Annotated in this window: 105 protein-coding genes and 2 tRNA genes (2 of these 107 cut by a window edge); 47 read left to right on the top strand and 60 right to left on the bottom strand. The window is 64.4% G+C overall.

The genetic code is table 11. From position 1 onward, the window contains the following. On the bottom strand, positions 1 to 583 hold the 5' portion of the coding sequence (locus KQ307_RS14695; protein ID WP_259702572.1) for a DUF561 domain-containing protein. The gene continues 248 nt to the left of window position 1, outside the view; only the first 583 of its 831 coding nucleotides appear in the window; the start codon lies at positions 581 to 583; its stop codon lies beyond the left edge, outside the window. 15 nt (positions 584 to 598) lie between these two features. Here KQ307_RS14695 and tilS point away from each other — a divergent pair, with 15 nt between their 5' ends. After that, positions 599 to 1690, top strand: a complete 1092-nt coding sequence (tilS, locus tag KQ307_RS14690; protein WP_259728389.1) for a tRNA lysidine(34) synthetase TilS — start codon at positions 599 to 601, stop codon at positions 1688 to 1690. Further along, complete coding sequence (locus KQ307_RS14685; RefSeq protein ID WP_259728388.1) at positions 1683 to 2288, top strand: hypothetical protein; 606 nt, start codon at positions 1683 to 1685, stop codon at positions 2286 to 2288. Before tilS ends, KQ307_RS14685 begins: the two co-directional genes overlap by 8 nt. A 3-nt stretch (positions 2289 to 2291) precedes the next feature. Here the strand turns inward: KQ307_RS14685 and KQ307_RS14680 are convergent, their stop codons facing one another. The 3 genes from KQ307_RS14680 to KQ307_RS14670 all read right to left on the bottom strand — a co-directional run bounded on the left by KQ307_RS14680 (position 2292) and on the right by KQ307_RS14670 (position 6365). Beyond that, positions 2292 to 4271: a ribonuclease J gene (locus KQ307_RS14680; RefSeq protein ID WP_259702575.1), complete on the bottom strand. Its 1980-nt coding sequence runs from the start codon at positions 4269 to 4271 to the stop codon at positions 2292 to 2294. 97 nt (positions 4272 to 4368) lie between these two features. Next, positions 4369 to 5277, bottom strand: a complete 909-nt coding sequence (gene dapA, locus KQ307_RS14675) for a 4-hydroxy-tetrahydrodipicolinate synthase (RefSeq protein WP_259702576.1) — start codon at positions 5275 to 5277, stop codon at positions 4369 to 4371. Beyond that, a complete protein-coding gene (locus tag KQ307_RS14670; RefSeq protein ID WP_259702663.1) occupies positions 5274 to 6365 on the bottom strand; it encodes an aspartate-semialdehyde dehydrogenase in 1092 nt (363 codons plus the stop codon). The genes dapA and KQ307_RS14670 overlap by 4 nt, the downstream gene beginning before the upstream one ends. Before the next feature lie 542 nt (positions 6366 to 6907). Here KQ307_RS14670 and tig point away from each other — a divergent pair. The 5 genes from tig to KQ307_RS14645 are packed head-to-tail and all read left to right on the top strand — an operon-like array spanning position 6908 to position 12894. Continuing rightward, positions 6908 to 8314 carry a trigger factor gene (gene tig / locus KQ307_RS14665; protein WP_259728387.1) on the top strand — a complete coding sequence of 469 codons (1407 nt, stop codon included), beginning with the start codon at positions 6908 to 6910 and terminating at the stop codon, positions 8312 to 8314. Between the two features lie 28 nt (positions 8315 to 8342). Continuing rightward, complete coding sequence (gene clpP / locus KQ307_RS14660) at positions 8343 to 9023, top strand: ATP-dependent Clp endopeptidase proteolytic subunit ClpP (RefSeq protein ID WP_259702578.1); 681 nt, start codon at positions 8343 to 8345, stop codon at positions 9021 to 9023. A 52-nt stretch (positions 9024 to 9075) separates the two neighbouring features. Continuing rightward, positions 9076 to 10416 (top strand): ATP-dependent protease ATP-binding subunit ClpX, encoded by a 1341-nt coding sequence (clpX, locus tag KQ307_RS14655; RefSeq protein ID WP_259728386.1) that lies wholly within the window; start codon positions 9076 to 9078, stop codon positions 10414 to 10416. Between the two features lie 19 nt (positions 10417 to 10435). Next, positions 10436 to 11113 carry a lecithin retinol acyltransferase family protein gene (locus tag KQ307_RS14650; protein WP_259702580.1) on the top strand — a complete coding sequence of 226 codons (678 nt, stop codon included), beginning with the start codon at positions 10436 to 10438 and terminating at the stop codon, positions 11111 to 11113. Beyond that, complete coding sequence (locus KQ307_RS14645) at positions 11110 to 12894, top strand: DNA polymerase III subunit gamma/tau (protein WP_259728385.1); 1785 nt, start codon at positions 11110 to 11112, stop codon at positions 12892 to 12894. Before KQ307_RS14650 ends, KQ307_RS14645 begins: the two co-directional genes overlap by 4 nt. Here KQ307_RS14645 and KQ307_RS14640 read toward each other — a convergent pair. Together KQ307_RS14640 and KQ307_RS14635 are read right to left on the bottom strand one after the other, a co-directional pair. Further along, positions 12891 to 14303, bottom strand: a complete 1413-nt coding sequence (locus tag KQ307_RS14640) for a glycosyltransferase (RefSeq protein WP_399242223.1) — start codon at positions 14301 to 14303, stop codon at positions 12891 to 12893. The two genes, KQ307_RS14645 and KQ307_RS14640, sit on opposite strands and share 4 nt — an antisense overlap. A 151-nt stretch (positions 14304 to 14454) precedes the next feature. Continuing rightward, on the bottom strand, positions 14455 to 16014 hold the full coding sequence (locus KQ307_RS14635) for a SpoIID/LytB domain-containing protein (protein WP_259728384.1): 1560 nt from the start codon (positions 16012 to 16014) through the stop codon (positions 14455 to 14457). A gap of 96 nt (positions 16015 to 16110) precedes the next feature. Here KQ307_RS14635 and rpmI point away from each other — a divergent pair, with 96 nt between their 5' ends. Genes rpmI through KQ307_RS14620 form a run of 3 tightly spaced genes read left to right on the top strand, consistent with a single transcriptional unit; the run spans position 16111 to position 17326 of the window. Then, on the top strand, positions 16111 to 16311 hold the full coding sequence (rpmI, locus tag KQ307_RS14630) for a 50S ribosomal protein L35 (protein ID WP_259702583.1): 201 nt from the start codon (positions 16111 to 16113) through the stop codon (positions 16309 to 16311). Between the two features lie 51 nt (positions 16312 to 16362). Next, complete coding sequence (gene rplT, locus KQ307_RS14625; protein ID WP_259728383.1) at positions 16363 to 16710, top strand: 50S ribosomal protein L20; 348 nt, start codon at positions 16363 to 16365, stop codon at positions 16708 to 16710. Between the two features lie 25 nt (positions 16711 to 16735). Then, positions 16736 to 17326, top strand: a complete 591-nt coding sequence (locus KQ307_RS14620) for a tetratricopeptide repeat protein (protein ID WP_259702585.1) — start codon at positions 16736 to 16738, stop codon at positions 17324 to 17326. Here the strand turns inward: KQ307_RS14620 and KQ307_RS14615 are convergent, their stop codons facing one another. After that, positions 17327 to 17884 carry a hypothetical protein gene (locus KQ307_RS14615; protein WP_259702586.1) on the bottom strand — a complete coding sequence of 186 codons (558 nt, stop codon included), beginning with the start codon at positions 17882 to 17884 and terminating at the stop codon, positions 17327 to 17329. Between the two features lie 65 nt (positions 17885 to 17949). On the opposite strand from KQ307_RS14615, the gene KQ307_RS14610 reads away from it, so the two are divergent. From KQ307_RS14610 to KQ307_RS14595, 4 genes are all read left to right on the top strand, one after another. Then, positions 17950 to 18783 carry a thiazole synthase gene (locus tag KQ307_RS14610; RefSeq protein ID WP_311133762.1) on the top strand — a complete coding sequence of 278 codons (834 nt, stop codon included), beginning with the start codon at positions 17950 to 17952 and terminating at the stop codon, positions 18781 to 18783. A 72-nt stretch (positions 18784 to 18855) separates the two neighbouring features. After that, the gene (gene psb34, locus KQ307_RS14605; protein WP_259702587.1) at positions 18856 to 19023 is read left to right on the top strand and encodes a photosystem II assembly protein Psb34; all 168 of its coding nucleotides are present in this window, start codon (positions 18856 to 18858) and stop codon (positions 19021 to 19023) included. Positions 19024 to 19107: 84 nt separating this feature from the next. Next, on the top strand, positions 19108 to 20304 hold the full coding sequence (locus tag KQ307_RS14600) for an NAD-dependent epimerase/dehydratase family protein (RefSeq protein ID WP_259702588.1): 1197 nt from the start codon (positions 19108 to 19110) through the stop codon (positions 20302 to 20304). Between the two features lie 46 nt (positions 20305 to 20350). Beyond that, complete coding sequence (locus KQ307_RS14595) at positions 20351 to 21484, top strand: glycosyltransferase family 1 protein (RefSeq protein WP_259702589.1); 1134 nt, start codon at positions 20351 to 20353, stop codon at positions 21482 to 21484. Here KQ307_RS14595 and mrdA read toward each other — a convergent pair. The 5 genes from mrdA to cbiD all read right to left on the bottom strand — a co-directional run bounded on the left by mrdA (position 21469) and on the right by cbiD (position 27164). Then, the gene (mrdA, locus tag KQ307_RS14590; protein ID WP_259702590.1) at positions 21469 to 23220 is read right to left on the bottom strand and encodes a penicillin-binding protein 2; all 1752 of its coding nucleotides are present in this window, start codon (positions 23218 to 23220) and stop codon (positions 21469 to 21471) included. The two genes, KQ307_RS14595 and mrdA, sit on opposite strands and share 16 nt — an antisense overlap. A 5-nt stretch (positions 23221 to 23225) precedes the next feature. Next, positions 23226 to 23618 carry a hypothetical protein gene (locus KQ307_RS14585; RefSeq protein WP_259702591.1) on the bottom strand — a complete coding sequence of 131 codons (393 nt, stop codon included), beginning with the start codon at positions 23616 to 23618 and terminating at the stop codon, positions 23226 to 23228. A gap of 83 nt (positions 23619 to 23701) precedes the next feature. Further along, positions 23702 to 24310 carry a hypothetical protein gene (locus KQ307_RS14580; RefSeq protein WP_259702592.1) on the bottom strand — a complete coding sequence of 203 codons (609 nt, stop codon included), beginning with the start codon at positions 24308 to 24310 and terminating at the stop codon, positions 23702 to 23704. 69 nt (positions 24311 to 24379) lie between these two features. After that, the gene (gene guaA, locus KQ307_RS14575) at positions 24380 to 25978 is read right to left on the bottom strand and encodes a glutamine-hydrolyzing GMP synthase (protein ID WP_259702593.1); all 1599 of its coding nucleotides are present in this window, start codon (positions 25976 to 25978) and stop codon (positions 24380 to 24382) included. A 31-nt stretch (positions 25979 to 26009) separates the two neighbouring features. Continuing rightward, entirely contained in the window at positions 26010 to 27164 is a 1155-nt protein-coding gene (gene cbiD, locus KQ307_RS14570) for a cobalt-precorrin-5B (C(1))-methyltransferase CbiD (RefSeq protein ID WP_259728382.1), read from the bottom strand. An 89-nt stretch (positions 27165 to 27253) separates the two neighbouring features. On the opposite strand from cbiD, the gene KQ307_RS14565 reads away from it, so the two are divergent. The 4 genes from KQ307_RS14565 to KQ307_RS14825 all read left to right on the top strand — a co-directional run bounded on the left by KQ307_RS14565 (position 27254) and on the right by KQ307_RS14825 (position 29306). Next, the gene (locus KQ307_RS14565; RefSeq protein ID WP_259728381.1) at positions 27254 to 28408 is read left to right on the top strand and encodes an alanine--glyoxylate aminotransferase family protein; all 1155 of its coding nucleotides are present in this window, start codon (positions 27254 to 27256) and stop codon (positions 28406 to 28408) included. Positions 28409 to 28448: 40 nt separating this feature from the next. Then, a tRNA-Gly gene (locus KQ307_RS14560) sits at positions 28449 to 28520 on the top strand. Between the two features lie 160 nt (positions 28521 to 28680). After that, positions 28681 to 28917: a hypothetical protein gene (locus KQ307_RS14555; RefSeq protein WP_259728412.1), complete on the top strand. Its 237-nt coding sequence runs from the start codon at positions 28681 to 28683 to the stop codon at positions 28915 to 28917. Positions 28918 to 28970: 53 nt separating this feature from the next. After that, on the top strand, positions 28971 to 29306 hold the full coding sequence (locus tag KQ307_RS14825) for a hypothetical protein (protein ID WP_311133761.1): 336 nt from the start codon (positions 28971 to 28973) through the stop codon (positions 29304 to 29306). Here the strand turns inward: KQ307_RS14825 and KQ307_RS14545 are convergent. After that, on the bottom strand, positions 29276 to 29563 hold the full coding sequence (locus tag KQ307_RS14545; RefSeq protein WP_259702596.1) for a hypothetical protein: 288 nt from the start codon (positions 29561 to 29563) through the stop codon (positions 29276 to 29278). The genes KQ307_RS14825 and KQ307_RS14545 overlap by 31 nt on opposite strands. Positions 29564 to 29616: 53 nt before the next feature. Here KQ307_RS14545 and KQ307_RS14540 point away from each other — a divergent pair, with 53 nt between their 5' ends. Then, the gene (locus tag KQ307_RS14540) at positions 29617 to 30177 is read left to right on the top strand and encodes an AbrB family transcriptional regulator (protein WP_259728409.1); all 561 of its coding nucleotides are present in this window, start codon (positions 29617 to 29619) and stop codon (positions 30175 to 30177) included. Between the two features lie 79 nt (positions 30178 to 30256). Beyond that, positions 30257 to 30703 (top strand): DUF6554 family protein, encoded by a 447-nt coding sequence (locus KQ307_RS14535; RefSeq protein WP_259728380.1) that lies wholly within the window; start codon positions 30257 to 30259, stop codon positions 30701 to 30703. Here the strand turns inward: KQ307_RS14535 and KQ307_RS14530 are convergent. Then, positions 30697 to 32286 carry a DEAD/DEAH box helicase gene (locus tag KQ307_RS14530; RefSeq protein ID WP_259728379.1) on the bottom strand — a complete coding sequence of 530 codons (1590 nt, stop codon included), beginning with the start codon at positions 32284 to 32286 and terminating at the stop codon, positions 30697 to 30699. The two genes, KQ307_RS14535 and KQ307_RS14530, sit on opposite strands and share 7 nt — an antisense overlap. 238 nt (positions 32287 to 32524) lie before the next feature. Between KQ307_RS14530 and KQ307_RS14525 the strand changes: the two genes are divergently transcribed. Further along, positions 32525 to 32938: an HNH endonuclease gene (locus tag KQ307_RS14525; protein ID WP_259702598.1), complete on the top strand. Its 414-nt coding sequence runs from the start codon at positions 32525 to 32527 to the stop codon at positions 32936 to 32938. Between the two features lie 13 nt (positions 32939 to 32951). On the opposite strand, the gene KQ307_RS14520 is transcribed toward KQ307_RS14525, so the two are convergent. Beyond that, positions 32952 to 33122 (bottom strand): hypothetical protein, encoded by a 171-nt coding sequence (locus tag KQ307_RS14520; RefSeq protein WP_259728378.1) that lies wholly within the window; start codon positions 33120 to 33122, stop codon positions 32952 to 32954. Positions 33123 to 33156: 34 nt separating this feature from the next. Between KQ307_RS14520 and KQ307_RS14515 the strand changes: the two genes are divergently transcribed. Further along, on the top strand, positions 33157 to 34092 hold the full coding sequence (locus tag KQ307_RS14515; RefSeq protein ID WP_259728377.1) for an SDR family NAD(P)-dependent oxidoreductase: 936 nt from the start codon (positions 33157 to 33159) through the stop codon (positions 34090 to 34092). Between the two features lie 37 nt (positions 34093 to 34129). On the opposite strand, the gene KQ307_RS14510 is transcribed toward KQ307_RS14515, so the two are convergent. Beyond that, complete coding sequence (locus KQ307_RS14510; RefSeq protein ID WP_259702601.1) at positions 34130 to 34309, bottom strand: hypothetical protein; 180 nt, start codon at positions 34307 to 34309, stop codon at positions 34130 to 34132. Between KQ307_RS14510 and pdxA the strand changes: the two genes are divergently transcribed. After that, the gene (gene pdxA / locus KQ307_RS14505; protein ID WP_259728376.1) at positions 34308 to 35324 is read left to right on the top strand and encodes a 4-hydroxythreonine-4-phosphate dehydrogenase PdxA; all 1017 of its coding nucleotides are present in this window, start codon (positions 34308 to 34310) and stop codon (positions 35322 to 35324) included. The two genes, KQ307_RS14510 and pdxA, sit on opposite strands and share 2 nt — an antisense overlap. A 15-nt stretch (positions 35325 to 35339) precedes the next feature. On the opposite strand, the gene accB is transcribed toward pdxA, so the two are convergent. Both accB and efp read right to left on the bottom strand, forming a co-directional pair. After that, the gene (accB, locus tag KQ307_RS14500) at positions 35340 to 35810 is read right to left on the bottom strand and encodes an acetyl-CoA carboxylase biotin carboxyl carrier protein (RefSeq protein WP_259702603.1); all 471 of its coding nucleotides are present in this window, start codon (positions 35808 to 35810) and stop codon (positions 35340 to 35342) included. Positions 35811 to 35816: 6 nt separating this feature from the next. After that, positions 35817 to 36377 carry an elongation factor P gene (gene efp / locus KQ307_RS14495; RefSeq protein ID WP_259702604.1) on the bottom strand — a complete coding sequence of 187 codons (561 nt, stop codon included), beginning with the start codon at positions 36375 to 36377 and terminating at the stop codon, positions 35817 to 35819. Between the two features lie 116 nt (positions 36378 to 36493). Between efp and KQ307_RS14490 the strand changes: the two genes are divergently transcribed. Further along, positions 36494 to 37609 carry a peptidylprolyl isomerase gene (locus KQ307_RS14490; RefSeq protein WP_399235209.1) on the top strand — a complete coding sequence of 372 codons (1116 nt, stop codon included), beginning with the start codon at positions 36494 to 36496 and terminating at the stop codon, positions 37607 to 37609. A gap of 17 nt (positions 37610 to 37626) precedes the next feature. Next, the gene (thiL, locus tag KQ307_RS14485; RefSeq protein WP_259728375.1) at positions 37627 to 38658 is read left to right on the top strand and encodes a thiamine-phosphate kinase; all 1032 of its coding nucleotides are present in this window, start codon (positions 37627 to 37629) and stop codon (positions 38656 to 38658) included. An 82-nt stretch (positions 38659 to 38740) separates the two neighbouring features. Here the strand turns inward: thiL and KQ307_RS14480 are convergent, their stop codons facing one another. Next, complete coding sequence (locus KQ307_RS14480; protein WP_259728374.1) at positions 38741 to 39763, bottom strand: type I glyceraldehyde-3-phosphate dehydrogenase; 1023 nt, start codon at positions 39761 to 39763, stop codon at positions 38741 to 38743. Positions 39764 to 39935: 172 nt separating this feature from the next. On the opposite strand from KQ307_RS14480, the gene murC reads away from it, so the two are divergent. The 3 genes from murC to KQ307_RS14465 are packed head-to-tail and all read left to right on the top strand — an operon-like array spanning position 39936 to position 42652. Beyond that, positions 39936 to 41363: a UDP-N-acetylmuramate--L-alanine ligase gene (gene murC, locus KQ307_RS14475; protein WP_399235166.1), complete on the top strand. Its 1428-nt coding sequence runs from the start codon at positions 39936 to 39938 to the stop codon at positions 41361 to 41363. Beyond that, positions 41360 to 42280: a UDP-N-acetylmuramate dehydrogenase gene (murB, locus tag KQ307_RS14470; protein ID WP_259728373.1), complete on the top strand. Its 921-nt coding sequence runs from the start codon at positions 41360 to 41362 to the stop codon at positions 42278 to 42280. Before murC ends, murB begins: the two co-directional genes overlap by 4 nt. Before the next feature lie 36 nt (positions 42281 to 42316). Continuing rightward, a complete protein-coding gene (locus KQ307_RS14465) occupies positions 42317 to 42652 on the top strand; it encodes a YbaB/EbfC family nucleoid-associated protein (protein WP_259702609.1) in 336 nt (111 codons plus the stop codon). Here KQ307_RS14465 and rsgA read toward each other — a convergent pair. The 4 genes from rsgA to grpE are packed head-to-tail and all read right to left on the bottom strand — an operon-like array spanning position 42615 to position 45791. Further along, the gene (gene rsgA / locus KQ307_RS14460; protein ID WP_259728372.1) at positions 42615 to 43646 is read right to left on the bottom strand and encodes a ribosome small subunit-dependent GTPase A; all 1032 of its coding nucleotides are present in this window, start codon (positions 43644 to 43646) and stop codon (positions 42615 to 42617) included. The two genes, KQ307_RS14465 and rsgA, sit on opposite strands and share 38 nt — an antisense overlap. Positions 43647 to 43648: 2 nt before the next feature. Beyond that, positions 43649 to 43942: a sulfurtransferase TusA family protein gene (locus tag KQ307_RS14455; RefSeq protein ID WP_259728371.1), complete on the bottom strand. Its 294-nt coding sequence runs from the start codon at positions 43940 to 43942 to the stop codon at positions 43649 to 43651. Between the two features lie 20 nt (positions 43943 to 43962). Further along, positions 43963 to 45072: a molecular chaperone DnaJ gene (gene dnaJ, locus KQ307_RS14450; protein WP_259702612.1), complete on the bottom strand. Its 1110-nt coding sequence runs from the start codon at positions 45070 to 45072 to the stop codon at positions 43963 to 43965. Continuing rightward, complete coding sequence (gene grpE / locus KQ307_RS14445; RefSeq protein ID WP_259728370.1) at positions 45072 to 45791, bottom strand: nucleotide exchange factor GrpE; 720 nt, start codon at positions 45789 to 45791, stop codon at positions 45072 to 45074. The genes dnaJ and grpE overlap by 1 nt, the downstream gene beginning before the upstream one ends. Positions 45792 to 45888: 97 nt before the next feature. On the opposite strand from grpE, the gene KQ307_RS14440 reads away from it, so the two are divergent. The 3 genes from KQ307_RS14440 to KQ307_RS14430 are packed head-to-tail and all read left to right on the top strand — an operon-like array spanning position 45889 to position 50279. After that, complete coding sequence (locus tag KQ307_RS14440; RefSeq protein WP_259702614.1) at positions 45889 to 47733, top strand: GspE/PulE family protein; 1845 nt, start codon at positions 45889 to 45891, stop codon at positions 47731 to 47733. Between the two features lie 47 nt (positions 47734 to 47780). Next, positions 47781 to 48860 (top strand): type IV pilus twitching motility protein PilT, encoded by a 1080-nt coding sequence (locus tag KQ307_RS14435; protein ID WP_259702615.1) that lies wholly within the window; start codon positions 47781 to 47783, stop codon positions 48858 to 48860. 12 nt (positions 48861 to 48872) lie between these two features. Beyond that, complete coding sequence (locus KQ307_RS14430; protein ID WP_259728369.1) at positions 48873 to 50279, top strand: type II secretion system F family protein; 1407 nt, start codon at positions 48873 to 48875, stop codon at positions 50277 to 50279. Here KQ307_RS14430 and KQ307_RS14425 read toward each other — a convergent pair. Further along, positions 50272 to 51543 (bottom strand): NAD(P)/FAD-dependent oxidoreductase, encoded by a 1272-nt coding sequence (locus KQ307_RS14425; RefSeq protein ID WP_259728368.1) that lies wholly within the window; start codon positions 51541 to 51543, stop codon positions 50272 to 50274. The two genes, KQ307_RS14430 and KQ307_RS14425, sit on opposite strands and share 8 nt — an antisense overlap. A gap of 6 nt (positions 51544 to 51549) precedes the next feature. Between KQ307_RS14425 and dusA the strand changes: the two genes are divergently transcribed. Then, positions 51550 to 52557 (top strand): tRNA dihydrouridine(20/20a) synthase DusA, encoded by a 1008-nt coding sequence (dusA, locus tag KQ307_RS14420; RefSeq protein WP_259728367.1) that lies wholly within the window; start codon positions 51550 to 51552, stop codon positions 52555 to 52557. 7 nt (positions 52558 to 52564) lie between these two features. Here dusA and argH read toward each other — a convergent pair whose 3' ends face one another. The 6 genes from argH to KQ307_RS14390 form a co-directional block, all read right to left on the bottom strand. Then, positions 52565 to 54013 carry an argininosuccinate lyase gene (argH, locus tag KQ307_RS14415; protein WP_259702618.1) on the bottom strand — a complete coding sequence of 483 codons (1449 nt, stop codon included), beginning with the start codon at positions 54011 to 54013 and terminating at the stop codon, positions 52565 to 52567. Between the two features lie 37 nt (positions 54014 to 54050). After that, positions 54051 to 55424 carry a PP2C family protein-serine/threonine phosphatase gene (locus KQ307_RS14410; RefSeq protein WP_399235176.1) on the bottom strand — a complete coding sequence of 458 codons (1374 nt, stop codon included), beginning with the start codon at positions 55422 to 55424 and terminating at the stop codon, positions 54051 to 54053. 75 nt (positions 55425 to 55499) lie between these two features. Next, on the bottom strand, positions 55500 to 56963 hold the full coding sequence (ftsY, locus tag KQ307_RS14405; RefSeq protein WP_259728366.1) for a signal recognition particle-docking protein FtsY: 1464 nt from the start codon (positions 56961 to 56963) through the stop codon (positions 55500 to 55502). A gap of 15 nt (positions 56964 to 56978) precedes the next feature. Further along, positions 56979 to 57590 (bottom strand): transcription antitermination factor NusB, encoded by a 612-nt coding sequence (gene nusB / locus KQ307_RS14400; protein WP_259702620.1) that lies wholly within the window; start codon positions 57588 to 57590, stop codon positions 56979 to 56981. A 30-nt stretch (positions 57591 to 57620) separates the two neighbouring features. Further along, on the bottom strand, positions 57621 to 58373 hold the full coding sequence (locus tag KQ307_RS14395) for a DUF502 domain-containing protein (protein WP_259702621.1): 753 nt from the start codon (positions 58371 to 58373) through the stop codon (positions 57621 to 57623). Positions 58374 to 58451: 78 nt separating this feature from the next. After that, entirely contained in the window at positions 58452 to 59102 is a 651-nt protein-coding gene (locus KQ307_RS14390; protein WP_259702622.1) for an HpsJ family protein, read from the bottom strand. 31 nt (positions 59103 to 59133) lie between these two features. Between KQ307_RS14390 and queG the strand changes: the two genes are divergently transcribed. From queG to KQ307_RS14375, 3 genes are all read left to right on the top strand, one after another. After that, positions 59134 to 60102 carry a tRNA epoxyqueuosine(34) reductase QueG gene (queG, locus tag KQ307_RS14385; RefSeq protein ID WP_259728365.1) on the top strand — a complete coding sequence of 323 codons (969 nt, stop codon included), beginning with the start codon at positions 59134 to 59136 and terminating at the stop codon, positions 60100 to 60102. Positions 60103 to 60128: 26 nt separating this feature from the next. Next, the gene (locus tag KQ307_RS14380; protein WP_259702624.1) at positions 60129 to 61046 is read left to right on the top strand and encodes a tetratricopeptide repeat protein; all 918 of its coding nucleotides are present in this window, start codon (positions 60129 to 60131) and stop codon (positions 61044 to 61046) included. Positions 61047 to 61123: 77 nt separating this feature from the next. Then, positions 61124 to 63595, top strand: coding sequence for a DNA topoisomerase (ATP-hydrolyzing) subunit A (locus KQ307_RS14375; protein ID WP_259702625.1), 2472 nt, complete (start codon positions 61124 to 61126; stop codon positions 63593 to 63595). Between the two features lie 2 nt (positions 63596 to 63597). Here the strand turns inward: KQ307_RS14375 and purF are convergent, their stop codons facing one another. The 7 genes from purF to KQ307_RS14340 all read right to left on the bottom strand — a co-directional run bounded on the left by purF (position 63598) and on the right by KQ307_RS14340 (position 73850). After that, positions 63598 to 65028 carry an amidophosphoribosyltransferase gene (purF, locus tag KQ307_RS14370; protein ID WP_259702626.1) on the bottom strand — a complete coding sequence of 477 codons (1431 nt, stop codon included), beginning with the start codon at positions 65026 to 65028 and terminating at the stop codon, positions 63598 to 63600. A 104-nt stretch (positions 65029 to 65132) separates the two neighbouring features. Beyond that, complete coding sequence (gene purL / locus KQ307_RS14365) at positions 65133 to 67505, bottom strand: phosphoribosylformylglycinamidine synthase subunit PurL (protein WP_259728364.1); 2373 nt, start codon at positions 67503 to 67505, stop codon at positions 65133 to 65135. A 75-nt stretch (positions 67506 to 67580) separates the two neighbouring features. Next, complete coding sequence (locus tag KQ307_RS14360) at positions 67581 to 68432, bottom strand: RNA methyltransferase (RefSeq protein ID WP_259728363.1); 852 nt, start codon at positions 68430 to 68432, stop codon at positions 67581 to 67583. A 4-nt stretch (positions 68433 to 68436) separates the two neighbouring features. Further along, positions 68437 to 69621 carry a DNA polymerase III subunit beta gene (gene dnaN / locus KQ307_RS14355; protein ID WP_259728405.1) on the bottom strand — a complete coding sequence of 395 codons (1185 nt, stop codon included), beginning with the start codon at positions 69619 to 69621 and terminating at the stop codon, positions 68437 to 68439. A 486-nt stretch (positions 69622 to 70107) separates the two neighbouring features. Beyond that, the gene (gene thrC, locus KQ307_RS14350) at positions 70108 to 71166 is read right to left on the bottom strand and encodes a threonine synthase (protein WP_259728404.1); all 1059 of its coding nucleotides are present in this window, start codon (positions 71164 to 71166) and stop codon (positions 70108 to 70110) included. A 140-nt stretch (positions 71167 to 71306) separates the two neighbouring features. Continuing rightward, positions 71307 to 71891 (bottom strand): alpha/beta hydrolase, encoded by a 585-nt coding sequence (locus KQ307_RS14345; protein ID WP_259702639.1) that lies wholly within the window; start codon positions 71889 to 71891, stop codon positions 71307 to 71309. Positions 71892 to 71924: 33 nt separating this feature from the next. Beyond that, a complete protein-coding gene (locus KQ307_RS14340; RefSeq protein ID WP_259702672.1) occupies positions 71925 to 73850 on the bottom strand; it encodes an AarF/ABC1/UbiB kinase family protein in 1926 nt (641 codons plus the stop codon). 76 nt (positions 73851 to 73926) lie between these two features. Between KQ307_RS14340 and recN the strand changes: the two genes are divergently transcribed. Both recN and uvrA read left to right on the top strand, forming a co-directional pair. Further along, positions 73927 to 75615: a DNA repair protein RecN gene (recN, locus tag KQ307_RS14335; protein WP_259728403.1), complete on the top strand. Its 1689-nt coding sequence runs from the start codon at positions 73927 to 73929 to the stop codon at positions 75613 to 75615. A gap of 50 nt (positions 75616 to 75665) precedes the next feature. Continuing rightward, positions 75666 to 78656, top strand: a complete 2991-nt coding sequence (uvrA, locus tag KQ307_RS14330; protein ID WP_259702640.1) for an excinuclease ABC subunit UvrA — start codon at positions 75666 to 75668, stop codon at positions 78654 to 78656. Positions 78657 to 78665: 9 nt separating this feature from the next. On the opposite strand, the gene KQ307_RS14325 is transcribed toward uvrA, so the two are convergent. Beyond that, on the bottom strand, positions 78666 to 79151 hold the full coding sequence (locus tag KQ307_RS14325; protein ID WP_259702641.1) for a hypothetical protein: 486 nt from the start codon (positions 79149 to 79151) through the stop codon (positions 78666 to 78668). 121 nt (positions 79152 to 79272) lie between these two features. On the opposite strand from KQ307_RS14325, the gene KQ307_RS14320 reads away from it, so the two are divergent. Further along, positions 79273 to 80817 carry an alpha/beta fold hydrolase gene (locus KQ307_RS14320; RefSeq protein ID WP_259728362.1) on the top strand — a complete coding sequence of 515 codons (1545 nt, stop codon included), beginning with the start codon at positions 79273 to 79275 and terminating at the stop codon, positions 80815 to 80817. A gap of 48 nt (positions 80818 to 80865) precedes the next feature. Here KQ307_RS14320 and KQ307_RS14315 read toward each other — a convergent pair whose 3' ends face one another. Together KQ307_RS14315 and purT are read right to left on the bottom strand one after the other, a co-directional pair. Further along, entirely contained in the window at positions 80866 to 81855 is a 990-nt protein-coding gene (locus KQ307_RS14315) for an LCP family protein (protein WP_259702643.1), read from the bottom strand. Between the two features lie 55 nt (positions 81856 to 81910). Further along, positions 81911 to 83098: a formate-dependent phosphoribosylglycinamide formyltransferase gene (gene purT, locus KQ307_RS14310; RefSeq protein ID WP_259702644.1), complete on the bottom strand. Its 1188-nt coding sequence runs from the start codon at positions 83096 to 83098 to the stop codon at positions 81911 to 81913. An 89-nt stretch (positions 83099 to 83187) separates the two neighbouring features. Between purT and KQ307_RS14305 the strand changes: the two genes are divergently transcribed. Further along, positions 83188 to 83361, top strand: a complete 174-nt coding sequence (locus KQ307_RS14305) for a cytochrome B6 (protein ID WP_259702645.1) — start codon at positions 83188 to 83190, stop codon at positions 83359 to 83361. A gap of 11 nt (positions 83362 to 83372) precedes the next feature. Here KQ307_RS14305 and KQ307_RS14300 read toward each other — a convergent pair whose 3' ends face one another. From KQ307_RS14300 to KQ307_RS14290, 3 genes are read right to left on the bottom strand one after another with little or no spacing between them, the layout of a single operon-like run. Continuing rightward, positions 83373 to 83615: a hypothetical protein gene (locus KQ307_RS14300; protein WP_259702646.1), complete on the bottom strand. Its 243-nt coding sequence runs from the start codon at positions 83613 to 83615 to the stop codon at positions 83373 to 83375. A gap of 38 nt (positions 83616 to 83653) precedes the next feature. Beyond that, positions 83654 to 84745: a phospho-N-acetylmuramoyl-pentapeptide-transferase gene (gene mraY, locus KQ307_RS14295; protein ID WP_399242211.1), complete on the bottom strand. Its 1092-nt coding sequence runs from the start codon at positions 84743 to 84745 to the stop codon at positions 83654 to 83656. 6 nt (positions 84746 to 84751) lie between these two features. Beyond that, positions 84752 to 85003 carry a DUF3134 domain-containing protein gene (locus KQ307_RS14290; protein ID WP_259702647.1) on the bottom strand — a complete coding sequence of 84 codons (252 nt, stop codon included), beginning with the start codon at positions 85001 to 85003 and terminating at the stop codon, positions 84752 to 84754. A gap of 83 nt (positions 85004 to 85086) precedes the next feature. Here KQ307_RS14290 and KQ307_RS14285 point away from each other — a divergent pair, with 83 nt between their 5' ends. Beyond that, positions 85087 to 85323, top strand: coding sequence for a hypothetical protein (locus tag KQ307_RS14285; RefSeq protein WP_259702648.1), 237 nt, complete (start codon positions 85087 to 85089; stop codon positions 85321 to 85323). A gap of 4 nt (positions 85324 to 85327) precedes the next feature. Next, complete coding sequence (locus tag KQ307_RS14280; protein WP_259702675.1) at positions 85328 to 86557, top strand: argininosuccinate synthase; 1230 nt, start codon at positions 85328 to 85330, stop codon at positions 86555 to 86557. Here KQ307_RS14280 and KQ307_RS14275 read toward each other — a convergent pair. From KQ307_RS14275 to KQ307_RS14260, 4 genes are all read right to left on the bottom strand, one after another. Continuing rightward, a complete protein-coding gene (locus tag KQ307_RS14275) occupies positions 86554 to 87519 on the bottom strand; it encodes a hypothetical protein (RefSeq protein WP_259728361.1) in 966 nt (321 codons plus the stop codon). The genes KQ307_RS14280 and KQ307_RS14275 overlap by 4 nt on opposite strands. A 114-nt stretch (positions 87520 to 87633) precedes the next feature. Continuing rightward, a complete protein-coding gene (rpsF, locus tag KQ307_RS14270) occupies positions 87634 to 88002 on the bottom strand; it encodes a 30S ribosomal protein S6 (RefSeq protein WP_259702650.1) in 369 nt (122 codons plus the stop codon). A 94-nt stretch (positions 88003 to 88096) separates the two neighbouring features. Further along, entirely contained in the window at positions 88097 to 88561 is a 465-nt protein-coding gene (locus tag KQ307_RS14265) for a Tic20 family protein (RefSeq protein WP_259702651.1), read from the bottom strand. A gap of 23 nt (positions 88562 to 88584) precedes the next feature. Beyond that, positions 88585 to 89478, bottom strand: coding sequence for a shikimate dehydrogenase (locus tag KQ307_RS14260; RefSeq protein ID WP_259702652.1), 894 nt, complete (start codon positions 89476 to 89478; stop codon positions 88585 to 88587). Positions 89479 to 89623: 145 nt separating this feature from the next. Here KQ307_RS14260 and dnaK point away from each other — a divergent pair, with 145 nt between their 5' ends. Further along, positions 89624 to 91540, top strand: a complete 1917-nt coding sequence (gene dnaK / locus KQ307_RS14255) for a molecular chaperone DnaK (RefSeq protein WP_259702653.1) — start codon at positions 89624 to 89626, stop codon at positions 91538 to 91540. A gap of 74 nt (positions 91541 to 91614) precedes the next feature. Here dnaK and KQ307_RS14250 read toward each other — a convergent pair whose 3' ends face one another. Next, positions 91615 to 92670: an FAD-binding oxidoreductase gene (locus tag KQ307_RS14250; protein ID WP_259728360.1), complete on the bottom strand. Its 1056-nt coding sequence runs from the start codon at positions 92668 to 92670 to the stop codon at positions 91615 to 91617. Between the two features lie 65 nt (positions 92671 to 92735). Continuing rightward, a complete protein-coding gene (psbQ, locus tag KQ307_RS14245) occupies positions 92736 to 93215 on the bottom strand; it encodes a photosystem II protein PsbQ (RefSeq protein WP_259728359.1) in 480 nt (159 codons plus the stop codon). Between the two features lie 93 nt (positions 93216 to 93308). On the opposite strand from psbQ, the gene purU reads away from it, so the two are divergent. Beyond that, positions 93309 to 94163, top strand: coding sequence for a formyltetrahydrofolate deformylase (purU, locus tag KQ307_RS14240; protein WP_259702656.1), 855 nt, complete (start codon positions 93309 to 93311; stop codon positions 94161 to 94163). Between the two features lie 31 nt (positions 94164 to 94194). Continuing rightward, positions 94195 to 95463 carry an O-antigen ligase gene (locus tag KQ307_RS14235; protein WP_259728402.1) on the top strand — a complete coding sequence of 423 codons (1269 nt, stop codon included), beginning with the start codon at positions 94195 to 94197 and terminating at the stop codon, positions 95461 to 95463. Here KQ307_RS14235 and KQ307_RS14230 read toward each other — a convergent pair. The 4 genes from KQ307_RS14230 to KQ307_RS14215 form a co-directional block, all read right to left on the bottom strand. Beyond that, positions 95444 to 97057 carry a radical SAM protein gene (locus KQ307_RS14230; RefSeq protein ID WP_259728401.1) on the bottom strand — a complete coding sequence of 538 codons (1614 nt, stop codon included), beginning with the start codon at positions 97055 to 97057 and terminating at the stop codon, positions 95444 to 95446. The two genes, KQ307_RS14235 and KQ307_RS14230, sit on opposite strands and share 20 nt — an antisense overlap. 636 nt (positions 97058 to 97693) lie before the next feature. Further along, positions 97694 to 98644, bottom strand: coding sequence for a class I SAM-dependent methyltransferase (locus KQ307_RS14225; protein ID WP_259728358.1), 951 nt, complete (start codon positions 98642 to 98644; stop codon positions 97694 to 97696). An 853-nt stretch (positions 98645 to 99497) separates the two neighbouring features. Then, positions 99498 to 101228: a glycosyltransferase gene (locus KQ307_RS14220; RefSeq protein WP_259728357.1), complete on the bottom strand. Its 1731-nt coding sequence runs from the start codon at positions 101226 to 101228 to the stop codon at positions 99498 to 99500. Between the two features lie 73 nt (positions 101229 to 101301). After that, entirely contained in the window at positions 101302 to 102984 is a 1683-nt protein-coding gene (locus KQ307_RS14215; RefSeq protein WP_259728356.1) for an FkbM family methyltransferase, read from the bottom strand. 464 nt (positions 102985 to 103448) lie between these two features. Here KQ307_RS14215 and KQ307_RS14210 point away from each other — a divergent pair, with 464 nt between their 5' ends. Beyond that, positions 103449 to 104315: a class I SAM-dependent methyltransferase gene (locus KQ307_RS14210; RefSeq protein ID WP_259728355.1), complete on the top strand. Its 867-nt coding sequence runs from the start codon at positions 103449 to 103451 to the stop codon at positions 104313 to 104315. 329 nt (positions 104316 to 104644) lie between these two features. Here KQ307_RS14210 and KQ307_RS14205 read toward each other — a convergent pair whose 3' ends face one another. The 3 genes from KQ307_RS14205 to KQ307_RS14195 form a co-directional block, all read right to left on the bottom strand. Continuing rightward, positions 104645 to 106069, bottom strand: a complete 1425-nt coding sequence (locus KQ307_RS14205) for an ABC transporter ATP-binding protein (protein ID WP_259728354.1) — start codon at positions 106067 to 106069, stop codon at positions 104645 to 104647. Between the two features lies 1 nt (position 106070). Further along, positions 106071 to 106874, bottom strand: a complete 804-nt coding sequence (locus KQ307_RS14200) for an ABC transporter permease (protein ID WP_259728353.1) — start codon at positions 106872 to 106874, stop codon at positions 106071 to 106073. 252 nt (positions 106875 to 107126) lie between these two features. Further along, positions 107127 to 107396: a hypothetical protein gene (locus tag KQ307_RS14195; RefSeq protein WP_259728352.1), complete on the bottom strand. Its 270-nt coding sequence runs from the start codon at positions 107394 to 107396 to the stop codon at positions 107127 to 107129. Between the two features lie 42 nt (positions 107397 to 107438). Between KQ307_RS14195 and KQ307_RS14190 the strand changes: the two genes are divergently transcribed. Next, positions 107439 to 107510, top strand: a tRNA-Gly gene (locus KQ307_RS14190). Here the strand turns inward: KQ307_RS14190 and KQ307_RS14185 are convergent. Then, on the bottom strand, positions 107502 to 107954 hold the full coding sequence (locus KQ307_RS14185; protein ID WP_399242234.1) for a GNAT family N-acetyltransferase: 453 nt from the start codon (positions 107952 to 107954) through the stop codon (positions 107502 to 107504). The genes KQ307_RS14190 and KQ307_RS14185 overlap by 9 nt on opposite strands. A 309-nt stretch (positions 107955 to 108263) precedes the next feature. Between KQ307_RS14185 and secA the strand changes: the two genes are divergently transcribed. Continuing rightward, positions 108264 to 111107 carry a preprotein translocase subunit SecA gene (secA, locus tag KQ307_RS14180; protein ID WP_259728351.1) on the top strand — a complete coding sequence of 948 codons (2844 nt, stop codon included), beginning with the start codon at positions 108264 to 108266 and terminating at the stop codon, positions 111105 to 111107. Between the two features lie 16 nt (positions 111108 to 111123). On the opposite strand, the gene cysE is transcribed toward secA, so the two are convergent. The 3 genes from cysE to infC form a co-directional block, all read right to left on the bottom strand. Beyond that, the gene (gene cysE, locus KQ307_RS14175) at positions 111124 to 111870 is read right to left on the bottom strand and encodes a serine O-acetyltransferase (RefSeq protein ID WP_399254100.1); all 747 of its coding nucleotides are present in this window, start codon (positions 111868 to 111870) and stop codon (positions 111124 to 111126) included. 94 nt (positions 111871 to 111964) lie between these two features. Beyond that, the gene (locus tag KQ307_RS14170) at positions 111965 to 112993 is read right to left on the bottom strand and encodes a GntR family transcriptional regulator (protein WP_259702546.1); all 1029 of its coding nucleotides are present in this window, start codon (positions 112991 to 112993) and stop codon (positions 111965 to 111967) included. Positions 112994 to 113105: 112 nt separating this feature from the next. Then, positions 113106 to 113762, bottom strand: partial view of a translation initiation factor IF-3 gene (infC, locus tag KQ307_RS14165; protein WP_259702545.1) — the 3' portion only. Its footprint extends 6 nt past the window's final position; only the last 657 of its 663 coding nucleotides appear in the window; its start codon lies beyond the right edge, outside the window — the gene reads right to left on this strand; it ends in the stop codon at positions 113106 to 113108.

Below are 113762 nucleotides of genomic sequence, written 5' to 3'. Positions count from 1 at the left end.
CGCACCACTGCAGGGCCCGGCTGATCGCATGGGCGGCGGCCAGGGTGGGGGCGGCCTTTTCAATCAGCCCCAGGGCACCGGCGCTGAATGGGCGGGCACTGGTGCCTCCCTCCGTCTGGATCAGGTCGGCGCCGGCGGCCACCAGGTCCACAGCCAGCTGCTCCTGCTGATCGATGGGCAGCACATGGGGCACGGTGACGGAGAGCACCACATCAGGCAGCAACCGGCGCGTTCTGAGCGTCAGGGCGATCACCTCCTCAGCGCCGAAGCGGCGGCCCAGCGGATAGAAAGCATCGAAATTGCCGATCTCGACGATCGTCGCCCCGGCGGCCACGGCGGCAGGGAAGAGCTCCGGATCCACTGCCGAGGCACAGATCGGCAGGCCCGAGACGCTGGCCGCGAGGGACACCAGCTCAGGAGTGCAGGCGACATCGATCAGGTCAGCACCCCCGGCGGCTGCAGCCCTGCTGATCCGCTCCACAGAAACCGCATCGTGGTTGGTGAGTCCGGCGATCACCTTCAAAAGCTGCCGTGAGAGCAGCGCCGCCTGGAGTTCGGCAGGCAGGCTGGAAAGACGCGACATCGACGGACGGAGCAGTTGGAAGCGATTCTCCCACCCGAAAGCACAGGGGAGCCGGACACCCGCCATCCCCCGAAGCCGCCCTGGGGTCCGCTGCACCAGAAGCTGCATCAGGAATTGGTGCACCGTCCCAGCCTGCTGCCGGCAGGCGAACGACTGCTGCTGGCGGTCTCAGGGGGCCAGGATTCGATGGCCCTGACCCGCTTGCTGCTCGACCTCAGTCGTTTGCACCACTGGGAGCTGCAGCTCTGGCACGGCAACCATGGCTGGCGGCCTGAAGCCGCCGACCAGGCTGCGGAACTGGCCGCCTGGTCGGCCCAGCAGGGACTCCCCATCCATTTGGAGCAGGCAGAGCCAGCACCCGGGAGCGAAGCCGCGGGGCGTTCCTGGCGCTACGCACGGCTGCTGCACTGGGCCCGACAGCTGGGAAGCCAGCATGTGCTGACAGGCCACACCGCCACCGATCGGGCCGAAACGGTTCTGCTGAACCTGGCCCGCGGAACCCACCGGCGTGGACTGTGCAGCCTGCGCCGCCACCGTTCCTTCGGGGCGGGCCGCTGGCTGGTGCGGCCCCTGCTGAGCCTCAGCCGGGAAGAGACAGCGGCCTTCTGCGCCGCCTGGGAGGTGCCGGTCTGGCTCGACTCAGGCAACGACCAGTTGCGCCACAGCCGCAACCGGATCCGTCACCAGGTGATCCCTGTGCTGGAGGACCTTCATCCAGGTGCCAGCCGCCGGATCAGCGCCCTGGCCGAGCGCCTGGAGCAGGATTCGCTCGAAGAACTGCTCGGGCTGGCCCTGGAGCGGTTGGTGGATCCAGCCGCGCCGAAGCGGCTGAGCCGGGGGGCCCTGAGCACCTGCTCCAGCAGTTGTCAGGACCTGCTGCTGCACCATTGGCTGGAGCAGCAAACGGGCCGCAAGCTGTCCTCAAGGCCGGTGGAGCTGCTCAGCCAGCGCTTGCGGGAGCGGCCGGAGCCTGGCAGCCTCGACGTTGGCGGGGGCTGGCGGCTGGAATGGCAGAAGGACACCCTTCTGCTGCTTGAGCCGGACAACCGATCCCCTGCCACGCACCGGCACCCACCACCCAACGAAGACAATCCCTCCGATGGCTGAGCCCACCGATCCTGGCCTGTTCGATCAGTCCGAACGATTCGATCAGGCCTACAGAGAAGTGGAGCTCTCCTACAGCGAGGGGCGCTTCCAGGAGGCCCTGCAGCAGGCCGATGTCCTGCTGGAGCAACACTCTCCAGGTGAGGGCGATCCCCGGACCGAGCGGCTGAAACTGATCCTCGGCCACATCCACCTGCATGGCCTGCAGCAGCCCGAGCGCGCCATCGGCCACTACCAGAATGTTCTCGACACCGGCAGCACACCCACCTACCGCGACCTGGCCGAGCAAGGCCTGAGCCTCTGCCAGGACGCGATCGCCCGGTCGGCCACCATCCTGCCGGCCGGCATGACGGACAGTGCCAGGGCGGGAATCGCCTCACCGGCGATGCCCTGGTTGCTGGAGTCGGGCTCCGGCCCCTCTGGGCAGAATCTGGATTTCTCGATCGAACCGGTTCGGGTCGAGGAGCTGATCTTCACCGCACCCGCCGCTTCGAAGGGTCCGGCAATGGCGCAACCCTCCCAGACCAAAGCCTCCCTGGCCGTTGATCCCCTGGCGGAGGCTGAGCTGGCCAGGGGGCTGCTGAGGGTGGTGCTGAGCTGACGCTCAGCCTGCGGCCGTTGAGCGGCGGCGGCGCACCCGGTTGGCAGGCATCTCCGGCTCTTCCGATGGGGCGGCGATCACGGCAGCGGCGATCACCGGTGCCTTGGTCACCACAGCCGCCACCGCAGTGGTGGCCGGAGCCGGCTCGTTGCGAGGTCCGACATTGCGGATCACTTCACGGCTGGTTTCGCGACCACCCTGCCGGCCAGAGCGACCAGCCGGACGGGTATCCGGCTCAGCATCGGCCCGCCCCTTGTAGGCGGGTGTGCCAGCGGGAGCCGGCTGAACCAGACAGATGATCAGGGGTTCCACCTGCAATTCGCGACGCAGTCGCCGCTGCAGCCCCACTTCGATCTCCCGCTGGACACCCACCCAATCCACCTCCGGGGCGGTGCCACCGGTCTGGCGGCAAAGCTGGTTCCAGCGGTTTTCGAGCACCCAGCCGATCTCACGCTCAGCCCAGATCGAGAGCTTGCGGGCATCGGCCGTGGTGACCACGCCGCGGAGGTTGACCCGTGGTGGCGCTCCCATCACACCGTCGGTGCTGATCACGGTGAGCAGGGTGATCACACCATCTTCCGCCAGTTGCTGGCGTTCCTTGAGCACCCGGGCATCGACGATGCCGTTGCGGGAGGCATCGAGCAGTTCGATACCCGCCTTGACCGGATCCCCCTTGCGGATCGAATCAGGGGTGAGCTCCACCACATCACCGTTATCGACGATCAGGATGTGATCAGCCGGCACACCCATCGACTGGGCGGTCTTGGAATGGCAGACCAGCATGCGGTGCTCGCCATGCACCGGTACGAAATACTTCGGCCTGGTCAGAGCCAGCATCAGCTTGTGATCCTCCTGGGAGCCATGGCCGGATACATGGATACCTTCTCCTTTGCCATAAACAACCTTGGCACCGAGCATCATCAACCGATCAATCGTGTTGACCACGGAGATCGTGTTCCCGGGAATCGGGCTGGCTGAGAAGATGATCGTGTCAGTGGACTTGACCTGCACCTGGGGGTGCTCGGATCGGGAGATGCGGCTGAGGGCAGCCAGCTCCTCACCCTGGCTGCCGGTCATCAGCAGGAGGGTTTCACGATCGGGCAGGTCACGGATCTGCTTGATTGGCACAAACAGATCATCCGGGCAGCGGATATAACCAAGCTCGCGGGCCTTGGCGATCACATTGAGCATGGAACGGCCGAGCAGGCCCACTTTGCGACCATGCTTGAGCGCCAGCTCGAGAATCATCGAAACCCGGTGAACCGAACTGGCGAACGTGGTCACGATCACCCGGCCTTCTGCGCTGGCGAAGTGGCGATCGAGATTGGGAAACACCGCCCGTTCAGGGGGGGTGAAACCTGGCAGTTCGGCGTTGGTGGAATCACTGAACAGGCAGAGCACCCCCTGCTCTCCGTAATGGGCCATGCGCTGGATGTCGAAGAATTCGCCATCCACAGGAGTGTGATCGAACTTGAAGTCGCCGGTGAACACAATCACACCAACAGGGGTGGTGATGGCCAGGCTGAAGCTGTCGGCGATCGAGTGGGTGTTACGGATGAACTCCACCTGGAAGTGCTGTCCCACCTTGACAACATCCCGTGGGCTGACGGTCTGGATCACGGTGCGGTCGGTGACCGCCGCCTCTTCCATCTTTCCCTGCAACATCGACATGGCCAACCGCGGGCCATAGATCACGGGAATGCTGAAGTTCTTGAGGTGATGGGGGATGCCACCGATGTGATCCTCATGTCCGTGGGTCACGATCATGCCCCGGATGCGCTTCTGGTTCTCGCGCAGGTAGCTGGTGTCAGGCAGCACCACATTGACGCCGTGCATGCCATCGCTGGGAAAGGCGAGGCCGGCATCGACGAGCATCAGATCATCGCCGTACTCGAACACACAGGTGTTCTTGCCGATCTCATGGAGGCCGCCGAGGGGAATCACCCTCAGGGTGGGCTTGGTGCCGTTGGTGGTAGTGCTCATGGGTTGGAACATCCGGGGTGAATCCGGGGAGGGGAAAACTGGAGGGGCCTGAAGCAGAGATCTCCGGGCCAGGGTGCGCCGGAGGTGAGCCGTGGCGTCAGGTGGGACGCAGGGCAGCCAGGGCGGTGGTCAGGCGGTCGCGCACGTCGCTGTCGGCGGAAACAAGAGGGAGGCGGGGGGAACCGACGGGCCAGCCCTCGAGCTCCAGAGCCGCCTTGACGGGAATCGGATTGGTGGTGGAGAACAGGGCCCGGCAGAGGGGCAGCAACCTGTCATGCAGGGCCAGGGCGCCAGGGTGGTCGCCGCCCAGAAAAGCCTGGATCATCTGCTGGATCTGGCGACCGACCAGATGGCTGGCCACGCTCACAACCCCGACCGCTCCGACGGCGAGCATCGGCAGCGTGAGGGCGTCATCACCGCTGTAGATGGCCAGACGGTTCCCGCAGAGCTGGCGAAGCCGGCTGACCTCATCGATGCTGCCGCTGGCCGCCTTGAAACTCACCACATTGGGGAGGTCCATCAGGCGGGCGGTGGTTTCGGCCGAAAGGCTGCAGCCGGTGCGGCCTGGAATGTTGTAGAGCATCACCGGCATGGTTGGAGCCGCCATGGCGATCGCTCGGAAATGGGCTTCCAGCCCCTCCTGGGGAGGCTTGTTGTAATAGGGAACCACCACCAGCGCACCATCCGCTCCCTGGTCCTGCGCCTGGCCGATGGCCTGGACCGCCTCAGCGGTGCAGTTGCTGCCTGTGCCGGCGATCACCAGGGCCCGCTCCCCGACCGCCGCCTTCACCGTGGCAAGCAAATCGTGCTGTTCCTCCCAGCTCAGCGTGGGGGATTCACCGGTGGTGCCACAGACCACCAGGCCATCGGAGCCATGGTTCACCAGGTGCTCGGCCAGACGGCCGGCCTGGAGAAGATCCACCGATCCGTCGGCGGCGAAGGGGGTGACCATCGCGGTGACCACCCGCCCGAATGGAATGGTGGAGCTGGAGAGGACCGCGTTCAAGCAACACCTCCCAGCGACACGGCAGACAGGGAGGGAATCGCCTGAGCCGGCTCCAGCAGCAGTTCAGCGATCTGGATGGCATTGAGCGCAGCCCCCTTGCGGATCTGATCTCCGCAGAGCCAGAGCTCCAACGCCCGGGGGTCGCTGATGTCCTGACGGATGCGGCCGATCGCCACGGGGTCGCGACCGGTCACATCGGTTGGCATCGGGAAGCGATTCGTCGCGAAGTCCTCGATCAACTCAACACCCGCCGCCGCCGCCAGCAGATCCCTGGCCTCCTCGACCGGAAAGGGTTCCGAGAAAGCGATGTTGACCGCCTCGGAATGGGCGCGCAACACAGGAACCCGCACACAGGTGGCCGTGAGCCGCAGATCAGGCAAGCCAAGGATCTTGCGGGTTTCATTCACCATCTTCAGCTCCTCCTCGCAGTAGCCATTGGGCTGCAGAGGCGAGTTGTGCAGAAAGAGATTGAAGGCCAGGGAATGGGGCAGCACCGCGCTGATCGGATCACCACCGTCGAGCACGGTGCGGCTCAGCTGCCGCAACTCCTCCATCGCCCGGGCACCGGCTCCGCTGGCGGATTGATAGGTGCTCACGACGACCCGCTCGATCGGCCGACGCGCCTGCAACGGTGCCAGGGCCAGGGTCAGCAGGATCGTGGTGCAGTTGGGATTGGCAATGATTCCCTGATGGGAAGTGGCGGCCTGGGGATTCACCTCCGGCACCACCAGAGGAACGAGCGGATCCAGGCGAAAGGCGCTGGAGTTGTCGATCACCAAAGCCCCTGCCGAAACCGCAACGGGGGCCCACTGCCTGGAGATCGAGCCACCGGCCGAAGCCAGCACCAGATCCACTCCCGCCAAGGCTTCGGTCGTCACCGCCTGCACCCTCAGTTCCCGGCCCTGCCAGGAGATGAGCTGACCGGCGGAACGTGGCGAGGCAAGCAACCGGAGTTCCCCCACCGGAAACCGACGCTCCGCCAGCAGGGCCAGCAACTCCTGGCCAACGGCACCGGTGGCGCCGAGCACGGCGACGACCAGGGGCCGCTGGGGCAGGAACGGGGAGGGCGAAACGGAGGACAACGGCAGCGAAGAGCTAGGGCTTGAGCTTGGAGTTGGGCTTGGAGTTGGGCTTGGCGGCAGAGGATCGGATCCGACGTCTGGAATCAAAGGTGTTGGATCAGAAGCGTTGAAGCGGAACCAGGAAGCTGATACGCAACTTGATTGATTCGGAAATCAGCTTGCGGGACGTTGAGGCTGGCGATCAGGACTGTTCCGATCGATGGGTGGATTGCCTGGCGCAGGAGCGAGGGAGGTCCAGGGAGAAAAAGAAGAGCTGGCCTGAAATCAGAAACGGCAGGGTGAAGAAATGAAAGTGAAAAAACTGAGGATCGGCTTCTTGGAGGCTGGCTTCTCTTGAGAGCCAGTAAGCACTGTTCCTGGAAGTGATCCTGGAAGCGTGGGGACCCAGCGGAGCCGGACCTCACATTTTGTTCTCAAATGATCATACGCCCAGTCAGGCCATGCTCCCCGCGATCACGACCCGGCTGAACGGGCTGAACTGGGGTGGCGGCAGCATGGGTTTCTAGGATCGACGGCTGCCCTGCATCGCCGGTCCGGCCGGTCCGCCCATGAGCTCCGCCCTGAAGGTCAAGACCAGTCCCCGTCCTGGCAGCCGGTTGGCCCTGGAAGTGGAGATTCCCGGCGGTCGCTCCCAGGCCAGCTACGAAGCGGCCGTGACGAAACTGAGCCGTAGCGTGCGCCTGCCCGGCTTCCGTCAGGGCAAGGTGCCCCGTCCGGTGCTGTTGCAGCAGATCGGCCCTCTGCGGATCCGGGCCACCGCCCTGGAAGATCTTGTCGACGGTGTCTGGCGCGACGCCCTCAAGCAGGAGGAGATCGCCGCCCTCAGCAATCCGGAGCTGAGCGAGGGCTTTGAAGCCCTGCTGGCAAGGTTCAGCCCTGGTGAGACGCTCACCGTCACCCTTGAGCTGGACATCCAGCCCACCCCCAGCCTCAGAACCACCAAGGGATTGGTGGCGCAGGCCGAAGCCATCCTGTTTGACCCTGCCCGGGTGGATGCGTTGATCGAGCAGTCACGCCGAGATCTCGCCGCCATGGTTCCAGTCGAGGGACGCCCTGCCGCCAGCGGCGATCTGGCGGTGGTGAGCTTCAGCGGTTCCTATGCCGACAACGGTGAGCCGATCCTCGGTGGCAGCGCCGACGATCTGGAGGTGGAACTGGAGGACGGCCGGATGATCCCAGGCTTCGTGGAGGGAATCCTCGGAATGGAGTCGGGCGAGACCCGCACCATTGCCTGCCAGTTCCCAGCCGATTACCCCCAGGAAGTCGCCCGGGGCAGGGAAGCCAGCTTCACGATCACCCTGAACGATCTCAAGGCCCGTGAACTGCCTGAGCTGGATGATGCCTTCGCGCAGCAGGCCAGCGAACTGCCGACCCTGGCCGAGATGCGAGCCGACCTTGAGCAGCGCCTGCGGGACGACACCGAGCGCCGCGCCCGCGCCGGCCGCCAGGACGCACTGCTGAAGGCGCTGGTCGAGGAGCTGGAGGTTGAGCTTCCCGAAACCCTGATTCAGCAGGAGATCCGGGCCCTGATCGAGCAGACCGCCAGTCAGGTGGCGCAGCAGGGCATGGACGTCAAGAGCCTCTTCACTCCAGAACTTGTCCGCAACCTGATCGACAGCTCACGGCCCGAGGCCGAACAGCGGCTCAAGCGCGGGTTCGCACTTCAGGCCCTGGCCAGCGCCGAACAGATCGCGGTGGAAGACGACGAAATTGAAGCCAAGCTCAAGGAAGTCCGCACCGGCCTGAGCAAGAACGAGAGCATCGATCCGACGCGCCTGCGCGGAGCTGTCGCGGAAGATCTCCTCCGCAACAAGCTGCTGAGCTGGCTGGAAACAAACAGCACCATCACCGAATCAGAGCCTGAACCGACCCAGGAGATCGAGGCCTCTCAGGCAGACGAGGTGCAGGCCGGGGCCAAGCCGACGGCGGCGGAGGCTGAGACAGCCATAGATTGAAATCCCTCTCCCCATACGAGTTGGCTGCGTGATCAACGCCGTTCGTCCCCATCCGATTCAGAACCGCTGGCAGGGCTGCCGTCCTGCCGCCATCCGCGACACCACTCCCCAGGCCGCCCCTGGGGTCCTGCCCACGGTGGTCGAGCAATCGGGGCGGGGTGAGCGGGCTTTCGACATCTACTCCCGTCTGCTTCGGGAGCGGATCATCTTCCTGGGCACCGGCATCGACGATGCGGTGGCCGATTCCCTGGTGGCCCAGCTGCTGTTCCTCGAAGCGGAAGATCCCGAAAAGGACATCCAGATCTACATCAATTCCCCAGGCGGCTCGGTCACCTCGGGGCTGGCCATCTACGACACGATGCAGCAGGTGGCTCCGGATGTGGTCACCATCTGCTACGGACTGGCGGCCAGCATGGGGGCCTTCCTGCTCACCGGTGGCGCCAAAGGCAAACGCCTGGCCCTGCCGAATGCGCGGATCATGATCCACCAGCCACTCGGGGGGGCCCAGGGCCAGGCCGTTGACATCGAGATCCAGGCCAGGGAAATCCTCTACCTCAAGGACACCCTGAATGGATTGATGGCGGAACACACGGGTCAGCCGCTGGCCAGGATTGCCGAGGACACTGACCGGGATTACTTTTTGTCTCCACCGGAAGCTGTGGCCTACGGGCTGATCGATCGGGTTTTCGACGACGCGACATCGCTCTGAACCCGAGCGTTTCGGCTCTTCACCTTCCCCTTTGCTCCGAAGCTCCCGCCTGATGGCCAAGTTCGACGCCCATCTGAAGTGCTCGTTCTGCGGCAAGTCCCAGGAGCAAGTGAGGAAGTTGATCGCCGGACCCGGCGTCTACATCTGCGACGAGTGCATCGACCTGTGCAACGAGATCCTCGATGAGGAGCTCGCTGAGGTTCAGGGCGGCGGCCGCTCCCAGGCCGACTCAACCCGCAAGGCCACCCCGAAGAAAAGCGGCAAACCCGCCCCCACCCTGGCCTCGATCCCCAAGCCTCCCCAGATCAAGGCCTTCCTCGACCAGCAGGTGGTGGGCCAGGAGGAGGCCAAGAAAGTGCTGGCCGTCGCCGTCTACAACCACTACAAGCGACTGGCCTGGCATGGAGATGGCAACGGGGAAACCGACCGGACCGCCACCCGGCTGCACAAGTCGAACATCCTCCTGATCGGCCCCACCGGCTGCGGCAAGACCCTCCTGGCCCAGACCCTGGCCGAACTGCTTGACGTACCCTTCGCCGTCGCCGACGCCACAACCCTCACCGAAGCAGGCTATGTGGGCGAAGACGTCGAGAACATTCTGCTGCGGCTGCTTCAGAAGGCCGACCTCGACGTGGAGCAGGCGCAGCGGGGCATCATCTACATCGACGAGATCGACAAGATCGCCCGCAAGAGCGAAAGCCCTTCGATCACCCGCGATGTTTCCGGAGAAGGGGTGCAGCAGGCCCTGCTCAAGATGCTGGAAGGCACCGTGGCCAACGTCCCCCCCCAGGGCGGACGCAAACACCCTTATCAAGACTGCATCCAGATCGACACCAGCCAGATCCTGTTCATCTGCGGGGGGGCCTTCGTCGGGCTCGACGACGTGGTGCAGAGACGGCTGGGGCGCAATTCGATCGGCTTTCTGCCCACCGACGGCCGCGGCCGCAGCCGCAAGGAGCATCAGGCCACCCACGTGCTGCGGCATCTGGAGCCGGAGGATCTGGTCCGCTACGGCCTGATTCCCGAATTCATCGGCCGTCTGCCGGTCAGTGCCGTGCTTGAACCCCTGGATGCCAGGGCGCTCCGGGCCATTCTCACCGAGCCGCGCGATGCCCTCGTCAAGCAGTTCCAGACGCTGTTGAGCATGGACAGCGTCCAGCTGGAGTTCGAACCCGAGGCGATCGAAGCGATCGCCCAGGAGGCCCATCGTCGCCGCACCGGTGCCCGGGCCCTGCGGGGCATTGTCGAGGAGCTGATGCTCGATCTGATGTACGAGTTGCCCACCAGCACCGATGTGACCACCTTCCTGGTCACCAGGGAGCTGGTGGAACAACGCAGCAAGGCCAAGGTGCTGACCCACCCCAGCGTGATCAGTCAGCAGGAGTCGGCCTGAGGCCGGAAGAAACCCCGCCATGGCAACCGCTGATCACCTGCAGGTGCCTCGCCAGCACGGCCTCTTCGACCATCACGGCATCGACCTGGGTGACGGAACCGTGGCCCATTACCTGGAAGGACGCCAGATCCTGCGCAGCCCGATCGATGTCTTCAGCCGCGGCGAAACAGTGGCTGTGGTTCCCTACGACTCCGCCGCCGTCTCAGCGCCAGGGGTGACGCTGCGGCGAGCGATGGGCCGACTCGGAGAACAGCGCTACAACCTCGTGTTCAACAATTGTGAGCACTTCGCGATCTGGTGCAAAACCGGTCACCACCGCAGCACCCAGGTGGAGGACTGGTTGCGCAACGGCAGCCTCGGCGCCCTTGCCGTGGGGCAGTTCATCCCGGCGGCTCTGCTGGTGGCCATCCGGCTGCTGCTGCGCCAGGGACTCAGCCTGGATCACGGCCGTGAGCTGGCCCAGCGGAGCCTGGAGCAGCTCGATGGGCTGCGACTGCGGCTGCAGCAACGCCTGGAGCAGGAGCTGGAGCAGGCGGAGCAGTGGTGGGCCGGGGACAAGGGCACCGACCAGCTCGGCAAGCTGCGCCTGCAGGCCCAGAGCCTGGCCGATCAGCTCGCCACGGTGGAGGAGCTGGAGGACCGGCTGGAGCGGCTGCTCAGTGAGGCCAAGCCCACCCGCGACGACCCGACACCATGAGTGAGGCTCCGGCCTACCAGCCCCTGCACCTCAAGTACCGTCCCCAGCGATTCGACCAGCTGGTGGGTCAGGAGGCGATCGCTGCCACCTTGAGCAATGCCCTGCTCCAGAACCGGATTGCGCCGGCCTATCTGTTCAGCGGTCCGCGGGGCACCGGCAAGACCTCCAGCGCCCGCATCCTGGCCCGGTCGCTGAACTGCGTCGACAGCGATCGACCCACAGCCCAGCCGTGTGGCGTCTGCGAGCTGTGCCGTTCGATCGCGGCCGGCAACGCCCTTGATGTGATCGAGATCGACGCGGCCTCCAACACCGGCGTCGACAACATCCGGGAGCTGATCGAGCGATCCCGCTTCGCGCCGGTGCAGGCGCGCTGGAAGGTGTACGTGATCGACGAGTGCCACATGCTCTCGACCGCCGCCTTCAATGCCCTGCTCAAGACCCTTGAAGAGCCGCCCCCCCGGGTGGTGTTCGTGCTGGCCACCACCGACCCCCAAAGGGTGCTGCCGACCATCCTTTCGCGCTGTCAGCGCTTCGACTTTCGCCGCATTCCCCAGGCGGCCATCGAAGGCCATCTGCGCTTCATCGCCACGGAAGAGCGGATCGAGATCAGCCAGGAGGCCCTGCAGATGGTGGCGCAACGGGCCCAGGGGGGGTTGCGGGACGCGGAAAGCCTGCTCGATCAGCTCAGCCTGCTTCCGCCCCCGATCGAGACGAGCGCGATCTGGGAGCTGCTGGGAGCGGTGCCGGAGCAGGAACTGCTGCACCTCGCAGCCGGACTGGCCTCCGGCGACCCGCTCGTGTTGATCGAAGCCTGCCGTCTGCTGCTGGATCGAGGGCGCGAGCCCTCCGCGGTGCTGCAGGGGCTGGCCTCCCTGCTCCGCGACCTCGTACTGGCCGCGGCCGCCCCGGGCCGGCTGGAGCTGAGCAGCCTCTCGCCCCAGTTCAGGCCAGAACTCCCGGAGCTGGCAGAGAGGCTCGGCAACGGGCGGTTGCTGCGCTGGCAAAGCCAGCTGCGGGGCAGCGAACAGCAGTTGCGCCACAGCATCCAGCCACGGCTCTGGCTCGAAGTGCTGCTGCTGGGGCTGCTCTCCGAGCCGGCCAGCAGTGGGACGGCCAGGAGTGGCATGGAATCCCCGCCAGGAAAGCCCGAGCGCCTTGAACCTGTCGCCGTGGCCGTGGCCAGGGAGGTGGAGGTCCGCAGTCCTGAAACTCCGCCACCCCCGGCCACGGGCACCCCGACCACGGCCACCCCGGCCGAACCTCCAGCCCAGAACCTGCCGGAGCTGTGGCAGCAGATTCTCTCCCTTCTGACACTGCCCTCCACCCGCATGCTGCTGTCCCAGCAAGCCTCCCTGGTACGCCTGGACGACCAGCGGGCCGTGGTGCGGGTCAGTGGAAACTGGATGCCGATGGTGCAGAGCCGCCAGCCGCTGCTGGAACAGGCCCTGCAGAGCGCCCTGGGAAGCCCACGCCAGCTGGTGCTGGAACCACAGGAAGCCTCCCCACAGCCACCTGAGCCGACCAGCCAGCCAGTCCCTGCAACGCGAGCGCCCCAGCCTGCCGCTCGACCCCAGCCCGTGCCCGTGCCGGCCGGTCCCCCGCCGGCTCCGTCATCGGAAGCAACGGCGTCTGGAGCGCCCCTGCCAGGGCAATCCCTGCCAAGGCAATCCCCGCCAGGCCAGCCACTGGCCGAGAAGGCCCAGCGGCTGGCCGAGTTCTTCAACGGCGAGGTGGTTGACCTGGAGGAGCCCGAGGCCGAGGCCGGCAGCTCGGAGAATTAGGTGGTCTGGGTGGAGAGATCGGAATCGGATGGGAGCTGACCGTCTTCGCCGTCCGCAGGCTGGTCGGGATGGCTCCCGAGATGAAGGGTCTTGGCCCAGACCAGCCGTTTCGGCATCACCGCCATGCGAACCGCCACGAGGGGAATAACCACGAGCCAGTGGGTGAAGTAGGTCATGGCCAGCAGAACACTGAACGGGTTCAGTGCCGGCAGGGGAGGGCCCTCGGATGGCCGGCGGCACCCGATCACCAGGGCTGCGGTGGTGAGGCTGATCGCCACGAAGGACAGGGGCCAGATCGCCGGCGACGTTCCACTCAGCAAGGCAGCGAACAGATCGAAGGCCGCGATCAGCGGCAAGGCGTATTGCAGGAAGAAGAAAACGGCGAGATCAACCCTCTGACGGCGGGAAAGCCGGGAAGAGATCAGGCCAGGCCCGTAATCGAAGAAGCGCTGCAGGCCGCCCTCGGCCCAGCGCTGCCGCTGCTTCCAGAGCGAGGCCAGGTTGAGAACGGCTTCCTCCTCCACCGGCGGATCCCAGAGCACGCCAACCGGATGCCCTGCCAGCAGGAGCCGGAAGCTGAGATCGAGGTCATCGGTCACGGTGGCCTCGTTGAACCCTCCACAGGCTTCCAGCACGTCACGGCGAAGCAGCTGACCATTGCCCCGTAATTCGCCGATGCCACCGGAGCGCACGCGGCCCTCCTGGATGCCCGCGTCCAGGGCCATCTCCATCGCCTGGGCCCTGGTGAGCAGATTTCGCTCCGTGTTGACCACAGCCTTGCGGAGCTGCACAGCTGACCAGCCTGCCGATTCCGCAAAGGGGACAAGGCGCTCGAGCAGATCAGCCTGGAGACCTGCGTCGGCATCAAGCACCAGCATCCAGCGACCCTGCAACTGCTCAAGAACAGCATTCAGCGCGCCGGATTTTCCCCCACCGGCTTCCCGGCTGCGCCGGATCACGGTCAGTTGAGGTGTTCGACCCTCCAATTCGGCGAGCAGCTCGGCTGTGCGGTCTTCACTGCCGTCGTCAATCACCCACAGCCGGATTCGGCCGGCGGGATAGCTGAGCTGGCCAACGCGCTCGACCAGGCGACCGATGACGGCCTCTTCATCCCGGGCGGCCACCACCACATCCACGAGCGGCCAGTCCCCAGCCTGACCGGAGAGCGTCTCGACAGCCTGCCCCGGCGCCGCGGCGGCTGGAGCAGGCTTGCCGGCAGGTCCGCTCCAGAGCGGCCGAAGCACCGTGCGCAACACATAGGTGGCGATCAGCAAGCTGAGGCTGAGGGCAGGCAGAAGGTTGCGGGGTGGATCAAGCCAGTGCGGAGCGACACCGACCCAACTGCAGAGGATCACGAACATGGCCGCTTTGCCGCGACGTCGGGCTGCTCCTGCCAAGGGTTGGGTCACACCGGCCACAACGCCCCCAGGCGCTGCTCGATCCCTTTCTGGTTCACTGTCTGGGGCACCTCCTTGTTCAACTTCCCGTTCAAGCGCATTGCTGCAACGGATCCCTTGAGCAGACTTCTCGCGACGCCGCATAGGCCATAGTCCAGGCACTCTAAAGGCGTCCCTCCAGGGAAGGGATGGTCTGCAGGTCGGTGCCAGGGTAGTAATGCTCGAGAATCCGCTCGAGGCTCCAGCCACGAGCGGCCAGATCGATCGCTCCTGCCTGGGAGAGACCGGCCCCATGGCCGAATCCGCCGCCCTGGAATCGCCACGACCCGGGGCGATCCGGCACCAGCTCGAACAGTGTGCTGGGGAGCTGGCGGAAGGTGCGCCGGATCGCGTCAAGCCGAAGCACCCGCTCCCCCGTGCTGCCCTGAATGGCCAGGGCCACCACGCGCCCACTCGGGCCGCGCTCCAGCACCTTCAGCCGCAGGGGAAGTCCCACACCGGCGCCGGCCCGGTCGAGATCGGCTCGAATCCGCTCAGCGCTCAGCAGGCGTTGCCAGCGAAAGCGCGGATGATCTGCGCCATAGGCCTGGCCTCCCTGGCTGAGCAACGTCGGCAGCAACGGGGCCGCCAACGGAACGGTGAAGCGCCTGGCAAAGCCGGCGGGCCCATCCGGGCGGGCCTGAAGGTAGGGCAGGGCCACGCCACTCCAGACCTCCTCGAATCCCGCCGAAATGCCGCCATTCGTGGCGTGATAGACGGCGTGAATCGGCTCACCCTTCCAGCTGAGCACCCGGCCCCGGGTGGCCTGGATCGCCCGGCTCACCGCTGCGCCGGCCTGGCGCGGGTCTGCGTAAACCTGGCACTGGGTGTCCGCGCAGAGGTGATAGCCATCGGTGGCGAAACGATGGCGGTTGCGCAAAGCCCAGGTCCGCGCCAGCACGGCCTGGGCGGCCAGGGCGGCCGCCGGAGAGGCGGCTCCGATTTCATGGGGAACCACCCCGAGCAGATAGCGCTCGATCGGCACCTGTTCAATCAGGCTCCAACCCCCGTAAGCATTGGGCTGGAGACGAAACGGCCCCTTGAAGACGCCGCCCTGCCAGCGCAGACCACCTGGAGCGGTGATCTGAACGGGCCCTTCGAGCAGGATCGGAGTCGATCCAGCCACGGGGGCCTCCAGGCCGAGCCGGCTGGTCATCAGCCGCTCGACCGTGCGGACCTGGAAACCTTTCGGGGGAGTCGCATCCACCGGAGCCCACACTTCCCAGTCGAGTGGGTAGGCGATCTGGGCTGCGATCCCGGCGGCCCGCCAGGTGTTGGCCGCCTGCTCGGCACTCTCAAAGCTGGCGAAAGGACCCAGCACGCTGCGCCGCAACGGCAACGGCTCCGCCAGGGGAACCTCCCGCCAGCGCAGACGAAGCCTGGTGCCGCTCTGTCGCCGCCCCGCCGCATCGACCAGGCTCAAGGAACCGGTCGCTGCCTCCAGCACCAGTGGTGGCGCCTGAGCCGCACCCCCCACCCCAGGTCCCAGCCGGGAGGCGAGGGCGATCCAGAGCACTGGGTCGTTGCTCTCAAGCGGGGGCGGCAGCTGGGTGGGCCAGTGCAGCGCCACCTGAGCGGGAACGGCGCGGCAACCCGGTGCGACCAGCAGCGTGGCGCCGATGGCAAGCAACGCCGGAGCGAGACGACCGGCCGAACTGGCGAGGGAAAAAGACAGGCGAAGCATCGATGCGAAGGGTGAGGATAGGGACCGGTTTGGTGGGGGAGTTGGCGGAAGGGACTTCCACGTCGTACTTTGATTGTTTGTGCCCGAGCGGACGAGATGCCGAAGCTCAAAACCCGCAGAGCTGCCGCAAAGCGGTTCAAACTGAGCGGAAGCGGCAAATTCATGCGCCGCCGCGCCTTCCTCAATCACCTGCTTGATCACAAGAGCCCGAAGCGCAAGCGCTATCTCGGCACGATGGCGGTTGTCGATGCACGCGATGTCGAGAACGTCAGGGGCATGCTCCCCTACGCCAACTGAGCTGCTCGCCTGAGCCTCACCCGCACCCACCCAACCCCCCGTCACTGATCCATGTCTCGCGTCAAGAGGGGCAACGTCGCCCGCAAACGCCGCATCAAGGTCCTGCGCCTCGCCCGCGGTTTCCAGGGGAGCGGCAGCAAGCTGTTTCGCACAGCCAACCAGCGGGTGATGAAAGCCCTCTGCAACGCCTACAGGGATCGTCGTCGTCGCAAGCGTGATTTCCGCCGCCTCTGGATCGCCCGGATCAACGCTGCTGCACGCCTCAACGGCCTGAGCTACAGCCGCCTGATCGGCGGCCTCAAAAAAGCCGACGTGCAGCTCAACCGCAAGATGCTGGCCCAGCTGGCCGTGGCCGACCCCGCCAGCTTCACCAGCGTGGTTGGCGTCGCCCATCCCTGAACTGACCCCCTGACGGGGAGGCCCGATGGATCTTCTCCTGCCCCAGGCCTACCTGATCGGACTGATCGTCCTGCTCGGTGCCGCTGCGCTCGTGATCGGCTTTCAGCTGGTTCGGGTACGACGCGATGAGGCGACCCTCTCCCGCCTGGAGAGTGAAGGCAAGACAGGGGTGCAGCAGGACCCGGCCGCTCTCTACGAGCTGGGCTCCGTGCAGTTACGCAAACGGCTCTATGCCCAGGCTGTGAACTCTCTCCAGCTGGCGCTGAAACGGTCGAGCGGTGAACCACAGGAAGCCCAGGCCCTGATCCAGAACGCCCTGGGGTTTTCCCTCGCGGCCCAGAACAATCACACGGCCGCGATCCGGCATTACAAGGCCGCCCTGCAGGCCAAGTCCGATTATCCCGTTGCCCTCAACAACCTCGGCTACGCCTTCGAGCGACTGAGCAAACCAGAAGAGGCCCGTCAGGCCTATGAGCAGGCCCTCAGCCTCGACCCAGGCAACAAAACCACCCAGAAACGGCTCAAACTGCTCGATCGCCGCAACCCGAGGCAACCTGAAGACAGCTCCGGTCCGGGCAAAGGAATGAAGCCCCAGGCCAAGACCAACGGAGCCTGATCACCAGAGTCCACGAATGGGCCCAGGGCCCTGGCCTGGAGAAACCGGTTTCGACTCGGCCATCGGCGCCAGCACCAGCCGTCCACCAAGATTGGTCAACCGCGGTGCGTTCCAGCCACTAAGACTCAAGCCCTGGAGGCCCAGAAAATCTCCGCCGGGCTCCAGACCGGAGCTGAGATCGTTGATCAGGGGCAGCAATTCGAACTGATCCGATTTGGCGTTGAGATTCCCCTGCACAGGGGTGGTGACCGATCCGATCGTCATCACGCCTCGCAGATCCACGACCTGGCCGATCGGCTTGAGAGCATCGAGCCGCAGCTCCACCGGGACCGCCGTTGCGGAACCGAAGGCCTGGTAACTGCCTCTCCAGAGCCGGGGGAGCTGATCGGCCAGCAACTGAGCCCGGACGATGGGATCAAAGGTCTCCACCGGACCGAAGTCCGTCTGGAACGATTCGACCGTGGCGGGATCCGGCAAGCGGAAAGGCACCATCCCACCGACGGGAACCGGAGTGGCCGCCAACAGCAGCGGAAGCACGAAGTCCACAGCGATCACCATCCTTTTCGCAAGGTTAGGCCGCTGCTGAGCCCTAAGCTTGCGAGCCATTTCCTTCTCTCGCAGCCGTGGCCGCAGCTGAACCGGCCGAAGCGGATGCCCTGCTGATCGGTGGGAAGCGCTTCGGCAGCCGCCTGATGACCGGCACCGGCAAGTATCCCGATCTCGCCACCATGCAGGCCAGCCTGGCCGCCAGCCGCTGCGAGATCGTCACCGTGGCGGTGCGGCGCGTTCAGGCCGCCGCCGCCGGCCACGCTGGGTTGATCGAGGCCATCGACTGGAGCACGATCTGGATGCTGCCGAACACCGCCGGCTGCGCCACCGCAGAGGAGGCGGTCAGGGTGGCGCGGCTGGGCCGGGAACTGGCCAAACTGGCCGGCCAGGAGGAGAACAGCTTCGTGAAGCTTGAGGTGATCCCCGACAGCCGCCATCTGCTTCCCGATCCGTTCGGCACCCTGGAGGCGGCCGAACAGCTGGTGGCCGAGGGGTTCACCGTCCTGCCTTACATCAATGCCGATCCACTGCTCGCCAAACGCCTGGAGGAGGCGGGCTGCGCCACCGTGATGCCGCTGGGCTCGCCGATCGGTTCCGGCCAGGGCATCCGCAACGCCGCCAACATCGCCTTGATCATCGAGAACGCTCGGGTTCCGGTGGTGGTGGATGCCGGCATCGGGGTGCCCAGCGAGGCCGCCCAGGCCATGGAGATAGGGGCTGACGCCGTGCTGATCAACAGCGCCATCGCCCTGGCCGGTGATCCCGCCGCCATGGCGGAAGCCATGGCCCTGGCCACCGAGGCCGGCAGGATCGCCTGGCGGGCTGGGCGGTTGCCGATGCGGCCGCAGGCCAGTCCCAGCTCCCCCCGCCAGGGGCTGGTGGGTCAGGTCGGCACGGCTTCTTCGTGAACTTCCCGCAAGGCAACCCTGGGATCTCGGCCTCAGCCGATAGCGTTTCTGGCTCTCCGCCTCGTCTCCAGAATGTCGGTCACCCGGGAAGACGGCGGCAGGTTGAACGCCTTTGCCAAGGAACCACCGATCCTGTTGGTCGAATCCGGCGGATCGATCGGCAGGGCCAGTCTGGTGCTGCTGATCGGCGGGGCAGCCCTGGTGCTGGGGATGGTGGCGGTGGCCGTCCGGATCAGCTGAGGCGCCTGGAGCCGAGAGGAGCCGCCGGATGCCTGTAGTAGCTTGCCAGCAGGGAGCATTCGCTCGTTCGGCAGGAGTTCAGACGTGAAGGTTCTCGTTCTCGGTGGCGATGGCTTCTGCGGCTGGCCCTGCGCCGTGAATCTGGCCGATGGCGGTCACGATGTGGTGATCGTCGACAACTTCAGCCGCCGCAAGATCGACATCGATCTGGGCGTGGAATCCCTGACTCCGATCGCCAACCTGCCGGATCGGCTGAGGGCCTGGGCGGAAACGGGGGGCAACCCGATCCGCTTCGTGCATCTGGATATTGCTCAGCAGTACCAGAGCCTGCTCGAACTGCTGCGCCTGGAGCAACCTGGGGCCGTCGTTCATTTCGCCGAACAGCGGGCTGCTCCCTATTCGATGAAGAGCAGCGCCACCAAACGCTACACCGTTGACAACAACGTCAATGGCACCCATAACCTTCTCTGCGCCATCGTCGAGAGTGGGCTCGATGTGCACATCGTCCACCTCGGCACGATGGGGGTCTATGGCTACGGCTCCCACCGCGGCGCCACCATTCCCGAGGGATATCTGACCGTCGAGGTTCCCCAGCCCGATGGAACCCGCTTCCGCGAGAAAATCCTGCACCCCACCGATCCTGGCAGCGTCTATCACATGACCAAGACGCTCGACCAGTTGCTGTTCTTCTACTACAACAAGAACGACAGCATTCGCGTCACCGATCTCCACCAGGGGATCGTCTGGGGAACCAATACCGACCTCACCGATCGGGACCCCCGCCTTGTCAACCGCTTCGACTACGACGGCGATTACGGCACGGTGCTCAACCGCTTTCTGATGCAGGCTGCAATCGGCTACCCGCTCACCGTGCACGGCACCGGGGGCCAGACCCGTGCCTTCATCCACATCCGCGACTCGGTGAAATGCGTTGAACTGGCCATCGCCAATCCGCCTGGCTCCGGCGAGAAAGTCCGCATCTACAACCAGATGACCGAAAGCCACAAAGTCAAGGACCTGGCCGAAAAGGTGGCTGCGGTGACCGGAGCCAAAGTGAGTCATCTGCCCAATCCCCGCAAGGAGGCGATCGAAAATGATCTGATCGTTGATAACCGCTGCCTGATCGAACTGGGTCTCAAGCCCACCACCCTTGATGACGGGCTGCTGGCCGAAGTGGTGGATGTGGCCCGCCGTTGGGCCGACCGCTGTGATCGCGCCCGGATCCCCTGCGTCTCCGCCTGGACATCGTCCCAGGCTCAGGCCGTCAAGGCGACGGCCTGAGCCTGGCTCCCACTCCGAGTTCGCCCCCCCTGGAGCAGCGCCCCCCTTGAAGATCGTTTTTTTCACCGAAACCTTCCTGCCCAAGGTGGACGGGATCGTGACCCGGCTCACCAAGACGGTGGAGCATCTGGTGGCGGCAGGTGACCAGGTGCTGGTGTTCTGCCCGGAGGGAGCACCGCAGCTCTACATGGGAGCCAGGGTGATTGGGGTGCCGGCGATGCCCCTGCCGCTTTATCCCGAACTGAAGCTTGCTCTGCCGAGGCCCTCCGTCGCCGAAGCCCTGGAGGCTTTCGCGCCCGATCTGGTCCATGTGGTCAATCCCGCCGTGCTGGGTCTGGGCGGCATCTGGCTGGCCAAGTCACGCCAGATTCCCCTGGTGGCCAGCTATCACACCCATCTGCCGAAGTATCTGGAGCACTACGGCATGGGCATGCTGGAGCCCCTGCTCTGGGAACTGCTCAAAGCCGCGCACAACCAGGCCGATCTCAATCTCTGCACCTCCACCGCCATGGTGGAGGAACTCAGCCAGCGGGGCATCCAGCACACGGCCCTGTGGCAGCGGGGGGTAGACACCGAACTGTTCCGCCCCGACCTGCGCAATCCAGCCATGCGCCGCACCCTGATGGGGGGGCGTGACGACAGCCAACGTCTGCTGCTCTACGTGGGCCGGCTTTCAGCCGAAAAGCAGATCGAGCGCATCCGTCCCGTGCTCGATGCCTTGCCCGGCGCCCAACTCGCCTTGGTGGGGGATGGCCCCCATCGCCCCCAGCTGGAGCAGGTGTTCGCCGGCAGTGCCACCACCTTCGTGGGCTACCTGGCCGGAGAAGAGCTGGCCAGCGCCTACGCCAGCGCCGATGCCTTCCTGTTCCCCTCCAGCACCGAAACCCTCGGCCTCGTTTTGCTGGAGGCGATGGCGGCGGGCTGCCCGGTGGTCGGCGCCAACCGCGGCGGCATCCCTGACATCGTCACCGACGGGGTGAACGGTTGCCTGTACGACCCCGACGATTCCACCAGCCTGACGGCAGCGACCGAACGGCTGCTGGCCAGCCCGGAGCGCCGTGAACAATTGCGCCAGGCCGCCCGCCAGGAAGCGGAGCGCTGGGGCTGGACAGGCGCCACGGCCCAGTTGCGCTCCTACTACGACAAGGTGGCCAGGCCCAGACTTCAATTGGTCGGCTGAGCACCTCGAAACCAGGTGGTCATCAGAGCCTTCACCATCGGGGCCGCCACCGTGCCGCCGTAACCGCCACTGTTTTCCCCGAAGGCGATGATCACCAGATTTGGTTTTTCAGCCGGGGCATAACCACCGAACCAGGCATGATCCTGGCGAGGCGGATCCTCGGCAGTACCGGTCTTGCCTGCCACAGGCGGCAGACCGGGAATGTTCAGCAGGGTGGCGGTGCCCTGGGTGACGACCTCCCGCAGACCCTGGCGCAACACCGCCAAGGTGGAGGGCTTCAAGCCCAGCCACTGCCTGGACATGGGCCGGTCCACCAGGTGGGGGGTCACCAGCCAGCCGCCATTGGCGATCGCGGCATAGAGCCGCGCCATCTGCAACGGTGTGACGGCAACGGCGCCCTGGCCGATCGACGAGGTGATCGTGTCCACCGATGTCCAGTCTTCCTTGAGGGTTCGACGCTTCCAGTCCCGATCGCCCAACAGCCCCGGACTCTCCTCCTCGTTGAGCTCGATGCCGGTGGGACTGCCGAAGCCAAGCCGCCGGGACGCCTTGAAGAGCTCCGTCGCCCCCACCTTCAGACCGAGCCGATAAAAGAAGCTGTTGCTGCTCACAGCCAGGGCCTTGGCAAAGCCGATGCTGCCGAAACTGCCGTGATCGGCATAACACTGGCCGTCGTAACAGAAGGAACTGGAGGTCGGGATGGTGGAGCCGGGCTCGTAGCGACCTGACTCAAGGCCGGCCAGGCTGCTGATCACCTTGAAGGTGCTGGCCGGTGGAAACGCCTGAAGGGCACGATCCAGCATCGGTGCCTCGGGTCGGTTGAGCTCATTCCACTGAGCCGTCGTCGGCCCGGCCGAAAACACATTGGGGTCGAAATTCGGGCGGCTTGCCATCGCCAGGATGGCGCCGGTCTGGGGATCCATCGCCACGATCGCCCCCTTCCGCACCCCATCGAGGGCCCGCTCCGCAGCCCGCTGCAACTCCAGGTCGATGGTGAGGCGCAGATCCCTGCCAGCCCGCGCCTGTTTGTCCCCAAGCACGCGCTGAACCTCTCCCGCCGCATTCACCTCCAGCTGCTGGCCACCCCATTCGCCGCGCAGGTGGCCCTCGAACACCCGCTCCAGGCCACTGCGGCCGATGCGGTCCTGAACCCGGTAACCACTGCTTTCAAGACGGTTGTACTCCTCTTCGTTGATGCTGCTGGTGTAGCCGAGCACGTGGGCGGCGAGCCGACCCTGGGGATAGGAGCGCAGGTAATCCACATCCACATCGATGCCGTCGAAGCCGGCGGCCTGTTCCTTGAAGCGGAGCACCTGCACGCTGCTGAGCGGGCCGGCCAGAGCGATGCGGTAGCCGTCCCCCTGGCCACCGCTCCGCCGCCTGCTCTCCAGCTGGCTGACGGGCACGCCCAGCACGTCGGCAAGCCGGCCGCGCAGCTGCTGCCAGCGCTCATCCGTCACCACCAGGGGGCGCAGATAGAGGTTGTAGGTGATGCGGTTGGTGGCCAGCACCTCCCCATGGCGATCCAGCAATCGACCCCGCATCGGGTGGCGAGGCACCAGGCGAATCCGGTTCTGATCTGCCAGCACCCTGTTCTCGGTGCCATGAACCAGTTGCAGCCAGGCCAGCCGTGCCCCCATCGCCGCCGCGACCAGCAGGACCAGACCCAGCAACCAGGCGGGCTGGTGGCGCATGCCAGCCTGACGGGACTGACCGAGCAGCAGACCGCTCCCCATCGCGATCAGGCCTCGAGCCTGCGCTGGAGCTCAGCAAGCCGATCAGCGATCCGGATCAGGGCGCCGTTGAGGGCATCCCCCTCCGCCTCGGCGTCAGCCTGGGGGTCCGATCCGCCCCCACTGGCCACCACCGCCTCGCTGGTTGGAATGTCACGCACCTCCACCTTCATCACCGGGTTGCCCAGGCCCGGCTGGATCTGATCCAGGCTTTCCCGGACGGCCCGGGCGGCCGGGTCCCCCTCCTGCCTGAGCTGGCCCAGGGGGTCATCCGAGCCGGTGAACGCTTCCACCACCTGGCGAGGCCCACCGCGGCGGACCCGCTCGACAACGGCCATGCCGACCGGAAGGATGTCCTGCATCAGCGAGAGCCTGAGGGCATCGAGGGGATCAGCAGCCATGGCGAGGGAAACGGAGCGCGGCAGGGTGGTTCTGATCCCACCGGCCTGGATGACCAGTCTGCCTGCCTTGAGCCTCCTCCTGTTCAGAACGTGCGCTGAATGCCTGGCTCCACAAGCCCAGGACGGCAGAACTGGCGGGATCCCAGCCAGGAACCGGCCAGCACCGCCAGGACCACCAGGGTGGTGAGGGGAAGAAGCGCCTGTCGGGTGACATCCAGGCTGAGCCATTCGCCCCAGCCGCGCAACCAGCGCTCCCGATCGAAACGGCGCCGCTCCTTCTGCTCACTCTTGAGCCGTCGCCCCAGGGCCTTCTCCACCCAGCGCTCGAAGGAACGCTTCTTGGTGACGGCCATCTTCCGTTCCACCTCGAGCAGATGGCCGGCGCTCAGATCAGGGTTGAAGGTGCTGATCAGCTCCAGGCTCTTGAGGAACATTTCCACGGCCCCGTCCTTGATCTGCCGCTCCTGGTCCGACAGCTCGTCCCAGAGCAACTCGGGATAGAAGCGCGTGCGATTGGCCTGGATCTGTTCTTCCTGGAGCTGGCCGGGCTCCCTCAGCCAGCGGTCGGTGTTCGCGTCAAAGCGTCGCCAGTAGAGGAAGGGATTAAGGAAAATTGTCTTGGCGCCAAGCTGGATGCTGTCCTGTTGAAGACGGCGCTGCAGCTGGGGATCCGGCTGGGTGGCGACGGTCACGGGGGTCAGGCTGGTGCCCGATGGTATCGAAGCCAGGCCGGCGCCACCAGCCTGGGCGCAGGACAAGGTTCACTCCCACTCGATCGTGCCGGGAGGCTTGCTGGTGATGTCCAGCACCACCCGGTTCACCCCCTTCACTTCATTGACGATCCGGTTGGAGATCCGCTCCAGCAAGTCATAGGGGAGCCGCGACCAGTCAGCGGTCATGCCATCTTCGCTGGAGACGCAGCGCAGCACGATCGGATAGGCATAGGTGCGCTTGTCGCCCATCACCCCGACACTGCGCACCGGCAGCAGCACGGCGAAGGCCTGCCAGATCTCGTGGTACAGGCCTGCCTCCTGCACCTCCTCACGCACGATGAGATCGGCGTCCCGCAGGATGTTGAGTTTTTCGGCACTCACTTCACCAAGAATGCGGATCGCCAGGCCGGGTCCTGGGAAGGGGTGACGACGGACGATCTCCTCGGGCAGGCCCAGGTTGCGACCCACCTTGCGCACCTCATCCTTGAACAGGCGCCGCAGCGGCTCCACCAACTTGAACTGGAGGTCCTTGGGCAAACCACCGACATTGTGGTGGCTCTTGATCTTCACTGCCACCCGTTCGCCGGTGCTCGGGTCTGGCCCGGTTCCCGCGGATTCGATCACATCCGGGTAGAGCGTCCCCTGGGCGAGGAAGTCGAAGGGTCCGAGCCGCTTGCTCTCTTCTTCGAACACCCGGATGAATTCGGTGCCGATGATCTTGCGTTTCTCCTCAGGATCAGCAATACCGGTGAGTTTTTCAAGGAAGCGATCGCGGGCATGGATGTATTCCACATGGATGTGAAACTTGCGATCAAAGAAATCCATGAGGAACTCAGGCTCTCCCTTTCGCATGAATCCCTGATCGATGAACATGCAGGTGAGCCGATCCCCGATGGCCTTGTGAAGCAGAAACGCGAGAGTGGATGAATCAACGCCGCCGGACAGCGCCAGCAGCACCCGTTTGTCACCAACCCTGGCCCGGACATCCGCCAGGGCCTCATCAATGAAGGCATCGGTGGTCCAGTCAGGCTTGCAACCGCAGATCCCGTAGACGAAGTTGCGGATCAGCGCCATGCCGCCGCTGGAGTGGACCACCTCCGGGTGAAACTGAACGCCATAGAGATGGCGTCGGTGATCGGCGATGGCGGCTTCGGGAGTGTTGGCGGTGTGGGCCAGCGTGGCGAATCCTGCCGGCAGTGCTGCTACGGAATCCCCATGGCTCATCCACATGGTGGAGCCGTCCTCCACCTGGCTGAGCAGAGCGATCGGATCGTCGACGAACAGGGGTGCCTTGCCGTACTCGCCCCGACCGGCCGCTTCCACCACCCCACCCAGCTGCTGAACCATCAGCTGCATGCCGTAGCAGACCCCGAGGATGGGAATTCCCAGATCCCAGAGGGCGGGATCACAGACCGGCGCGCCCTCGGCGTAGACGGAACTGGGGCCACCACTGAGGATGATTCCCTGGGGTGCGATCCGGCGAAGATCGGCGGCGCTGGTGTTGTACGCCATCACCAGGGAGTACACCTCGGTTTCCCGCACGCGACGGGCGATCAACTCGGAATACTGGGAGCCGAAGTCAAGGATGACGATGGCGGGCTGGCGTTTGGATTCCGGCTGTTCGCAGGATGAAGAAGCTTGCGACATACGACCGTTGCGGCGGTCAGGCCCTTTCAAGTCACCCTAAAGGGTGCCTGAAAGCCGCCAGCAGCGCCCTTCCCTCCACCCCACAGGCGCGCAGCTGGCGAGAGCGATCGAACAGCACTGCGCCGATCCGCATCGGCCAGGGGCCGTAACGGGAGAGATAGGCCTGGCTGCGCCGCTCGATCGTGTCAGCCAGGCGCTGCTCCAGCCGCGCCGCCAGGCCGGCATCGAGGCCGGCCAGAGCCGCCAGGGCCGCCTCCACCGTCGCCGCCGCATGCAGCCGCTCAAGCGGCTCGCCGGTCAGCCCCTCCAGGGCCGCCAGGCTGGTGAGAATCTCCGCCCTGCCATCGGCAAGGTGGTGGTGGGTGTGGAAAATGCCACCGGCCAGCTTGATCAGCTTGCCGTGATAGCCGAACAGGATCAGGCGTTGAACCCCCACTTCGGCGGCCGCCACCAGCACCGGCCCCAGCCAGTTGCCGGCCTTGAGCAGCCGTTCCGCCGGCAGCCCCAGCTGCGGCGCAAGATCCAGCCCGTTCTCGCCGATCACCACCACCAGATCTCCATCGAAACCGGGCTGGGCGGCTCGCTGGCGCAGTTCTGCCAGGCAGGCCTCCAGCTGATCGGGAGCCGCGCTGCGCTGCACAGTGGCCTGGGTGCCGATCAGGGCCAGGCCTTCCACCACGCCAAAGGCGGCATTGCTGGTGCGCTCTGCCAGCCGTCTGCCTTCGGGAAAGATGATCCGCAACCGCAACCCCTGGCCGGCGGGCCAGAGCGGACGCAGGTTGGCTTCGAGCAGCTCACGGGCATAGGTGGACAGGCAGAGGGCCGCCGTGTCCGCATGGATTCCGACCCCTTCACCGGCCTCGAGCTTCAGCCAGTCGCCGCCGGGATCGGCAGGCTGATCCATGGCCAGCTGCCAGGAACTCGCCACCACCCAGACCGCCAGGCCACGGGTGAGATCCAGTCCCTCGCCGGGCTGGCAACGGCTGATGCCCAGGGCCGCGCCTCCTCCCAGCCGGGCTGCCCCCTCCACCGGCACGGGTTGCCGGCCCGCTGGGGCCAGCAACTGCAACAGGGGCGCCGGCTCGACCGGCTTCCCCGCCCCGGCCGGTTCCTCAACCAGGACCTGCACCGCCGCCCGCGCCGCCGCCGCCACCCAGACCGGCAAGGTGTAACCGGTGCTGTTCATTGGGGCAGGGCGACATCCGGTTGGGCCAGAAGGCCCTTTTTTATGCTGGGTGATCGCGCTGCCGCGCTTTCACCCTCCAACCACCCACCATGCAGGACAAGCTCACCCTGATGATCCCCGGCCCCACCCCGGTGCCGGAGACTGTCCTGCTGGCGATGAGCCGCCACCCGATCGGCCATCGCAGCGCCGAATTTCAGGCGATCGTCAAACGCACCACCGCCCAGCTGAAGTGGCTGCATCAGACCGAATCGGATGTGCTGGCCCTCACCGGCAGCGGTACCGCCGCGATGGAGGCCGGCATCATCAACGTGCTGAGCCGGGGCGACAGGGTGCTCTGCGGGGACAACGGCAAATTCGGTGAGCGCTGGGTGAAGGTGGCGAAGGCCTATGGCCTTGAGGTGGAGGTGATCCGGGCCGAATGGGGGCAGCCACTGGATCCGGAGGCCTTCCGCAACGCCCTCGAAGCCGACACGGACAAGACAATCAGGGCCGTGATCCTCACCCATTCGGAAACCTCCACGGGAGTGATCAACGACCTGGAGGCGATCGCCGGCCATGTTCAAGCCCATGGCCAGGCCCTGATCGTGGCTGACTGCGTCACCAGCCTTGGAGCCTGCAACGTTCCCATGGACGCCTGGGGACTGGATGTGGTGGGCTCCGGCTCCCAGAAGGGATACATGATGCCTCCCGGCCTCGGCTTCCTGGCGATGAGCGAGCGGGCCTGGAAGGCCCAGGAACGCTCGGACCTGCCGAAGTTCTATCTGAATCTGGCCACCTACCGGAAAGCCGCAGCCAAGGACAGCAACCCCTTCACCCCGCCGGTGAACCTCTACTTCGCCCTGGAGGCGGCGCTGGAGATGATGCAGAAGGAGGGGCTGGAGTCGATCTTCGCTCGCCATGCCCGCCATCGCCGCGCTGCCCAGGCGGGCATGAAGGCGATCGGCCTGGGGCTCTATGCCGCCGAGGGCCATGGCAGTCCTTCGATCACGGCCGTGGCTCCTGAAGGAATCGACGCGGAAGTGCTGCGCAAAGCCGTGAAGGAGCGGTTCGACATCCTTCTGGCTGGAGGCCAGGATCACCTGAAAGGCAAGGTGTTCCGGATCGGTCACCTCGGTTTCGTCTGCGACCGTGATGTCCTCACCGCCGTGGCGGCGATCGAGGTCACCCTTCAGGCTCTCGGTGTTTCAGCGGGGGAAGTGGGCGCCGGAGTGGCCGCCGCAGGAGCGGAACTGGCCCGCGGATAGGGGCCAGCTGGGGGCAGACGGTTTGCTAGTTTGTGCTGATGCGGGTGTAATTCAGTGGTAGAATGTCAGCTTCCCAAGCTGAACGTCGCCGGTTCGAATCCGGTCACCCGCTTTCAGCACACGATCTCAAGCCGCTCTGTTTCCTTCTTGAGATTCGATTAAAGTTTGACCGAAAGAGATGTTGTTGGTTCGATCGGAAACTGAAAGGGATCTGATTTTCTGATTGAACTGAAGGTTTGAGCTTGATCGTTCAGCTTTTGAACAGGTGAATCATGGCCTCAGGGGCGTGGCTTGATCAGCTGAAGCACCTGGGGACCGAGTGTGTTGGCACGCCGTTCACAATCGAGTGCCTTGAGAATGCCTCGAGCGGCTCGGGGCAGGTCACCGAGGGCAGCGGCCGCAGCTGCTTCAGTCTCGTGAAGACGGAGTTCCGTGAGCAGAACAGCACGCTGATCCCGATAAAATGGATCAGCTTTGGCCGGCGTATTCTTGGTTTGAAGTTGAAGTGAAAGCAAAATAAGCAGTCAGCAAGGCAATGTGCCCATTGATAGCTTAACTCCCGATGGAATCAAGTGCCGGGCTCTTCACCGTCATCACCGAGGGCAGCAATCTCGGAGCGAAGCTGATCAACCTTGTACTGATCGCCTCTGGCCACCGCAACGGCCAGGGAGAATTCAAGTTTTTCAAGTTGGTGACCGCCCTCGAAGAAACCGGAACTGGTTTTGCGGACCGAGCTGAATGGGTGGCCTTCCGCGCCGGTCGTCTTGGGCAGAGGGCAGGCGGGATAGGTGTTCGCCATGGTTGCATTTCTTTTCATTCTGTCATCCCTCCCGGGTTTGGTGCGACACATCAGGGTCAGAAACAGGGTCAGGCGGCGTTGGAAAAGGATTCGCGCTGAGGGTCGAACTCCCGGAACTCGGAAGCTTGCGGCACCACTGGCTCCTCCAGGAGCAGCCGGCAATCGCGCAGCAGCACTTCCACGTGGGCGAGGGCTTCGAGTTCGGCCGGCTCGGGGGATTGACGACGATCCATGGCCATTTCCAGGGCGCCCAGGCGCTGCTCCATCCGCACGAGCCGATGGGAGAGCGCGCTGACCGTCTCAGCGAGGTCTTCGGCATTGCGAGTGATCCGGAAGGAAACCGATTCAGGTGACATCTCAACGGAGCAGTAAGGCTGATGACAACACAGATCGAGCCCAGACTCAAGCCATCTCCCAAACTGCCTGGACCCTCCCGACAGCTCCGACCATGCCATCGACCGTCAGTTTGGGGCTCTACATCCTGGGGGGCCTGGTCGGAGGCCTGCTGGCCCTGCGCACGGGAATCCCAGCCGCTCCTCTGGCCGGGGCCCTGCTGGGGGCTGGTCTGATCAGCATGAGCGGGCGCTTTGAAGCGGCCCAATGGCCTGCGGGCACACGCACCTTGCTGGAGATCGCCATCGGCACGGTGATCGGCACCACGCTCACCAACAGAGCATTGCTGGAGCTGCGTCAGCTCTGGCGACCCGCCATCGTGATCACCCTGACTCTGGTGGCCACCGGTCTGCTCGTCGGGCTGCTGTGCAGCCGATGGCTGGGGGTCGATCCCGTCATCATGCTGCTGGGGGCTGCTCCCGGCGGCATCAGCGGCATGAGCCTGGTGGGCGCCGAGTTCGGGGTCGGGGCCGCCGTGGCCGCTCTCCATGCGGTGCGACTGATCACCGTGCTGCTGGTCCTGCCGGTCACGGTGCGCCTGGTGGTCTCAGCCACAGCTGGTCACGCCTCCAACTGAGTCCGGTCGCGGTCAAGCTCGACAGCCGCAGAGCGACCGATACGTTGGGCCCAGTGCCGCTGGCATCCCCGACATCACCATGCTTTCCCGTCGTCCCCACCTGCTCCAGCCCCTGATGCGCCTCGGCCTCAGCCTGGTGCCTGCGCTCGCCGCTCTTGCCCTCCCCTTGCCCCTGCTCAGCCAGACCGCCCAGCCGAGCGCCACGAGTGCTTCCAGCAAAGGAGCGGAGGTGTACTGCTTCATGCGCAGGTCAGGCAACAACCATGAAGTGAGCTGGGCGGCGGCCTACGCCCTGATCAAGCGCCAGAGCGACAGCCTGTTCAAGACATCACCGGAGCACGCAGCTGTGATGATCACCGAGGCCGTGGTCAAGGAGCCCAGCGCCTATCCCGACTGCGGCCAGTATCTGGGGGCTCTCTATGGAGCTGAGAAGGCGCCGGAAGCCTCCCCCAGCCAGTCGTCCACAGGCGGAGCCGTTCCGCTCCCCAGCAGCGGGACCAGCCGGGGCGGGCGCTACAGCTACTGATCGGGCTCGCCCTGCGCTGGCGCCCCGCTTGCCCAGGTCTTGATCAGCGTCTGCACCAACGCCGGCAGACGGGTCCTCCGCAGGCTGGTCTGCCTGCCCTCCAGCAGCAGCGCAACACGCCCTGCCTTGCTGGCAATCAAGTCATCGACCAGCTGATCAGCCACGCCAAGCTGCAACCAATGGCTGGTGAGGGGGCCGCCCATGCCGATCCGATGGCAACGGTCTTCCGCCTGTTCGGCATCCCCGGGAGTCCAGGGTCGCTCCAGCAACACCACATGGGCAGCCCGACCCAGATTGAAGCCCAGGCCTCCCGTGCCGAAGGTGGCGATCAGCAGAGACGTGTGACCTCCCTGAAACAAATCCACCTGGCCCTGCCGTTCAGCAGGCTTCAACCGGCCGGTGAGCAGGGCGCCACCCAGCCGTTCCTGCAGCCGTTCTGCGGCAGCCAGGAACGCTGTGAACACGACCACGGCCTGCTGTCGCCTGAGCAGCCCCGCCACCAGCTCCTCCGCCGCCGGCAGCTTGTACTGGGCTCCGATCTGGCGCAGGGCCGTGAGCATCGCCAGCGCCTCTGCGTCGGGCCTGACAATCCCCAGGGCCGCCCGACGGCGGTAATGATCCACCTTGCCCTGCAACAGGTGCTCAAAGCCCCTGGCCTGGCTGGCCGAGAGTTCCACAGGATGGAATTCCCGCCGTTTCGGAGGTAGATCGAGGCAGTCCTGCTTGCGGCGATAAAGGAGCAACGGGCGGGTCAGATCCTGGAGTTCCTCGAGCCGCTCAGCCCCGGAAGCCTGCCAACGCTGACGTCCGCCGACCTGACGCCAGTGACCCTGGCAATAGCGCTGCTCGAACCCCTGCTGATCGCGGCCGAGCGGATGACCGATCGCGGCCAGCAGTGGGAACAACTGGGATGGGCGACCGTTCTTCATCGGTGTGCCGGTGAGCAGCCAGATGCTCCGCAGGCGCGGGTGTCGCGCCAGACGCAGCAGGGACTGGGTGCGCACGGCCGACAGGTTCTGGGCGTAGTGGGCCTCATCCACGATCAGCACCGTGCCGGCCGGAGGCAGACTGGTGGGTAGCCGGCCCCAGCTGATCAGCTCCAGTTCGAGCCCGAGCGCCATCGACTCCTGGCGCCAGTGGGCATGCAGACCGGCCGGAGCCACCACGGCAATGCGACAGGCGGCAAGGCGCACCATCGCCCTGGCTGCCGCCAGGGCCGAGAGGGTTTTGCCGAGGCCCATGGCGTGGGCGAGCAGCCCACCGCGGCGGGCCAGCAGCCAGCGGGCAGCCAGTCGCTGATGGGGGAAGAGCCGGCGCCCATCGGACAACGGCTGCTCCAGTTGGGCCGCTGCCACCAGGGCCCGATGGGGGGGCAGAGGGGGCAGGGGCTGCTCCAGCCAGGCCATCCATTCCGCCAGCTCGGGATCGATCCGGAACCGTCCGCCCAGCAGCTTGCGCAGGGCCAGGGCTGCCTCCAGCGGGAACTCCCAGCGAAGTCGGCGGGATCGCCAGACGCCCCGGGGACGAACAGCGCGCAACTGGGCCTGGGTGACGGGATCGAAGGGGGAGACCACCTCGATCAAGCCGCTGGCACCCAGACCGAGCCGACACGTCGCTGTCGCTGCCCATCCACACGGATCGGGGATGGCGCAAACCGAACCAGAGGAGCCCCAGGCCAGAGACAATCACCACAGCGGCAGCATCGGAATCTAGGTGGGCCGGGTTCGCCGATCAGCGGCTGGCGAAGCAATCAAAATGCAGTGTTCGACACATTGACAGCCGAGGAGGTGGGTGCACAATGCTCGCAATTGAATCAAGAGGATGCACGCCAGAGATGCGGTCTTTCTTGAAGAACTCTGCCCCAAACTAAGGGTCCGTCACTGGCGACAATCCCTGCACAAACACACCCATCATCGTTGTATTTATTGCGGCGATCGTTCTGAATCCATCGATCACCTGATGCCACGTTGCCGAGGTGGCCTGAGTGTGACCGCCAACTGCGTCCCGGCCTGCCTGGCCTGCAATGGCCACAAGAGTGATGCCGATGCTTTTGATTGGTATCGGCAACAACGCTTCTACGACCCGCGACGGGCCATGGCGATTCGAGCCTGGATGGATGGCGACCTGCGGCTTGCCGTGCGGCTCTTGCAGTGGGCCACACCGGAAAAACCCGTTCATGGCCCCGGAATCGCAACGGACCAGGGTCCAGGCGGCCTGATGCTCCAGGCGGCCTGAACGGTTGACCGGCTCACCAGACACGGCAGATGGCCGGGCTGTTGTGGCGCAGACAGATCTCCTCCTGATCGCCAGGCCGCTCCGGTGCGACCACGGCGGCGGCCAGCAGCAGGCCAGCGGCCAGAATGGCAGGCGCAGCCGAGCGGCCCAGACGTCGTGAAGAGGAGCCCAGGGAAGCGGTCATCGATCAACGGATTGAAGATGGTACAGGTGTACTGATGACAGGCTCGATTGTCAATCCCCTGGGGGGCAGATTGCTGGTGCTCGGTGGCGGCTACAGCGGGCTTCGCCTGGCCAGGGCCGCCCTGGACCAGGGCATGGCCGTGACCATCACCCATCGCCAGGCCTCCCCCCCGGACACCGGCACAGGGCCGGAAGGCAATGGCGATGCGTTGCAGTGGGTTCACTTTGATTCCGGGGAAGGGGCCAACCAGCTCGATCCGGGGGCCCTGGCCGGGGTGAGCCATGTGCTGGTGACGATCCCTCCTGATCGCCAGGGGCTCGATCCGGCGCTGGGCAGCCTGGATCCACTCCTGGCCCAGCTTCCCTTGCAATGGCTCGGCTATCTCTCCACCACCGGGGTCTACGGAGACCGGGGCGGGGACTGGGTCGATGAGTCGGCCAACCCTCTGCCAGGCGCCCAGCGCTCCCTGGCCCGGCTGGCCTGCGAGCAGGCCTGGTTGGGAAGCGGCTGGCCGGTGCAGGTGTTTCGCCTGCCGGCGATCTACGGCCCCGGCCGATCCCCGTTCCAGAGCCTGCGGGACAACAGCAGCCGACTGATCCACAAACCTGGCCAGGTGTTCAGCCGCATCCATGTCGACGACATCGTTGGCGCCCTGCTGCATTGCCTGCGCCTGGCTCCAAGCCAGCGGCCTTCCCTGATCAACGTGGCCGATGATCGCCCCTGCCCTTCCAGTGAGTCCCTGGGCTACGCAGCCCATCTGGTGGGCTGCAAGCTTCCGGAGGTGGAGCGTTACGGGGATGTCGCCGCCAGCCTCAGCCCGATGGCGCGCAGCTTCTGGGCCGAGAACCGGCGGGCCAGCAACCGCAGGCTCTGCCGGGAGCTCGGCTACAAGCTGCGCTACCCCTGCTTCCGCGCGGGTTACCGTGCCAGCCTGGAGGAGGAAAGCAGCTGGGCTCGCAAGGCCGGATGAGCTCGGCAGCACCGGAGGAGGCCGGGATCTGAGGCCATCAACGGCTGGTTGCTCCGGTCGTCGGCGCGCACACGGGCGTGGCGTCCGGCGAGAGATTGTTCAAGGTCGGCAATTTGGTGTCGGCCAGGAAGCGGCACCAGTCGATCGAGATCCAGCCCCGCTGCATCCCTGTGCCCAGAGCGAAGAACATCGATCCAATCAGCAGCCAACGGATCATGGGTCCAACGATCCCCAGACCTCAGCGTAAGCAACGGCGCATCGCCCTCTGCCTCGGGGACCCCGCCGGCATCGGCGCCGAGGTGAGCCTGAAGGCCCTCGCCTCTCTGGAGGGACGGGGAATCGAGGTGCTCTTGGTCGGTTGTCGCCGCTGGCTGGAACGCACCCATGCCGCCCTCCGGGACGTCAGTTCAGTGGCCCTGGCCGATCCATCAAACCTCGCCATGCTCGATCTGCCCCTTGAGGGCGCCGTGGAACCCGGTCGCGGCAACGCCGCCAGTGGAGCCGCCAGTTTCGCCTGGCTGAGCGCCGCCACCGAGCTGGTGCGCAGCGGCGCATGCCAGGCCCTCACCACGGCCCCGATCGCCAAGCAGGCCTGGCATGCGGCGGGCCACCCCTATCCAGGCCAGACGGAGCGGCTGGCGGAACTGTGCGGGGGGGGCGAACCATCGATGCTGTTCACCGCCCGGGCCCCACGGGGCCAGTGGCGGCTCAACACCCTGCTGGCGACCACCCACATCCCGCTCAAGGAGGTGGCGCACCAGCTCAGCCCCGCCCTGGTGGAACGCAAGCTCGACGTGTTGCTGGCGTTCTGCCGACGCTTTGAGCCCAGGCCGCAACTGGTGGTGGCCGGGTTGAATCCCCATGCGGGGGAAACAGGCCTGCTGGGCCGCGAAGAGCAGGACTGGTTGATTCCCAGCCTGGAGCGCTGGCGCCGCCGTCATCCTGAGGTGGAACTGCTCGGCCCCCTGCCACCCGACACCTGCTGGCTGGGGGCGGCTGCCGCCTGGCGTGGTGACTGCCGTGGTCCGAGCGGCTACCTGGCGCTGTATCACGACCAGGGGCTGATCCCGGTCAAGCTGCTGGCCTTCGACGAAGCCGTGAACACCAGCCTCGGTCTGCCATTTCTGCGCACCTCACCGGATCACGGCACCGGCTTCGATATCGCCGGACAGGGCATCGCCAGATCCCGGAGCATGGAGGCGGCCCTGGAGACCGCCTGGGAACTGGGCTGAACCAGCGGTTGCGGTTCAGACCGGCTTGACCCGGACCAGCACCTGTCCGTACTCGACGGGGGTGCCGTTCTCCACCAGGATTTCGACCACTTCTCCGCTCACCTCAGCCTCCAGCTCATTCATCAGCTTCATCGCCTCGAGAATGCAGACCGGCTGACCGGCGGCAATGCGGCTGCCCAGTTCAACGAACGGTGGATCGCCGGGTGTTGCGGCCCGGTAGAAGGTGCCGACCATCGGTGCTGTGATGTCGACAAGATCGGTTCGGATGGGTGCGGCCGGAGGCGGCGGGGCTGGGGCGGGCACCGCTGCCACTGCCGGCGAAGCGGCAACCGGCAGGGCGGGAGCGACCGGGGCCGGCGCAGCGGCAACGGGCAGGTTGCGGCGTACCTCAAGCCGGAAGTCGTCGCCTTCGAGCTTGAGCTCCTGGATATCGCTCTGCTCAAGGACAGCGAGCAGGCGATGAAGCTGGTCATGGTCAAGCTGCATGGCGCCTCAGGACTCCCTGCCCAGATAACTGTCGGTGCGGGTATCGATCTTGATTTTCTCGCCGATTGTGATGAACAACGGCACCATCACCTGGGCTCCCGTCTCCACGATCGCCGGCTTGGTGCCGCCGGTGGCTGTGTCGCCCTTCACGCCGGGGTCGGTCTGGGTGACCTCCAGCACCACGGAGTTGGGAAGTTCCACCTCCAGGGGCGATCCGTTCCAGGACACCACACTCACCTCCATGCCTTCCTTGAGGTACTTGCGCCCATCTCCGATCTGCTTGGCCGTGAGCCGGGTTTCCTCAAAACTCGCCATGTTCATGAATACGTACTCATCGACTTCCATGTAGGTGTGCTGCAAGGTTGATTTCTCAAGCACCGCCTGGGCCACCGTCTCCCCAGCCCGGAACGTCTTGTCGACAACGCTGCCGCTCTGGACAGCCTTCAGCTTGGTGCGCACGAATGCCGACCCCTTGCCGGGCTTGACATGGAGAAACTCGACGACGCGCCAGACCTGCCCATCCAGCTCGATCGTGGTGCCTGTCCGAAAATCGTTGCTGGAGATCATTCCGGAGCGACATCAGAGCGGGATTGTACGGCTGCCCTTCCTTCGCCAAGCCACCAGGAGCCTGACCTGCCAGCCGTGCCAAAGTCCGATGATCGGCTGGATCAGTCTTGCCAAACATCCACATCCGATCAACCCGAGCTGTCGATCCCACCCGCTGGATCGGTCGGAGCCTGGCCATTCTTCTGGTCGCTCTGCTGGGCTTGATCACCGGCCTCGGCGGCCCAGCGGCAGCCCGGGCCGCCCTCCCCCCCGGCAATGCGGTCAGCGATCCCACCGCCCTGCTGCGCAACGCCCTCCCCATTCCGGCTGGCGACCTTCAGGATCTGCAGCACAGGCTGGAGGCCACCAGCGACGAACTCCGGGCCAAGCGCTGGAGTGCCCTCTCCAGCGCGGTGCGCCGCAGCCAGTCGTTGCTGAGCAGCCGTCATGTCGCCCTGCTGAACGCCTTCCCTGCCGCCGACCAGAGCGAAGCCACGGTTCTGCTGGACCACCTGGAGACCCAGCTTCAGGATCTCTTCGAGGCCAGCGAGGTCCAGAACCGCGACGCCTTCCTAGACGCCCGGCGGGCCGCCCTGGGCAGCATCGGCACCGCTGAAGCGCTGCTGGTCGGGCCGTTCCCGTTCGAGATCCCCGCCGAATTCACGGCACTGCCGCGGCTGCTCGGTCGGGCAACCGTTCAGATCACCACCACCAAAGGCGACCTCACCGCCGTGGTGGACGGCTACAACGCGCCGATCACAGCCGGCGCCTTCGTGGATCTGGTTCAGCGGGGCTTCTATGACGGCCTGCCATTCAGCCGCGCCGAAGATTTCTATGTTCTCCAGAGCGGAGATCCCGCCGGTCCTGGTGATGGCTTCGTGGACCCCACCACCAGGCAGCAACGCCGGGTGCCGCTGGAAATCCGTGTGCCTGGCGAAGACCAGCCGTTCTACAACCAGACCTTCGAGGATCTGGGACTGTTCAAGGCAACACCGGTCCTGCCATTCGCCACCAAGGGGACGCTCGGCTGGGCCCATTCCGACGAAGCCCTCGACGATGGTTCCTCCCAGTTCTTCCTTTTCCTCTTTGAAGCGGAACTCACCCCGGCCGGACTCAACCTGATCGACGGCCGCTATGCGGCCTTCGGCTACGTGGTCGATGGCTTCGATGTCCTGCAGGAGCTCAGCGCCACAGACGGCATCGTCAAAGCCACCGTTCTGGAAGGGGCCGAGAACCTGCGGCCCCATGGCTGAACCGCTGCCTCGCATCCATGGCTGAGCAGGAGAATCTCACCCTGGCCGAGCTGGGTGAGTCAGGCCTGCTGGAGCGGATCGCCGGATTCGCCCCACCCGGCCAGCTCGACGATGACGCAGCCCTGCTGGCGGAACGCAGCGGTGCCGTGCTGGTGATCAACACCGACATGCTGGTGGAGGACGTTCACTTCAGTGAGACAACGATGGGGCCGGCCGACCTGGGCTGGCGGGCCGCCGCCGCCAACCTGTCCGATCTGGCGGCGATGGGCTGCCGCGAGGTGATCGGCCTGACCGTTGGCCTGGTGGCCCCTGCCTCCACCCGCTGGAGCTGGGTGGAGGGTGTCTACAGGGGACTCAGTGAGGCCCTGGACTGCCATGGAGGCCATCTGCTGGGGGGCGATTGCAGCCGTGGCCAGCAGCGCCTGCTGGCGATCACGGCCCTGGGCAGGCTGGGTGCGGAAGGAGCGATCCGGCGTGGCGATGGCAGGCCCGGTGATCGGCTGATCAGCACAGGCCCCCATGGCCTGAGTCGCCTGGGACTGGCTCTGTTGCGCCGGGAGCCCGTGCTGAGCTCCATCAGCCCGGAGCTGCGGGATCTGGCCCTCAACGCCCACCGGCGTCCGGTGCCACGCCTCGATGCCGTGGTGGCCCTGGCGGAAACACGGCCAAGCGGACTGAGATGGCGAGTGGGCGGCACCGACAGCAGTGATGGCTTGGCCGCCGCCGTGGCCGCCATCGCCCGGACCAGCCAATGCGATGCGGAACTTGATCGCCATGCCCTGCCCCTTGCCGAGGAGATGAAGGCTCTGGGCGATGCGGAAGCCTGGTGCCTGGGGGGAGGTGAAGATTTCGAACTGGTACTGGCCCTCGATCCCAGCTGGGCGGCGGCGTTGCTGAGGGCCCTGCCCGGAACGGTGGAGATCGGCAGATTGAAGGAGAAACCTCCTGAAGGCATCCTCTCCGGCGGGACGAAAGCAACTCAGCCTGTGGGCTGGTCAAGCGGTGAGCCGCTGCTGCTGGAGACGGATAGCTTCGGCCATTTCCAGTGATCCAAGCCAGTCATCCACGAAGGATGCCGTAGGCATTCCTTTGGCGAAAGCGGCGCTACCCGTTCAGATCAAGGCGATAGCCTCACTGCCACTGGCGAGCAACCACTTCGGCGAGGTCCACAACCCGCTGGCTGTAGCCCCATTCGTTGTCATACCAGGAGATGACTTTGACCATGTTATCGCCCATCACCAAGGTGAGATCAGCATCCACAATCGCCGATTCATCGGTGCCGGCGTGATCGGAGGAGACCAAAGGAAGATCACAGAATTTAATGATGCCCTTCATGCCGTTCTCGGAAGCCTGTTTCAGCACCGCATTGACCTCTTCCTTGCTGGTGCCTCGGCTGACTTCAATGACAAGGTCAACCACGGAAACATTGGGAGTCGGAACCCGCATGGCGATTCCGTTGAGCTTTCCCTCCATCGGCGGGTATACCAGTGCAACGGCTTTGGCGGCACCAGTGGAGGTTGGAACGATATTGATGGCAGCAGCACGGGCGCGGCGCAGATCGCGGTGGCTGGCATCGAGAATGCGTTGGTCGCCAGTGTAGCTGTGGGTTGTGGTCATCGTGCCCTTGACGATGCCGAAGCTCTGATCCAGCACCTTGACGACAGGAGCCATGCAGTTGGTGGTGCAGCTGGCATTGCTGATGATGTCGAATGCACCATGGGTGTATTGGTCTTCGTTCACACCCACAACGTAGGTGCCGATGCCTGGTCCCTTGCCGGGCGCGGTGATCAGCACCTTCTTGGCTCCTGCCTGCAGGTGCTTACCGGCACCGTCCTTGTCGATGAAGACGCCGGTAGCCTCAATGACAAGATCAACCCCCCATTCCTTCCAGGGGAGATTGAGCGGATTGCGATCCGAAAAACATTTGATCGTGCGGCCGTTGACAATCAGGGCATTATCGGCATAGCTGACTTCAGCATTCCTGATTTTGCCGAGCATCGAGTCGTACTCGAGCAGGTGAGCGTTGGTATGGGGATCAGAGGTGTCATTGAGCCCAACGATCTCGATTCCCGTCGCTTCGCCACGGCTCAACCAACAGCGCATGAAGTTGCGACCGATCCGGCCAAAACCATTGATCGCAACACGCAGGGTCATAGCAGCAACGGGAAAACCGCGTCAGAATAGGTTTTGGATGCCGATCATACAGAATTGCCTTCTGGCCATTCCAGGGGAGCAGTCCTGCGGCGCTGTCCTGCCAGTCCAGTCGGCTGCCCACCCGCCTGGCAGGCCGGAGGGGGAATCACCGTTTAAGTTTCAGGCCGTTGTGGTGACGCCCTTGACACTGCTGCTCGATCCCAACCAGCCTCTGCATTTCATCGGAGTCGGTGGAATCGGCATGTCGGCCCTGGCTGTGATTCTTGCGGACCGAGGATTTCAGATCAGTGGCTCCGACAGCCGGGACACAGCTGCTGTCAGGGATCTGCGCCAACGTGGTGTGCGGGTTCACCTGGACCAGAGCGCCGCCACGATCAAAGCCCTCTGCGCGGACATGGTTCGGGCGCCGCTGGTGGTGGTGAGCAGCGCGGTGCCCAGCGGCAACCCTGAGCTGGAGGCGGCGCACAAAGCGGGGCTGGCGGTCGTCCACCGCTCGGATGTCCTGGCCGCCCTGATCAACAGCCAGCCCTCGATCGCCGTGGCCGGCAGCCATGGCAAAACAACCACCAGCACCCTGGTCGCCACCCTGCTCGAGGCCTCCGGTAACGATCCGACCGCCGTGATCGGCGGAATCGTCCCGGCCTTTCGCAGCAACGCCCGGGCCGGACAAGGCCGGCTGCTGGTGGCCGAAGCGGACGAGTCCGATGGTTCCCTGGTGAAGTTCCGACCCAGCCTTGGGCTGATCACCAATCTGGAACTGGACCACACCGATCACTATCCGAACCTCGAAGCCCTGATCGAAACGCTCCGCAGCTTCGCTGCCGGCTGTGAAACGGTTCTGGCCAACCGGGACGACCCCGTCTTGCGAACCCATTTTCACCCCAGCGTCTGGTGGTCGATCGAAACAACCGAAGGTGCCGACTTCGCCGCCATTGCGGTGGATGAACAAGGGGATGGCACCGTTGCCGACTTCTTCGAGGCGGGGGTCTGCGTCGGCCGCTTCTGCCTTCCCGTTCCAGGCCGTCACAACCTGAGCAATGCCACCGCGGCCCTGGCCGCCTGCCGCCTGCAGGGGATCCCCTTTGCCGATCTGACCGCCCCGATTCAGTTTCTGCAGGCTCCCGGCCGTCGCTTCGACTTCCGGGGCAGCGTCGAGGGGCGACTGATCGTCGACGATTACGCCCACCATCCCAGCGAGGTGGAGGCCACCCTGCGGATGGCAAGGCTGATGGTGGAGAGCGGCCGCAGCCCGCTGCCCATCCCGCCGCGCCGGGTTGTGGCCCTGTTCCAGCCCCATCGCTACAGCCGCACAGCCGAGTTCATGGGCCCATTCGCCAGCGCCCTGGCCCTGGCCGACCTGGTGATGCTGGCACCCCTCTACAGCGCCGGGGAAACGCCGATCCCGGGAATCTCCAGCGAACTGCTGGCCCACGAAACCCGTCAGGTTCGTTCTGACCTGGCCGTCCATGTGGCCGCCGACCTGGATGATCTGGCCCGGCAGGTCTGTCGCCACTGTCGGCACGGCGATCTGGTGCTGGTGATGGGGGCCGGGGATGTGAACGGCCTTTTCGAGCGGCTCGAGCCGAGCCTGATCGCATGAACGCAGGCGTCCCGGATGGGTTGCGCCAGCAGGTGCGGCTCGACGCCTACACCACCTGGAAAGTGGGGGGAGAGGCCCAATGGTTCGCCGAGCCGGCCCAGACGGCTGAACTGATCAGCCTGGCGGACTGGTCGAGCCGGCAGGGCCTCCCCCTACAGCTGATCGGGGCAGGCTCGAACCTGCTGATCAGCGACGAGGGCCTGGAGGGATTGGTCCTCTGCAATCGCCGCCTCCAGGGAAGCCGCCTGGAGGCGGCCAGCGGCTCGGTGGAGGCCAAGGCCGGCGAACCGCTGCCGAGCCTGGCCCGGCGGGTGGCGAGGGCCGGGCTCAGCGGTCTGGAATGGGCCGTGGGGATTCCAGGCACGGTGGGGGGTGCCGCCGTCATGAATGCGGGGGCCCAGGGGGGCTGCACGGCGGAATGGCTTGAATCGGTCACCGTGCTCGAACCCGGCGGCTCGAAGCAACCCTTCACCCTGAAGGCGTCCGAGCTGGACTTCGCCTATCGACACAGTCGACTGCAAGAGGAGCCCCTGCTCGTTCTCGCCGTTAGCTTCCGGCTCAGTCCAGGTCACGATCCTGTCGAGATCAGCCGGAGGACGACAGCCAACCTGCACAGCCGCACCACCAGCCAGCCCTACCACCAACCCAGCGGCGGCAGCGTTTTTCGCAATCCGGAACCGCAAAAGGCCGGACAACTGATCGAAAATCTTGGCCTGAAGGGTCTCACCATTGGCGGGGCCATGGTGTCCCCCGTGCATGCCAATTTCATCGTCAACACCGGGGCCGCCCGCGCCGATCACATCGAGGCGTTGATTCAGGCTGTCCAGCAACGGGTGCACGGCTCCCACCGGATTGATCTGCACACGGAAGTGAAACGCCTCGGGCACTTCGCCTCACAGCCATGGGCGCCCGCATGACCAGGATCTAGCCTGCAGCCCTCTCGCATTCCTGGCATGGCCGGCTTCGGACTCCCCAACTTCGGTCAGCTGACGGAAGCCTTCCGCAAGGCCCAGCAGATTCAGCAGGACGCCCAGAAGCTTCAGGACGAACTGGATGCCATGGAAGTGGAGGGCAGCAGCGCCGACGGACGGGCCAGCGTCTGGCTTTCGGGCAACCAGCAACCGATTCGGGTGCGATTCGCGCCAGAGCTGGTGGCCGAAGGGACAGCCGCCACCGAAGCCGCCGCCTTCGAGGCTCTCAAGGCGGCCTATGACAGCTCGACGGCCACCATGAAGGAACGGATGGAAGAGCTCACCGGTGGCCTGAATCTGCCGGGCCTCGGGGGGTGAAGCGGAGCGATTCGCCCTGATCCTGCTCCTGCTGGCGGCGGCTGCGACGGGAGGTCTCCCTCAGGCGCGCATCGCGCTTCGGCTGGCGCCGCTCAGGCACCGCCGGCCCGGGGTCCAGTAACTCCTGAAGACACTGGCGATAGGCGGGATAGCGGTCCCAGTCGGTGCCGACCGCACAACCGGGATCTCCCTGGTGCAGGCAGTTGGTGTAGCGACAGGGCCCCAGGGCCAGCCGCCCCACCACCTCCGGAAACAGAGCTGCCAACCGGTTGGGATCCGCCGGAATCTCCGGCCTGTTGAATCCCGGTGTGTCGGCCAGCAGGGCCCCTGCTGCCAGGGAAAACAGCTCCACGTGACGGGTGGTGTGCCGACCCCGCCGCAGCTTGCCGGAAACCCTCCCCACCCGCAGAGCCAGGGCCGGAGCCAGGGCGTTGAGCAGGCTGCTCTTCCCCACCCCGGACGGACCGCAGAGCACGGCAAGGCCGGGCTTGCAGAGTCGCTGGCGAATCTCCGTCAGCCCCTCCCCCGTGGTCAGGCTGAATGCCAGGGGCTGATAACCCCAGGCCTCAACCCGCCGCAACCAGCCCTGCACGGCTTCCCCCGGCAGCAGGTCCGCCTTGGAGAACACCAGCTCGACCGCCTGGGCCGTGGCCTCGGCAGTGAGCAGGAACCGGGTGAGCTGGAGAGGGTCGAGATCAGGTTCCGCCAGGGCGACCATGACCACAACCCGGTTGCAGTTCGCCACGGCCGGTCGGCCCAGCAGGCTGCTGCGGGGCTTCAGGGCCACGATGGCGCCACGCCTGGCAACCCAGTCGAGACCATCGAGCTCGACGCTGTCTCCCACACAGACCTGCTGACCGGATTTACCAAGGCGGCTGCGGCGAACACAGAGCAGACGCTCGAGGCCGCCGGGGCCAGGCAAATCCAGCTGCACCTGGCAGAAATTCGCCTGCAAAGCCACCACCAGACCGGACACGACAGGTTCGGTTGCCATGCCTAGGCGCCGCTGCGGCAGACCAGCAACCGCACTCCGGCCGGCTGGGCCGTGCTGCAGGCCATCTCGATCGGCAGCGGCTGGGTGACAACCCAGTGACCCTCGGCCCGCAAGCCTTCGGCCACCATTCGCTCCGGTTCGCCTCCATCGAGGTCAATCTGCAGCCAGGCACCCGGAGCGACGGATTCAAGTTTCAGGCGGCTGCGAATGAAATTGACAGGGCAAGGGGTTCCCCGCAGATCAAGCCGCTGCCGTGGCTGGGAATCCTGCGGGGGTTCGGGTCTTTCCACCACCATGGCGCTCGCTGGCGAAGGAATTAACCGAAGAGCCCGCCGAAAAGCCCGCTCTTGTGGGGGTGGCCCTTTTCAGAATGGTGACCGGCCAGTTGCTCAAGCAGCTCCCGTTCATGGCTGCTGACCTTGGTGGGCAGCTGCACCTTCACCGTGAGGAAATGGTTGCCCCTGGCCACCGGATTCCCCAGCTTCGGCACCCCTTTGGCCGTCAGGGTGAGCACGGCGCCCGGCTGGGTGCCGGCCGGAATCTCGATGGACTCAGGACCATCAACGGTGTCAACTTCGATCTTGTCACCCAGGATTGCCTGGAGATAGTTCACCGTCGCATCCGAATGGATGTGGATGCCGTCACGGCGCAGCTTGTCGTGGGCCTGCACGAACAGGTAGACGTAAAGATCGCCGGCAGGGCCACCACGCTGGCCAGCATTCCCTTCGCCGCTGACCCGCAGACGGGTGCCTGAATCGACGCCGGCCGGGATGGTGATGCGCAGTTTCTTGCGCACCTGCTGCACCCCCTGACCACCGCAATCGCCACAGGGATCGGCAATCACCTGGCCGGTGCCTTCACAGGTCGGGCAGGGAGCCACCTGGGTGAAGCTGCCGAAAGGTGTGCGGGTGGCTCGACGAACCTGGCCCGACCCGCTGCAGGTGCCGCAGGTGGTGGGGCCGCTGCCTGACTTCGCCCCGGATCCCTGGCAGGTGGAGCAGGTTTCCAGATGGCGGATCTGCACATCGCGTTCCTGGCCGAACACCCCTTCGTTGAAGCTGATGTTCAGATCCAGCCTCAGATCATCACCCTGGCGCGGGCCCCGGCGGCGCGGTGCACCTCCAGCCGCTGGGCCACCGAAACCACTGAAGAAGGTTTCGAACAGATCAGCGAAACCACCCATGTCGCCCATGTCGGGAGCACCGCCCCCGGAGACACCGGCCTCGCCGAACTGGTCATAGCGGGCGCGGGTCTGGGGGTCGCTGAGGATCTCGTAGGCGCGGCCGATGTCCTTGAAACGCTCTTCCGCCGCCGGATCCTTGTTCACATCCGGGTGATACTGCCGGGCCAGGCGTCGGTAGGAACGTTTGAGGGTGTCGGCATCGGCATCGCGACCCACACCCAGCAGGTCGTAGTAATCGGCCATCAGTGCGCATCCTCACCGGTGCTCTTGTCGTCCTGAGCGGGCTGGGAAGCCGAAGGAGTGGCTGGGCCCGGACCCATCGACACTTTGACAAGAGCATGGCGCAGAACGCGGCCGTCGAGTTGGTAGCCCCGTTGAAGCTCCTCGACAACAACGTCTTCGGCGAACTGGTCGCTGGGTTCGCGCAGCACGGCTTCATGCAGTTTGGGATCGAAGGGCTCTCCTTCAACGCGCATCGGCGCCACCCCAAGCTGTTTGAACACCTTGACCAGCTGCTCATAGAGCGCCTGATAGCTGCGATGCAACCCCTGGGCTTCCTCACTCTGGGGAGCCAGCTGCTGGCGAGCCCGATCAAAGTTGTCGACCACCGGCAGGATCTCACTGAGGGTGGAGCAGGTGATCTGCAGTCGCAGGTCGTCCTGATCCCTGCTCTGGCGCTTTCGAAAGTTATCGAAATCGGCCGCGATCCGCATGTACTGGCTGCGGACGGTGTCGTGCTCGGCCCGGAGACTGGCCAGCTCGACCTCCAGCTGCCGCACCCGTTCAGCGGGGTCGGTGACCGACTCCGACTCCAGGCCGGCAGAGGCCTGGCCGTCGGGATCGCCTGGGCTGGCAACCTCTTCAGTCGGGGCCTGGGATTCGGAGGGCTGGGGGGTGCCATCCTGGACATCGTCCACAGGAGTGAACGGTTCCTGTTGAACGGGTGAGGCTTCTCCACTCATGCTGACTTGACCGCCAATCGCTCCTAGACATGTTGGACGTCGGAGCGCACCTCCCACAAGCGGCGGAAGCCCGCACCTTCAAACACCCCCCCAGCCCATGACGCGTTCCGTCTCCCGGCCCGTGCCGGAATTCCCCCAATCCGACCAGCAGCGGATCGAGCGGGAGCTGCTGCTGGGGGAGCGGATGCTGCGGGCCGGTGAACTGCAACAGGCTGATCCGCAGGCGATGCGGGCCTGCGCCTCGATCGATGCGGCCGGCTGGCAGGCCTTCGGCTGCCTGCCCCTGCGCCGGATCGGCGAACGCCTCGTCGTGGCAGTGCCGGCCGACTGGGGTCCAGAGCAGCGTGAAGCCATCACCAGCGCAGTGGCCCGCAGCGGCCTGCAGACCGACCTGCGGCTTGGCCTGAAACAGGAAATCGAAGCGGTGCTGGCCGATCGCCTGCTGGGTGGGTCGCCACCACCGGACGCTGACTCGGCAGCCACCAGGCCGGAAACCCAGATTCCAGCCGGAGCGCTGCCTCCACCGCCCGCCCGAATCTCCCTGCTGGAGGATCTCAGCCTCGACGAGCAGCTGGCCGAAGAGGAACAGGAACAGGACGGAGCCCTGAACCTGGAATCGAGCCTCAGCGCCTCCAACGCGTCACCAGTGGTGAGCCTGGTGAACAGAATCCTGATCCAGGCCCTCGACACGGACTCCAGCGACATCCACGTGGAGCCCCAGGAAGACGGGCTGCAGATCCGTTTTCGCCAGGACGGCGTCCTCCATCCCCTCGAGCAGCTGCCGAAATCGCTGATCCCCGCGATCACCTCCCGGCTCAAGATCATGGCCGACCTGGACATCGCCGAGCGGCGGATGCCCCAGGACGGACGCATCCGCCGCGTGTTCAAAGGGCGGTCGATCGAACTGCGGGTCAGCACCCTGCCGGGCCGCTGGGGCGAAAAAGTGGTGATGCGGCTGCTCGACAGCAGCTCCGCCCAGCTCAGCCTGGGGTCGCTGATCACCGATGCCGCCGCCCTGGCCAAGGTGCGGGCGCTCGGCTCCAAACCGTTCGGGATGGTTCTGGTGACAGGGCCGACCGGGTCCGGTAAGTCCACGACCCTCTATGCCCTGCTCTCCGAGCGCAATGACCCGGGCATCAACATCTCGACGGTGGAAGACCCGATCGAATATTCGCTGAAGGGAATCACCCAGACCCAGGTGAACCGGGACAAGGGGTACAACTTCAGCACCGCCCTGAGGGCCTTCATGCGGCAGGACCCCGATGTGCTGCTGGTGGGCGAGACCCGGGATGGGGAAACCGCCAAGACGGCCATCGAGGCCGCCCTGACCGGCCACCTGGTGCTGACCACCCTGCACTGCAACGATGCGCCGAGCGCCATTGCCCGCCTCCAGGAAATGGGAGTCGAACCGTTCATGGTCAGCGCCTCCCTGCTGGGGATCGTCTCCCAACGGCTGCTGCGGCGTCTGTGTATGCAGTGCCGGATCAGCTATCACCCCAGCGAAGAGGAGCTGGGCCACTTCGGACTGCTGGCCAGCCAGGAGGAGCGGATCAGCTTCTACCGGGCCAATCATTCCCATGACGGGAATCAACCAAGCTGCCCGACTTGCCAGGGAAGGGGCTACAAGGGAAGAATCGGTGTTTATGAGGTCTTGCGGGTGAACGACACGCTGGCCACAGCGATTTCCCAGGGGGCCAGCACCGATGTGATCCGCAAGATCTCCCTGGATGCAGGCATGAAAACCCTGCTAGGCTATGGACTGGATTTGGTGAGGGAAGGATACACAACTCTGGAGGAAGTGGAGCGCATGCTGCTCACCGATACGGAGCTGGAGTCGGAGCGGAGGATTCGAGCCCTCACCACACTCACCTGCCAGGGATGCGGGGCTGGCCTCAAGAGCGAGTGGCTGGAATGCCCTTACTGCCTCACCCCACGCGAATGATCCAGGCAGTCACCGGAAACAACCCTTTCATTCTTCGCTGAAACACCATGGAGGTCCAGATTGAAGAGTTGATGGAGAAGCTGGTTCAGGACAACGGCAGTGACCTGCACCTCAGCGCCGGCCAGCCCCCCTTCGGCAGATTCAACGGAGAGCTCAGGCCGATGCACGAGCAGACCCTGACGGAAGAAGCCTGCAACCGGATGATCTTCTCGATCCTCAATAACGGCCAACGCAAACAACTGGAGCAGACCTGGGAGCTGGATTGCTCCTATGGCCTGCGGGATCTGGCCCGATTCCGCGTCAACGTCTACAGCCAGAAAGGCACCTACGCGGCCTGCCTGCGAGCCTTGAGCAGCAACATCCCAACTCCACAGGATCTCAACCTTCCGCCCGTTGTCATTGAGATCACCAACCGACCTTCCGGGCTGGTGCTGATCACGGGACCGACGGGATCCGGCAAGAGCACCACCCTGGCCTCGATGCTGGATCACATCAATCATCACACAGCCAAGCACATCATCACGATCGAAGACCCGATCGAATTCACCTACAAGAGCGATCGCAGCCTGATCCATCAACGGCAGGTCAATGAGGACACCAAAAGTTTCGGCAATGCTCTCAGGGCGGCCCTGCGGGAGGATCCCGACGTGATTCTCGTCGGCGAATTGCGTGATCTCGAAACCATTCAGCTGGCGATCACCGCTGCTGAAACCGGTCACCTCGTCTTCGCCACCCTGCACACCAGTTCCGCCTCTCAGACCGTCGATCGCATGGTGGATGTGTTCCCCGGATCTCAGCAGACCCAGGTGCGGGTTCAGCTCAGCGGCAGCCTGGCGGCGATCTTCGCCCAGACGCTCTGCAGGCGGAGTCACCCTGGCCGCCACGCCTTCGGCCGGGTGATGGCCCAGGAAATCATGGTCAACACCCCGGCCCTGGCCAACCTGGTGCGGGAAGGCAAAACGGCCCAGATCTATTCCCAGATTCAGACCGGCGGCCAGCTGGGGATGCAGACCATGGAAAAAGCCCTCGCCAACCTCGTCGCCATCGGCGACATCGAACTCGACGAAGCCCGCTCCCATTCGGCCAAGCCGGAGGAACTGAACCGCCTGCTCGTCAGCGGCACCTGATCGCGCCCAGCCATGGCTTCCTTTCTCGCCACCTTCACCACCCCCCGCGGCGAAACCAGAGAACTCCAGGTCACAGCTGTGGACGTGGTCAGCGCCAGGCGGGATCTGCGCCGTCGCGGCATCGTTCCCAGCTCCCTGATTCCAGCCAGGACGGCAGCACAGCCCTCCTTCGCCGCCACCTACACCGACAGGCAGGGCCGAACCAAACAGCAGCAGATCACTGCCGCAGACCTGGAATCGGCCAGGCGGGAACTGCGCAGACGCGGCATCAGACCCAGCTCGATCATTCCCCTCGCCGCAACCCGCTCCAGCCAGGCCACCCAGGCGAAGGCCAAGGCTTGCAACCTGCTCAGCCGCGACCTCGGCGCCTTCTTCGAAGCCAAGCCCACCATCCGGGACAAGGCCCTCTTCGCCAACAAACTCTCGGCCCTGGTGGATTCCGGCGTGCCGATCGTGCGCAGCCTGACCCTGCTGGCGGCTCAACAGAAGAAACCACTGTTCCGTCGCGCCCTGGTGTCGATCGGCCGGGACATCAGCGAGGGCGAGAGCCTCGGCAAAGCGACACGCAAATGGCCCAAGGTGTTTGATCGGCTCAGTGTGGCGATGATCGAAGCCGGGGAACTCGGGGGCGTGCTGGATGAAACCCTCCAGCGTCTGGCCCTGCTGCTCGAGCAGAACGCCAGGCTGCAGAACCAGGTGAAGGGAGCGATGGGCTATCCGGTGGCCGTTCTGGTCATCGCCGTTCTGGTTTTCCTGGGGATGACGATCTTCCTGATTCCCACCTTCGCCACCATCTTCGAGCAGCTCGGCGCCGATCTCCCCCCCTTCACCCAGCTGATGGTGAACATCAGTGCCCTGTTGCGATCCCCATTCTCGATCTACCTGATCGGTGTGATCGTGATCGCCGCCTGGCTGTTCCGGGGCTTCTACAAGACCCCTGTCGGTCGGCGCCAGGTGGATGGAGCCCTGTTGAAGCTCCCCCTGTTCGGCGATCTGATCCAGAAAACAGCCACAGCTCAGTTCTGCCGCACTTTCAGCTCGCTCAGTCGGGCGGGCGTACCGATCCTGATGGCGCTTGAAATCGTCCGGGAAACAACCAACAATTCCGTGATCGGCGATGCGATCGAAGCGGCCCGTTCCGAACTCCAGAACGGAATCCCCCTCAGTGTGGCCCTCTCGAAAAAGAAGGTGTTCCCGGAGATGGCCCTGAGCATGCTGGAAGTCGGAGAAGAAACAGGGGAAATGGACAAAATGCTCTCCAAAGTGGCGGATTTCTACGAAGACGAGGTGGCCGCCGCGGTGAAGGCTCTCACCTCCCTTCTGGAGCCGGTGATGATCGTGCTGGTCGGAATCATCGTGGCCGCAATCCTGCTGGCCATGTATCTACCGATGTTCTCCATCTACGACAAGATCAGGTGAGTGAAGCCAAGGTCCCGATCGCCGATCCAGCCAGCCAGCCAGAGCTCCAGCAATGCTGGAAATTGAAGCCACCGGTCACCCCGTCCACATCAAGGAGTTCACCAGCGAAATACAACCCTTTCTGCAATCGGCTCTCCATGGTGGCGAGGTTGACCTCCCCCAGGGCCACGCCGCCGGCCGTCACGAACTCCTCGCCGAAGGGGCCGCGGCCCTTCACCCGGTAGCGGCTGGCGCCCAGGGCAACCACCAGACGCTGCTGCTCCGGGCGGCTCAGATCAGCCCAACGCTTGGCTGCATCGACCGAATGGGCTTCCAGGAGGTGACTCCATAGGCGCCGGCTCAGTTCCGGCCAGGGCCGCCAGTTGGCCAGCTGACGCCTGGCCTGCTCCCGGTGCGCCTTGGCGAAAACCTCCTCCAGCTCCGCCCGGGAGCGGCCACCACACCAGTCGACGCGCAACTCGGCCCGGTAGCCGCACTCCTTGAGGGCGCGGGCCGCAAACGCTGTCAGCCGCAGGGTGGCCGGGCCGCTCAGGCCCCAGTGGGTGATCAGAACCGGACCCCGTTGACGGAAGCGCTGATCAGGCAGCACCAGTTCCAGCTCGACCGGATCCATCACCACGCCGCTGAGCTGAGCGAGAGGATTGGCTTCCAGGGCCAGGGTGAACAGGGAGGGGACCGGCGCCACCAGGCTGTGACCGAGCTGGGCCGCCAGCTGCCGGCCACTGGGATGGCCGCCGGTGGCCAGCAGCAGCTGGGAGCAGCTCAACCGCTGCTGGCCTTGCCCCTGGGCATCAGCGGTGAGCCGCAGCTGCAGGCCAAAGCCCCCCTGGGGCAGCGGCTCCACCGACCGCAATGCCGCCCCCCGCCAGAGGCTGACCCCTGCCGCCTTCGCGGAAGCCTCCAGCAACTGGACAACGGAACTGGAGCGATTGCTGCGTGGAAACAGTCTTCCGTCTGGTTCCTCCACCAGCTCCAGGCCGCGCTCGGCGAACCAGGCCAGCGTGTCGCCGGTGGCAAAGCGGCTGAACGGCCCCCGCAGGGCCTTGCCCCCCCGCGGGTAATGGCCCACCAGGGCCCGGGGATCCCAGCAGGCATGGGTGACATTGCAACGGCCACCACCACTGATCAGCACCTTGCCGAGCGCCTGCGGGGTGGACTCCAGCAGCAGCACGCCCACCACCCCCCGCTCCGCCGCCGTGATGGCAGCCATGAAGCCGGCCGGTCCACCGCCCGCCACCACCAGAAACCGGTCAAAGGGCAGCATGGAGGGATGGCAGAGAGGCACGGTCAACCGGCGGCCACAGCGGCCGCCTATCGCTTCAGTGTGGCGCCGATGATGGATTGCACCGATCGGCACTTCCGGGTGCTGATGCGACAGATCACCCGCAAGAGCCTGCTCTACACCGAAATGGTTGTAGCCCAGGCCCTGCATCACGGCCGCCGGGACAGCCTGCTTGATTTCGACCCCTGCGAGAAGCCACTGGCCCTGCAGGTGGGCGGCGACGATCCCAGCCTGCTCGCCGAGGCGGCCAGGCTGGCTGCGGCCTGGGGCTACGACGAAGTGAACCTGAACGTGGGTTGCCCCAGTGAACGGGTACAGAAGGGCCGATTCGGAGCCTGTCTGATGGCCGAACCCGCCCACCTGGCCCGCTGTGTGGAGGCCATGGCCAGCGGTCCCCTGCCGGTGACGGTGAAGCACAGGATCGGCATCGACGACCGCGATTCCTACGCCGAACTGCTCCAGTTCGTGGACACCCTGGCCGCCGCCGGCGCCGCCCGCTTCAGCGTCCATGCCCGCAAGGCCTGGCTCTCGGGCCTGGACCCGAAGCAGAACCGCAGCGTGCCTCCGCTTCGCTACGACCTGGTTCACCGGCTCAAGCGGGAGCGACCCGGGCTCCTCTTCGAACTGAACGGCGGCCTGCTGGAGCTGGCCGCCTGCCAGGCCCAGCTGGAGCTGGTGGACGGGGTGATGGTGGGACGGGCCGCCTATGACCACCCCCTGCGCTGGGGGCGGGTGGACCGGGATCTGTTCGGCGTGACCAGCCGGCCAGCGGCATCGGCTTCCACGGTTCTGCGGGGCCTGATCCCCTATGTCAGCCGCTGGTGCGAAGGCGGCGGCAGGCTCTGGCCGATCGCACGCCACCTGGTGCATCTGGTGGAAGCGGTGCCGGGAGCACGCCACTGGCGGCGACGCCTGGGAGAAGCGGCGGCAGTCAGAAACGCCGGCCCCGAGGTGCTCGAGCAGGCGGCGGCAGCCCTGGAGCAGCAGGGACTCTGAGCAGGGATCAACCAGGGGCGAGGGGCTGCGGCCCGGCGCCCAGCCGCAACCGGGTGAGCCGCAACTGGTCGCGCACCTGGCTGAACCCCGTGCCCCCTTCACTGCGCCGGGCCGCCACCACCTGGCGGGGTTCGATCGCTGCGTAGACATCGGCTTCAAAGGCGGGATGGAGGCCCTGCCAGCGATCCAGGGGCAGATCCCGCAACAGCAGGCCCTCCAGCAGGCAGGTTTTGACCAGCCCGCCCACCAGGTGGTAAGCCTCCCGGAACGGCACGCCCCGGGCGACCAGATAGTCCGCCACATCGGTGGCGTTGGAGAAATCCGCCGCCACAGCCTGCTCCAGGCGTTCCGGCTGGAAGCTGATGCCCTCCTCGATCAGGATCGCCATCGCCTCCAGACAGTCGTGCGTGGTGCGCACCACATCGAAGAGGGCTTCCTTGTCTTCCTGAAAGTCCTTGTTGTAGGCCAGGGGCAGACCCTTGATCATCGTGAGCAGTCCCTGCAGGTGGCCGAACACCCGACCGGTCTTACCCCGCACCAGTTCAGGCACATCCGGGTTCTTCTTCTGCGGCATCAGGCTGCTGCCGGTGGCACAACGGTCGGTGAGCTGCACGAAGCCGAACTCCTCACTGGCCCAGAGAATCACCTCCTCCGCCAGGCGGCTGAGGTGGGCCAGGATCAGGCTGGCGGCAGCACTGAACTCCACGGCGAAGTCCCTGTCGCTGACCGCATCGAGGCTGTTGGCATAGATCGCCTCGAAACCCAGCTCGGCGGCGGTCGAGCGGCGATCAATCGGCACGGGGGTGCCGGCCAGGGCGGCGGCACCGAGGGGGCAGATGTTCACCCGTCGGCGCACGTCGGCGAGACGCTGTCGGTCACGTTCGGCCATCTCCACGTAGGCCAGCAGATGGTGGGCCAGGCAGAGGGGCTGGGCACGCTGCAGATGGGTGTATCCGGGAATCAGCGTGTCGGCATGGGCTTCGGCCTGGCCAAGCAGGGCGAGCTGAAAGCGCTGCAGCGAGCCATCAAGGCCATCAATCTTCTGACGGAGCCAGAGGCGCAGATCGGTGCCCACCTGATCGTTGCGGCTGCGGCCGGTGTGGAGCTTCTTGCCCAGGGGACCGAGCAATTCGATCAGGCGCCGCTCAACAGCGAAGTGCACATCCTCAGCTTCGAGGCCGGGGTTGAAGTGGCCGGCGGCGGCTTCGGCCCTCACCAGCTCCAGTCCCTCGATCAGCTGCCCGGCTTCGGCCGTCGTGATCACCCCGCAGCGGCCCAGCATGCGGGCATGGGCAATCGAGCCGTCCAGATCCTGGGGCAGCAGTTCCAGGTCGAAACCGATCGAAGCGTTGAAGCGCTCGATCGCCGGATTCAAGCCCTGCTCGAAGCGATCACTCCAGCCGGCGGCGCTGCCACCGGACACCCCTCTGGGCGGTTGGGATCTCTCTGCTGCCATCAACGCCGGTCCCGACCCAGCCGCCAAGCTTGCCGCATCAACCAGGGAAGGTCGGCAAGGCGACCTCCTCACGGACTTTCAACACCACCATGGAAGCGTCGTCATCCAGCGGGCGACTGACCCCGACAAAGCGATCAAGACGGGTGAACAGCTGATTGAGGATGTCCTGGGCGCTGAGACCGGCCTGGCTGGCGGCCTGCAGACTGCGGATCAATCTCCCTTCGTCGAAGCGCTCTCCACCGGGGCCGGGGGCCTCACTGACCCCATCGGTGTAGTACAGAACCACGTCCCCGGGCTCCAGCACCACCTGCTCGCAGCCGTACTCGGCATCGAGTTGCAGGCCGATCAGCAGCCCGGAAGCGTCGAGCCGCTCAACCCGATAGCCCTGGCGCCGGCACAGCAGCGGTGGATTATGGGCTGCATTGGCATAGCGGAGCACCCTGGTGAAAGGGTCGAAATCGGAATAGAACAGCGTGACGAACCGGTGGGACTGGGACAGATCCTCCTGGGCCAGCTGGTTGAGGTCATGGAGGATGCGGTCGGGGGGCAGGCGACTGAGCACCTCGGCCCGCAGCATCCCCCGCAGCAGGGTCATCAGCAGGCCGGCAGGCACTCCTTTACCCATCACATCGCCCATGACGAGGGCCCAGGGTGAGGTTTCGCGCTGGCGGCCGAGCCGTTCAGGATGGGTAGGAATGAAGTCGTAGTAGTCGCCTCCCACCTCGAAGGCTGGCCGGCAGCGGGCCGCCAGCTCCACACCATCGATCACGGGGCAATGGTCCGGCAGCAACTGGGCCTGAATCGCCGCACCGGTGCTGAGCTGGCGATCGAGCCGTTCGTGGCGTCGGCTGTCCTCCCGAAGCGAATCGTTCTCGATGGCCACAGCGGTGAGATCCGCCACCAGCTGGAGGTGGCGGTGATGCACCTCGCTCCAGCTCAGGCCAGCGTGGGAACCAAAGACATAAAGCCGCCCCCATGTGTGGTTGCGTGCCACCACCGGCGCGGCGAACACGGGGGCATCACCGAGCAGCATCGCCACCTCCTGATCCAGTCGTTCAGCGTCGAGTGGCTGATCAGCCAAGTCGGCAAGCTGGCGCAGAAGGTCTGAGCAGCGCTCCAGCGGGGAGCCATTCAGCTGCTCCTTCCAGAGCCGTCCATCTGCCTGGAGCACCACCAGCAGACTGCCCTCCGCTCCCACCAGACGGGAGCTCACCAGGGGCACCAACTCCAGAAAGCGGCTCAGATTGGTGAAGCTGCGCAGGGTGAAGCCGAGCGAAGCCAGCAGCTCCTGATTCCGCCGCTGCTCCCGGCTCAGGCTCTCCAGCAGTTGACGCATCGAAACCGCCGCCGAGAGAGACGGGTGGGGGCGCGGCGGTGAGGGCGGCACCCGTGGCTTCGGCGGGCGGCTCAACGGGATGGACTTGTTGGCTTTGAACGGTAGCAAGTTTGCGGCGGACCTCCTGATCAGCCGGTGCTGCGTCAAGCGCTAACGCGCCAGCAGCGCCTCGACGAACTCGAAGCCGTTGAAGGGGCGCAGGTCGCGGATCCCTTCGCCGGCGCCGATGAATCGGATCGGCAGCTCCGCTTCCGAGGCCACAGCCAGGGCCACGCCACCACGGGCGCTGCCATCAAGCTTGGTGAGCACCACACCCGTGAGGCCGGCGGCACTGGCAAAAGCCATCGCCTGACGCAACCCATTCTGACCCTGGCTGGCATCAAGAACCAGCAACGATTCCACAGCCGCCTCCGGTGCCAGCTTGTCGATGATGCGGCGCACCTTGGCAAGCTCCTCCATGAGATTGTGCTTGGTCTGGAGTCGGCCGGCCGTGTCGACCAGAACCAGCTCGATGCCCTTCGCCTTGGCGGCGCCGATCGCATCGAACACGACGGCGGCGGGATCGGCGTTGGCACTGGGGTTGGCGATCACCGCCACACCGCTTCGCTCGCCCCAGACAGTCACCTGCTGGACCGCGGCGGCACGGAAGGTGTCAGCGGCGGCGATCAGGCAGCTGTAGCCGCTGCGCACGGCCAGATTGGCCAGCTTGCCGAGGGTGGTGGTCTTGCCGACCCCGTTCACCCCCACCAGCAGCCACACGTTGAGGCGATCCCGCTCCGGGGCGAGCAGTTCGCGACCACTGGCCTTGATCGGTTGCTCCAGCTGGCTGCGCAGCTGTTCCTTGAGAAAACGGAATCCTTCAGCCGGATCCACCACCTCCACGTTCAGACGTTGGCGCAGGGCCTCCAGCACCCGATCCGTGGCTCTCACCCCCACATCGGCCCGCAGCAGCAGACTCTCGATGTCATCGAGCACCTCCGGGGTGAGTGGATCGTCACCGAGAGTTTCAAGCAGCTGGCTGACAAAACCCTGACGGGTCTTCTCCAGGCCGCGGCGCAGGCGTCCCAGCCAGTCGATCTCCTCAAGGGACACCTGATCGGCCTGCAGACCCTGGGCCGCCAGCACCTCGGCAGACCAGCTGAACTCAGCATCGAAACGGCCCAGGCTGGGCGCCGCTTCCTCAGCGTCGAGGGCGGGGGGCGGCGCCACGGCAATGTCCAGAAGCTCCGCCTGCCGTTGCTCACGTCCCGCCGCCGCCTGCTCCAGCAGGGACAGAGCCGGGCTGGTGGACTCTGTGCTGGGTTGGAGCGGTGCTTCCGGTTCGAAATTCGCTGCCGGCTCGATCTCTCGTGCTGCCTGCTGCTCGGCCTTCAGTCGGGCGTAGGCCTGCCTGGCCCAGGCCAACGCCTCCTGATCCACCCCGTCGGGGGCAGGAGCTGGCTGGCTGGAAACTGCCGGCATCACGCTGGAGGGCTCGGCCGAACCAGCTTCAGGAGCTTCCGTTCTGGCGTCCCGTTCCTGGGCATCCTGCTCGGGTTCGGGCCCTGCTGGGGGAGACGCATCCGGAGGGGCATCGGGGGGAGCGGCCCGGCGGTTGAACCAGTCGAAAACCATGGCTTGCTCAGGCGATCAGCGGGCTGTGGTCAGCCGCCGCAGGATGCCGTTGATCATCCGCCGTCCCTGCTCGTCGCTGTAACGGTTGGCAAGCTCCACGGCCTCATTGCAGGCCACAGCCGCAGGCGTTCCGAAACGCTGCAGATCCACGGCCGCCAGGCGCAGGATGTCACGGTCGATCCGGGGCAGCCGGGTCAGTCGCCAGCCTTCCATCACCCCATCGAGCTGCTGGTCGAGTTGCTCGCGATGCTCCAGAACAGCCCTGGCCCGATCAACCGCCCCGCGACGGATCTGCTCCTGGTCGGCGAGCATCAGCAAGCGGGGCAGTTCAAGGCCGGCGGAGAGCCGGTTGATCGCCTGCTCAGCGAGGGTCAGGCCGCTCTGGAGGTGTCGACGCACCCGAGGCAACTGGGCTTCGCCGTCGATCAATTCGCTGTCGAGCAGTTCCTGCTGGGCCTGTTGAAGATCGAGGGCGGAGCTGTCGAGGGCCTCACGCACATGCTGGCCGAGGCTGGCGAGGGCCTGCTGCAGAAGCGCATCGAGCGGCAGGTCGGAAGCGGGAAGGCGGTCATGGATCTGACCGAGCATCAGCAGGGCCAGTTCTCGGGAAACGGATCGACTCTGCATCAAGCAACAGGAAAAGGGGCTTGAGTGAACTCAGGCCTTGGTGGGGGGAGTGGAGGAAAACACCGGAGCACGCAACTGGGCGATCAGGCTGGAGAAGCTGCGGCTGGCCGTGCTGGCCCGCTCATCATCAGGGCTGACGATCCCGGCTGAAATGATCGTGCGGAAGGCATCCTCCACGGAGAGATCAACATCCCGTACGGCGCTCTCGGGCACCACCGCGTACCAACCGGTGGTGGGATTGGGTGCAGTGGGAATGAAGACACTCAGCATCGGCTCCTGAAAACCGCTTTGAACGGCGGCACCGATCACGCCGGTGACGAAACCGACCGCAAAAAGCCCCTGCCGGGGATATTCCACAAGCACCACCCGGCGAAAGCGGGTGGAGTTATCACGAAAAACGGTTTCGAGCAGTTGCTTGAGGGTTTTGTAGACCGATCCAGCCAGGGGAATCCTCTGCAGGGTGCCTTCGCCGAAATCAAGCAGCCAGCGGCCCACGATGTTGCGCGCCATCAGGCCGATCAACAGAATGGCCAACAGGGGAACCAGCAGTCCAACCCCCAGATTGATCAGATCCTGAAGAAGCGGATTGAGGGTGTTGAACGGATTGAACTGTTTTGGAATGGTGGTGAGAAAGGCCAGCACAAACCGGCTCACCGTGGTGGCAAGCCAGATTGTGGTTGCCAGTGGAATCACCACCAGCAGGCCGGCAATCAGATCATTCTTGAGATCCTGCTGCAGGCGTCCCGCCAGGGGTTGATCCGATCGTGGATTGGATTGAACCAACGGTGGGGCCGGATGACCGGCGATTCAACAGCTCCCCCCAACTTAACCAGCCATCGGCGGGGAAGGAGTGCAACGCACTCAGAGCACCGCCGCCAGAGCCACGAGGGTGAAGGCCACCGCCATCAGCACAGCAGTTGCCGTGCCGCTGTAAAGCCGCTGGTTGAGGGCAACACCGCTGGCCCTTTCCTCCTGCTTGAGCTGTTGCTCCATCTGCTGGAGCTGACGATCAATGAAGCCGCGGGCAGCCTGGAGCTTCTGATCGGCGCTGGCCTGGGGCGGCACCTGGCCAGCCTGCTCGGCCTGACGGATCAGCTGCTCGATCACCTGGGGATTCTTGCTCTGTTGCCTGGCCATCTCCAGCTGGCTGCGTTTCGCGGCCAGGGCCTGGTCGGTCTGGGCTGTCAGGGCTCCATCGCCGGTGATCGACAGAGGCACCGCGACGGCCAGGGCCACCGCCAGCAGCCCCGCAAGCACCGTGACCAGCCAGCGCAACGGGGTGCGCGGCTGATCGGGATGGTCGAGGCGGGAGCCGAACAACACGAGAAGCAGACCGACCAAGGCCATCGGCGACTGGCTGATCAACCTCTCCAGCACCAGTTGAACAAAGGCCGGCTCGCTCCAGGTACCCAGGACAGCCACCGCCATCACCTGGAGAACGAGCAGCGCCACCAAGGTGAGGCCGATCCAGCGCAACAGGTAGCCGAGGCGTCCAGAGGCGGGTGTGCTCACAGCAGAATGACGTTGTCCGAGAACTTTACGGGTGAGCTCAGAAGGGCAACCGGCCGGACCATCGGCCCTGACTCTGGCCCGGGAGCTGAAACGGGAGGCGGCTGCCCTGGGCTTCGAACCGGTGGGCCTCGCAGCCGTGCCGGCGGGCGAACGGATCGAGCTGCGCACAGCGGCGCTGCAGCGCTGGCTGGCCGCTGGCCATCAGGCCTCGATGGACTGGATGGCCGATCCAAGACGCCAGCGGATCGAGTCCCTGCTGCCAGGGGTGCGCAGCCTGCTGGCCGTTGGGCTCAACTACCACGTGGCCATGCAGAGGGTGCCCGGCAGCCTGGCCGTCGCCCGCTACGGCTGGGGCCGCGATTACCACCGGCTGATCGATGGTCGTCTCCGCCAGCTGGGGCGCTGGCTGGAGGGGCAGGTACCGGGGGTGCGCTGGCGAGCCTGTGTCGACAGCGCGCCTCTGCTGGACAAGGCCTGGGCCGAGCAGGCCGGCCTGGGCTGGATCGGCAAGAACGGCAACCTGATCCACCGACGGCATGGTTCCTGGTTTCTGATCGGTCACCTGCTCACCAGCCTGGAGCTACCGGCTGACAGCCCGGCCGAACCGCTCTGCGGCAGCTGCAATCGCTGCCTCGACGCCTGCCCGACCGGGGCCATCCCCGAACCCTTCGTGGTGGATGCCCGCCGCTGCATCGCCTTCCACACGATCGAAAACCGGGATCCTGTTCTGCCAGCGGCGATCAGTGCCGCCATGGGGCCTTGGGTAGCCGGCTGCGACATCTGCCAGGACGTCTGCCCCTGGAACCACCAACCTCTGGTCAGCAGCACCGATGCGGACCTGCAACCTCGACCCTGGCTGCTGAATCTGAAGGCGGAGGAAGCGATCAACTGGAGCGATTCCGACTGGGATCAGCGTCTGCGCGCCTCAACCCTGCGCCGGATCAAGCCCTGGATGTGGCGCCGCAATCTCCTGGCCAGCGCTGGCAGAACTGGCGCCTAGGCTGGTTGATCAATGGATTTCCTGGCATGGCACCGCGCTGGTTGGACATCCTGGCGGCTGCGCCCATTGCCCTGGCGATGGCCACAGGATTGTCGGCAGCTGTGGCGGCAACGGCTCCGGCCCTGGCCGTGGTTCCATATGTCTACCTGCCCCGCTCGCAGGAGCTGGAATCGGCGGGCCTGGGCATCGCCCAGGCGGCCAGCCGGCTGCTGCGGCTCGGCCAGGCCGAAGACGCCGCCAGGCTGGCGAGCCTCACCGTGCAACTGCTGCCCAACGATCCCCGGGGTTGGGTGTTGCTGGCGGAGGCCCAGCTGCGCAGCAATCAGGCCAAGCAGGCCAGCCTTTCCCTGGCCCAGGCCAAGCAGCTCGATCCGGGCAATCCGGGCATCTGGTTCGCCGAAGGGTCGCTCGCCCTGCGGGAAGGGCAGCCGCAGAAAGCCGTCGGTTTGCTGGAACAGGGAATCCGGTTGGATGGCAAGAACGCCGGTGCCCATTTCGATCTTGGCAACGCCCATCTGCTGCTGAACAATTCCACCGGTGCGCTGACGGCCTTCAAACGGGCGACGGAGTTGCGCCAGGACTTCTGGGAAGCGATCAACAATCAGGGGCTGGTGCTCTACGAGCTCGGCCGCCGCGAAGAGGCGATCGAGCGCTGGCGCCGTTGCCTGCGGATCAACGCCAGGGCGGCGGAGCCGATGCTGGCCCTGGCCAGTGCCCTCAACGCCAGCCCGGCCGGGCTAGAAGAGGCCAGGCAGCTGGCCAGCGCCGCCCTGGCGATCGAACCCAACTATGTGCTCGACGCCTTTCAGAAGGAACAGCTCTGGGGCAGCCGCCTGCGCAGCAGCACCAGCACTCTGCTCAGCCAGCCTGAGTTGAAAGGCTCCGTCGATCGGGCCAACGCCAATGCCACCGGTACGGCCAGCTCGGGCGACGACGACAGCTAGGCCCGGCTGCCGCCGGGAGATCGGCCCGGACGGGATCTGTAGGCTTAAACCCTTCCGCCCTGAGACTCCAGACCCGGATGGCTGAGGAGCGCGTTCTGCCGATTTCCCTGCATCAGGAGATGCAGCGCTCTTACCTCGAGTACGCCATGAGCGTGATCGTGGGGCGGGCTCTTCCCGACGTCCGCGATGGGCTCAAACCGGTGCAGCGGCGCATCCTGTTCGCCATGCAGGAGCTGGGCCTCACCCCGGATCGGCCCTACCGGAAATGTGCCCGGGTGGTGGGAGACGTACTCGGCAAATACCACCCCCACGGCGACCAGGCCGTCTATGACGCCCTGGTGCGCCTGGCCCAGACCTTCTCCAGCCGCCATCCCCTGCTCGATGGCCACGGCAACTTCGGCTCTGTCGATGACGATCCGCCGGCAGCGATGCGATACACCGAAATCCGTCTGGCCCCGATCGCCAACGAGGGGCTGTTAAACGAAATCAGCAGCGACACGGTCGATTTCGCCCCCAATTTCGATGCCTCACAGCAGGAGCCGACGGTGCTGCCGGCACTGCTCCCCTTTCTGCTGCTGAACGGTTGCACAGGAATTGCGGTGGGCATGGCCACCAGCATTCCGCCCCACAATCTGGGCGAGGTGGTGGAGGCGCTGATCGCCCTGATCCGCAAACCCGAGCTCAGCGACGAGAAGCTGCTGGAGCTGGTGCCCGGCCCCGATTTCCCCACCGGCGGCGAGGTGCTCACCGGCAGCGGCGTGCGCGACACCTACCTCAACGGCCGCGGCAGCATCCCGATGCGGGGGGTCGCCCATATCGAAGAGGTGCAGCCCGGCAAGGGCCGCCATCGGCGCGGCGCCGTGGTGATCACCGAGCTGCCTTACCAGCTCAGCAAAGCCGGCTGGATCGAGAAACTGGCCGAACAGGTGAACGACGGCAAGATCGGCGGCATCGCCGACATCCGCGACGAAAGCGACCGTGATGGCATGCGGGTGGTGGTGGAAGTGCGTCGGGACGGGGAACCGGAGAAGGTGCTGGCCGAACTGCAGCGCCGCACCGCCCTGCAGAGCAATTTCGGCGCGATCCTGCTGGCCCTGGTCAACGGCCAGCCCCGCCAGCTCAACCTGCGCCAACTGCTTCAGCACTTCCTTGAGTACAGGGAACACACGCTGATCCGACGCACCCGCCACGCTCTCAAGCGCACGGAAGACCGGCTTGAGGTGGTGGAAGGTCTGATCCGGGCCCTCGACTCCCTGCCTGAGGTGATCGAGCGGATTCAGGCTGCCAGCGATGCCGCCGCCGCCAAGGCCAGCCTGCAGGTTCATCTGGATCTGAGCGAGCGCCAGGCGGAAGCTGTGCTGGCCATGCCCCTGCGCCGCCTGACCGGCCTGGAGCAGGACGGCCTGCGCAAGGAGGCCGCTGAACTGGCCGAGGAACGGGAGCGGCTGCGCCACCTGCTCGATAACCGCCAGTCCCTGCTCGACGCCATGGTGCTGGAGTTGCGCGGCCTCAAGAAGCGCTACGCCACCCCGCGGCGCACCAGGCTGGTGAGCGGCGGCGATGAGCTGGTGGCCCAGCGCGCCGCTGCCAACCGACCCACCACCGAACTGCAGCGTCACCAGGCCTTCAACGCCCTCCCCCCCGACGGACGTCTGTTGATCCAGACCGACGGCCAGCTGCGGGTGGTGGGCGCCCAGATGCTCGGGCGCCTCCATCTCGATGAGCCGACCCCGATCGGCGACCATCCGGCACCGGCGCGACTGATCCTGCCGATCAGCAGCAAACCGGCCCTGCTGGCCTTCACCTCCAGTGGCCGGGTGGCGCTGCTGCGCTGGGAGTTCGCTGCCCAGCAAACCGGTGGCCTTGAGAAGTTCCTGCCCGAAAGCCTGGCCGGTGATGCGGTGGTCCAGTTGCTGCCCCTGGAGCAGGAACCCCGGAAAAGCCTGGGCCTGCTCAGCAGCGATGGCCGCTTCAAGCGACTGCCGATCGAATCGTTCCTCGACCTCTCCGGCCGCGCCGCGACGGTGCTGAAACTGAAAGATGGCCTCCGGCTCTGCCGGGTGGTGGAATGCCGGGAAGGCGAAGAGCTCGTGGTGGCCAGCAGCACCGGCCGGATGCTCCGCCTGGCAGTGAACGAGGCCAACCTGCCGCTGATGGGCAAGACCGCCCAGGGCCCCCTGTTGATGAGACTGCTGCCTGGGGAGGAGATCGTCGGGGCAGCCTGTGGAGCCGCCAGCTCCGATCTGCTGCTGGCCAGCAGCCTCGGCCAGATCAAACGCCTGCGCCACGAGAGCCTGCGCCTTTGCGCGCGGGGTGATCTCGGCCAGATCGGTCTGCACTTCGAGCGACGCGACGCCGCGCTTGTCGACCTGCAGGCTGCTGCCACCGCAGTGGTGGCAGCGTCCGTATCGAGTGGCCGCAGTTTCCGGTTGCGGGTGGAGGATCTGGAGCGGCAGGACTGCCAGGGCTCAGGACAGAGTTTCCCCCTCAAGCCAGGCGAAACCGTTCAGGGGCTGGTTCCACTGCTGGTGTCAATCCCGAACAACTGAGCTCAGACTGTGGCGGCAATCCCCGATGGCTCCAGCATGAGTTTGCTGGAGCGGATCTCCTCATCCATCGGGATTGGGTAATTGCCATCGAAACAGGCCGTACAGAAATGAGAGGCGTGATCGTGGGCAGCCTCCAGCATCCCTGCCTGGCTGAGATAGGCCAGTGAATCCACCTCAAGATGGCTGGTGATCTCCTCGAGGGTGAGCCGGGCAGCGATCAGTTGCTCCTGGTTATCGGTGTCGATGCCGTAGAAGCAGGGGTGGGTGACCGGCGGAGAGCTGATCCGCATGTGCACCTCGGTGGCACCGGCATCACGCAGGGCCTGAACCAGCTTGCGGCTGGTGGTGCCGCGCACGATCGAATCGTCGATCACCACCACCCGCTTGCCTTCGAGCACATCGGGGAGGGGATTGAGCTTGACGCGGATCCCGGCCTCCCGCATCGCCTGGGTGGGCTGGATGAACGTGCGGCCCACATAACGGTTCTTGATCAACCCATCGGCATAGGGAATGCCACTGGCCTTGGAGAAACCGATCGCGGCCGGTATACCTGAATCGGGAACCCCGATCACGATATCTGCTTCCACGTTGGTTTCCCTGGCAAGCAGCGCCCCGATGCGGTGCCGATAACTGTAAAGAGATTCACCGAAGAAACGGCTGTCAGGGCGTGCGAAATAGATCATTTCAAACACACACAGCTTGGTGGGCTCCTCAATCCAGAGCCGCCGCTTCGGCACCGATTCACCAGCCTGAAAATGAATCAGCTCACCAGGTGCAATGTCACCGTCATAGGAGGCGCCGATGATATCCAGGCCGCAGCTCTCACTGCTCACCACCCACTGACCCTGGTGTTTCTCACCCAGGTGGCCGAACACCAGCGGCCTAACGCCATAGCCGTCCCGGAGGGCGAACAAGCCTTCTGGCGTGCCGATCGCCAGGCTGAAGGCACCACGACACTGACTCACAGCCGCTTCGATCGCGGCATCCCAGCCCTTGCCGCCATCCACCGCCTCCTGGAGGGCGAAGGCGATCAGCTCGGAATCCGTCGTGGAGGTGAACTCGGCAGCCAGGTGGCTCAGGGCCTGCCGCAGTTCAGCGGCGTTGACCAGGTTGCCGTTGTGGGCCAGTGCAAAGGGACCCAGCCGGGTCATCAGCACCACCGGCTGGGCATTGCAGACCTTGCTGCTGCCCGTTGTGGAATAACGGTTGTGGCCGATGGCCAGCTCGCCCGGCATCCGCTCGAGCACATCCTGGTCGAACACCTGGCTGACCAGGCCCATGTCCTTGTGCAGCCTGATCCTGGCGCCATTGAACACAGCGATCCCGGCTGATTCCTGGCCGCGATGCTGCAGGGCGTAAAGACCGAAATAGGTGAGATTGGCCACCGGCTGGCCCGGTGCATAGACGGCAAACACCCCGCAGGCCTCCTCCATGCGGTCGGGTCGCTCAGGGGGATCAGCCCGCTTGGACCGGTGATGCCTGGGGTGCGCAGAAACCACAGGCCCGTTCACCTTGAGATTGCTGCCTGCATTGTGCCTCAGGCTGAGACAGCCAGACGGCGCGGAATGGCCTGTTCGTAGAGAGCGGCGAGTGTGGCCACCTCGGCGTTCAGCACCGGTTGCGTCGCCAGGGTGATGGCCAGCCGACCATCGCCCTCCACCTGGCCCAGCCGCATCGCCGGAACCGGACCCTCCCCGGACGCACTGAGCAGGTGCTGCCAGGCCGGGAGTTGCCTCTCCGACACGCTGACCAGCACACGAGCGCCACCCTCGGCAAACAGCAGACGGTCGAGGCGGCTGGCACCGGCCGGCAGAATCAGCTGGGCCCCCAGCCCTGACGCGATGCAGCACTCGGCCACAGCCACCGCCAGGCCACCATCGCTGAGATCATGGGCGGAAGCCACCAGGCCCCGGCTGATCGCCTGCCGCAGCAGACCCTGCAGCCTCCTCTCCAGGACCAGGTCGGTGCGGGGTGGACGCCCGGTGGCCAGACCATGGATGCACTCCAGGTAACTGCTGCCGCCAAGGCCGAGGCGATCCTCTTCGGCCCCATCCGCTGTTTCGAGGGGAACGCCAAGCAGCCAGATCGTGTCCCCCGACTGACGCCAGGCGAGGCCGGTCACCTGGGAGAGATCGTGAACCAGACCCACCATGCCCACCACCGGGGTGGGGTGGATCGGCTGGAGACGGCCATCGCCAAGGCGGGTTTCGTTGTAGAGGGAGACATTCCCACCGGTGACGGGCGTCTCAAGGGCCTGGCACGCCTCGGCCAGGCCGCGGCAGGCCATCGCCAGCTGCCAGTAGCCGGCTGGTGTCTCCGGTGAGGCGAAATTGAGGTTGTCGGTGACAGCCAGGGGTTCAGCCCCGACACAACTGAGGTTGCGAGCCGCCTCAGCCACCGCCGCGATCGCGCCGCGCTCCGGATCCAGCGCCACCCAGCGGTTGGGGCAATCCACCGTGGCGGCCACCCCACGCCGACTGGTCAGGAGGGTCGCAACCCCCTCCTGGGGCCGCAGCCGCAGCACCGCCGCATCGGCACCGCCCGGCAGCAGCACGGTGTTGGCCTGCACCTGCTGGTCGTACTGGCGGTAGACCCAGCGCTTGCTGGCGATGGTGGGGTCATCGAGCAACGCCTCGAGCACCTCGGCCCAGCCCAGGGACTGGCCGGCCCTTGGGCCGCTGTCAGGGGTGATGCCGGCGGCCCCTACAGCGGGCAGCTCGGCCTCGCTCCAGCACCAGTGGCCCTGGATCTCGGCCGGTGGCTCGCTCAGCAGCTCGTGGTGATTGATCGGGGTGTCGTCAGCAAGGGCACTGGCCGGCACTTCGGCTGCCAGCTCGCCGTGCTGCAACACCCGCACCACGTTCTCCTGGAGCACCCGTCCGACCACGGCGGCCTGCAGGCCCCAGCGCCGGAAGCGATCCATCAGGAGCTGTTCACGGCCCGCCTTCACCACGAACAGCATCCGCTCCTGGGACTCGGAGAGCAGGAATTCATAGGCGGTCATTCCCGCTTCACGGGCCGGCACCCGGTCGAGATCGAGCTCGATCCCCAGGCCCCCCTTGGCCGCCATCTCCGAACAACTGCAGGTGAGTCCGGCGGCGCCCATGTCCTGGGCCGCCAGCACATCTCCACTTTTGAACGCCTCCAGGCAGGCCTCGATCAACCCCTTTTCCAGGAATGGATCCCCCACCTGCACGGCGGGGCGATCATCCAGCGAGGCCGCACTCAGTTCCGCCGACGCGAAGCTGGCGCCTCCCATGCCATCGCGGCCGGTGGTGCTGCCCACATAGACCACCGGGTTTCCAACCCCCACAGCGCCGGAGCAGACGATCTCCTCGGTTTCCATCAAGCCAAGCGCCATGGCGTTGACCAGGGGATTGCCCGAGTAACTGGGATCGAATGCCACCTCACCGCCCACCGTGGGCACCCCCACGCAGTTGCCGTAGTGGGCGATGCCGGCCACCACCCCCTCCATCAGGCCCACGTTGCGCTCGTCCTCGAGCGGACCGAAACGCAGGGCATTGAGCAGGCCGATCGGCCGGGCCCCCATCGTGAAAATGTCACGGAGAATTCCGCCCACCCCTGTAGCCGCTCCCTGGAAGGGCTCCACCGCCGAAGGGTGGTTGTGACTCTCGATCTTGAAGGCGAGCCGCTGGCCTTCACCCAGATCCACCACGCCGGCGTTCTCACCGGGTCCCACCAGGATGCGGGGGCCGGTGGTTGGAAAACCGCGCAACAGGGGCCGTGAGTTGCGGTAACAGCAATGCTCCGACCACATCACCCCGAACATGCCCAGCTCAGCGCGATTCGGCTCCCTGCCCAGCCGCCGGACGATCTCGTCGTAGTCGGCCTGGCTCAGGCCCTCCTTGCCGAGGGCCTCGGCAACCGAAAAAGGCTTGGAGGCAAGCACGACACGGCCGTCAAAAGGACCTTCAGTCTGACCGAGGGCGGATCCCGGGCCGGGCCCGATGGCTCACTCCAGGTCTCACACCCAGGGGTCAGGCTCCGGGTCCTGCCGTTGCCGCGGTCGGGCATCCGGCCGAGCATCCGGTGGCTCGGGTTCAGGCCAGTCGATCTCTTCCCAGTCGTCGAGGGGATCAAGATCCCGGGGTCGGCGGGAACGACGATCCTCCGGCTCCGGGAACTCCGGTTCATCCCAACGGCGGGAATCGGCTGGATCCTCGCCCGCTTCCTGCCAGGGGGGCTCTTCAAGCCAGCCCTCCAATCGCTCCTCGAACCGATCCCCAACCTGCTGAAACTGACCGCGCAACCGACTGGTTTCCTCGCTGACCTGATCGCGCCATCGGCGGGAGCGGCGCAGCAGTTGCTGGCGCACACTGGAGCGGGCCAGGGGAAGATCGTCGAGACCCACCAGGGCGGTGGCCACCCGACCCGGTTGTTGATCAACGATGCGTTCCGGCGTGAGCCTCCAGCGGCTGCTGCCCGGCAGGCGGGGATCACTGCGTGCCACCAGATAGTGGAGGATGCGGCCCGTGCGCAGCTCGACTGCCGCATCCACAACGGAGCCGAGCACGGTCCCCTCGGCTCCGGTCAGGGCCGCCTCGAACAGGGTCGGCAAACCATCGAGGATGCTCTGATCGGTTTCGGCCGGCTCTCCATCGACCATGGCCTCGAGCTCGCTGAGGCCGCGCAGCTGATTCAGCCTCCAGACCAGGCGCCTGCCACCGAAGGCCGAAGGTTTGCTCGCCCAACCCAGCAGGCGGTGAACCGGCGGATGCATCCAGCCGACCAGGCCGGCGCCGTGCTCGAGTCCCTGGTCACAACGGACCCGCAATTTCAGGAGATCACTGAGCAGAAGCTCCTGGGGGAGGGCCACGGAATCAGCTGCGAATCTGGATCGGCATCACCAGATAGGTGAAGCTGGAATCCTCCACCGGCACCAGCACCGCCGGCGTGGTGGGGGCATTGCAGCGCAGCTCCACCCGATCGGCCGTCATCGCCTTGAGCCCCTCCAGGACGTAGCGAACGTTGAACGCGATCGCAATCGCCTCACCGTTGACCACGGCGGCGAGGTCTTCGGAACCGGAGCCCACATCCTGGGCATCGGCACTGATCTCCAAGCGGCCAGCGGCCGGATCGCTGCTGATCTTCACCACGTTGTTGTGCTGATCAGCCAACACGGCCACCCGCTCCAGGGCAGTGATGAAGCCTCGGCGGTCGAGCTCCAGGGTCCGGCTGAAGCTGGTGGGAATCAACTGGCGGTAATTCGGATAGGTGCCATCCAGGCTGCGGCTGGTCAGCACCTGGTCGGCCCAGAGAAACACCACCTGACCGCGATCACAGAACAGACTCACCGCCTCCTGCGACTGACGGCCCGAGAGCAACCGCTCCAGCTCGCGCAGGGAGCGGGCCGGAACGGTGACGGAAAAGCCTTCCAAAGGGACTTCGACCTCCAGATCGGCTTCAGGGCTGCCTTCCGCCGGAGCAGCACCGGGCTGGGCGGCGTTCTCCAGACGCAGCACCGACAAGCGGTGACCATCGGTGGCGGCGCATTCCAGACCCTGACGCTCAAAATCCAGATGCACCCCTGTGAGCAGTTGCTTGGCTTCATCACCGCTGCTGGCGAACAGGGTGGCCCGTAACCCCCGCACCAGGGCGTCCACGTTCAACCGGATCGGGGCACCGGTCTGCAGCAGCGGCAGATCAGGAAAATCCTCCGCCGACAACCCCCGCATCTGGTAGCTGCCGGAGCGGCTGGTCAGCTCCACCTGCTCCTGCCCCTCCTCACAGCTGAGCGTGATCGGACTGTCGGCCGCCAGCCTGGAAACAATCTCGACGAACAGGCGCGAGGGCAGGGTGATCGCTCCGCTGCTTTCCACGGAGGCAGCAAGACTGGTCTGGATGCCCAGGCTGAGATCAAAGCCGGTGAGACTGAGCCGCCCCGTGCCGGCATCGGCCGTGAGCAGCACGTTGGCAAGAACCGGATGGGTCGGCCGGGCCGAAACAGCCCTGCTGACCAGCTGGAGGCTGGCGCTCAGTTCGCTCTGGGAACAGACCAGCTTCATGGTGTTGCCATCTCCGGAAAGGAAGCCCTCTGGAGGGCCCCACCACGCTTCCACAACAGCGGCCATTCCGCAACGGCAGGAAACCGCAGCTGCCCAACCGATCCTCACTTTTCCAGCTAATTTCTATCTGGATTAATAGTTAACAGTAAGAATTTAGAACAAGTAGTCGTAGGGGGTGTGGAAAATGTGAAAAACATCCAAAACCATGTTGTACGAAGGAACTTCAAGAATCAGCAGTGGGGAGAAGCCCTGACAATTGGATGCCAATTTCTTGTTTTCCGCAGATTCTTCAGCCTGTGAAAATCAGTTGTTCGTTCAGGTTGAGTGGATCTCTTCTTCTTTTCCCCGTTGGGGAGGCTGTTTTTCACAGCCTCGAATGAGACAGTTCTGCTGCTGGATCCACGATCTGGTGGGGCTCAAGCATGGCCTCACCGGCATCGTGTTGGCTGAAAAGTTGCTTGGGCCGGAGGTCTGGAGGGACTGGGCTCAGAAGCCCATCACGTCTGCCACCACAGCCACTTCGGGTGCCAGACCGGCATGAAACACACCGTCGCTGTTGTCGATGGCGGTGCCGGGATCCTTGAGGCCGTTGCCGGTGAGCACGCAGACCACCGTGGCTCCGATTGGCACCTTGTCGGCCTGCTGCAACAGGCCGGCCACCGACGCCGCGCTGGCCGGCTCGCAGAACACGCCCTCCTCGCGGCCCAGCAGCTTGTAGGCCTCCAGAATCTCCTGGTCGCTCACGGCGTGGAAGGCGCCTCCGCTTTCCTGCCGCACCTTGAGGGCCTTTTCCCGGTTGGCCGGGTTGCCGATCCGGATCGCCGTGGCGATGGTGTCCGGCTGCTCAACGGTGTGGCCGAGCACGAGCGGCGCGGAGCCGCTGGCCTGAAAACCCATCATCCGGGGCAACAGCCGACTGTGGCCGGCCGCCTGGTACTCCTGGAATCCCATCCAGTAGGCGCTGATGTTGCCGGCATTGCCCATTGGAATGCAGAGCCAGTCGGGGGCTTCACCGAGGGCATCCACCACCTCGAAGGCGGCGGTTTTCTGGCCCTGCAGCCGAAAGGGATTGAGTGAATTCACCAGGGTGACGGGATAGCGATCGGCCACCTCCCTCACGATCGCCAGGGCCCGGTCGAAATTTCCCTTCACCGCAAGCACTTCGGCTCCGTACACCAGGGCCTGGGCCAGCTTCCCCTGGGCGACGTAGCCATCCGGGATCAGCACGAAGGCCCGCATCCCGCCGCGGCGGGCATAGGCGGCGGCAGCGGCTGAGGTATTGCCCGTGCTGGCACAGATCACCGCCGCCGCACCAGCCTCCTTGGCCTTGCTGACCGCCATGGTCATGCCCCGGTCCTTGAAGCTGCCGGTGGGATTGAGACCGTCGTACTTGAGGAACACCCGCACGCCGCGGCCGATCCGCGCCGCAATCGACGGGGCAGGGATCAGGGGTGTCGCACCCTCCCGCAGGGTGACAACCGGGGTGCTGTCGCTGACCGGCAGCCAGCGGCGATAGGCCTCGATCAGACCTGGCCAGTCCTGCATCGTTGGCTTCGCGCCCAGACGTCTGAGAGCGGAGAGCACGGGCACGATGGCAGCGAAGGAGCTGCGTCGAATCTACGCGCCCGTCCTGAAGCGGGAACCAGAGCCCGTTGCCACGACCCTGGGGTTCAGGGCATTTCCGTTCAGGGCGTTTTCGGGGCTGGCTTGGCTTCCGGTTCACTGCGCAGCCCGTCCAGGGGGGACTCGGAGAAGAAGCGCACCAGATCGGAGATCGAACTGGCCTTGCTGGCCAGGCTGACCAGTGCCGGGATGCTGATCGCCAGCTCATTGACGGGATAGGCCTTCAGAAAACCGACGGCTGTGAGGCTTCCCTTGCCGTCATTGAGTCCGACGATCACGGCGGAGCGCAGGGCGGCCACACCGGTCTGAGGTGCGCCGAGCGGGGCGATGATGCGGGCCAGCCGCTCCAGCAGGGCCTCACCGATCCGGGTGGTCAGCAATCGGCTGGTGAGCACCAGGGGAAGGGTCACCTGCTGGTTGAGCAGCTTGGAGACTTCAGCAGGGTTCTGACGGCTCACGCTCAGCAGGTTGCCGAGCAAGCCGCGCGCTTCACCCGTTTCAGCCAGGTGCGCGAGATCAGCGACCGGAATCGAGCGGCGGAAAGCACCGCTGACCAGGACGATCTGCTCAGCGGCCTGCAGGCCAGGCGCGGCGATGCCGAGGGAGAGTCCCAGCAGGGCTCCCCAGAGTTTCGAGCTTCTGGCCAAGGATCGCTCCGGTTCGATGCGGAACTCTAGAAGTTACTGAGCAGGAGCAAATCCGGCACTGAGGCGGAGGTCAGGGGCCACCAGCACATCCCGCAGCAGCCGCACGACGCTGCGCTCGGCCAGGCCCTGGGCCACCTGCAGGCCCATGCGGCGGAGGTCGGGTTCCGCCAGCAGCCGCGGCAGCCGGTTGAGCAGCAGCTGGGGCTCGAAACCAGGCAGGGCGCGGAGAATCTCCAGCAACGGCGCGATCGGCTCCAGGCCGAGCAGTGGATCCTCGAGCGGCAAGGGCCGCTGGGGGGCCCGCAGCCCCGGTGGTTGAAGCCGCTTCGGCAGGCGGCGGCCCAGGTTCTGAAACGCCTTCCAGCCCATCGCATCGACCCGGTCCACCAGACCGTCCACCAGTTGCTGGCGCAGCATCCCTCCCCTGGGTGAGAACAGGAAGTCGAGCACCTGATCAAGCAGGCCCTCCACATCGAGCTGATCCTGGAGCGAGGCGCTGCTGATCAGGTTCTCCAGGCGCTGCCAGCGGAAGTCGTCGCCTTCGAAGAGCATCTCGCGCAGGCTGCGGCGCAGGGCGGGATCGGGATCCTCCATCAGGCGCCGGGCAAAATAGGGGTAGGCGGCACCGAGGATCTTGAACTCAGGGTCCACGCTCAGGGCGATGCCCTCGAGGGTCACCAGCGAGCGGATGATCAGGGCGTAATAGGGCGGAACCTGGAAGGGAAAGCGATACATCACCCCCGAGAGGTCGTCGGTGACGGCCTTGAAATCCATCCGGCTCACCCCCATCTCCAGGGCCTGGCCGAACACCGTCTCGAAGGCGGGCACGATCGGGCGCAGGTCCACCTGTTCGCCGAGAAATCCCAGGGTGACGAAGTCGGTGGAGAGGGCGTCGAAGTCGCGATTGACCAGGTGAACCACCGCCTGGATCAGCCCGGTGCGGGATTCGCGGCTCACCTGGCTCATCATGCCGAAATCCAGGAAGGCCAGTCGGCCGTCCGCCATCGCCAGCAGGTTGCCTGGATGGGGATCGGCGTGGAAGAAGCCGTGCTCCAGCAGCTGTTCCAGGCTGCAGTTCACCCCCACCCGCACCATCTCATCGGGATCGATTCCCAGTGCTTCCACCGCCTTGAGATTGGTGAGCTTGACGCCGTCGATCCATTCCATCGTCAGCACCCGTCGGCTGGTGGCCTGGTGGTAGATCGCCGGTACGGCGATGCGGGGGTTGTGGCGGTGCAGCCGGGCGAAGGTTTCGGCGTTGTCGGCTTCATGGAGGTAGTCCATCTCCTCGAACACCCGCTGGCCAAGCTCATCGATCAGGGCGACGAGATCGCTGCGGATCAACCGGACATGGCGGTTCAGCCAGGCGGCGATGTTCCGCACGATGTAGAGGTCGAGGGTGATCTGCTCCCGCAGGCCCGGTCGCTGCACCTTGACCGCAACGGCCTGCCCGCTCAGGAGCCGGCCGCGGTGAACCTGGCCGAGGGAGGCCGCTGAAATCGGTTCCCGATCGAGTTCGGCGAAGATCTCCTCCACCGGGGCGCCGAGGTCTTCCTCGATGCAGGCCATGGCCAGGGCACTGTCGAAGCCCGGCAGCTGATCCTGCAGTTCAGCCAGTGCTTCCAGCAGGACCGGTGGAACGATGTCGGGGCGGGAGGAGAGCGCCTGTCCCGCCTTGATGAAGGCTGGCCCCAGGCTGGCCAGCAGATCGGCGCATTCGGTCGCCCGCGCCCGCGCCCGTTCCGGGTTGGCCAGCAGACCGGTGAAGCGCTCGAAACCCACCCCGACCAGAAACAGTCCGATCGGCACCAGGGTCTGCCAGAGCCGCCTGAACAGCCGCTGGGGGTGGCCGGCGTAGATGCGGCTGATCGCCTCCGGGTCGTAGCTCAGCAGGCCCGCCGCCTCGATGAAGTCGCTGAGTTCGGGCGGGGGGGTGGCCCCGGGATCGGAGCGAACCATCGTGGAGAGCGGCACTTCCCCCTCTTCTAAACGAATCCCAGCGCCGCTACGGTCGGGCCACTGACCGGAGACCGTGGTGCTCACGGGTCTGCGCCTCGAGAACATCGCCCTGATCGACGGCCTGGAGCTCAGCTTCGACCGGGGGTTCACGGTGCTCACCGGCGAAACCGGTGCGGGAAAGTCGCTGTTGCTTGACGCCCTCGATGCCCTGCTCGGCGGCGGCCAGGGCAGCCAGGGGGCGCGGCTGGTGCGGCAGGGTTGCTCCCGGGGCCTGATCGAGGCCAGTTTCGACCTGTCGCCACCGGTGCGCGCCTGGCTGGTGGATCAGCAGCTCGACCTCGATGAACCGGAGCTGCTGCTCAGCCGTGAGTGGCGGTTGACGGCGGACCGGCTGCAGAGCCGCAGCCGGCTGAACGGGGTGGCGGTGAATCGCGCCCAGCTGCTGGAGCTTCGGCCCCTGCTGCTGGAGCTCACCGCCCAGGGCCAGACCAGGGAACTGGCCCGCCCCGGCCAGCAGCGCCGCTGGCTCGACCGCTTCGGTGGTGATCCACTGGCGGCCGCTGCAGCACCGGTGCGCTCGCTCCATCGGGCCTGGAAGGAGGCGGCGCAGGCCCTGGCGCAGGCCCGCTCCGACCAGCAGCGGCTGGAGGCTGACCGCCAGCTGGCTCAGCAACGGCTCGATGACCTCGAAGCCGCCCAGCTCGACGATCCCCTGGAAAGGCAACGCCTCCAGGAGGAGCAGGATCGCCTGTCCCATGGGGTGCGTCTGCAGCAGGGAGTGACGACCCTGCTGGGTCGCCTTGTCGAAGGCGAGGAGGGCACTCCTTCGGCTCTGGACCATCTCGGCGCCTGTGACCAGGAACTGCAGCTGATCGGTGCCCTCGATGCCAGCCTTGAGCCGCTGCGGCAGCGCTGCGGTGATGTTCTGCAGCAGGTTCAGGATCTGGCCCGTGAACTGGATCGTTACGGCGCCCGGCTCGACAGTGATCCGGAGAGCCTGGCGGCGTTGCAGGAGCGGATCGCCCAGCTCAAGGCGCTCGAACGCCGGCATGGCCAGGAGCTGGCCGGCCTGATCGTGGTTCGCGACCGGCTCCGCCAGCAGCTGGCCCCCGGCGCCGCCGGGGATGCTCTGCAGGACCTGGAGAAGGCCGAAGCCGCCGCCCGCCACGCCCTTGAGGTCGCCTGCGCCAGGCTCCGGGAGCTGCGGATCCTGGCGGCCGAGGCCCTGCAGGGCCAACTGATGGCCTCGCTGCGTCCCCTGGGGCTGGCCAATGTGCGGTTCTGCGTAGCCGTGGAACCAACTGAGCCGAAAGAGGACGGCGCCGACCGGGTTGTGTTTCTGTTTTCGGCCAATCCCGGCCAGCCGCTTGCCCCACTTCAGGAGGTGGCCTCCGGTGGTGAGATGAGCCGCTTTCTGCTGGCGCTCACCACCTGCCTGGCGGCGGCCGATCCCCACGTCACCCTGTTGTTCGATGAGATCGACAGTGGCGTCAGCGGCCGCGTCAGCGGGGAGATCGCGGCCCTGTTGCGGCGTCTCGCCCAGCAACGCCAGGTGTTCTGCGTCACCCACCAGCCCCTGCTCGCCGCCGCGGCCGACCATCACTTCCAGGTCAGCAAGAGGGTGGAGCAGGGCCAGACCCTCACCCGGGTGTCCGCCCTGCGGGACGCCGAGGAGCGTCAGCGGGAGCTGGTCGAGCTGGCCGGTGGGGATTCCGGTGAAGCCCGCCGCTATGCCGCCAGCCTGCTGGGTCGGGGAGCGGCCTGAACCTGAACCTGGTCCTGCTTCGTACACTCGTTGGCTGACGGACAGAAGGCATGGGTCGCTTGGCCGGCGTCAACGGGCAGGGGAAAGCGGCAGGCAGGGCTCCGGCGGGTGATGGCAGCCTCAACCTGGAGGGGAGCCTTGAGGATGTGATCCGGGTGCGGGGTGCCCGCCAGCACAACCTCCGCAACATCGACCTCACCATCCCGCGCAACAGCCTGGTGGTGTTCACCGGCGTGAGCGGCAGCGGCAAGAGCTCGCTGGCCTTCGACACGATCTTCGCCGAAGGACAGCGCCGTTACGTGGAGAGCCTCTCCGCCTACGCCCGCCAGTTCCTCGGCCAGGTGGACAAGCCGGATGTGGACGCGATCGAAGGGCTCTCGCCGGCGATCTCGATCGATCAGAAATCCACCAGCCACAACCCCCGCTCCACCGTCGGCACAGTGACGGAGATCCAGGACTACCTGCGACTGCTCTACGGCCGCGCCGGTGAACCCCACTGCCCGCAGTGCGATCGCTCGATCCGGCCCGAGAGCATCGACGAAATGGTCGACCGCATCTCTGCGTTGCCGGAGGGCACCCGCTACCAGTTGCTGGCGCCGGTGGTGCGGGGCAAGAAGGGCACCCACGCCAAGCTGCTGAGCGGCCTGGTGGCGGAGGGTTTTGCCCGCGTGCGCATCAACAGCGAGGTGCGTGAACTCTCCGACAACATCGAACTCGACAAGAACCACGCCCACAACATCGAGGTGGTGGTGGATCGGCTGGTGGCGCGTGAGGGCATCAGCGAGCGGCTCACCGACTCCCTGCGCACCTGCCTGAAGCGCGGCGATGGCCTGGCGCTGGTGGAGGTGGTGCCCAAGACCGGCGAGGAGCTGCCGGAGGGGGTGGAGCGGGAGCGGCTCTATTCGGAGAACTTCGCCTGCCCGGTGCATGGCGCCGTGATGGAGGAGCTCTCCCCCCGCCTGTTCTCGTTCAACAGCCCCTACGGCGCCTGCCCCGATTGCCACGGCCTCGGCCATCTGCGCACCTTCACCTTCCAGCGGGTGGTGCCCGATCCCAGCCTGCCGGTGTATGCGGCCGTCGCCCCCTGGAGCGACAAGGACAACAGCTACTACTTCTCACTGCTGTTCAGCGTGGGGGAAGCTTTCGGCTTCGAGATCAAGCAGCCCTGGAACCTGCTCACCGCAGAGCAGCAGGCGATCCTGCTGCATGGCAGCCCCGAGCCGATCGCTGTTCAGGCCGACAGCCGTTATGCCAAGGGCCCTGGCTACCTGCGGCCCTTCGAGGGGATCCTGCCGATCCTGGAGCGTCAGCTGCGTGACGCCAGCGGTGAGGCGGTGCGTCAGAAGCTGGAGAAGTACCTGGATCTGGTGCCCTGCGGCACCTGTCACGGCCTGCGACTTCGGCCTGAGGCCCTCGCCGTCAAAGTGGGTCCCTACGGCATCACCGAGCTCACCAATGTCAGTGTGGCCGACACCCTGGAGCGGATCGAGGCGCTGATGGGGGTTGGGGTTGCCGAAGGCTCCAGACCCCTGCTCAATCCTCGCCAGATCCAGATCGGCGATCTGGTGCTGCGCGAGATCCGGATGCGCCTGAAATTCCTGCTGGATGTGGGCCTCGATTACCTCAGCCTGGATCGCCCGGCCATGACGCTCTCCGGCGGAGAGGCGCAACGCATCCGCCTGGCCACCCAGATCGGCGCCGGGCTCACCGGCGTGCTCTACGTGCTCGATGAGCCGAGCATCGGCCTGCACCAGCGCGACAACGACCGCCTGCTCGCCACGTTGTTCAAGCTGCGGGACCTGGGCAACACCCTGATCGTGGTCGAGCACGACGAGGACACGATCCGTGCAGCCGATCATCTGGTTGACATCGGTCCGGGGGCCGGCGTGCACGGCGGTCACATCGTGGCGGAGGGGTCGCTGCAGAACCTGCTCGATTCCGAGACCTCACTCACCGGCGCCTACCTGAGCGGACGCCGCTCGATTCCCACCCCGGCCGAGCGCCGTGAGGCCGGCAGCCGCAAGCTCACCCTGGTCAATTGCCGTCGCAACAACCTCCAGGGGCTTGATGTGGATATTCCCCTCGGTCGGCTGGTCTGCGTCACCGGGGTGAGCGGCAGCGGCAAGAGCACCCTGGTGAACGAGTTGCTTCATCCCGCCCTCGAGCACAAGCTTGGCCTCAAGGTTCCCTTCCCGGCCGGCATGGAGGAGCTGCGGGGGATCAAGTCGATCGACAAGGTGATCGTGATCGATCAATCCCCGATCGGCCGCACGCCCCGCTCCAATCCAGCCACCTACACCGGCGCCTTCGATCCGATCCGCCAGGTGTTCGCCGCCACGGTGGAGGCCAAGGCTCGCGGGTACCAGGTTGGCCAGTTCAGCTTCAACGTCAAGGGAGGTCGCTGCGAGGCCTGCAGTGGCCAGGGGGTGAATGTGATCGAGATGAATTTCCTGCCCGATGTGTATGTGCAGTGCGATGTCTGCAAGGGGGCGCGCTACAACCGCGAAACCCTGCAGGTGGCCTACAAGGGCCACACGATCGCCGATGTGCTACAGATGACGGTGGAGCAGGCCGCCGAGGTGTTCTCCGCCATCCCCCAGGCGGGCGAGCGGCTGCGCACCCTGGTGGATGTGGGGCTTGGCTACATCAAGCTCGGCCAACCTGCTCCCACCCTCTCCGGCGGCGAGGCCCAGCGGGTCAAGCTGGCCTCCGAGCTTTCCAAGCGTGCCACGGGTAAAACGCTCTATCTCATTGATGAACCCACCACCGGCCTGAGTTTCTATGACGTCCACAAGTTGATGGACGTGATGCAGCGGCTGGTGGACAAGGGCAATTCGATCGTGGTGATCGAACACAACCTCGATGTGATCCGCTGTGCCGATTGGCTGATCGATCTGGGGCCCGAGGGCGGCAACAGGGGGGGCGAAATCGTGGCGGCCGGCACCCCCGAACAGGTGGCGGAGCATCCCTCCAGCCATACAGGCCGCTACCTCAAGACCGTGCTGGCCCAGCATCCCGCCGTGGCGGTCGCGATGGCTTGACCCCCGGCTTCAGAGGCAGCCCTGAACGGAGATGCGGTAGCTGAAGCCCGTGGCGCCCGGGTCCGAGCTGGTGCCCACCTTGAAGTTCATCTGACTGGCCTGTTTGCCCGGTACCGCCGGGAAGGGTCCGAACATGCGGCCCGTGCCGATCGGGGGAGCCATCACTTCATTGATCACCTGCAGATTGCTGCCATCGCTGAACTTCATGAAGCCGCTCACGGGATACTTGGCGCTGGCATCCGAGGAAATGGCGGTGAAGAAGAATTTGAAGCGGTTGTAGGGCTGATCCACACTGAAATCGGTGTTCCAGTTGGTTTGACCCAGCGCTATGCCGAGCGGAGACACCCTTGGACGCTGCACCCGCTTTGTGACGATCGGCGTGGTTCCGTTGCCGCCGATCGGCTGCAGGAAGGTGCAGCGTTCGGCGGCGAGAGCTGCTCCGCCGCTGAGCAGGAACGAGGCCGTGGCCGGCAGCAGGAGGGCAGACAGGTTCATGGGTTGATCGCGGCAATGGGTGAATGGAACGAAGCAAACCGTTCATCTCACAGTCCATGAACGGGCCAGAGCTGGATGGGGAACAGCATCGGGGATCATGGAAGCATTCCGAGTCCCTGTCGTGCGCGCATCCCGACCTTTCCAGCCCCCCCACGCCCTCCTGGCGGCGCTGCTGATCGGCCTTCCTTTTCTTCCCCAGCCGGCGGCGGCTCTGGAGCGGATTGATCTGCGCCTGCCCCTGCTGGAGACCAGCTTCAGCATCAAGCTCTCGGAATTCCAGAAACCCGGCGGTTTGTTGAGCGGCAACAGTGATCTCGCCGAACTGGATCGGGCCACCGATGGGGCGGTGGGTCGGAAGATCGCGGAATTCCTCAACTACCGCCTGCCCCTGCAGACCAAAGCGGTGGTGGGCGAGGTGGCGGGTTCGGCCCTGTTCAACCAGGCGATGCTGGTGGTGTCAGCCATCGGCGGCGTCGATGGGCTGCCCGCCAATCTCGACGGCCAGGAAATCTCTGCCGTCCTGGAACGGGCCGCCGCCAGGGGGCCGCTCACCATGTTCAGCATCCTGCAGGCCCTGCCTGGTCAGACAGCATCGGTGGACCTGGAGGTGGCCCTGTTCGCCGTGCAGCGCCTGGCCACCCAGCTGCAACCGGCGGATCGCCTGATCGCCGCCAGCCCGGCGGCAACGGTGGATCCTGCCCTCAGCCAGCCTGGCCCCCTTCCGGTGGAGCGCCGCGAGACGAGCCTTGTGGTGAGCCATCGCCCCGAGCCGCTGCGGCTGGTGGTGATCGGCCCGAGCCGCCAGGCCAATGGCCGGCTGGTGCTGATCTCCCATGGCCTCTGGGACAGTCCGCTGAGTTTCGAAGGCTGGGCGAAACACCTGGCCAGCCACGGCTACACGGTGTTGATGCCCTTCCATCCCGGCAGCGATCAATCCCAGCAGCAGGCCATGCTCTCCGGCAAGGTGCCACCCCCGGACCCGGCCGAGCTCAAGTTGCGGCCCCTGGATCTGTCGTCCCTGATTGATGGGGCGGCCTCCGGCAAGCTGGGGCTGCCTGCCGGTCTGAACACCGACTTCGTGGCGGTGCTGGGTCAGTCCTGGGGTGCCACCACCGCCCTGCAGCTGGCCGGGGCCCAGCCCAGTGCGGTGCGGCTGAACGAACGCTGCCAGGACATCAAGGATCCGTCCCGCAATCTCAGCTGGGTGCTGCAGTGCAGTTTCATCAGCGTGGCCGACAACGCCGGCCTGGCCGATCCCCGGGTCAAGGCGGCGGTGGCGGTGAGTCCGCCGATGTCGCTGCTGTTCAACACCGGTGCCGCCCGTGCCATGAACGCCCGGGTGCTGCTGGTCAGCGGCAGCCGTGACTGGGTGGTGCCGGCCGGGCCGGAGGCGATCACGCCGATGCAGTTGAACTCCAGGTCTGTAGGGGGTGGTCATCGCCTCGTGCTTGCCAAGGGCGGCGATCACTTCAACCTTGGCTCCCTCTACGCCGAGGACGGTGGCGCCCTGCGGGGCCTTCTGCTCGCCTGGGTGAATGGCGCCTTCACAGCCGGTGCCGCCGCCGCCCCTGGGCCGAACGCTCCCGACCTGCTGCCGGCGGGCGGCTGGGGCAGCGCCACCGTTCCCCTGGTCGATGTGAGCGGCGGGTTGAAGGGAGCGCCCTGAAGCCCTGAATCGCTCTGATCGGCCTGATTCAGGGGGTGAACATCAGGCTCAGAGGCTGGGCTCCGGGCTCTCCCGATCTGCGTAGTGGCTGTTGAGATCGGGCATCCAGTAGCTCAGATCGCCATGCCAGTAGAGCCGACCCCCCAGGCGGCTGGTGCTGAGTTTGGTGGTCCCCATCGCCGTGAGCAGGGAACCCAGTTCGACCGGAGAGAGGTCGGTGTGGATGTCCTTGCCGGCGATCGCCAGCAGCGAAGGCAGCTTGCTGATGGTTCCGGGCTGAACAAGGGTGCGGAACACTTCCCGCAGCACCAGTTGCTGGCGTTCCATCCGACCCAGGTCGCCGAGTTCGTCGTTTCGATAGCGGAGGAAACCCTCCAGATCTTTGCCCTTGAGCAGCTGGGGGCCCGGCAGCAGGTCGATGTAGAGATCCTGGCGGCTGTCGACGTAGTACATCCTCTTGGGCACGTCGATCTCGACGCCGCCGAGGGCTTCCGCCAGGTTCTGCACCGCTTCGATGTTGATGATCAGGTAGCGGTCGAGCGGCTCGGTGAGCAGGCTGGAGAGTTCCTGTTTCACTTCGTTCACCCCTCCCAACGCATACAGGGAGTTGGCCTTGACCACCCCGAACGCCTCCGATTCGATGAAGGTGTCCCGCGGAACCTGGGTGATCCGGGTGGTGCCGTCCTTGACCTGGACGGTGAACATCACATCGGTGCTGCCGCTGATCTGGTCGGTGCCCAGCACCAGAATGCGGCGCTGCTCCAGCCCCAGGGGATCCACCAGGGAGGTGAGGGCTGGAGCGGCCTGACGCAGGCCAGCCAGGGTCGAAGCCAGCAGCGAGGGCAGGGGGCCGGCCAGGCCGTAGCCGAGTCCCAGGCCACAGCAGAAGCCAATCAGCAGGGAGCGTCTGGAGAGGGGCCGGCCTTTTCTGCCGCCGTCGGGTGATTCCTGTGGTGGCGGCGCACTCCGGCGACGGCGGTTCAGGTCGGCAACGGGGGCGGGGCGAGAGGAGCGACGACGGGGTTGAGCCTGGGCCATGAAAAATCCTGCTGGGCGCACCATAAAACCCATTTCCGGCCGGGGCCAGCCTCGGTCAGACCCTCGTCATCACCTGCACCCGGCTGGCTGCCCGGTCCGCCCGCGTCCTGGCCTCGGCCAGATCACAGCCGCCCGAGACGACGACCCCCATGCGCCGCAGCGGACGGGCCTCCGGCTTGCCGAACAGCAGCAGCTGGGTGTCGGGTTCGGCCAGGGCTTCCGCCACTCCGGAGTAGGCAACTGGGGTGCAGTCGGCCGGGGCCAGGATCACCCGGCTGGCGGCGGCGCCGCTTGAGCGGATGCTCGGGATCGGCAACCCCAGCACCGCCCGCAGGTGCAGCTCGAACTCGCTGAGGTTCTGGCCCCTCAGGGTGACCAGGCCGGTGTCGTGGGGGCGGGGCGAGAGCTCCGAGAACACCACCACTTCCTGGCCGGGTGGCCCGCAGAGAAAAAACTCCACACCGAACAGACCGGCTCCACCGAGCTGGTCGGTGACGGCCAGGGCCATCGCTTCGGCCGTCGCCAGAGCCGCGGCGCCCAGTTCCGCCGGCTGCCAGCTGCACTGGTAATCCCCCCGCTCCTGGAGGTGGCCGATCGGTGGGCAGAACAGGGTGGGCCCGTCCCACTGCTTCACGGTCAGCAGGGTGATCTCCTGCTCGAACCGCAGGAACTCTTCCACGATCACCCGATCTCCGGCGCCGCGGGCGCCGGCCATGGCTGCCTGCCAGGCGGCGGCGATCTCCTCAGGGCCTTCCACCATGCTCTGACCCTTGCCGGAGGAGCTCATCACCGGCTTCACCACCACCGGCCAGCCGAGCGGTGCGGCGGCTTCGGCCAGTTCGGTGGGGCTGCTGGCGTAGGCGAAGCGGGCGGTGCGCAGGCCCAGCTCATCGGCGGCCAGATCCCGGATCCGATCGCGGTTCATCGTCACCGCCGTGGCGCGGGCGGTGGGAATCACGGTGAAGCCTTCCGCTTCCAGCTCCAGCAGCGCCTCCACCGCCAGGGCTTCGATCTCCGGGATGAGCAGATCCGGCCTGTGGTGACGCACCACGGCCTTGAGGGCTTCCGGATCGGTCATGGCGATCACCTCGGCGGCATCGGCCACCTGCATGGCGGGGGCGCCGGCATACCGGTCGACGGCGATCACCCGGCAGCCCAGTCGCTGGGCGGCGATGGCCAGTTCCTTGCCCAGCTCGCCGCTGCCCAGCAGCATCAGGGTGCGGGGAAAGAGGGCGTCGGTCATGGCGCGCAGCTCGGCGAAGCCCTTGATCCTGCTGCCTGGTGGGCCCTGCTAGAAGTGCAGGTCGATCCGTCCCGCTGCAACGCCCACCCGTGTCGATCACCACCACGGCCGTTCTGGCCTTTTCGACCGCCGGCGATGTGGCCAACGGTCTGCCGTTCGGCTGGAGCGTCGCCGGGCTGCAACGGGGGGTGCTGATCTATCTGGGCCTCTCGTCTCTGGCCTTCGTGGTGGTCTGGGGTGTCGGCTTTCTGCGCCGTTCCTGAGACCGCTGGATTCACGGCTCCGCGATCAGGTCGAGCTGCCGAACCGGCGGTTCCTCGCTGATGAACCCGTACGACTCGAAAACGCTGTTGTCGGAATGGGTGATGTGCTGGCCATCGCTGTGGCGCTCAAGCACGAAGCCCTCGCCGTCCATGCGCCGCATCAGGGCTGCCGCTTCCTCGAAGCGGGCGGCCATCGCCGCGAGGCTGGCGCAATCGGCCGTGAGTCCTTTTTCCTGCCAGGTGAAGTAAGCCATCTCTCCTGCTTGCCCTGACATTCCAGCTTGCCCTGAAATCAGGGAAGCAGCGCCAGGGCGATCAGCACCAGCAGCACGCTGACCATCCAGAAGCCCACCACCACCTGCTGTTCCGGGTGTCCGGCCAGTTCAAAGTGGTGATGCAGCGGGGCCATTCGGAACAGGCGGCGACCCTGGCCATCCGCTCCCTTGGTGGCCTTGAACACCCAGACCTGAAGGATCACCGAGAGGGATTCGGCCAGGAACACACCACCCATCAGCAACAGGGGCCAGAGGCTGTTGCTGAGCAAGGCGACCGCACTCAGGGCTGCTCCCATCGCCAGCGAGCCGGTGTCGCCCATGAACACGCTGGCTGGATGGCGGTTATGGGCCAGGAATCCAAGCCAGGTGCCGGCCATGGCGGCCGAGAATCCCGCCAGCACCGGATCACCGAGGTGGCCCCTCAGCATCAGCTGCAGGGCCAGGCCGCAGAACACGACCGCGCCGCAACCTGCCGCCAGGCCATCGAGCCCATCGGTGAGGTTGGTGGCGTTGCTTTCGGCCAGAAACACGAACAAGCCGAGCGGCAGGATCAGCAGTCCGAGCGGCAGGGCCAGACCGAACGGCAGGGCAACCGTGGCGCCGATCCAGTCGTTCCAGGCGGCCCAGGCCAGGAAGAGGGCCGCCGCCAGGGCCTGGAGCAGCAGCTTGCCCCTGGGGCTGAGGCCAGTGTTGGTGCGGCGGGTGAGGCTGCGCCAGTCGTCGAAGCCGCCGATGGCCAGGAAGGCCAGGGTGATCGCGGCCACGGCAAGCAGGCGGGGGTCGGAGGGGGCGATCAGGCCACCCACGATCACTCCCACCGGCACCACCAGCAGCCCGCCCATGGTCGGCGTGCCGGCTTTGCTGTGGTGAGCCTGGGGCCCTTCCTGGCGAATCACCTGGCCCAGTTTCAGGGCCCGCAGTTTCGGCACCCCCCAGCGGCACAGGGCCCAGCTCAGCAGCGCCGCCACCAGCAGCGGCGGGGTGAGTTGAGCCGCCCGCGTCAACCCGTCACTGAGCAGGCAGGCGCCAAGCACAAGCAGGCCAAGCCAGAAGGCCGGAGAACGGCCGGCCGGAGAGAGGGACGCGGGAACCTGCAGAGATCGGCTCACAGGGGCTCAGTCTTCCCAGTTTTCCTCGGAAGGCTCATCGGCGGGGATGTACTCCTCCTTCTCGCCCATCAGCGCTGAGAGCTCCTCCTCCTCCACGGTGCTCACATCGGGAGCGGCGGTTTCCTCGTCGGCCACCAGGCGACCGCTGCTCTCCAGCCAGCTGAGCAGATCGGGCTCATCGCGCAGTGGCAGCACCGGGGCAGGCTCATCCCGCCGGTAGCGGGTCAGGGAGGGGTTGATGCTGTCGAGGGTGCTCATGGACGGCCTCAGGGCGGGCGAAGTCAGCGAAGCGCAAAGCACGCCAATCCATCACCATAAACCAGCTCGCCCAGCACATCCCCTTGACCTCCTCCAAATCGGTTCAGCTGCTGATCGCCTGGGGGGCGGCCCTGCTGCTCAGCAGCCTGCTGGTGATGGCGGGGCAACGCTGGCCCGATCCCCTGCCGATTCGTCCCGTCCTGCTCTGGTGCCTGCTGCTGGGCCCGCCGGGGCTGCTGGGCGCCTGGCTGGCTTCCCGCTGGCGCCGCTGCGACGACGAGGAGGGACAATCCTCGGAAGAACCTCATGAGCAGGCTTGAGCGCATGGCAGAGCAGCAGTTGGTCCGGCCGGGCCCTCGCGCCAGAAAGGTGGTGCTCGCCTACTCAGGCGGAGTGGATACCAGTGTCTGCATTCCCTACCTGCTCCAGGAGTGGGGGGTGGAGGAGGTGATCACCTTCGCCGCCGACCTCGGCCAGGGCGATGAGCTCGAGCCGATCCGGCTCAAGGCCCTCGAGGCCGGCGCCAGCCAGTCGCTGGTGGGGGATCTGATCGAGCCGTTCATCACCGAGTTCGCCTTTCCCGCCATCCGGGCCAATGCGCTCTATGAGGGTCGCTATCCCCTCTCCACCGCCCTGGCCCGGCCGTTGATCGCCAGGGAGCTGGTGGCTGTGGCCCGCCGGGTGGGGGCCGACGCCGTGGCCCACGGCTGCACCGGCAAGGGCAATGACCAGGTGCGTTTTGATGTGGCGATCGGCTGTCTGGCACCCGAACTCAAGGTGCTCGCCCCGGCGCGGGAGTGGGGGCTGAGCCGGGAGGAAACGATTGCCTATGGGGAACGTTGCGGCATCCCGGCGCCTGTGAGCAAGGCCAATCCCTATTCGATCGATCTGAACCTGCTGGGCCGCAGCGTTGAGGCGGGCCCACTCGAGGATCCGATGGTGGAGCCGCCCGAGGAGGTGTTTGCGATGACCCGTTCGATCGCTGCGGCACCCGATCAACCCCAGGTGGTGGAGATCGGCTTCGAGCAGGGATATCCGGTCAGTCTGGATGGAGTGAGCCTCGATCCGGTTGAGCTGATTCGGCAGGCCAATGCCCTGGCGGGCAACCATGGTTTCGGTCGGCTCGACATGATCGAGAACCGGGTGGTTGGCATCAAGTCGCGGGAGATCTACGAAACCCCCGGACTGCTGCTGCTGATCCGGGCCCACCAGGAACTGGAAAGCCTCACCCTGGCGGCCGATGTGCTGCGTTACAAGCGCCAGGTCGAGGCCAGCTGGGCGGATCTGGTGTATCAGGGTCTCTGGTTCGGGCCGCTCAAGTCGGCCCTTGATGGCTTCATCGAGGCCACCCAGGCCACGGTGAACGGCACGGTGCGGATCCGCCTGCACAAGGGCAATGCCACCGTGATCGGTCGCGCTTCCAGCGACAGCCTTTACGTGCCCACGATGGCCACCTACGGCGGTGACGATCGCTTCGATCACCGCGCCGCCGAAGGATTCATCTATGTCTGGGGTCTGCCGGCCCGGCTGTGGGCCGCCTCCCGCAAGCCCTAGGGAAGCGCAGGGGCGGCTGGCGGCCTGAAGCTGAACCAGCTCAGCTGATCGATCCGCCCGAGTTGTTTCGGCCTGGCGCTTCCCTGGCGGACGGTGAGCAGGTCGGGGCGGCCGGCCAGCACCTGGAGCCCCTGGCCGAGCGACAGTGTTTTCTGGCCCTTGAGCATGCCTTCATAGACGGGTTGCCGGTTCAGGGTCCGGACCTGGACCCAGTTCGGTCCTGAGCTGTTGAGCACCAGCAGGTTCGCTGCCGGTTGGGCGGAAGGCGCTTTGGTGACGGCCGGTTTGGTGGCAGCGACTTTGGATGGCAGAGAGGCGGTGTTCTGCTTCTGCGGCGGGATGCTCGCCTGGGGCTTGGCTGGTGTCTGCGCCGTTTGTGGTGGCTGTGGTGGCAGAAGCCTGGCCGCTGGCGCTGGCGTTGCTGGTGCCGGCATTGCTGCGGGCTTGGGTTCCGGGGCCTGGCCCACCAGGCTCTGACGCACCGTGCCGAGGGCTGCGCCCAGGGCGATGAAACCGAGCAGGATCGCCAGCCCCTTGGCGGCCAGGGCCACTGGAAAGGCCTGAAGAAGGTTTTGTTTCGCTGGCGCCGGGCTGGAAGGAGCGGGATCCGGACGGCTGGGTTCGGCGGGAATGGGAGCTGAGGCCGGGACCGGCACGGCGGGCGTCAGGGCGGCGGCAGGCGGCGGTGCGGCAGGGCGATGACGCGCTGTTCGCACGATCTCCCGCAACGACTCATTCTCCTTGGCCAGTAACTGCTGTTGCAGTTCAAACGGCTGTTGACGCTGCAGATACTTCCGCTCAAAAATGCCGGGCAGCTCGCCCAGCAGAGCCTCGTAATCGGCCAGTTGGCTGCGAATCTGCTCCAGTTCCTGACGGGTGACGTTCAGCTCTTTTTCGGCCGCCTGGAGACTCTCCATGGCATGCCGGCTGTCATCGGAGCTGGCCGCGTCGCCTTTGCTCAAGTGGTGTTCACTGAAGCCCCCTATCTCACCATCGGCGAGGGGAGGCCTTCCTGGCTGGCATCTGTGAATTGCCTGTGAGTTGGCTGTGAATCACGCCATGACGGCGTGATCGCCTCAGGCTTCGCTGGCCACACTGGGCGCGGGCTCGGCCTCAGCGGAGCCCGCGGCGTTGCGGGGCGCTGGCAAGGGGCCGTCCTGCTTGACGGTGAGATAGCGGATCACATCTTCACTGAGGCGCATGGCCCGCTCCAGGGCCGCCACCTGCTGGCCATCGCCGTTGTGGTTCAGCTGCACGTAGATGCCTTCGCGATGCTTGGCGATCGGGTAAGCCAGGCGCCGCTTGCCCCGCATCTGGGTGTCGAGCACCTCAGCGCCGGCCTCGGTCACGAGGTCGCGGTACTTGTTGACATGGCCTTCGACTTCCTCCTCCGCGATGTCGGGGCGAAGGATGTACATCGTTTCGTAGTAGGGCTGCTGCGACATGACGGGCGGATCACTCCGTGACGGGCTCAGGTGAGGCCGGCTGCCAAGGGCTGCCAGCGACGGACTCAACACCCTATCGCGCAGGCGGATCGGCTCAGTAGAGCTGGATGCGCACAGCCTCGGACACGGTCGGGATGTCGGCCTCCTTGCCGCGGATGCACTGCACCACGGCGAACAGCACCAGCAGCAGCGTGCCGAGGAACACCGTGTTGCTGAGGGTGCGCAGGGCGAAGCCGGCACCCAGCGGAGCGAGCAGCACCCGGAAGGCCAGGGACAGCAGGATCAGCACGATGTCGAGCAGGATCGCCTGGAGCACGTTGAAGCGGATGAAGTAGGGCACTTTCTGGTTCCGCACCACCCCCAGGAACAGGGCGAGGAACAGCAGGAAGCCGCCGAACGGCACCAGTCGCTGCAGGGTGAGCAGCGGCAAGGCGGGAAGCACCAGCCACTGCAGCGCCGGGAAAATCCCGAACAGCGACTCCCCGAACATCACTCCGTCGCTCCAGGGCAGGAGATAGGCGAGCAGGGCCAGCAGCCGTTGCCAAAATGGAATCTGCATGGTCATGGCTTCGTTTCCAAAGGCTAGAGGGCCTGCCCCAGCTGCTCGAGTGCCGCCCGCCGCATCGCCGCCACGGGAATCTCGGCTCCGCCGGTGGCGGCGCTGCTCCAGAGCCGCAGGGACGCCGCTCCTTGCTGGATCAGCATCTCGAGGCCATCGAGGCCACGGCAGCCCCGTCGGCGGGCCTCCTGCAGCAGGCGGGTCGGCCGCGGCGTGTAGATCAGGTCGTAGACGAGCGCTCCCGGCTGGAGCGCCTCCAGCTCCTGCGGGTCGAGCGGGCAGGCTTCAGACCGGTTGCCCGCGCTGGCCATGCCCACCGGCGTGGTGTTGACAACCAGATCGGCCCGACCCAGGGCCTCCAGCAGGTCGGCGGAGTTCCACGGCAGGCCGCGCAGTTGCGGGGCCCAGGGACGGCAGCCGGCCACGAAGGCTTCGCGCCGCCGGGGTTCGCGGCCGACCAGTTCGATCCGCTCCAGACCCCGTTCCACCAGTCCCGCCACCACGGCCCGGGCGCTGCCGCCGCAACCGAGCACCAGGGCCCTTGATCCCGTCGGCTCCTGCTGCAGCGGGGCCAGAAAGCCAGCCACATCGGTGTTGGTGCCGAGCCAGCCGCCCGCCTCCCGTCGGATCAGGGTGTTCACGGCTCCCAGCCGCCGGGCCAGGGGCGTGAGTTCAGCGGCCAGGGCCGCCACCGCCTGCTTGTGGGGCAGGGTGATGTTGAGACCGCGACAGTCGAGTGCCTCGAGGCCGCGGACCGCCACGGCCAGATCCGCCGCCGCCACGGGCAGGGCCAGGTAAATCCAGTCGAGGCCCAGCTCGCGCAGGGCCGCATTGTGCATCGCCGGCGAGAGCGAATGGCGCACCGGATCCCCGAGAACACCCACCAGGGCTGTCTGGCCTGAAATCGAAACGGACATGGACCCTGGCACCGTGCCTCTGCCGATCGGCGGCACCGTAGGGGGCCTGTACGGCAGCTGTTCGGAAACCACCCCTCGCCTGGTCAGGCCCCAGCTGATGAGGATGCATCAGGAAGAACACATTCGTTTCAGGAGGCAAGAACCCATGGGCAAGGTTGTCGGCATCGATCTGGGCACAACCAACAGTTGCGTGGCGGTGATGGAGGGGGGCAAGCCCACGGTGATCGCCAACGCCGAAGGTTTCCGAACCACCCCCTCGGTGGTGGCCTACACCAAGAACCAGGACAAGCTGGTGGGGCAGATCGCCAAGCGCCAGGCGGTGATGAACCCCGAGAACACCTTCTATTCGGTGAAGCGGTTCATCGGTCGCCGTGTGGACGAGGTGAACGAGGAATCCAAGGAAGTGAGCTATGGCGTCGAGAAGGCCGGCGCCAACGTCAAGGTGAAGTGCCCGGTGCTCAACAAGCAGTTCGCCCCTGAGGAGGTGTCCGCCGAAGTGCTGCGCAAGCTGGCGGAAGACGCCGGCAAGTATCTGGGTGAAACCGTCACCCAGGCGGTGATCACGGTGCCCGCCTACTTCAACGACTCCCAGCGCCAGGCCACCAAGGATGCCGGCAAGATCGCCGGCCTTGAGGTGCTGCGGATCATCAACGAACCCACCGCTGCGGCCCTGGCCTATGGCCTTGATCGCAAGAGCAACGAGCGCATCCTGGTGTTCGACCTGGGCGGCGGCACCTTCGACGTGTCCGTGCTCGAAGTGGGCGATGGCGTGTTCGAAGTGCTCTCCACCAGTGGCGACACCCACCTGGGCGGCGACGACTTCGACAAGGTGATCGTCGATTACCTCGCCGCTTCCTTCAAGGCCAACGAAGGCATCGACCTGCGCCAGGACAAGCAGGCCCTGCAGCGCCTCACCGAAGCGGCCGAGAAAGCCAAGATCGAGCTCTCCAGCGCCACCCAGAGCGAGATCAACCTGCCGTTCATCACGGCCACGCCGGAAGGCCCCAAGCACCTTGATCTCACCCTCACCCGGGCGAAGTTCGAGGAGTTGGCCAGCACACTGATCGACCGCTGCCGCGTGCCGGTGGAGCAGGCGCTCAAGGACGCCAAGCTCGCCAGCAGCGAGCTGGATGAGGTGGTGATGGTGGGTGGTTCCACCCGCATCCCCGCCGTGCTGGAGCTGGTCAAGCGGGTCACCGGCAAGGACCCCAACCAGACGGTGAACCCCGATGAGGTGGTGGCCGTCGGTGCCGCCATTCAGGGCGGTGTGCTGGCCGGTGAGGTGAAGGACATCCTTCTGCTCGACGTCACCCCGCTGTCGCTGGGCGTGGAAACCCTGGGCGGCGTGATGACCAAGATGATCACCCGCAACACCACCATCCCCACCAAGAAGTCGGAGACCTACTCCACCGCCGTCGACGGCCAGACCAACGTGGAGATCCACGTGCTCCAGGGCGAGCGGGAGCTGGCCTCCGACAACAAGAGCCTCGGCACCTTCCGCCTCGACGGCATTCCGCCGTCCCCCCGTGGCGTGCCCCAGATCGAAGTCACCTTCGACATCGACGCCAACGGCATCCTCAGCGTGACCGCCAAGGACAAGGGCAGCGGCAAGGAGCAGAGCATCTCGATCACCGGGGCCTCCACCCTCAGTGAGAACGAGGTGGAGAAGATGGTCAAGGATGCCGAGTCCAACGCCACCGCCGACAAGGAGAAGCGCGAGCGCATCGACCTCAAGAACCAGGCCGAAACCCTGGTGTACCAGGCCGACAAACAGCTCGGTGAACTGGAAGGCAAGGTGAGCGCCGAGGACAAGGCCAAGGTGGAGGGTTTCTCCACCCAGCTGAAGGAGGCGATCGCCCAGGAGGACTACCCGACGATCAAGACCGTGCTGGAACAGCTTCAGCAGGCCCTCTACGCCGCCGGTGCCTCCGTGTACCAGCAGGCCGGAGCGGCGGGTGCGGATGGACCCGCCGCCAACGGCGCCGGATCCAACGGATCGTCGGCTGGCACGGCCGGTGGCGCCGAGGATGTGATCGACGCCGAGTTCACCGAAAGCAAGTAGGCGGCTCGGTTTCTCCGCCTGGCCCCCAGGCTGCTGCATCGGCAAGCCCTCCGTCCGGGGGGCTTTTTTCATGGTCAGGAGGGGGCCCCTGCCTCAATCTGGCTGGCCACCCATTCGGCACTGGCCGGTGCCAGCAGGACACCGTTGCGGTAGTGCCCGGTCGCCAGCACCAGGCCTGGTTCGAGCTGCTCCAGCAGCGGGGCCGGGCGGCCGACGGGCCGGGCCCGCAGACCCTGCCAGTGGCGGCGCTCCACCGACTCCCTGAGCCAGGCCGGTGCGTCTCCCCCCAGCTCTCGCAGCGATTCAAGCTGGCCTGGATCGGCCACTCTGCCGGGCTCGAGCGTGGCGCCCAGCCAGAGACGCCCTTCGGGCCGCGGCACCAGGTTCCAGCCTCGCCAGACCAGGCTTGCCGGCCAGTTCAGCTCAGCCCCTGCCGGTCGTTGCAGCTCCAGGGCCTGGCCCAGCACCGGCTCCAGCTCCCGCCTGTGGCCCGCCGTCTCCAGCAGCGCCGCGCTGGAGAGGCCCGCTGCCACCACCACCCAGGCGCTGCTCAGCAGGGAGCCTCCCCCAAGTGCAAGCTGCCAGCCTGCTGTGCGCCGCTCCAGCCGGATGGCAGGGGCAGCCAGCAGCTGCATCCCTTGCCGCTGGCCATCGGATCGCAGGGCGGCCATGGCCCCCAGGGGATCAAGTTGGCCGTCTTCCGAGGAGAACAGGCCCAGCTCGGCATCACCCGGCAGCTCAGGCTGCAGCTGCCGCAGGGCGGTGCGATCCCAGAGCTCGATGGCCATGCCTTGTCCCTGCCTGGCCTCGGCCAGCCATTCGAGTCGCCGGCGCTCGTCAGGGTCAGCGGCCAGCAGCAGCAGGCCGGAGCGAAAGGGAATCGGTTCGCCGGCCATGGCCAGTTGCTGGCGCCACTGGCGCCAGAGCTGCAGCGAGCGTTGACGCAACCGCCAGCCCCTGCCGCTGCTTCGGTGGAACACCTGACCCATCAGCACGCCGAGGGCCGCGCCGCTGCCGGCATCCTGCGGCTGGCGACCGAACACTCCGGGATCCAGCACGGTGACCTGATGGCCACGGCCCTGGAGCAGCCAGGCACAGGCCAGGCCGACAATCCCGGCCCCGATCACCACGATCGACTGGGGATCGCAGCTGCGCTCCGGGCGGTCGGCCGGAGCGGATCGAGCGGTGATCAGCGTCAGGCGATCCCGTCGGAATGGAGCACTTCGTCGTAGTTCCCGAAGCCGCTGGCCACCTTGATGTAGGCCTTGCGCAGCCGCTCGCCGTCCTGGAGCCTGGCGGCCTCATCCAGTTCAGCCAGGGCGGCCTTGAGCTGGTTGGCCCGCTTGCCGGCCTCGGCCCGATCGGCGGGCAGCAGCCGTTGATTGATGTAGAGCATCTGCCGCCCCACCTCCTGCATCGGGCCGTGGATCAGGTTGCGGGTGAACACCCAGTTGCGCTCGTTCACCAGTTCGGCCAGCTCTGGCAGGCGATCCTTGGCGGCGAGAAAACCTTCGGCCTGTCGCTGAATGGTCGCCAGATCGGCTGCGCTGATCGTGGGGGGTTTGGCCTGCGTGCCGTCACAGGCGGTAAGGCCGAGCGACAACACCGCCGCCAGGCAGAGCAGGGCCAGGCGCTTCAAGGCAGGACGGAGCGCGGAAACCAGCTGTGCGGCCATGGGGTGGGAAACAGGCGCTCGAAACTGTAGGTCTGATGCTCTTCCGGCGCTGCAGCGGCCACAATGCCCCGAATGGCTGTGCAAGGCGGCGCGATGAGCATCCCCACAGCGATCCTGCAGGTGATCTGTCCGGATCGCCCTGGCCTGGTCAGCGAGCTGTCCGGCTGGGTGGCGAGCCATGGCGGCAACATCCGTCACGCCGATCACCACACCGATGCTGGGGCGGGTCTGTTCCTCAGTCGGATCGAGTGGGAGCTGGATGGCTTCGGCCTGACCCGCGAGGCGATGCGGCCGGAGGCGATGGCCCTGGTGGAGCGACTGGGTGGCGAGGGTCAGCTGCGTTTCTCCGCTGACATTCCCCGGGTGGCGATCTTTGTGGGCCGTCAGGACCACTGTCTGCTTGATCTGCTCTGGCGCACCCGCTCCGGCGAGCTGCCGATGCAGGTGCCGCTGGTGATCTCGAACCATGCCGAGCTGCGGACGCTGGTTGAGGACTTCGGTGCCCGCTTCGAGCATCTGCCCGTCACGGCCGCTGCCAGGGAGTCGGCCGAGGCGGCCCAGCTGCAACTGCTCCAGGAGCACGGCATCGAGCTGGTGGTGCTGGCCAAGTACATGCAGGTGCTCAGCCCCTTCTTCCTGGCCCGGTTTGCGCAGGTGATCAACATTCACCACTCCTTCCTGCCCGCCTTCCAGGGAGCCCAGCCTTACCAGCGGGCCTGGGAGCGGGGCGTCAAACTGATCGGTGCCACCGCCCACTACGTGACTGAAGACCTCGATGGCGGACCGATCATTGAGCAGGCCACCGTGCCGGTGAGCCACCGGGATGAGGTGGAAGACCTGATCCGCAAAGGGCGCGACACCGAACGGCTGGCGTTGGCCCGGGCCCTGAGGCTGTGCCTGCGCCGCCAGGTGATGGTGTATCGGGGCCGCACCGCGGTGTTCTCCTGACCATGGTGCTGTCGCGGAGGATCTGGTCGTGCTGAGCAGCCGTGCCCTGGTTCAGCTCAATGCCGAGCGCCCCGTTGACGCCGCTCCGCTGGGTTGGCGCTGTTTCCAGCTCGGGGTGTTCGTCCTGCCCAGCAGCGCCCTGATCGCCGGGGTGCTGTTGCTGGTGGCTCTGCTGCTCGGCAGCCGCGGCCGGCCCCAGCCCCTGGCCGATCCGGCCAATCGGGTGCTGGTGGTGGTGGCCGCCCTGATGGTGCTGGGTTGCTTTCGTGCCACCAGCGGCTGGCTGGCCTGGGTGGGGATGGGCAACTGGCTGCCGTTCTTCTGGGCCTTCTGGGGCTTCCAGCCCTATCTGATCACCCCGGCCGCCCGGCGGCGGGTGGCGCTCTGGCTGGTGGCCGGCACGGTTCCGGTGATCGTCACCGGCTTCGGCCAGCTGTGGTGGGGCTGGGCCGGGCCCTTCCAGGTTCTGGGTGGAGCGATCATCTGGTATCTCAATGCGGGGGGCAATCCAACCGGGCGGCTCTCGGGCCTGTTCGACTACGCCAACATCGCCGGCTCCTGGCTCTCCCTGGCCTGGCCCCTGGCCCTGGCGGCCGTTCTGCAGCCGCAGCAGGGCTGGAAAGGCCGGCTGCCGGCCCTGGCGATCGCGGTTTCCCTGGTGGCTGCTCTCTACCTCACTGATTCCCGCAACGCCTGGGGCGCCCTGGTGCTGGCCCTGCCGATCGTGGCCGGGCCTGGGGCGTGGCTCTGGCTGCTGCCGTTGTTGGTGCTGCTGCTGATTCCGGTTGTCCTGGCCAGCCTGCCGGGGGTGGCTCCCTTCCTGCAGCAGCCGGCGCGTGAGCTGATCCCGGAGGCGATCTGGGGCCGGTTGAGCGACCTGGAGCAGGCCGGCCGCAGGCCCCTGGCGATCACCCGGCTGAGCCAGTGGGGTGTGGCTCTCGGCCTGGTGGCGGAGCGGCCCTGGCTGGGCTGGGGGGCGGCGGCCTTCAGCGTGATCTATCCGCTGCGCACCGGTAAATGGCATGGCCATCCCCACAACCTGCCGATTGATCTGGCCGTGAGCCACGGCCTGCCGGCGGCAGTGCTGCTGGTGGGGCTGATCCTGTTTCTGCTGGTCCAGGCGTCCGTCAGGGGGATGGCCGCCGGCCGCCTGTTCGATCGCGCCTGGTGGGCTTCGGTGCTGGTGCTGGTGGCGCTCCACGCCACCGACATGCCCCTCTACGACAGCCGCATCAACATTGCCGGCTGGATTCTGCTGGCGGGGGTCCGGGCCTTCCTGCTCAACCCGTCACCGCCGTGAGCGGGTCGGCCGGACCGGGCGGATGGGTGCTCAGCGCTTCTTCGTGGTGTCTGGCCAGGGTGGAGGCCGGCAGTGGACCCTCCAGGTGCACCCAGGGCAGCACCCGCTCGGGGCTCCAGCTGGCGTGGATCACCTCCTGCCAGGGCGGCGGTGGCGGCAGCGCGCCGGCTGGGGCAGCCAGCGCCTCGCGGTAGGCGGCCTTCCAGCCGCCCAGTTGCCCGTGGCGGCCGCGCACGGCGGCGATCACCGGGGCGAGGCGCCTGTCGCTGCGGGAGAGCAGGGCCTGCACCACGCTCCAGCCGTAACTCTCGGGCCGCAGCTCGATCCCCTTGGGCTGCAGACGGCGGGCCAGCCGCTTGAGCCGCTTCTCCGCTTCCGGCCGCACCCCTTCCCACTGGAAGGGGGTGTGGGCCTTGGGCACAAAGGTGCTCACCCCCAGGCTGAGCCGCAGCCCTGGCGTGGCGGCCTTGATCGCCAGCAGCAGATCAGCGGTGGCTTCGATGTCGGCGTCGTCTTCGCTGGGCAGGCCGGCCATGCCGTAGAGCTTGAGGCCGCTGAGCCCGCCTTCCTTGGCGTAGCGGGCAGCGGCGAAGATCTCCTCGGTGGCGAGCTTCTTGTTCACCACCCGGCGCAGGCGCTCGCTGCCGCTTTCGATCGCGATCGTGAGCGACCTGCTGCCCCGCTTGGCCAGGATCCGCCCAAGCTGGGGGGTCACGGTGGCGGCTCGCACCGAGCTGACGCTCAGGCGCGTGCCCTCGAAGCGGTCGTGATCGAGCCAGCTGAGCAGCTCGGCGAACTGCGGATGCTGGGTGACCGAGGCCCCCAGCAGGCCCAGCCGCTGGGTGGCGGTGAGGCCTTTCTCCACGGCGGGGATCAGGCCGTCGTCAAGCGACGGGGTGCGGAAGGGCAGGGTGAGGTAGCTGGCCAGGCAGAAGCGGCAGAGCTCCGGGCAGCTGCGCACCACCTCCACCATGTGGATCGAGGGCCAGGCCGCCTCCGGGGTGATCACAGTGGAGTGGCTGAGGGTATTGCCGCGCCAGGTCTGCTTGGCGATGGTGGCCGGCAGGCCCGGCTCGATCGGCTCGACGCCCAGCAGCTCCCCTTCGCTGCCGTAGCGAGGGGCATAAAGGGACGGCACATAGATTCCCGGCACCTGCGCCAGCGCCCGCAGCCGCTCGGCTCTTGGCGCCTGGCGACCGGCCTGGACGGCGTCGATGAAGGCAGGCAGCAGCAGCTCGCCATCGCCCAGCAGCACCACATCGAAGAAGGGCGCCAGCGGTTCGGGGTTGGCGGTGAGCACCGGGCCGCCGCCGAACACGATCGGATCGTGATTGCCACGCTCGTGGCTCCAGAGCGGAATGCCCAGCGGCTCCAGCAGATCGAGCAGCACGGGGCCATCGAGCTCCCAGCTCAACGACAGACCGAACAGATCGAGGCCTGCACCGCTACCCCGCTGAGCGGCGTGGGGCGGATCGCCCTGATCGGTGAACAGCCGCCGCACATCCACATCGCTGCGGCCCGCCAGGCTGGCCCACACCACCTGAAAGCCCAGGCTGGTGATGCCCACTGAATAGGTGCTCGGAAAGGCCAGCACCGCCTTCAGGGCACCGGCCGCCGGCACGGCGGGCTCAAACAGCAGGGTTTCCTGATTCAGGGGTGGAGGTGCCGGCCGGGAGTGGTCAGTCTGGAGGGTGAGTGGGCGGGGAACCCTGAGGGGCAAGACAGCTCTTCCGTCGCCATGACCCATGACACCCGCCCACCAGGATTGATCCAGTGCTCCAGAGAAGAACTTCAGGTGCGGCACCACGCCCGCCAAACGTCCTATTTGCCAGCAAAGACGATGGATGTGAGGGGGTGGCGGTTTTTGTGGACTGGTGCAACCACCGTCACCGCCACAGAGGCATCAAAGTCGTCACGCCCCATCAACGACACAGCGGAGCCACCACCACAATCTTCAAGCAGCGAGCCGATGACAACGAGAAGGCCAGTGGGGCCAATCCAACTCGGTGGAGCCGAAGCACTCGATGCTGGTGTCAACCAGAAGAAGCGTGGATCAACAAGCCACCAGACGAGAGTGAAGCGATCCAGGCGCTGATCGTTATTCAGGCCGCCTGAGTGGCCGCTCAGCAGTGAAATCTTCTTCGAAAGTCACTGGGCTTCGGCTCTTCAGTGGTAGATAAAAACTTAGCGTTTTACAAGGCGAATCGCTCCGATGGTAATGATGCTAAGTTCAATTCGGCTGACCGTCTTCAACAGGCGAGACTTCGACTCTGCGAAATACGAGTACCTGAGGCCGAGTAAACAACTTGTAACTATTTGGCCTGCGTCGGTTTGCATCTACTTCGGCCCAAAACATTTCAACGGTACCGTTTTCACCTGTTAAATGTTGGTCCACAAGGTCGTTGAGTTGCTCTTGATCAATGGTGTCCGGAGTAGGTGCTTGTGAACCCACCGTGAGCAGACTATTGTTTCGATAATAGAATGGGACGACTGCAGACAGACTGAAACCTACCGACTGGATCAAGTCCACGTAAGCAGTTACAGGGTACGCCCATTCATATTGATGATAACGGACGCGAGTCGGATGCGTTTCCATTGCCTGGATAAACTCTGCTGGCGTGTCGGCAAACCATTCCATCACGACAAACCAAAACGCACCCGATTTCATTGTACGGCGGGCTTCCAGAGCGATCCAGGGTATGTGATCCCAGTGATGAATGGTAGCTACTGACACCAGTGCATCGAAGCGATGACGAATACTCCTCCAACAGTCAAGGTCGGTCACAATTTCGATCCGCTCTTCAGTTGCTTCTTTGAGGTGTCTTACCGCATTACTTGGTTCCATTGCAACAAGATCTTTGTAGCCCAGGCGATCAAGTGAAAAGGGTAGCCAACCCCAGCCGCAACCAACGTCTGCAATGCAACATTGTTCTGTGATTCCAAAGCGGCGCATCAGCTCAGCGATCGACTGAGCGACTCCTAGATTATAGAACTGCTCAAAAAGTTCAGCTGGAGAACCCCAGAGATTGTAAACATCAAAGAGTTTGGAGATATCTGGATCAGTTTGGGCATCGGCCCGAAGTCGCTCCCAAAATTCTTCGTCATCTTTCCCTTCAATATCTTTGACTAAAACCAGCTCATCCATTCCGTCCCATTCCTTCCCCGGTTCTGTTTTGATCAAGACAGGATCTGGCCGAGTTAGCGCTGACAAAAGTGATTGAGCCGAGAGAGATGGGGGCGCCCACAAAGTGTCAGATGGACAATTGGCGGCCCCTGCTGGCGCCATAGCCGCGTGTTCCCCAGCAGGCGCGATGCCAGGTTCTACCGTCCCATCCTTGCTGATAGGCCCGCGTCCTCTGGCTAAGAATCGATCAGGCAATTGGCTCATCGAAACTGATCCATGATTGGCATCTATACTATAACATGTGTGCTTTGGTCTATCCATTGTTGTTTCTACTGAAGCCATTGCGCTGGTGATTCTTCTCCAAGTCAATTCTTGTTTGCTGCTTATGAGTGTTCCGGGAGTTAGCGTTCAATGCTTTTCTCGTCTTGAGTTCACTTGCTGGACCATGCCTTAGTATCGGCAGATTGCCCGTTTCGTTCGGCGTTGCATCATCTAAGATTGGCCAATTCATCTGAGTTTACCTATCGAGATGGCATAATGCCCTTCCGAGTCGTTTTATTTGTGTCGCCTCCTGTGCCTTCTTTGACTCTCTTGCTTCCCTTGTTTTGTGATGAATCTCTGCGCTGCTAAAATAGATTCAAAAATCGGTGTCCTTGGGTTTCCTGTGGCCAGGCACAGGGTCATGTGCGTCATCCATTTTATGCATCCATAACGAGAAATTCAACGAAGGGGATTGAGCATATCTATTGTTGCTCAAAAGACAAAGTGTCTAGCATTGAGGTTTGGAGCGGCAACAATTGAATCGTTGGCTCCTGTGAAATAAGCCCATTTGGATTAAGATTGTCACGGTTATCATTGACTCGTTGCCAACGGCCATTCCGACCCTCTGTGAAGCCATCCAGGTTTGATTCTAGCTGCGGAACATCCCTTTGAGTGTCCCAACGATTCTGGGAAGCCGTGGGAATCTGAATGAGTGGGCTTTCAAGTTGTGCCAGCTAGATCCCAACAGGACCGACTTCAAGGCCACCCCGAGGATTCGGTCATCCCCAGGGATCTGGTATCCCTCGCTCTCAAAGCGGAGGGTCAACTCACATTGACCCATCAGTTGGGAAAGGGGGACGACGCGATCAAAGGTTCGATGATTAATAGCACCACTCAGCACATTCACGTCATTCGCGAATACCTTCAGATTGCTTCCCTCAATGGGTGTGATATTCCATGCGCATACCCTCAACCAACTTGGCGGATTAACTGGGTCAATCCTTATTGTTAACGTTGCCAAATCAGCCGTCCAGCGAAGAGGGCATCCTTCGAATTGCTCTAACGGCCCCAGGCCCTGCGAGCGGATCCAGTGGGAGCTGATATTGTTAACATCTATGACCTGATTTTTGTGTCTAGTTCGTATGATCTTCTTTTTGCCCCCAGCTGGGGCTTTCTGGAAACGTAGCAAGGACCACGCCTGAATTTGCCGAGGCATTACCCCCTTAGAGATGGCTGATTGGATCAGCATGGGCCAGGCGGTTCGGCTTCTGTCCAGATTGCTGTCGCGAATTTCATCCATCAGCCGCGACAAATCCTCCAGATTGCCTGGAGAGCGGATGATGCCGGTAATGAGTTCCGCAGCACCCTTTGGATCGTCTAGTGTGAAAAGGGGGATCCCAGTGGAGCCAGGTACCCCGGTCAGTGCTTCTGCTGTGGCAACCAGAGGTGTGGCATGGGAAAGGGCTTCTAAAATCTTGATTTTGGATCCGAAGCTATTTTCGATCGGTGCGATGAAAATTCCACAAGCGGTGAATTGTCGGAGGACCTCATCTGCTGTGGATCGCCCAAGCAGCACGACGTTGGGCTGTTTCCACGTCTCCGGTGCTTCTAGGGGTTCTGCTCCGATGATTGTGATCCGTAACTCGGGAGCACAGGCTGCGAGATGAGGAGCTAGTGATTCGCACAACCATCGAACTGCACAAAGATTTGGATAATGGTTCACATTTCCAACAAAGAATACATTGCCTTGCTCTTCATTGCACCACCGTTTTGGATGATTATCGAGCATTGGCTCAATCACGGTAGTGCGCGCCGCTTGCTTGCAGTCCGTGGGAATATCATGAGGGCTCAGGACCACGATATGGTCAGAATTAGCATGCACTTCGTTTTCGAACCGCCCTAGACGCCACTCGGCAATTCTGCTGTTGCTAGCCTGCGATGGTATAACCCCAAGTTTGCGTTGATCACGATAGAACTCCTTTTCCCTATTCAGTGTGATCATCACCACAGGAACGCCGCAGTGAAACGCTGATGGCACATAGAGACTCGTGAACAAGTAGTCAATGATGATGACATCGGGACGGATATCACGTACGATTTTGCTAAAATGATGATCTACTGGTCTGTGCAGAGCGGCATGACGCTCCATGCTGAATGGATGGGAAAAAATGAGTGGTAGATCGGGAAAGAAACGCCGATTGTGTTGAAATTCTAGTGGATGAAAAAACGCCCCAACAGCTTTTGCATAGTCTGCACTTCCCCCTATCAAAGGACCTGGCGGCGCAAAGACGTGAGTCTGGGTACCTGATGTACTGGAAATGCTGCGCAAATGCTCGCGACATACGATGGTTCCTCCGCTTGATGTGTCGAGTGGAACCACGGTGGCGAAAAGGACAACCTTCCCCTGACAGTTTTCCGTGTCACTGGGAATCCGGCATGATGCCGGTTGTTTCTCACTTGTCATCGTCAAGGTTTTCGGCGTATAGCGAACCAGGTTGGGCTGGAGATTGTAAGGCTTCTGGTGGTTGACTTTCAGTCCCTATGTTTGAAGTGGCAAGAATGCTGTCGAGATACTCCTTGGTTGAGGCATAAGCAAGTCTCAACGTTTTATTTTGTTCGCGCAGTGATTCCAGCTCGTCAATGGATGTTGCAAGTTCCGCTTGGCTCTTGTCTCTGGGCACTCTCCCGATTGAGCTTACCCGTCCACGGAGATATTCTAATTCGGCATCGTATTGCCGGTACGCATCCAGCACATTCACTGGAACTTGAAAGACGTCGCAGAGATGGACACTTTCCTCTCGCACCCAATAATCGTTGATCCCGTCGAAATAGGCAAATCGATAGTGATTCTGCTCAAGCACTTCCTGCCAACGTGTCACCATTCGGATATTTGTGTATGGCTCGCTGCTTTCTACAACCATGACCTCCGGACGGTGCCGCGACCAGTCGGATGCAGAAATGATGGCGTCCTCGGCCCCCTCGGCATCAATCTTAAGAAATTGGATGTGCCGTCCAGGCGCGTGCTTATCGAGAATGGCTGGGAGGGTTGAGAGGCGGACTTTGAGTGGTTTGATCTCTCCGGCCCGTTCGGCCACAAGATCCGGAACTTCGTCAAGTAAGGATGATGTGCCCGTATTACCAGAATGAACCCAGAAGGTGGTCTCGCCATCGCGATCGGAAACGGCAAGCTCCAGGTTGATGTCGCGTGGACGGTCGGCACGCAGTGGGACGATTCCCTCTCCGGGCTCAACGTTGATTCCCGACCACCCTTGCTCGTAAAACCACCGGGTCACCGAGGCATTTGTTGGGTGATGGGCACCGATGTCGACGTAGAATCCATCAGTCACCCCCCCGAAACAGCGTCGCAGGAGAACGTCTTCCAGATTGCCGGTATAGCTCGTCATAGGTTCGGCGAGGCCACTTTGGGGAGCCATATACGCAGCTTCTCTCTGTACGTAGATGTTATTCGGGCTTAGACGCTGCCAGCGCACGTAACCATGGCTGCCGAGCAGATCATCGACTTCTGTGAGGCCGAAGAGATCCTCGATGATGAGAGCCTTTGGGTGAAACCGTTCAAACGAAAATCCTTTCAGACATTCCAGTTCCCAGCCCTCTGTATCGATGCAGAGGATGTCGACCTCTGACAAGCCATCAATGGCTCCAAGAATCGTATCCAACCGACGTTGTCTAACCCTGATCTCCCTGGTCGTGAAGCGATTCGCCATGGTGTCGAATAACTTCTTGAATTTTCCACGGATTCCCAGTGACGAGAACGATTCATAGGAAATATCTCCACCTCGATATTTTGAGCCTAGGCTCCTTGCTTGCGCCAAAGTGAAGGGTACATCCTCACAGTCACTTTCTCCACAAGCAAACTCATGGATCTCGTGTCCTCGCTCACGATGCTTTTCAGCGAAGATAGGATTTGGCTCGATGCTAATTACCCGCCAACCGCATTTGCGAAAGGAGTTGCCCAATGAGAGGTAATCCGGCAAGGCCGCTCCAACCTCAACAAGGATCCCGGTGCCACACCCGGGAAAGAACGTGTCTCGCACCAAGGCGTCTACAGCTCCTTCGGCCTCATTGCCCTGAAGTTCACCGGAATGGTTTTCGAGCGTATTTCCACTTGGAGACATGCAGCCTGGAGGTCAGTTATCTTCAAAATCTACTACAGAGACATGGATGTTCGCAACAGTCGGATCGGTGGTGACGTGTGGGCATCCTACAGTTATTATCATCTTTGTGGTCTGAAGTTTATTGGAGGTTTGAGCTGTTTCCGGAGAAGCTTGTCCTTCTCCGTGGCAGTGTGACTATCGAGTTGATTGCCTTGATCGCAATTTCCATTGGGTCTGGTGTTTTCTCTTCTTGGCTTTGCGCCAGCGTGCGACCTCGCATGTTGATTTTCGTGACTTCTCTTCCAACTTTTTTCGTTTGCCCTGTTGCTGAGCGCAGTATCCCTGTGTTGTGTTAAAAGACTCTTCGGAGGCTTGGCACCTTCGGCTCCCCTCCCCCCTCTGCTCAAACAACTGTGGTTCTTCGTCCCCAAGTCATCGTCAGTGCCCCTTCAGGCTCATTCCCTGACGATTTGGACTGCTTTCAGATGAATGGCTACGAGGATCCCGGCGAGTGGGAGGCGGCAATGAAGCGGGCGTTCATTGAAGCAAGGTCTGATGCAGAAGTAGCCCAGTTGCTCAGAACTCATTACCTTGAAGAAAATGTTGCCGCATCATTTGTTGCCTACCGCGAATCAGGTGTCCCCGAAGCAGTTGACGGGTTGTTGAAGCGTCTTGGGCTATCTCTGCAAACCCCTGTTGCTGATATCGGTTGTGGCCGTGGCCATGCTGCTCACGCCATGGCCAGACTGGGTTATGAAAAATTAACGGCGATGGACCCCAATGACGAGTGGTATACGGGTACTGGATTTTTGCGCTCGTTAGATGACCATAATATTCGTATTGTCAATCATCTGGATGAATGGGGGAAGCTTGGTGGGAGTTTTGGAGCTATTATTTCATCTGGAACAGTTCATCACTGGCAGCACATCCCTCAGATTGCTATTGATACAAGACGAGCCATGCAACCTGGTGGATATTGGTTGATGATTGCTGAATATTTTGCCAATAGCGCCCGCGACCTTGTCGATGGACTCAATAGCCACCCGACCGCTACCCGCTACGGATCGTTCGAGTGGGCTTATCCGGCTTCGGCTTACGTGGATCTCATTCAGGCATCTGGTTTTCTACTTGTCGGTGTCATCCCTCTTCATTATAGGGGTGCTCTATTTTATAGTGGGTGTGAGCTTCCATTTGACGAAAAACTTGATCAGTGGGTTGATGCGAATCTGACCTTGCCTGGCGGAACGGTTGAGGAATTCTGGTCTGAGGTTGATGCTTGGCGGCGTGGTATTGGAGTCGCACGTAACTATACTGTGCCTCAAGTTCTTATCTTCAAGCGAGTGCAAATCTGATGTTGCCCGCATGTCATTTGTGCTTTTTTGTTTGCAGTTTGGCTGGATTGATCTGATGTTTTGTTGAGAATGTGTGTTCTGATATTCTTGTCTGCAGCCTAGGATCTGGACATTGTTGAAGTGATCCCTTCAATGTCTGTACCACGGCATTCACTGACACCTTAGTGCTTTTTGTTGACTCTAGGATGACTGGACCGAATCGCTGACGATGCAACTTGATGCCTTGTCTGGGATAGAATCGAATTTGCTTTGTGAGTATGTATCGACGGCTTTCAATGCATGGCCGTGCCCGATGTTGATCCAGTTGACGGGTTTGTCGGATCTGAGAATTAATTTTGTTCTGGGTGGACCCTTGACTTGATCTCCATCTTGGTAGTTGCAAAAACGCCATGGACCTGCCTATTCCCAACCATGGGTTCAAGAATCAGAACGTCTGGCTTGTAGTGCATCACTTGGAATTGTGTTGCATCCCCCTCGCTAACTGCTGCAGACAGGCTGTAGCTCCCTGGATATAGGTATGGCATCACAAATTTAAAGACTACAGAAACTGTCTGCTTTGAGTTGGCCCTGATCATTTCGTGCGAAGTGGTGTTTTCGCCAAATACTATTTGCCCTGTCCGGTCCCTGACCACAAACCCAGCCAAGAAACTCTCAACCTGAATATTGCATTTGGCTGTTATTTCCACTTGGATCATCTCTCCACAGCATGGTGTATTTGTAACTTGGCCCCCCATTGTTTTCAGAACAACTTCTGAGATGTAGGCACGTCGATTGCCGTAGTCACATTCTGAATTCCAGTCTACTATTTCTGTTCCGACTTCTTCCCGATCTACGACTGAGGGAAGCTGTTCTCCCTGTTTTTCATTTGGATTCGCCCCGAGGTCGTTCGTATCTGCCCCCTGTGACTGACTGGGTCTTTTTGACTTGCCATTTAGAGGATTATCAAGGCTAGGGTTGGATTGGGCTTTAGACGCCTTTTCAATTTCTGCATTTGATGCTTCTAGGCAATATCGAGTGTAGGATGTGAGAATAGGTGCTGTCGTTGTATCCATCTTGACTTGGCCCGATTCAATCCAGATTGCTCGACTACATAGACTGGATACTGCGTTCAGATCATGGCTGACAAATAGAAGAGTACCCGTTTCGGTGAATCGTCTTATAAAGCGCATGCAGCGTTGCCCAAACACTGCATCTCCAACACTCAGTGCTTCGTCGACGATGAGAACAGATGGTTCAACATGGGCAATGACTGCAAATGCGAGTCTAACGAGCATTCCACTGGAGTATGTCTTTACAGGTTGATGTACGAAGTCCCCAATATCTGCAAATGCCTGAATGTCGTCCAGTCGCTCTTTGGTCTGCTGTTGCGTCAAACCTAGTAGAGAGGCGTTGAGATAGACGTTCTCAATCCCTGTAAACTCAGGATTGAAGCCACTGCCTAATTCAAGTAGAGCTGCTATTGTTCCACTTGTTTTGACGCTGCCTTCCGTAGGAGAAAGTGTACCACAAATGATTTGCAGCAGTGTACTTTTGCCGCTGCCATTGCGCCCAATGATGGCAACGGTTTCTCCACGTTTCACTTCTAGGCTTACATTTCTTAAAGCCCAGAACTTGCGATGATATGTTCGCCGTCCGCCCCAGATGGCTTGCTTCAGTCTGTCAGAGGGGTTTGCATAAATTTGATAACATTTTCCTAGGTCTCTTGCAACGATCGAGTTCAAACTGTCCTTAGCTTGTGGTACATAGGATTGCATGTTAGATCACATCTGCAAAGGCTGGCTTTGCCCTTTGGAAGGTCCGGTAGGAAAGTTCGCATGCAATCAGGCTTAGGCTTATTCCCATGATCAGATAAGTTATGCTTGGAGCTTTCCCGATGATAGCTACCATTCTTGTCTGTTCAATGATGTGGGCCAGCGGGTTGATATTGAGCAATGGTAACCATCGTGGGGGCAATGCTGAAAGTGGGAAGAAGATTGGACTCAGAAACATCAGCATGCTGATGACAACGCCTACCAGTTGGCCGATATCTCTTAGGAAGACTCCAACTGCAGATAGCACCCAGCTGACTGCTAGGGTTCCAAGTAGCAATGGAATCCAGACAACAGGTAGCCATATAATGCTGGATGGGATCCGACCAAACGCAGCTATCTCAAATATGATCAGTACCACAACACTGGTGCCCGCATGAAATCCCGCCGTACCCAGGGCAGCTGGGGGCAGAACTTCTAGTGGAAACACTACTTTCTTTACATAGTTTGGATTGGCCAGAATCAGCCCGGGAGCTCGATTAACGCATTCGGCGAACAAGTTGAAGACGATCAGCCCTGCAAACAAGTTGACTGCAAACGCTAGTGGACCTGACTCTACGCCATTTCCCCATCGAGCTTTGAATACCTGGGAAAACACAAGTGTATAAACAGCGAGCATGGCTAGTGGCTGGACGAAGCTCCAGCCCAGGCCCAGTACTGAGCCTCTATAGCGACCTTGGACTTCTCGCTGGATGAGCCGCCATATAAGCTCACGATTTCGGATGATTGCTTTTTGAAACTGTATTCCCATGTCTACTTCATCTAAGATTTTGTGAACTGTGAACAGGTGGTTGTGTCCCTCGGCGCCTCTTCGCTAGGTGTGGAGGTCCGAGCGAGGAAACTGATGATTCATTTTGCTTCGTTTTTAGATTTGAACGCTCCTCCCGATTGGTGGCCGCATGAGACACATGTTGTCGCTCGATCTGTCTACGCCATCGCATTCTCTCTGCCACCATCCCATTCGTCCAAAACTTTGTCATTGCTAAATTCCACCCCTGTCTACTCATGCTGGATGCCATAGGTGCTTCATCTCGCCTCTGCCCTCTCCTGCCACCTCAGTAGGATCACCTGCCCAACGTGATTTCAGCGGACGGTTCGGTGAGGGTAGCTCATTCGAAAGCAACGATCTTTCGTCTGCAATTGGTTTTGGATTTGGTTGTTCATGGCTATTTTCATGATTGAGTAGTTTTCTCCACTTTCTCCATCCTGCAAGGTGAGACCAGACATTGACCAGGCTATCTTTCGACATTTCCAGTTGCTCTAGCGTATTCATCCTGGATTTTCAGCCTACCTGTTCTAGTTCCAGCACCCTCTTGCGGATGTGGCTCATTGGGAGAGCATCTCCTTGCCAAGGAGAGGGTCGAGAGTTCGAATCTCTTCATCCGCTTGAACGTCCTGAAACCCTTTGCAGCAGCAGCAGGTGCTGGGTTTCCGACCCTTGGAAACCCAGCTGCTGGTAAAAGCCAGAGCTGTTCGTGGTCATCAGGTACACCCGCTCCACGCCGGCCACGGCAGGCCTGCTGAGCAGGGCCTCAACGATCCGCCTGCCGACCCCGTGCCCCTGGTGGTCAGCGGAGACCACCACATCCCACAGCACGGCCCGGTAGATGCCATCACTGGTGGCTCGGCCGAAGCCGATCAGTTGCCGATTGCTCCAGGCGCTGACAACGGCCTGGCTGCCCACCAGCATCCGGTTGAGATCAGCCCGGCTCCGCGCCTGGGCCCAGAAGCTGTGGTTGTCGAGCAGCCGCTTCAGAGCAGCCAGTCCCAGCAGGCGGAGACCAGGCGCTCTGGCTCGATGGCAGACGATCCTCACCGGTGTGCCCCCAATGCCTTGTCTCTGGCCCTCGGACCATTCGTCTTGCCAGGGATCGTCTGAAGTGAAGTGAGTGGCCATGCCGGTGGCCTGCTCTGGCAAGGATCGTTGGGTGGATCTGGCCATGTCGATCTGAAAGTCTCCAACCAGCAGCTCCTTGGGGTTCATACCGAGGGGCGCTGGCCTGAATTGAGGGCCATCAAGCCTTTGGACAACCCTACCTCCAGGGCTTCCATCTGGCGAAACCCCTTGCCCTGCCTAGGCTCTAGAGGGTCGATGACCTGTGGGCGGTGATAGGCTGAACCAACCGGGCGGCTGCTTTCGATGCTCAAATTCCTGTTGGGCGATCCCAATGCCCGCAAGCTGAAGCGCTACCAGCCACTGGTTTCAGACATCAATCTGCTGGAGGAGGAGATCGCTGCCTTCAGTGACGATCAGCTACGCGGCAAGACCGCCGAGTTCAAGGAGCAGCTCCAGAAGGCTGAAACTCCGGCCAGGCAGCGGCAGTTGCTTGATGCGCTGTTGCCTGAGGCCTTCGCGGTGGTTCGGGAGGCCGGCAAGCGGGTGTTGGGCATGCGCCACTTCGATGTGCAGCTGATCGGTGGCATGGTGCTGCATGAAGGCCAGATCGCCGAGATGAAGACTGGCGAGGGCAAAACGCTCGTGGCCACCCTGCCGGCCTATCTGAACGCCCTGACCGGCGCCGGGGTCCACGTCGTCACCGTGAACGACTATCTGGCCCGTCGGGACGCCGAGTGGATGGGCCAGGTGCATCGCTTCCTCGGCCTCTCGGTGGGGCTCATCCAGCAGGACATGCCCCCGTTTGAGCGGCGTCGCAACTACGGCTGCGACATCACCTACGCCACGAACAGTGAGCTCGGGTTCGACTACCTGCGCGACAACATGGCCAATGACATCGAAGAGGTGGTGCAGCGCAACTTCAACTATTGCGTCATTGATGAGGTGGATTCCATCCTTGTGGATGAAGCCAGAACTCCCCTGATTATTTCTGGCCAGATTGAGCGGCCCCAGGAAAAGTATCGCCGGGCAGCCGAGATTGCTGAGTTGCTGCAGCGCGCTGAAGGCACTGCCAAGGATGGAATTGATCCAGAAGGGGATTATGAAGTGGATGAAAAGCAGCGCAATGTAACCCTTACGGATGAAGGCTATGCCAAGGCTGAAACGTTGTTGGGTGTTGGAGACCTGTTTGATCCAGCAGACCCCTGGGCGCATTACATCACCAATGCGCTCAAAGCCAAGTCCCTGTTCATCAAGGATGTCAATTATATAGTGCGCGGCGAGGACGCCGTCATTGTCGATGAATTCACCGGCCGGGTGATGCCGGGGCGCCGCTGGAGTGACGGCCAGCATCAGGCGATCGAGGCCAAGGAGAACCTGCCGATCCAGCCGGAAACCCAGACCCTCGCCAGCATCACGTACCAGAATTTCTTCCTGCTTTATCCGCGCCTGGCCGGCATGACCGGCACCGCTAAAACCGAAGAAGTGGAGTTCGAGAAAACCTACAAGCTCGAAGTCACGGTGGTGCCCACCAACCGGCAGCGCTCGCGCACCGATCTGGTTGATCAGGTGTACAAGAACGAGGTGGCCAAATGGAGGGCTGTCGCCGCAGAAACCGCCGAGATCCACCGGGCTGGACGGCCCGTGCTGGTCGGCACCACCAGTGTCGAAAAATCGGAGTTGCTCAGCGACCTGCTTGCAGAGCAGGGGGTTCCCCACAACCTGCTGAACGCCAAGCCGGAGAATGTCGAGCGCGAGGCAGAGATCGTTGCCCAGGCAGGCCGGGCCGGTGCCGTCACGATCGCCACCAACATGGCCGGCCGCGGTACCGACATCATCCTTGGTGGCAACAGTGACTACATGGCACGCCTCAAGTTGCGGGAGGTGCTGCTTCCTCGCCTCGTGCGTCCGGAGGAGGGCCATCGCCCGCCGGTTCCCCTGCCGCGCGAGGCATCCAGTGGTGGTGGCTTCGGCAACACTGCTGAGGCCCTGCCCCACGCCCCCAGCGAGGCCCGTGCCATTGGGGCGCTCTACCCCTGTTCCCTCACTGACGCTACAGAGCAGTCCCTGGTCGAGCTGGCCAGGGAGCTGGTCAAGGCCTGGGGGGACCGGGCCCTCTCGGTGCTCGAGCTTGAGGATCGAATCGCCCAGGCGGCGGAGAAGGCCCCCACCGATGACGTCCAGATCCAGAACCTGCGCCAGATGATCAGCCGGGTGCGTGGTGAGTACGACGCGGTGGTGAAGGAGGAGGAGGAGCGGGTGCGTCAGGCCGGTGGTCTGCACGTCGTCGGCACCGAGCGGCATGAATCGCGACGGGTGGATAACCAGTTGCGCGGCCGTTCCGGTCGTCAGGGAGATCCAGGCAGCACCCGTTTCTTTCTCTCCCTGGAAGACAATCTGCTGCGCATCTTCGGCGGAGAGCGGGTGGCTGGCCTGATGAATGCCTTCCGGGTAGAGGAGGACATGCCGATTGAGTCCGGCATGCTCACACGTTCCCTGGAAGGGGCTCAGAAAAAGGTGGAAACGTATTACTACGATATCCGCAAACAGGTTTTTGAGTACGACGAAGTGATGAACAATCAGCGTCGTGCTGTTTATGCCGAGCGTCGGCGTGTACTTGAGGGCAGGGAACTCAAGTTGCAGGTGATCGGCTACGGCGAGCGCACCATGGACGATATCGTTGAGGCCTATGTCAATCCTGATCTTCCTGCGGAGGAATGGGATCTGGGACAGCTGGTCGCCAAGGTGCAGGAGTTTGTTTATCTGCTGGCAGATCTGACCCCAGAGCAGTTGCAGGGTCTGTCGATGGAGGAGCTCAAGGCCTTCCTGCGTGAGCAGCTGCGCAATGCCTACGACCTGAAGGAGAGTCAGGTTGAGCAATCCCGTCCAAACCTGATGCGCGAGGCTGAACGCTTCTTCATTCTGCAGCAGATCGACACACTTTGGCGTGAGCATCTCCAGGCCATGGATGCGCTGCGCGAATCGGTGGGGCTGCGTGGCTATGGCCAGAAAGATCCGCTGATCGAATACAAAAACGAGGGCTATGACATGTTTCTTGACATGATGACCTCGATGCGGCGCAACGTGATCTATTCCATGTTCATGTTCCAACCTCGTATGGAAAGCGCCGAGGCGATTGCCACGGGCTGAAGCAGGCCCGGCGGCTTCAGCCGTTGATGCTGGAGCGATCCCCCAGAAACTCCAGAATTTCCCGATCCTTGAGATTCTGGGCCTTGGCTCCGCAGCCTTCCAGCAGGGGCCGTCCGGCTGCCACATCCCGCAGGCAATGCTGCAGCTGACTCAGGTCGTTTTCCAGCACATCAATCCGCTCCATGAGGTTGCGGATCACCCGGGCTTCGGCGTCCGGAAGGGCTGAATGGGCCAGGGGGTCGATGCGCACCCCTGACTGATGCACCACCCTGCCGGGAATGCCCACCACCGTGCTGTCGGGTTGCACGTCGCGCAGCAGCACCGAACCGGCTCCGATCCGGGTGTTGGAGCCCACGGTGATCGCGCCGAGCACATTGGCACCGGCCCCCACCACCACGTTCTCCCCCAGGGTGGGATGGCGCTTGCCGTGCACCTTGCCTGTTCCCCCCAGGGTCACTCCCTGGTACAGCAGACAGCGGTTGCCGATTTCGGCGGTCTCGCCGATCACCACCCCCATGCCGTGGTCGATGAAGACCCCGGAGCCGATCCGGGCGCCTGGATGGATCTCCACCCCCGTCAGGGAGCGGCCCAGCTGTGACAACAGCCGGGGCAGAAGCGGGATCCGGCACCGCCACAACCGATGACTGAAGCGATGCAGCACCAGGGCATGAAAGCCGGGGTAGCAGAGCAGGATCTCAAGCGTGCTGCGGGCGGCGGGGTCGCGCTCCTTGATGATCCGCAGGTCTGCCGCCACGGTGCTCAGGAGGTGCCGGAACGAGGAACCCAAGGCGAACGGATACAGGGGAACGGGGAAGACGCTGGTGCCGCCACACCCACGAACCCTGGGCCCGTGGGACTCAGCCTGCCTGGAGGGTCTGAGGATCGATCAAACCGTCTGGCGGTTCGGTCAGGCCAATCTCCTTGCGCAGCAGGTTGATCGTGGAAGCCCCGAGATAGCTCTGGGCGCAGTGGACCTGGGGCATTCGCATCAGCTGAGCCCGATTCTGGCGCAGGGTCTGCTCCACCAGCGGCAGGCTGGGCCGGTCGCAGAGCACGTGGCTGGCGGCGCGCAGCAGGGCCAGCAGGCGGCTGCCGACATCGGGGTTGGCCGTCATCACCAGCAATTCGTTGCCGCGCATGCTGTGCAGGATCACTTCGGCGGCGCGCAGGATGCCGGGGCTGATGCTGACCAGACCGACACAGCTGCCGGTGCGCAGTTCCTTCAGCAGGTCGAGTTCCTGGCGGAAGTCGTTGAGGTCCACCGCCACGGCCCGGATGCCGTAGCGCTGGGCAAGCTCTTCGACCGGCTGGAGGAAATAGCGACTGGTGACCACGGTTCCGTTGCTGGAGCTCTCCAGCACCGCTTCGAGTTCCTCCAGGGGCACCACCTCAACAGGAACCTCCAGTACCGGCGCCAGTTCCTCGGCGATCAGCAGAGAGGCGCCGATGTCTTCGCGGGGGGTGGAGACCAGCACCCGGGCGCCGCAGCGCAGTCGCCAGTCGATCTCCCGGGTGAGCAGCTCCCTGGCCTGCTGAAGGGTGCAGCCGGCGTTGAGCAGGCCGTCCACACACTGACGCACCTCACGGTCGATGTCGGGGCGTAGGCGGTTGCGGAGGCCGGGCGGCACCTTGATTTCGCGTGGCTTCTGCTGGTCGCGCACATAAATGCCCGAACCGGCCATGGCTTCCACCACGCCGTCATTCTCGAGCTGGCGGTAGACCTTGCTGATCGTGTTGCGGTGCAGGCCGGTCTGCATGGCCAGCTGCCGGGTGCTGGGCAACCGGTGACCGGGCGGGTAGTGTCGCGCCGCGATCGCAAAACAGATCTGGTTGTACAGCTGGGTCGACGCCGGGATGTCGCTTTCCTGCTGAATGTGGAATCGCACGCCCGTTGGAACCTGCAGCTTTGCTGCCACCCTACGGAGCATCGGCCCCGGTGACAATTCCCCCTGTGGCATAGGAGGCTGTGCCGGTTGCCGACCAGCCGCTCCTCGGACCTCAGCTTTCGGCCTGGGCGACCGCCGCGTCGGCACCACTCACCTGACGCACTGGTGAGGGGATCGTGCGCACGGCCTTCGAGGCCAGGGCGGCGGCGTCTTTCTCTTTGGTGAGGGGTGTTTTGCGCGGGGTCAGGAACATGATCATGTTGCGGCCTTCCCGCTTGGGGTCCTGCTGAATCTCGGCACTCTCCTCGAGATCCTTGGCCATCCGGAACAGCAGCAGCTCGGCCAGGGCCGTGTGCTGAATCTCACGTCCCCGGAAGATCACCGTGCATTTGACCTTGTCACCGTCCTTGAGGAAGCGGACGGCCTGGCCGATGCGGACCTGATAGTCGTGGGAGTCGATCTTGTAGCGCATCTTCACCTCCTTCACTTCCGTCTGGTGAGACTTCTTCTTGGCCTCCTTGGCTTTCTTCTCCTGCTCGAACTTGAATTTGCCGTAATCCATGATCCGGCAGACTGGCGGATCAGCCTTCTCGCTCACCAGCACCAGATCCAGCTCCCGATCCTTGGCCACCTCCAGGGCCTCTTCCCTGGTGATCACCCCGAGCTGGCTGCCGTCGGCATCGACCACCCGGAGCTGGGGGTAGCTGATGCGATCGTTGATGTTCGGGAGCTCCCGAACGGGGGCACGACGGTCGAAACGGGGACGAGG

This window comes from Synechococcus sp. CS-1326 (assembly GCF_025128115.1).
GTDB lineage: Bacteria > Cyanobacteriota > Cyanobacteriia > PCC-6307 > Cyanobiaceae > Regnicoccus.
This window is presented reverse-complemented; position numbering and strand designations above follow the sequence as displayed.

Excerpts from the sequence above, each read along its gene's own strand:
- KQ307_RS14685 (WP_259728388.1), top strand. The coding sequence starts at position 1,683 with ATGGCTGAGCCCACCGATCCTGGCCTGTTCGATCAGTCCGAACGATTC.
- KQ307_RS14680 (WP_259702575.1), bottom strand. The coding sequence starts at position 4,271 with ATGAGCACTACCACCAACGGCACCAAGCCCACCCTGAGGGTGATTCCC.
- tig (WP_259728387.1), top strand. The coding sequence starts at position 6,908 with ATGAGCTCCGCCCTGAAGGTCAAGACCAGTCCCCGTCCTGGCAGCCGG.
- clpX (WP_259728386.1), top strand. The coding sequence starts at position 9,076 with ATGGCCAAGTTCGACGCCCATCTGAAGTGCTCGTTCTGCGGCAAGTCC.
- KQ307_RS14650 (WP_259702580.1), top strand. The coding sequence starts at position 10,436 with ATGGCAACCGCTGATCACCTGCAGGTGCCTCGCCAGCACGGCCTCTTC.
- KQ307_RS14645 (WP_259728385.1), top strand. The coding sequence starts at position 11,110 with ATGAGTGAGGCTCCGGCCTACCAGCCCCTGCACCTCAAGTACCGTCCC.
- KQ307_RS14635 (WP_259728384.1), bottom strand. The coding sequence starts at position 16,014 with ATGCTTCGCCTGTCTTTTTCCCTCGCCAGTTCGGCCGGTCGTCTCGCT.
- rpmI (WP_259702583.1), top strand. The coding sequence starts at position 16,111 with ATGCCGAAGCTCAAAACCCGCAGAGCTGCCGCAAAGCGGTTCAAACTG.
- rplT (WP_259728383.1), top strand. The coding sequence starts at position 16,363 with ATGTCTCGCGTCAAGAGGGGCAACGTCGCCCGCAAACGCCGCATCAAG.
- KQ307_RS14620 (WP_259702585.1), top strand. The coding sequence starts at position 16,736 with ATGGATCTTCTCCTGCCCCAGGCCTACCTGATCGGACTGATCGTCCTG.
- KQ307_RS14615 (WP_259702586.1), bottom strand. The coding sequence starts at position 17,884 with ATGGTGATCGCTGTGGACTTCGTGCTTCCGCTGCTGTTGGCGGCCACT.
- psb34 (WP_259702587.1), top strand. The coding sequence starts at position 18,856 with ATGTCGGTCACCCGGGAAGACGGCGGCAGGTTGAACGCCTTTGCCAAG.
- mrdA (WP_259702590.1), bottom strand. The coding sequence starts at position 23,220 with ATGGGGAGCGGTCTGCTGCTCGGTCAGTCCCGTCAGGCTGGCATGCGC.
- KQ307_RS14585 (WP_259702591.1), bottom strand. The coding sequence starts at position 23,618 with ATGGCTGCTGATCCCCTCGATGCCCTCAGGCTCTCGCTGATGCAGGAC.
- guaA (WP_259702593.1), bottom strand. The coding sequence starts at position 25,978 with ATGTCGCAAGCTTCTTCATCCTGCGAACAGCCGGAATCCAAACGCCAG.
- cbiD (WP_259728382.1), bottom strand. The coding sequence starts at position 27,164 with ATGAACAGCACCGGTTACACCTTGCCGGTCTGGGTGGCGGCGGCGGCG.
- KQ307_RS14565 (WP_259728381.1), top strand. The coding sequence starts at position 27,254 with ATGCAGGACAAGCTCACCCTGATGATCCCCGGCCCCACCCCGGTGCCG.
- KQ307_RS14555 (WP_259728412.1), top strand. The coding sequence starts at position 28,681 with ATGGCCTCAGGGGCGTGGCTTGATCAGCTGAAGCACCTGGGGACCGAG.
- KQ307_RS14825 (WP_311133761.1), top strand. The coding sequence starts at position 28,971 with ATGGAATCAAGTGCCGGGCTCTTCACCGTCATCACCGAGGGCAGCAAT.
- KQ307_RS14545 (WP_259702596.1), bottom strand. The coding sequence starts at position 29,563 with ATGTCACCTGAATCGGTTTCCTTCCGGATCACTCGCAATGCCGAAGAC.
- KQ307_RS14535 (WP_259728380.1), top strand. The coding sequence starts at position 30,257 with ATGCTTTCCCGTCGTCCCCACCTGCTCCAGCCCCTGATGCGCCTCGGC.
- KQ307_RS14525 (WP_259702598.1), top strand. The coding sequence starts at position 32,525 with ATGCACGCCAGAGATGCGGTCTTTCTTGAAGAACTCTGCCCCAAACTA.
- KQ307_RS14520 (WP_259728378.1), bottom strand. The coding sequence starts at position 33,122 with ATGACCGCTTCCCTGGGCTCCTCTTCACGACGTCTGGGCCGCTCGGCT.
- KQ307_RS14515 (WP_259728377.1), top strand. The coding sequence starts at position 33,157 with ATGACAGGCTCGATTGTCAATCCCCTGGGGGGCAGATTGCTGGTGCTC.
- pdxA (WP_259728376.1), top strand. The coding sequence starts at position 34,308 with ATGGGTCCAACGATCCCCAGACCTCAGCGTAAGCAACGGCGCATCGCC.
- KQ307_RS14510 (WP_259702601.1), bottom strand. The coding sequence starts at position 34,309 with ATGATCCGTTGGCTGCTGATTGGATCGATGTTCTTCGCTCTGGGCACA.
- accB (WP_259702603.1), bottom strand. The coding sequence starts at position 35,810 with ATGCAGCTTGACCATGACCAGCTTCATCGCCTGCTCGCTGTCCTTGAG.
- efp (WP_259702604.1), bottom strand. The coding sequence starts at position 36,377 with ATGATCTCCAGCAACGATTTTCGGACAGGCACCACGATCGAGCTGGAT.
- thiL (WP_259728375.1), top strand. The coding sequence starts at position 37,627 with ATGGCTGAGCAGGAGAATCTCACCCTGGCCGAGCTGGGTGAGTCAGGC.
- KQ307_RS14480 (WP_259728374.1), bottom strand. The coding sequence starts at position 39,763 with ATGACCCTGCGTGTTGCGATCAATGGTTTTGGCCGGATCGGTCGCAAC.
- murB (WP_259728373.1), top strand. The coding sequence starts at position 41,360 with ATGAACGCAGGCGTCCCGGATGGGTTGCGCCAGCAGGTGCGGCTCGAC.
- KQ307_RS14465 (WP_259702609.1), top strand. The coding sequence starts at position 42,317 with ATGGCCGGCTTCGGACTCCCCAACTTCGGTCAGCTGACGGAAGCCTTC.
- rsgA (WP_259728372.1), bottom strand. The coding sequence starts at position 43,646 with ATGGCAACCGAACCTGTCGTGTCCGGTCTGGTGGTGGCTTTGCAGGCG.
- KQ307_RS14455 (WP_259728371.1), bottom strand. The coding sequence starts at position 43,942 with ATGGTGGTGGAAAGACCCGAACCCCCGCAGGATTCCCAGCCACGGCAG.
- dnaJ (WP_259702612.1), bottom strand. The coding sequence starts at position 45,072 with ATGGCCGATTACTACGACCTGCTGGGTGTGGGTCGCGATGCCGATGCC.
- grpE (WP_259728370.1), bottom strand. The coding sequence starts at position 45,791 with ATGAGTGGAGAAGCCTCACCCGTTCAACAGGAACCGTTCACTCCTGTG.
- KQ307_RS14440 (WP_259702614.1), top strand. The coding sequence starts at position 45,889 with ATGACGCGTTCCGTCTCCCGGCCCGTGCCGGAATTCCCCCAATCCGAC.
- KQ307_RS14435 (WP_259702615.1), top strand. The coding sequence starts at position 47,781 with ATGGAGGTCCAGATTGAAGAGTTGATGGAGAAGCTGGTTCAGGACAAC.
- KQ307_RS14430 (WP_259728369.1), top strand. The coding sequence starts at position 48,873 with ATGGCTTCCTTTCTCGCCACCTTCACCACCCCCCGCGGCGAAACCAGA.
- KQ307_RS14425 (WP_259728368.1), bottom strand. The coding sequence starts at position 51,543 with ATGCTGCCCTTTGACCGGTTTCTGGTGGTGGCGGGCGGTGGACCGGCC.
- dusA (WP_259728367.1), top strand. The coding sequence starts at position 51,550 with ATGGCAGAGAGGCACGGTCAACCGGCGGCCACAGCGGCCGCCTATCGC.
- argH (WP_259702618.1), bottom strand. The coding sequence starts at position 54,013 with ATGGCAGCAGAGAGATCCCAACCGCCCAGAGGGGTGTCCGGTGGCAGC.
- ftsY (WP_259728366.1), bottom strand. The coding sequence starts at position 56,963 with ATGGTTTTCGACTGGTTCAACCGCCGGGCCGCTCCCCCCGATGCCCCT.
- nusB (WP_259702620.1), bottom strand. The coding sequence starts at position 57,590 with ATGCAGAGTCGATCCGTTTCCCGAGAACTGGCCCTGCTGATGCTCGGT.
- KQ307_RS14380 (WP_259702624.1), top strand. The coding sequence starts at position 60,129 with ATGGCACCGCGCTGGTTGGACATCCTGGCGGCTGCGCCCATTGCCCTG.
- KQ307_RS14375 (WP_259702625.1), top strand. The coding sequence starts at position 61,124 with ATGGCTGAGGAGCGCGTTCTGCCGATTTCCCTGCATCAGGAGATGCAG.
- purF (WP_259702626.1), bottom strand. The coding sequence starts at position 65,028 with ATGGAGGAGGCCTGCGGGGTGTTTGCCGTCTATGCACCGGGCCAGCCG.
- dnaN (WP_259728405.1), bottom strand. The coding sequence starts at position 69,621 with ATGAAGCTGGTCTGTTCCCAGAGCGAACTGAGCGCCAGCCTCCAGCTG.
- thrC (WP_259728404.1), bottom strand. The coding sequence starts at position 71,166 with ATGCAGGACTGGCCAGGTCTGATCGAGGCCTATCGCCGCTGGCTGCCG.
- KQ307_RS14340 (WP_259702672.1), bottom strand. The coding sequence starts at position 73,850 with ATGGTTCGCTCCGATCCCGGGGCCACCCCCCCGCCCGAACTCAGCGAC.
- uvrA (WP_259702640.1), top strand. The coding sequence starts at position 75,666 with ATGGGTCGCTTGGCCGGCGTCAACGGGCAGGGGAAAGCGGCAGGCAGG.
- KQ307_RS14325 (WP_259702641.1), bottom strand. The coding sequence starts at position 79,151 with ATGAACCTGTCTGCCCTCCTGCTGCCGGCCACGGCCTCGTTCCTGCTC.
- KQ307_RS14315 (WP_259702643.1), bottom strand. The coding sequence starts at position 81,855 with ATGGCCCAGGCTCAACCCCGTCGTCGCTCCTCTCGCCCCGCCCCCGTT.
- purT (WP_259702644.1), bottom strand. The coding sequence starts at position 83,098 with ATGACCGACGCCCTCTTTCCCCGCACCCTGATGCTGCTGGGCAGCGGC.
- KQ307_RS14300 (WP_259702646.1), bottom strand. The coding sequence starts at position 83,615 with ATGGCTTACTTCACCTGGCAGGAAAAAGGACTCACGGCCGATTGCGCC.
- KQ307_RS14290 (WP_259702647.1), bottom strand. The coding sequence starts at position 85,003 with ATGAGCACCCTCGACAGCATCAACCCCTCCCTGACCCGCTACCGGCGG.
- KQ307_RS14280 (WP_259702675.1), top strand. The coding sequence starts at position 85,328 with ATGGCAGAGCAGCAGTTGGTCCGGCCGGGCCCTCGCGCCAGAAAGGTG.
- rpsF (WP_259702650.1), bottom strand. The coding sequence starts at position 88,002 with ATGTCGCAGCAGCCCTACTACGAAACGATGTACATCCTTCGCCCCGAC.
- KQ307_RS14265 (WP_259702651.1), bottom strand. The coding sequence starts at position 88,561 with ATGCAGATTCCATTTTGGCAACGGCTGCTGGCCCTGCTCGCCTATCTC.
- KQ307_RS14260 (WP_259702652.1), bottom strand. The coding sequence starts at position 89,478 with ATGTCCGTTTCGATTTCAGGCCAGACAGCCCTGGTGGGTGTTCTCGGG.
- dnaK (WP_259702653.1), top strand. The coding sequence starts at position 89,624 with ATGGGCAAGGTTGTCGGCATCGATCTGGGCACAACCAACAGTTGCGTG.
- psbQ (WP_259728359.1), bottom strand. The coding sequence starts at position 93,215 with ATGGCCGCACAGCTGGTTTCCGCGCTCCGTCCTGCCTTGAAGCGCCTG.
- purU (WP_259702656.1), top strand. The coding sequence starts at position 93,309 with ATGAGCATCCCCACAGCGATCCTGCAGGTGATCTGTCCGGATCGCCCT.
- KQ307_RS14215 (WP_259728356.1), bottom strand. The coding sequence starts at position 102,984 with ATGTCTCCAAGTGGAAATACGCTCGAAAACCATTCCGGTGAACTTCAG.
- KQ307_RS14210 (WP_259728355.1), top strand. The coding sequence starts at position 103,449 with ATGAATGGCTACGAGGATCCCGGCGAGTGGGAGGCGGCAATGAAGCGG.
- KQ307_RS14205 (WP_259728354.1), bottom strand. The coding sequence starts at position 106,069 with ATGCAATCCTATGTACCACAAGCTAAGGACAGTTTGAACTCGATCGTT.
- KQ307_RS14200 (WP_259728353.1), bottom strand. The coding sequence starts at position 106,874 with ATGGGAATACAGTTTCAAAAAGCAATCATCCGAAATCGTGAGCTTATA.
- KQ307_RS14195 (WP_259728352.1), bottom strand. The coding sequence starts at position 107,396 with ATGAATACGCTAGAGCAACTGGAAATGTCGAAAGATAGCCTGGTCAAT.
- secA (WP_259728351.1), top strand. The coding sequence starts at position 108,264 with ATGCTCAAATTCCTGTTGGGCGATCCCAATGCCCGCAAGCTGAAGCGC.